The sequence below is a fragment of the Acidovorax sp. Leaf73 genome (genome assembly GCF_916855635.1).
GTDB classification, from domain to species: domain Bacteria; phylum Pseudomonadota; class Gammaproteobacteria; order Burkholderiales; family Burkholderiaceae_C; genus Acidovorax; species Acidovorax facilis.
Map to the genome: position 1 here is coordinate 1 of NZ_CAKASI010000010.1, position 89,128 is coordinate 89,128.

At 65.4% G+C, this 89,128-nt stretch carries 77 protein-coding genes and 1 pseudogene; 42 read left to right on the forward strand and 36 right to left on the reverse strand.

Annotated elements, in window-relative coordinates:
• The 4 genes and pseudogenes from LPA35_RS25505 to LPA35_RS25520 all read right to left on the reverse strand — a co-directional run.
• Positions 1–310: pseudogene (locus LPA35_RS25505) on the reverse strand (electron transfer flavoprotein subunit beta/FixA family protein); the annotation flags it as partial.
• 217 nt (positions 311–527) lie between these two features.
• Positions 528–1,862 carry a mechanosensitive ion channel family protein gene (locus LPA35_RS25510; protein WP_228900088.1) on the reverse strand — a complete coding sequence of 445 codons (1,335 nt, stop codon included), beginning with the start codon at positions 1,860–1,862 and terminating at the stop codon, positions 528–530.
• A gap of 5 nt (positions 1,863–1,867) precedes the next feature.
• On the reverse strand, positions 1,868–2,659 hold the full coding sequence (locus LPA35_RS25515; protein ID WP_228900091.1) for an enoyl-CoA hydratase: 792 nt from the start codon (positions 2,657–2,659) through the stop codon (positions 1,868–1,870).
• A gap of 160 nt (positions 2,660–2,819) precedes the next feature.
• Complete coding sequence (locus LPA35_RS25520; protein WP_176888873.1) at positions 2,820–3,773, reverse strand: histone deacetylase family protein; 954 nt, start codon at positions 3,771–3,773, stop codon at positions 2,820–2,822.
• A 53-nt stretch (positions 3,774–3,826) separates the two neighbouring features.
• Here LPA35_RS25520 and LPA35_RS25525 point away from each other — a divergent pair, with 53 nt between their 5' ends.
• The 6 genes from LPA35_RS25525 to LPA35_RS25550 all read left to right on the forward strand — a co-directional run bounded on the left by LPA35_RS25525 (position 3,827) and on the right by LPA35_RS25550 (position 11,124).
• Entirely contained in the window at positions 3,827–4,747 is a 921-nt protein-coding gene (locus LPA35_RS25525; protein WP_010460095.1) for a MoxR family ATPase, read from the forward strand.
• 3 nt (positions 4,748–4,750) lie between these two features.
• A complete protein-coding gene (locus LPA35_RS25530; protein WP_228900093.1) occupies positions 4,751–5,806 on the forward strand; it encodes a DUF58 domain-containing protein in 1,056 nt (351 codons plus the stop codon).
• Between the two features lie 112 nt (positions 5,807–5,918).
• Positions 5,919–7,946 (forward strand): DUF3488 and transglutaminase-like domain-containing protein, encoded by a 2,028-nt coding sequence (locus LPA35_RS25535; RefSeq protein WP_228900095.1) that lies wholly within the window; start codon positions 5,919–5,921, stop codon positions 7,944–7,946.
• A 137-nt stretch (positions 7,947–8,083) separates the two neighbouring features.
• On the forward strand, positions 8,084–9,160 hold the full coding sequence (mltB, locus tag LPA35_RS25540) for a lytic murein transglycosylase B (RefSeq protein WP_228900097.1): 1,077 nt from the start codon (positions 8,084–8,086) through the stop codon (positions 9,158–9,160).
• Positions 9,161–9,376: 216 nt separating this feature from the next.
• Entirely contained in the window at positions 9,377–10,357 is a 981-nt protein-coding gene (locus LPA35_RS25545) for an ABC transporter ATP-binding protein (protein ID WP_228900101.1), read from the forward strand.
• Positions 10,354–11,124 (forward strand): ABC transporter permease, encoded by a 771-nt coding sequence (locus tag LPA35_RS25550; RefSeq protein ID WP_369801391.1) that lies wholly within the window; start codon positions 10,354–10,356, stop codon positions 11,122–11,124. Before LPA35_RS25545 ends, LPA35_RS25550 begins: the two co-directional genes overlap by 4 nt.
• Before the next feature lie 70 nt (positions 11,125–11,194).
• Here LPA35_RS25550 and LPA35_RS25555 read toward each other — a convergent pair whose 3' ends face one another.
• The gene (locus LPA35_RS25555; RefSeq protein WP_228900103.1) at positions 11,195–12,541 is read right to left on the reverse strand and encodes a branched-chain amino acid ABC transporter substrate-binding protein; all 1,347 of its coding nucleotides are present in this window, start codon (positions 12,539–12,541) and stop codon (positions 11,195–11,197) included.
• Between the two features lie 92 nt (positions 12,542–12,633).
• Here LPA35_RS25555 and LPA35_RS25560 point away from each other — a divergent pair, with 92 nt between their 5' ends.
• The gene (locus LPA35_RS25560) at positions 12,634–13,026 is read left to right on the forward strand and encodes an Hsp20/alpha crystallin family protein (RefSeq protein ID WP_228900106.1); all 393 of its coding nucleotides are present in this window, start codon (positions 12,634–12,636) and stop codon (positions 13,024–13,026) included.
• Positions 13,027–13,109: 83 nt separating this feature from the next.
• Here LPA35_RS25560 and LPA35_RS25565 read toward each other — a convergent pair whose 3' ends face one another.
• The 5 genes from LPA35_RS25565 to LPA35_RS25585 form a co-directional block, all read right to left on the reverse strand.
• Positions 13,110–14,315, reverse strand: coding sequence for an ABC transporter permease (locus LPA35_RS25565; RefSeq protein ID WP_015015131.1), 1,206 nt, complete (start codon positions 14,313–14,315; stop codon positions 13,110–13,112).
• Entirely contained in the window at positions 14,315–15,091 is a 777-nt protein-coding gene (locus LPA35_RS25570; RefSeq protein ID WP_228900108.1) for an ABC transporter ATP-binding protein, read from the reverse strand. The genes LPA35_RS25565 and LPA35_RS25570 overlap by 1 nt, the downstream gene beginning before the upstream one ends.
• Positions 15,088–16,452 carry an efflux RND transporter periplasmic adaptor subunit gene (locus tag LPA35_RS25575; RefSeq protein WP_228900110.1) on the reverse strand — a complete coding sequence of 455 codons (1,365 nt, stop codon included), beginning with the start codon at positions 16,450–16,452 and terminating at the stop codon, positions 15,088–15,090. The genes LPA35_RS25570 and LPA35_RS25575 overlap by 4 nt, the downstream gene beginning before the upstream one ends.
• Positions 16,453–16,606: 154 nt before the next feature.
• Complete coding sequence (locus tag LPA35_RS25580; protein WP_255670125.1) at positions 16,607–18,055, reverse strand: efflux transporter outer membrane subunit; 1,449 nt, start codon at positions 18,053–18,055, stop codon at positions 16,607–16,609.
• 352 nt (positions 18,056–18,407) lie between these two features.
• The gene (locus tag LPA35_RS25585; RefSeq protein WP_228900112.1) at positions 18,408–19,388 is read right to left on the reverse strand and encodes a helix-turn-helix domain-containing protein; all 981 of its coding nucleotides are present in this window, start codon (positions 19,386–19,388) and stop codon (positions 18,408–18,410) included.
• A 219-nt stretch (positions 19,389–19,607) separates the two neighbouring features.
• Here LPA35_RS25585 and LPA35_RS25590 point away from each other — a divergent pair, with 219 nt between their 5' ends.
• From LPA35_RS25590 to LPA35_RS25615, 6 genes are all read left to right on the forward strand, one after another.
• On the forward strand, positions 19,608–20,816 hold the full coding sequence (locus tag LPA35_RS25590; RefSeq protein ID WP_108498982.1) for an amino acid ABC transporter substrate-binding protein: 1,209 nt from the start codon (positions 19,608–19,610) through the stop codon (positions 20,814–20,816).
• Between the two features lie 4 nt (positions 20,817–20,820).
• Positions 20,821–21,699 carry a branched-chain amino acid ABC transporter permease gene (locus tag LPA35_RS25595; RefSeq protein ID WP_228900114.1) on the forward strand — a complete coding sequence of 293 codons (879 nt, stop codon included), beginning with the start codon at positions 20,821–20,823 and terminating at the stop codon, positions 21,697–21,699.
• On the forward strand, positions 21,696–22,628 hold the full coding sequence (locus LPA35_RS25600) for a branched-chain amino acid ABC transporter permease (protein ID WP_228900116.1): 933 nt from the start codon (positions 21,696–21,698) through the stop codon (positions 22,626–22,628). Before LPA35_RS25595 ends, LPA35_RS25600 begins: the two co-directional genes overlap by 4 nt.
• Positions 22,621–23,379: an ABC transporter ATP-binding protein gene (locus tag LPA35_RS25605; protein WP_228900119.1), complete on the forward strand. Its 759-nt coding sequence runs from the start codon at positions 22,621–22,623 to the stop codon at positions 23,377–23,379. The genes LPA35_RS25600 and LPA35_RS25605 overlap by 8 nt, the downstream gene beginning before the upstream one ends.
• Positions 23,376–24,086, forward strand: a complete 711-nt coding sequence (locus LPA35_RS25610; RefSeq protein WP_228900126.1) for an ABC transporter ATP-binding protein — start codon at positions 23,376–23,378, stop codon at positions 24,084–24,086. The genes LPA35_RS25605 and LPA35_RS25610 overlap by 4 nt, the downstream gene beginning before the upstream one ends.
• Before the next feature lie 217 nt (positions 24,087–24,303).
• Positions 24,304–25,755 carry an aldehyde dehydrogenase gene (locus LPA35_RS25615; protein WP_228900129.1) on the forward strand — a complete coding sequence of 484 codons (1,452 nt, stop codon included), beginning with the start codon at positions 24,304–24,306 and terminating at the stop codon, positions 25,753–25,755.
• A 63-nt stretch (positions 25,756–25,818) separates the two neighbouring features.
• Here the strand turns inward: LPA35_RS25615 and tsaD are convergent, their stop codons facing one another.
• On the reverse strand, positions 25,819–26,859 hold the full coding sequence (gene tsaD, locus LPA35_RS25620) for a tRNA (adenosine(37)-N6)-threonylcarbamoyltransferase complex transferase subunit TsaD (protein ID WP_228900132.1): 1,041 nt from the start codon (positions 26,857–26,859) through the stop codon (positions 25,819–25,821).
• Positions 26,860–26,969: 110 nt separating this feature from the next.
• Positions 26,970–28,136: a branched-chain amino acid ABC transporter substrate-binding protein gene (locus LPA35_RS25625; protein WP_121419415.1), complete on the reverse strand. Its 1,167-nt coding sequence runs from the start codon at positions 28,134–28,136 to the stop codon at positions 26,970–26,972.
• 205 nt (positions 28,137–28,341) lie between these two features.
• On the opposite strand from LPA35_RS25625, the gene LPA35_RS25630 reads away from it, so the two are divergent.
• The 4 genes from LPA35_RS25630 to LPA35_RS25645 all read left to right on the forward strand — a co-directional run bounded on the left by LPA35_RS25630 (position 28,342) and on the right by LPA35_RS25645 (position 32,556).
• A complete protein-coding gene (locus LPA35_RS25630; protein ID WP_121419414.1) occupies positions 28,342–28,968 on the forward strand; it encodes an ANTAR domain-containing response regulator in 627 nt (208 codons plus the stop codon).
• A 520-nt stretch (positions 28,969–29,488) separates the two neighbouring features.
• Complete coding sequence (locus tag LPA35_RS25635) at positions 29,489–30,733, forward strand: CmpA/NrtA family ABC transporter substrate-binding protein (protein ID WP_121507101.1); 1,245 nt, start codon at positions 29,489–29,491, stop codon at positions 30,731–30,733.
• Positions 30,734–30,769: 36 nt separating this feature from the next.
• Positions 30,770–31,720 carry a nitrate ABC transporter permease gene (gene ntrB, locus LPA35_RS25640; protein WP_228900135.1) on the forward strand — a complete coding sequence of 317 codons (951 nt, stop codon included), beginning with the start codon at positions 30,770–30,772 and terminating at the stop codon, positions 31,718–31,720.
• The gene (locus tag LPA35_RS25645; protein ID WP_121507103.1) at positions 31,717–32,556 is read left to right on the forward strand and encodes an ABC transporter ATP-binding protein; all 840 of its coding nucleotides are present in this window, start codon (positions 31,717–31,719) and stop codon (positions 32,554–32,556) included. Before ntrB ends, LPA35_RS25645 begins: the two co-directional genes overlap by 4 nt.
• A 229-nt stretch (positions 32,557–32,785) precedes the next feature.
• Here the strand turns inward: LPA35_RS25645 and LPA35_RS25650 are convergent, their stop codons facing one another.
• Positions 32,786–33,226, reverse strand: coding sequence for a CBS domain-containing protein (locus LPA35_RS25650; RefSeq protein ID WP_121419410.1), 441 nt, complete (start codon positions 33,224–33,226; stop codon positions 32,786–32,788).
• Positions 33,227–33,761: 535 nt separating this feature from the next.
• On the opposite strand from LPA35_RS25650, the gene LPA35_RS25655 reads away from it, so the two are divergent.
• Complete coding sequence (locus LPA35_RS25655; RefSeq protein ID WP_055400238.1) at positions 33,762–34,052, forward strand: DUF4148 domain-containing protein; 291 nt, start codon at positions 33,762–33,764, stop codon at positions 34,050–34,052.
• 84 nt (positions 34,053–34,136) lie between these two features.
• The gene (locus tag LPA35_RS25660; protein WP_055400235.1) at positions 34,137–34,430 is read left to right on the forward strand and encodes a hypothetical protein; all 294 of its coding nucleotides are present in this window, start codon (positions 34,137–34,139) and stop codon (positions 34,428–34,430) included.
• A 118-nt stretch (positions 34,431–34,548) separates the two neighbouring features.
• On the opposite strand, the gene LPA35_RS25665 is transcribed toward LPA35_RS25660, so the two are convergent.
• The 4 genes from LPA35_RS25665 to LPA35_RS25680 form a co-directional block, all read right to left on the reverse strand.
• Positions 34,549–35,568, reverse strand: a complete 1,020-nt coding sequence (locus LPA35_RS25665; protein ID WP_228900138.1) for a TRAP transporter substrate-binding protein — start codon at positions 35,566–35,568, stop codon at positions 34,549–34,551.
• A 195-nt stretch (positions 35,569–35,763) separates the two neighbouring features.
• Positions 35,764–37,056, reverse strand: coding sequence for a TRAP transporter large permease (locus LPA35_RS25670; RefSeq protein WP_228900221.1), 1,293 nt, complete (start codon positions 37,054–37,056; stop codon positions 35,764–35,766).
• Between the two features lie 12 nt (positions 37,057–37,068).
• Positions 37,069–37,590 (reverse strand): TRAP transporter small permease, encoded by a 522-nt coding sequence (locus LPA35_RS25675; protein WP_055400231.1) that lies wholly within the window; start codon positions 37,588–37,590, stop codon positions 37,069–37,071.
• Entirely contained in the window at positions 37,587–38,072 is a 486-nt protein-coding gene (locus LPA35_RS25680) for a gluconokinase (protein ID WP_228900224.1), read from the reverse strand. Before LPA35_RS25680 ends, LPA35_RS25675 begins: the two co-directional genes overlap by 4 nt.
• Before the next feature lie 205 nt (positions 38,073–38,277).
• Between LPA35_RS25680 and LPA35_RS25685 the strand changes: the two genes are divergently transcribed.
• Positions 38,278–39,303, forward strand: a complete 1,026-nt coding sequence (locus LPA35_RS25685) for a LacI family DNA-binding transcriptional regulator (RefSeq protein WP_218299183.1) — start codon at positions 38,278–38,280, stop codon at positions 39,301–39,303.
• 125 nt (positions 39,304–39,428) lie between these two features.
• Here LPA35_RS25685 and LPA35_RS25690 read toward each other — a convergent pair whose 3' ends face one another.
• Complete coding sequence (locus LPA35_RS25690) at positions 39,429–41,090, reverse strand: methyl-accepting chemotaxis protein (protein WP_121507108.1); 1,662 nt, start codon at positions 41,088–41,090, stop codon at positions 39,429–39,431.
• 507 nt (positions 41,091–41,597) lie between these two features.
• Between LPA35_RS25690 and LPA35_RS25695 the strand changes: the two genes are divergently transcribed.
• Positions 41,598–42,812, forward strand: a complete 1,215-nt coding sequence (locus tag LPA35_RS25695; RefSeq protein WP_121419398.1) for a nitrate/nitrite transporter — start codon at positions 41,598–41,600, stop codon at positions 42,810–42,812.
• Between the two features lie 161 nt (positions 42,813–42,973).
• Here LPA35_RS25695 and LPA35_RS25700 read toward each other — a convergent pair whose 3' ends face one another.
• A complete protein-coding gene (locus tag LPA35_RS25700; RefSeq protein WP_228900142.1) occupies positions 42,974–44,737 on the reverse strand; it encodes a bifunctional protein-serine/threonine kinase/phosphatase in 1,764 nt (587 codons plus the stop codon).
• A 354-nt stretch (positions 44,738–45,091) separates the two neighbouring features.
• On the opposite strand from LPA35_RS25700, the gene nirB reads away from it, so the two are divergent.
• The 10 genes from nirB (at position 45,092) to LPA35_RS25750 (ending at position 58,457) form a co-directional block, all read left to right on the forward strand.
• Positions 45,092–47,536 carry a nitrite reductase large subunit NirB gene (nirB, locus tag LPA35_RS25705; RefSeq protein WP_228900145.1) on the forward strand — a complete coding sequence of 815 codons (2,445 nt, stop codon included), beginning with the start codon at positions 45,092–45,094 and terminating at the stop codon, positions 47,534–47,536.
• 26 nt (positions 47,537–47,562) lie between these two features.
• Complete coding sequence (locus LPA35_RS25710; protein ID WP_121419395.1) at positions 47,563–48,366, forward strand: type IV pili methyl-accepting chemotaxis transducer N-terminal domain-containing protein; 804 nt, start codon at positions 47,563–47,565, stop codon at positions 48,364–48,366.
• Positions 48,367–48,460: 94 nt separating this feature from the next.
• A complete protein-coding gene (gene nirD, locus LPA35_RS25715; protein WP_218299179.1) occupies positions 48,461–48,859 on the forward strand; it encodes a nitrite reductase small subunit NirD in 399 nt (132 codons plus the stop codon).
• A gap of 100 nt (positions 48,860–48,959) precedes the next feature.
• The gene (locus LPA35_RS25720) at positions 48,960–51,797 is read left to right on the forward strand and encodes a nitrate reductase (RefSeq protein ID WP_228900147.1); all 2,838 of its coding nucleotides are present in this window, start codon (positions 48,960–48,962) and stop codon (positions 51,795–51,797) included.
• A 168-nt stretch (positions 51,798–51,965) separates the two neighbouring features.
• Positions 51,966–52,889 (forward strand): DNA-binding protein YbiB, encoded by a 924-nt coding sequence (gene ybiB, locus LPA35_RS25725; protein WP_228900149.1) that lies wholly within the window; start codon positions 51,966–51,968, stop codon positions 52,887–52,889.
• Complete coding sequence (cobA, locus tag LPA35_RS25730) at positions 52,886–53,737, forward strand: uroporphyrinogen-III C-methyltransferase (RefSeq protein ID WP_121507114.1); 852 nt, start codon at positions 52,886–52,888, stop codon at positions 53,735–53,737. The genes ybiB and cobA overlap by 4 nt, the downstream gene beginning before the upstream one ends.
• A gap of 174 nt (positions 53,738–53,911) precedes the next feature.
• The gene (locus LPA35_RS25735) at positions 53,912–55,246 is read left to right on the forward strand and encodes a TrkH family potassium uptake protein (protein WP_228900150.1); all 1,335 of its coding nucleotides are present in this window, start codon (positions 53,912–53,914) and stop codon (positions 55,244–55,246) included.
• Positions 55,236–55,910, forward strand: coding sequence for a TrkA family potassium uptake protein (locus LPA35_RS25740; RefSeq protein WP_121507116.1), 675 nt, complete (start codon positions 55,236–55,238; stop codon positions 55,908–55,910). Before LPA35_RS25735 ends, LPA35_RS25740 begins: the two co-directional genes overlap by 11 nt.
• A gap of 194 nt (positions 55,911–56,104) precedes the next feature.
• On the forward strand, positions 56,105–56,860 hold the full coding sequence (locus LPA35_RS25745; protein WP_228900152.1) for a methyl-accepting chemotaxis protein: 756 nt from the start codon (positions 56,105–56,107) through the stop codon (positions 56,858–56,860).
• A gap of 157 nt (positions 56,861–57,017) precedes the next feature.
• Positions 57,018–58,457 (forward strand): cellulase family glycosylhydrolase, encoded by a 1,440-nt coding sequence (locus LPA35_RS25750; protein ID WP_228900154.1) that lies wholly within the window; start codon positions 57,018–57,020, stop codon positions 58,455–58,457.
• Between the two features lie 69 nt (positions 58,458–58,526).
• On the opposite strand, the gene LPA35_RS25755 is transcribed toward LPA35_RS25750, so the two are convergent.
• Positions 58,527–59,015, reverse strand: coding sequence for an acyl-CoA thioesterase (locus tag LPA35_RS25755; protein ID WP_010459986.1), 489 nt, complete (start codon positions 59,013–59,015; stop codon positions 58,527–58,529).
• A 124-nt stretch (positions 59,016–59,139) separates the two neighbouring features.
• Here LPA35_RS25755 and LPA35_RS25760 point away from each other — a divergent pair, with 124 nt between their 5' ends.
• Positions 59,140–60,273 (forward strand): sterol desaturase family protein, encoded by a 1,134-nt coding sequence (locus LPA35_RS25760; RefSeq protein WP_121507118.1) that lies wholly within the window; start codon positions 59,140–59,142, stop codon positions 60,271–60,273.
• Positions 60,274–60,304: 31 nt separating this feature from the next.
• On the opposite strand, the gene LPA35_RS25765 is transcribed toward LPA35_RS25760, so the two are convergent.
• Both LPA35_RS25765 and LPA35_RS25770 read right to left on the reverse strand, forming a co-directional pair.
• Positions 60,305–60,799: a DUF4124 domain-containing protein gene (locus tag LPA35_RS25765; RefSeq protein ID WP_228900156.1), complete on the reverse strand. Its 495-nt coding sequence runs from the start codon at positions 60,797–60,799 to the stop codon at positions 60,305–60,307.
• A gap of 63 nt (positions 60,800–60,862) precedes the next feature.
• The gene (locus tag LPA35_RS25770; protein WP_228900158.1) at positions 60,863–62,968 is read right to left on the reverse strand and encodes a hypothetical protein; all 2,106 of its coding nucleotides are present in this window, start codon (positions 62,966–62,968) and stop codon (positions 60,863–60,865) included.
• Positions 62,969–63,203: 235 nt separating this feature from the next.
• Between LPA35_RS25770 and LPA35_RS25775 the strand changes: the two genes are divergently transcribed.
• Together LPA35_RS25775 and LPA35_RS25780 are read left to right on the forward strand one after the other, a co-directional pair.
• On the forward strand, positions 63,204–64,445 hold the full coding sequence (locus LPA35_RS25775; protein ID WP_228900227.1) for an NAD(P)/FAD-dependent oxidoreductase: 1,242 nt from the start codon (positions 63,204–63,206) through the stop codon (positions 64,443–64,445).
• Positions 64,446–64,534: 89 nt separating this feature from the next.
• Complete coding sequence (locus LPA35_RS25780) at positions 64,535–64,849, forward strand: hypothetical protein (RefSeq protein WP_228900160.1); 315 nt, start codon at positions 64,535–64,537, stop codon at positions 64,847–64,849.
• Positions 64,850–64,877: 28 nt separating this feature from the next.
• Here the strand turns inward: LPA35_RS25780 and LPA35_RS25785 are convergent, their stop codons facing one another.
• Positions 64,878–68,150: an EAL domain-containing protein gene (locus tag LPA35_RS25785; RefSeq protein WP_082437538.1), complete on the reverse strand. Its 3,273-nt coding sequence runs from the start codon at positions 68,148–68,150 to the stop codon at positions 64,878–64,880.
• Between the two features lie 414 nt (positions 68,151–68,564).
• On the opposite strand from LPA35_RS25785, the gene rpsU reads away from it, so the two are divergent.
• Positions 68,565–68,777 carry a 30S ribosomal protein S21 gene (rpsU, locus tag LPA35_RS25790; RefSeq protein ID WP_005799779.1) on the forward strand — a complete coding sequence of 71 codons (213 nt, stop codon included), beginning with the start codon at positions 68,565–68,567 and terminating at the stop codon, positions 68,775–68,777.
• A 212-nt stretch (positions 68,778–68,989) separates the two neighbouring features.
• Positions 68,990–69,436, forward strand: coding sequence for a GatB/YqeY domain-containing protein (locus tag LPA35_RS25795; protein ID WP_228900162.1), 447 nt, complete (start codon positions 68,990–68,992; stop codon positions 69,434–69,436).
• Between the two features lie 82 nt (positions 69,437–69,518).
• Here LPA35_RS25795 and LPA35_RS25800 read toward each other — a convergent pair whose 3' ends face one another.
• Positions 69,519–70,457, reverse strand: coding sequence for a LysR substrate-binding domain-containing protein (locus LPA35_RS25800; RefSeq protein WP_228900163.1), 939 nt, complete (start codon positions 70,455–70,457; stop codon positions 69,519–69,521).
• A gap of 124 nt (positions 70,458–70,581) precedes the next feature.
• Here LPA35_RS25800 and LPA35_RS25805 point away from each other — a divergent pair, with 124 nt between their 5' ends.
• A complete protein-coding gene (locus tag LPA35_RS25805) occupies positions 70,582–71,682 on the forward strand; it encodes a tartrate dehydrogenase (RefSeq protein ID WP_228900164.1) in 1,101 nt (366 codons plus the stop codon).
• Positions 71,683–71,771: 89 nt separating this feature from the next.
• Here LPA35_RS25805 and LPA35_RS25810 read toward each other — a convergent pair whose 3' ends face one another.
• Positions 71,772–72,155 (reverse strand): VOC family protein, encoded by a 384-nt coding sequence (locus tag LPA35_RS25810; protein WP_228900165.1) that lies wholly within the window; start codon positions 72,153–72,155, stop codon positions 71,772–71,774.
• Between the two features lie 154 nt (positions 72,156–72,309).
• A complete protein-coding gene (locus LPA35_RS25815; protein WP_228900166.1) occupies positions 72,310–72,528 on the reverse strand; it encodes a hypothetical protein in 219 nt (72 codons plus the stop codon).
• A gap of 71 nt (positions 72,529–72,599) precedes the next feature.
• Between LPA35_RS25815 and LPA35_RS25820 the strand changes: the two genes are divergently transcribed.
• Positions 72,600–73,496: a LysR family transcriptional regulator gene (locus LPA35_RS25820; protein ID WP_228900167.1), complete on the forward strand. Its 897-nt coding sequence runs from the start codon at positions 72,600–72,602 to the stop codon at positions 73,494–73,496.
• Between the two features lie 22 nt (positions 73,497–73,518).
• Here LPA35_RS25820 and LPA35_RS25825 read toward each other — a convergent pair whose 3' ends face one another.
• From LPA35_RS25825 to LPA35_RS25840, 4 genes are all read right to left on the reverse strand, one after another.
• Positions 73,519–73,764: a hypothetical protein gene (locus tag LPA35_RS25825; protein WP_228900191.1), complete on the reverse strand. Its 246-nt coding sequence runs from the start codon at positions 73,762–73,764 to the stop codon at positions 73,519–73,521.
• Complete coding sequence (locus LPA35_RS25830) at positions 73,761–74,186, reverse strand: VOC family protein (protein WP_228900193.1); 426 nt, start codon at positions 74,184–74,186, stop codon at positions 73,761–73,763. The genes LPA35_RS25825 and LPA35_RS25830 overlap by 4 nt, the downstream gene beginning before the upstream one ends.
• A gap of 287 nt (positions 74,187–74,473) precedes the next feature.
• Positions 74,474–75,010 carry a helix-turn-helix domain-containing protein gene (locus tag LPA35_RS25835; protein ID WP_228900195.1) on the reverse strand — a complete coding sequence of 179 codons (537 nt, stop codon included), beginning with the start codon at positions 75,008–75,010 and terminating at the stop codon, positions 74,474–74,476.
• A gap of 88 nt (positions 75,011–75,098) precedes the next feature.
• Positions 75,099–76,121, reverse strand: coding sequence for a saccharopine dehydrogenase NADP-binding domain-containing protein (locus LPA35_RS25840; RefSeq protein WP_228900197.1), 1,023 nt, complete (start codon positions 76,119–76,121; stop codon positions 75,099–75,101).
• 94 nt (positions 76,122–76,215) lie between these two features.
• Between LPA35_RS25840 and LPA35_RS25845 the strand changes: the two genes are divergently transcribed.
• Positions 76,216–76,884, forward strand: a complete 669-nt coding sequence (locus LPA35_RS25845; protein WP_228900201.1) for a TetR/AcrR family transcriptional regulator — start codon at positions 76,216–76,218, stop codon at positions 76,882–76,884.
• Positions 76,885–76,983: 99 nt separating this feature from the next.
• Here LPA35_RS25845 and pmbA read toward each other — a convergent pair whose 3' ends face one another.
• A complete protein-coding gene (gene pmbA / locus LPA35_RS25850; protein ID WP_121507131.1) occupies positions 76,984–78,426 on the reverse strand; it encodes a metalloprotease PmbA in 1,443 nt (480 codons plus the stop codon).
• 64 nt (positions 78,427–78,490) lie between these two features.
• On the opposite strand from pmbA, the gene yjgA reads away from it, so the two are divergent.
• Positions 78,491–79,162: a ribosome biogenesis factor YjgA gene (gene yjgA, locus LPA35_RS25855; RefSeq protein ID WP_228900208.1), complete on the forward strand. Its 672-nt coding sequence runs from the start codon at positions 78,491–78,493 to the stop codon at positions 79,160–79,162.
• Positions 79,155–79,763, forward strand: a complete 609-nt coding sequence (mog, locus tag LPA35_RS25860) for a molybdopterin adenylyltransferase (RefSeq protein WP_228900210.1) — start codon at positions 79,155–79,157, stop codon at positions 79,761–79,763. The genes yjgA and mog overlap by 8 nt, the downstream gene beginning before the upstream one ends.
• 106 nt (positions 79,764–79,869) lie before the next feature.
• On the opposite strand, the gene cysE is transcribed toward mog, so the two are convergent.
• The gene (cysE, locus tag LPA35_RS25865) at positions 79,870–80,649 is read right to left on the reverse strand and encodes a serine O-acetyltransferase (protein ID WP_228900212.1); all 780 of its coding nucleotides are present in this window, start codon (positions 80,647–80,649) and stop codon (positions 79,870–79,872) included.
• 43 nt (positions 80,650–80,692) lie between these two features.
• Positions 80,693–81,496, reverse strand: a complete 804-nt coding sequence (locus LPA35_RS25870; protein ID WP_228900214.1) for an RNA methyltransferase — start codon at positions 81,494–81,496, stop codon at positions 80,693–80,695.
• A 175-nt stretch (positions 81,497–81,671) separates the two neighbouring features.
• On the opposite strand from LPA35_RS25870, the gene LPA35_RS25875 reads away from it, so the two are divergent.
• Positions 81,672–82,628, forward strand: coding sequence for an inositol monophosphatase family protein (locus LPA35_RS25875; protein ID WP_055400174.1), 957 nt, complete (start codon positions 81,672–81,674; stop codon positions 82,626–82,628).
• Between the two features lie 225 nt (positions 82,629–82,853).
• On the opposite strand, the gene LPA35_RS25880 is transcribed toward LPA35_RS25875, so the two are convergent.
• From LPA35_RS25880 to LPA35_RS25890, 3 genes are all read right to left on the reverse strand, one after another.
• Positions 82,854–83,984 carry a two-component system response regulator gene (locus tag LPA35_RS25880; protein WP_055400172.1) on the reverse strand — a complete coding sequence of 377 codons (1,131 nt, stop codon included), beginning with the start codon at positions 83,982–83,984 and terminating at the stop codon, positions 82,854–82,856.
• A gap of 24 nt (positions 83,985–84,008) precedes the next feature.
• On the reverse strand, positions 84,009–88,910 hold the full coding sequence (locus tag LPA35_RS25885) for a PAS domain S-box protein (protein WP_228900215.1): 4,902 nt from the start codon (positions 88,908–88,910) through the stop codon (positions 84,009–84,011).
• A 42-nt stretch (positions 88,911–88,952) separates the two neighbouring features.
• Positions 88,953–89,128: EAL domain-containing protein (locus tag LPA35_RS25890; protein WP_228900229.1), on the reverse strand; the 176-nt coding region annotated here is incomplete at its 5' end.

Here is an 89,128-nt window from a genome sequence, read left to right on the forward strand (position 1 = left end):
GGGCCTTGAGGATCTTGGCAACGGCCAGGGGCTGCAGCTCGACGTCGGTTTCCACCAGGATGGCGCGGTCTGCACCGATGGCCATGGCAGTGCGCAGGGTTTCCTGGCACTGGGCCACGCCGCAGGAGACTGCGATGACTTCGGTCACCAGGCCTTTTTCTTTCAGGCGCACGGCCTCTTCAACGGCGATTTCGTCAAAGGGGTTCATGCTCATCTTCACGTTGGCGATGTCCACACCCGTGTTGTCCGACTTCACGCGGACCTTCACGTTGTAGTCCACCACGCGCTTGACAGGGACCAAGACCTTCATTGCTGCGGCTCCTAGAGTTGGTTGAATTGACGTTTACGTAAACTGGAACATTCTATGCGGCACTGCAACGAAAGCGCTACGGGCCCAGCACACAGATCACACGATTAGAAAAAAGAACGATCGTGCTTTTTGTGGATTATAGGCGAGTGGGCGCAGTACCTGTCTAGAGTTTGCTGTCGCCTTGGGCAACCTGCAGCTGCCGGACAAGCGGGCAAGGCTACTCAGAACCCGCCAGTGCGCGGCCCACCGCCGCATTCGACACAGCAGGGGGCAGTGCTCCCTCGACCTGCACATGCATGACCCGCTGCGGATAAGGGATTTCGATCTTGTGGGCGCGCAGTGCACTCAGGATGGCGCGGTTGATCTCCGAGCGCAGGCCCAGCGAACCGTTCTCGGGGTCGGCAATCCAGAAGCCCACGGTGAACTCCAGCCCATCGGCACCAAACGCCGACAAGGACACACTGGGCGCCGGATCGCGCAGCACACGGCTGCTGGCAAAGGCGGCCTCGCCCAGCAGCCGCGTCACCAGGTCCACATCGCTGTCATAGCCAACGCTCACCACGGTGGACAACCACACCCGGGGGTCGGCCAGCGACAGGTTTTCCACCCGCTGGATGATCAGCATCTCATTGGGCACGATGGACTCGCGGCCCGTGGACGAGCGCACCACCGTGTAGCGCGCATTGATATCGGTGATGCGCCCCTCAAAGTTGTCCACCCGCACGTTGTCGCCAATGCGCATGCTGCGCTCGGCCAGGATCACAAAACCGCTCACATAGTTGGACGCCAGCTTCTGCAAGCCAAAGCCAATCCCCACCCCCACAGCGCCGCCCAGCACAGACAACGCGGTCAGGTCAATGCCCACTGCCGACAGGGCCATGATGAGCCCGACGAAGATCAGCAGCGCCCGCACGGCATTGCTCACCGCCTTGCGCAGCGACAGCTCGGCCCCGGTGGCCGAGCGCAGCAGGCGCGACTCGATGGCGGCAGATATCCACAGCGCGATCAGCAGCACGGCAGCAGCCGTCAGTGCCCCTTCAATCATGGTGCGCACCGACAGCGTGGCGCCTCCCACCTTCCAGTGGATCTGGTCCAGCTCTTCGAGCACCAGGGGCAACAGCCCTGTGACCCACAGCACCATGCCCAGCCAGGCCAGCCACGAGATGGAACGTTCAATCGGCCGCACCCAGGCGGCATCCGGGTAGGCCACCTGCAGCACCTTCACCCCGATGCGGATGACCACCAGCGACACCAGCACCGGCACGGCGACCTTGAACACGGCCAGCGGAACCCACTGCAGCAGCACGGTGCGCGCCACATAAGCCAGGCTCAGCAACGCCAGCGGAAACAGTGCGCCATCGACAATCCGCGTGCCGAACAGGATGGAGCGCGGGTCGCCCCGGTGCAGCCCACGCTGCAGCAGCGCAACCAGCAACCAGGCCAGGCCCAGGCAGGCGGCCAGGGCGGCAAACTCCACCAGCACCGTGGGTCGAAGAAACGCCTCAGCCCAGCGGCCCACATCTTCCAGCATGGGGGTTTCTATCGTGGCCATGGCTCTCAGCGCTTCCAGGTGGGCTGGCGCTTTTCGGCGAAGGCTCGCGCGCCTTCCTGCGCGGCGTCGTCCATCATGTTGGTGGCCATGGTCTGGCCCGCCAGCTGGTAGGCCGCATCGATGCCCAGCTCCCGCTGCTGGTACACCAGCGCCTTACCCATGGCTACGGCCACGCGGGGCTTTTGCAGGATGGACTCCACCAAGTTTTCGACCTCGGCATCCAGCGCATCGGCGGGCACCACACGGTTCACCAGACCCTGCGCCAGCGCGGTGGGCGCATCGATGAAATCGCCGGTGAGCAACATTTCCATAGCCCGCTTGGCGGGCACATTGCGCACGAGCGGCACGCTGGGCGTCGCGCAGAACAGGCCGTAGTGGATGCCGCTGGTGGCAAAGCTGGCGCTGTCGGCCGCCACCGCCAGGTCGCACTGCGCCACCAGCTGGCAGCCCGCCGCCGTCGCCATGCCCTGCACCCTGGCGATCACGGGTACTGGCAGCTTGTGGATGGTCAGCATCATGCGGCTGCATTGCGCAAACAGCTTCTGGTAGTACGCCAGCTCCGGGTTCGCCGCCATGTCCTTGAGGTTGTGCCCGGCACAGAAGGCCTTGCCTGCTGCGGCCAGCACCACCACCCGCACGGACTCGTCGCGGCCCGCATCGTCCAGCGCCTGTTGCAGCGCAGAGAGCATCTCTGCGCCGAGCGCGTTGAAGCGGGCCGGGTCGTTCAGGGTCAAGGTGACCACGCCGCGGGCGTCGCGGGTGGTTGTCAGCACATCATCGAAGTTCTTTGTCGTCATAGTTTGCTCCTCTCAGCCATCTGCACGCCGACTGAAACTGGCACTGCCCAGGCGGGGGCCGCCGCGCAAGGGCCGCCCCGCCGCGCTGGCGGCGTCCCCCTTCCGCATCGCGCAGCGATGCAAGAGAAGGGGGAAGCGGCGAAGCCGCTCAGGGGGTTGGTCACAAATCCGCGAGGACCCGCAAATGTGCCTCCACACTGCGCGCCAGCGGCCCCATCACATAGCCGCCCTCCAGGCACGACACGATGCGGCCCTTGGCATAGCGGCGCGCCACGTCCTTCACACGCTGGGTGATCCAGGCGTAGTCCTGCTCGGTCAGGCCCAGCTGGCCCATGTCGTCCTCGCGGTGGCCGTCAAAACCCGCACTCACAAAAATCATCTCGGGCTTGAAGGCTTCCAGCCGGGGCATCCACATCATCTCGATGATCTCGCGGATGTCCATGCCCCGCGTGTAGGCGGGCACGGGCACGTTGACCATGTTCGGGGCGGGATCGTGGTCGCCGCTGTAGGGGTAGAACGGGTGCTGGAAGATGCTGACCATCAGCGCCCGGGGGTCATTGGCCAGGATGTCCTCGGTGCCATTGCCGTGGTGCACGTCAAAGTCCACCACCGCCACGCGCTGCAGGTTGTAGCGCTGCAGCGCATATTTGGCCGCCACAGCCACGTTGTTGAAGAAGCAGAAACCCATGGCCTTGTCGCGGCAGGCATGGTGGCCGGGGGGACGCACCGAGCAGAACGCGTTTTCCACCTCGCCCGCCATCACGGCATCGGTGGCGGCCAGGGCCGCCCCCGCAGCGCGCAGCGACGCCTTCCAGGTGTGGGCGTTGATAGAGGTGTCGGTGTCGATCTGCGCGTAGTTGGGGCCGCCCGCCATCAGCTCTTCGTTGAGCCGGTCGGACAGGCCGCGCAACGCCGCAATGTGCATGCGGCCGTGGGCCAGCTCGATGTCGGCCAGCGAGGCCTCGGGGGCGTCGTAGCGCTCCAGCGCGTCGGCCACGCCGGTAATCAGCAAGCGATCCTCAATGGCGTCCAGCCGTTCGGGGCATTCGGGGTGGCCCGGGCCCATCTCGTGCTTCCAACAATCCCGATGGGTGAAATAGCCCGTCTTGCTCACAGTCTTGTCCCCGCGTGTCGCATTTTTCTCAATTTTTCGGATAACGTCATGCCATGAACGCACAGCACAAAATCAAATCACTTCTGGATCAGCTTAACACGGTGATCGTGGGCAAACAGGCCCAGGTCCAGGACTGCGTGGCCTGCCTGCTGGCGGGGGGGCACCTGCTGATCGAAGACGTGCCCGGGGTGGGCAAGACCACCCTGGCCCACGCCTTGTCACGCACCTTCGGCCTGCAGTTCTCGCGCGTGCAGTTCACGGCCGACCTGATGCCCAGCGACCTGACCGGCGTGTCGGTGTACGAACGCGGCAAGGAAGCCTTCGTGTTCCACCCCGGCCCGGTGTTTGCCCAGGTGCTGCTGGCCGACGAAATCAACCGCGCCAGCCCCAAGACGCAAAGCGCGCTGCTCGAAGCCATGGAAGAAAAGCAGGTGTCGGTGGAAGGCGAAACCCGCGCCCTGCCCCACCCGTTCTTCGTGATCGCCACGCAGAACCCGCACGACCAGCTGGGCACCTTCGCGCTGCCCGAGTCGCAGCTCGACCGCTTTTTGATGCGCATCTCCATCGGCTACCCCGACCGCGCCGCGGAACGTGTGCTGCTGGCGGGCGCGGACCGGCGCGACATGGTGGACACCATGCTGCCCCTGCTGTCCGACGAGGAACTGGCCGAGCTGCAGCGCCAGGTGCAGGCCATCCACACGGCCGATCCGCTGCTCAACTATGTGCAGGACCTGATTGCGGCCACCCGCTCGGGCCGGTGGTTTCTGCAAGGGCTCTCGCCCCGCGCGGGCATTGCCCTGGTGCGCGCGGCCAAGGCGCAGGCCCTCATCAGCGGGCGCGACTATGTGGCGCCCGATGATGTGCAGGCGGTGCTGCCCCAGACCATTGCCCACCGCCTTGTGCCCGTGGGCGACGCCGGACGCGGCGCGGTGGAGCAGGTGCGCGCGATGGTCGAAGCGGTTCCGTTGCCCTGACCCATGGAATCCGCCACCCCACCGCCCCTCACACCCCTTGCGCGCTGGCGCAGCCTGGCCGCCACGCTCAACCCATTTGCGCCGCTGCGCCGCCGCTTCCAGCGCTGGTGGCAGGCGCGCCTGCCTCTGAGCGACACGCTGGCGCTCACGCAGCGCAATGTCTACATCCTGCCCACCGGTTCGGGCTGGATGCTGGCGTTGACGCTGATCGTGCTGCTCATCGCGTCCATCAACTACCAGCTCAACCTGGGCTACCTGCTCACCTTTTTGCTGGCGGGCAGTGCGGTGATCGGCATGCACATCTGCCACGCCAACCTGCGCGGCCTGACCCTGCACCTGAAAGCACCCGAGCCGCACTTCATGGGCAGCAGCACCGCGTTTGACATCCAGCTGTCCAGCGAGCGCAAGACCCCGCGCTACGGCATCGCCCTGTCGGTGCACGGCACGGGCAAGGAGGCGCAAAAGGAACCCCATCATTGGGCCTGGACCGACGTGCCAGCGCAAGGGCAGTCCAGCGTGCAAGTCGCTTTCAAGCCCGAGCGCCGGGGCCTGCACCGCGTTCCCACATTGACCGCCGAGACGCGCTTTCCGCTGGGCACCTTCCGCGTCTGGACCTACTGGCGCCCCGCTGCCCAGGTGCTGGTCTACCCCGCACCCGAAACCCCGACACCGCCCCTGCCGTCTGGTGAACCACGCGCGGGCGGAGCGGGCAACACGCCCACACAGGGCATTGGCGAATTCGACGGTGTGCGCGCTTACCGCCGGGGCGATCCGCTCAAGCTCGTGGTCTGGAAGAAGGCCGCCAAGTCGCTGGCCACTGGCACAGACGACCTGGTGAGCCGCGACGCCCAGCAGGCCCAGCGGCACGAGCTGTGGCTGGACCTGGCCCGTGCCTCACTGCCCGACCACGAAGCCCGCATCTCGCGCCTGACCGCCTGGGTGCTGCAAGCCGACCGGCTGGGGCTGGACTATGGCCTGCGCCTGCCGGGTGTGGAGATCGCCCCGTACACGGGGGCGGCCCATCGCAGAAATTGCCTGGAGGCACTGGCATTGTGCTGATTCGTCCCTCAAAATTTAGATCAAACTGGCACCTTGCGCTTGCTAGAAAAGCGCAGAAAGCTACATTTTTGATAGCAAATCAATCACCACCTGTCCGGCGTGCCCCCTTGCCATGAACCTGCGACAGACCCTTGTTTCCCTGCCTCGCGACGCCCGCGACACGCTTTTTCTGCTGTTCGTGATCGTCTGGGTGATCGCGCCGCAGGTGTCCAACCTGCCAGTGTGGACCAGCCTGCTGGCTGGCGGCCTGCTGCTGTGGCGCGGCTGGCTGGCCTGGACGGGCCGCCCCCTGCCCGGCCGCTGGACAGTGGCCGCCCTGCTCCTGGTAGCGGTGGCAGGCACACTGTTCACGCACCGCACCATCCTCGGGCGGGATGCGGGTGTCACCTTGATCGTCATGCTGCTCGCCCTCAAGATGCTGGAGCTGCGCGCACGCCGCGATGCCATGGTGGTGTTCTTCCTGGGCTTCTTCACGATGCTCAGCAATTTCTTCTTCTCGCAATCTCTGCTGACTGCCGCCGCCATGCTGGTGGCGCTGCTGGGGCTGCTCATGGCACTGGTCAATGCCCACATGCCGGTAGGGCGCCCGCCGCTGGCGCAGACCTTTCGCATGGCGGGCACCATGGCCCTGCTGGGCGCGCCCATCATGGTGGCGCTGTTCATGCTGTTCCCACGCATGTCACCGCTGTGGGGCATGCCCGGCGAAAACCTCTCCGGGCGTAGCGGCCTGTCGGGCACGATGAAGATCGGGGACATGGCCGAGATCGCACTGGATGAGCGGGTGGCCATCCGCCTGCGCTTTGAGGGGGCGCCCACCGATGTGCCTGCGCAATCCACGCTGTACTTTCGTGGGCCCGTCATGACCGCGTTCGATGGCCGGGAATGGCAGGCCGAGCCCTTCCGCGAAGACAGCGCCTGGGCCGCACGTGCAGCCCTGCCCGCCAATCTGCAGGTCAGCGGCCCGGCGGTGCGCTATGAAGTAACGCTCGAACCCCAGCGCCAGCCCTGGCTGATGGTTCTGGAGGCTACCCCCGAGGCGCCCCAGCTGCCCAACAACATGCAGGCCTACATGACGCAGGATCTGCAGTGGATGACCGCACGTCCCATCACCGAGGTGATGCGCTACCAGGCCGTGAGCTACCCCGAGTTCCGCCACGGCCCCCAGCAGTCGGTGCGGCAGTTGCGCGTGTACACCGAGCTGCCGCCCGGCTTCAATCCGCGCACCCTGGAGCTGGCGGCACAGATGCGGGCAGACCCTGCACTGGCCAACGCCCGCACGGAAGTTCTGGTCAATGCCGTCCTGCAACGCCTGCGCACAGGGGGCTACAACTACTCCCTCGATCCAGGCGTCTATGGCCAGCACACCGCCGACGAGTTCTGGTTTGACCGCAAGGAAGGCTTTTGCGAACACATTGCCTCGGCCTTCGTGGTGCTGATGCGCGCCATGGATGTGCCCGCGCGCATCGTCACGGGCTACCAGGGCGGCGAGCGCAACCCCGTCGATGGCTACTGGACGGTGCGCAATGCCGATGCCCATGCCTGGTCCGAAGTCTGGATGGAGGGGCGTGGCTGGGTGCGTGTAGATCCCACAGGCGCCGTCTCGCCGAACCGCGTGGGCCAGTTCCAGCGTTTGCGCGCGCCCCAGGGTGCGTTCGCCAACGCCTTGGGCACCCTCAGCCCGGGCATGGTGCAGAACCTGCGGGCCGTGTGGGAAGCCGTCAACAACGGCTGGAACCAGTGGGTGCTCAACTACACCCAGAGCCGCCAGATGGACCTGCTCAAGGCGCTGGGGTTTGAATCTCCCAGCTGGCAGGACCTCACCACCGTGCTGGGCAGCCTGGTCATCGCGGCTGCACTGGGCGGCATGGGCTGGAGCCTTTGGGAACGTGCCCAGCACGACCCCTGGCTGCGGCTGCTGGCCCGCACGCGCCAGCGCCTGGCGCGCGCCGGCCTGACGCTGCCCGAAACCCTGCCCCCTCGCGCCATGGCCGAACGGGTGCGCGCGCACTTCGGCCCGCAGGCTGCCGGGGTCGCAGACTGGCTGCTGCGGCTGGAACGCCTGCGCTACGCGCCCCACCCCGACACCGAACTGGGAGCCCTGCGGCGCGAGTTTCGCGCACTGCCCTGGCCAAACCGATGAATCCCCCCTGAGCGGCTTTGCCGCTTCCCCCCAAGGGGACGATGCCCTTGCTGCGGGGCGGCCCTTGCTTGGCATCCCTGGCCTGGGTCGCGTCGGTTTCGGGGCGCAGGGACAAAACAAAGTAACGAACAACCCAAATGAAGAAGACAGCTCCATGGATCACAACAGCTATATTTTTGATAGCTTCTTGCGAAATACCAGTAAGCGCTAGCCCGCAAAAATCCTCCAAAACCAGCATCACAAAGCAAAAGCCAGCCGTGCTCTACGCATCGCGCCCCGAGGCGCTGCAGTTTGCCGATGACCTGGCTGCGCGCCGCGACCTGGACCGCGAATGGGTGCGCCTGGCCATCGGGCAGGCGCATTTTTTGCCGCAGGTGCCCCGGCTCATGCTGCCGCCACCCAAGGGCACGGCCAAGAACTGGCGCGTGTACCGCAGCCGCTTCATCGACCCCATCCGCATCCGCGCCGGCCAGCGGTTCTGGCAGGAGAACCAGGCCATGCTGGAGCGGGCCGAGCGCGAGTACGGCGTGCCCGCCGAGATCATCGTGGGGATCATCGGCGTGGAGACCATCTACGGCCAGCAGATGGGCACGTTCCGCGTGATGGACGCGCTGGCCACGCTGGCGTTTGATTTCCCATCAGCCCATCCTCGCGCCAAGGAGCGCACCGAATTTTTCCGCCGCGAGCTGGAGCAGTTCCTGAGCCTCACCAACCGCAGCAACACCGACCCGTTCGAGCCGCGCGGCAGCTACGCTGGTGCCATGGGCCTGGGACAGTTCATGCCGTCGAGCTGGGTGCGTTACGCCGTGGACTATGACGGCGATGGCCGCGTGGACCTGTTCAACAGCCCGGCCGACGCCATCGGCTCGGTAGCCAACTACTTCCGGGGCCACGGCTGGACGCCGGGCATGCCCACGCACTTTGGCGTGCAGTTCGACACGGCACGGCTGCAGATGGATGACCTGCTGGCGCCCGACATCCTGCCCACCTTCAGCGTGGCCAGCATGCAAGCCAAGGGCGCTGTGCTCGACGCGGCTGGCGTACAACACAACGGCCCGCTCGCGCTGGTGGAGCTGCAAAACGGCGCAGAGGCGCCGAGCTATGTGGCGGGCACCGAAAATTTCTACGCCATCACCCGCTACAACTGGTCGAGCTACTACGCGATGGCGGTGATCGAGCTGGGCCGCGAAGTGGCGGCGGCGCGCGCGCGCTGACCCGCGCAGGCGCACCGGGGCGTCTTTTTGGGGGGAGGCGCGGCAGCGCACCGCAGGCCCGGCATGAGGACGGCCGGACGGCCGATGCGGGGTTTGGCGGCGCCTGCAAGCGCGCTTGCGCAAGTCAGTCCACAATGCCCGGCTTGGACCGCTGGCCCGGCAGCCCTGCAGCAGCGGCACACCTCTTTGCCCACCCCCACCCCACCCCTTTTCTTCATGCCTGTATCACCTTCTCCAACGCCCGCTGTGGACGCCATCGTCCGGGTGCGCGGCGTGAGTAAAACCTACGCGGGCGGCTTTCAGGCGCTCAAGAACATCGACCTGGACATCCGGCGCGGCGAAATATTTGCCCTGCTCGGGCCCAACGGCGCGGGCAAGACCACGCTCATCAGCGTGATCTGCGGCATGAGCAATGCCACGGCTGGCTCCATCACCGCAGACGGCCACGACACCGTGCGCGACTACCGCGCCGCCCGCGCGGCCATTGGCCTGGTGCCGCAAGAGCTGCACACCGATTCGTTTGAAACCGTGTGGGCCACAGTCAACTTCAGCCGGGGCCTGTTTGGCAAGGCGCCCAACCCGGCGTTCATCGAGAAGATCCTCAAGGACCTGTCGCTGTGGGACAAGAAGGACAGCAAGATCCTCGCGCTGTCGGGTGGCATGAAGCGCCGCGTGCTGATCGCCAAGGCGCTGTCGCACGAGCCCAAAATCCTGTTCCTGGACGAACCCAGTGCTGGCGTCGACGTGGAGCTGCGCCATGACATGTGGCGCCTGGTGCGCGAGTTGCGCGACGCGGGAACCACCATCATCCTCACCACCCACTACATCGAAGAAGCCGAAGACATGGCCGACCGCATCGGTGTGATCCGCAAGGGTGAGCTGATTGTGGTGGAAGACAAGGACGTGCTGATGCGCAAGCTGGGCAAGAAGCAGCTCACGCTCACCCTGCAGCAGCCGATGGACCAAGTGCCCGACGCGCTGGCACGCTGGCCGCTCGTGCTGAGCCAGGGCGGCACCGCGCTGACCTACACCTTCGACACGCAGCAGGAGGACACGGGCATTGCCGCACTGTTGCGCGCACTGGCCGAGCACGGCATTGACTTCAAGGATCTGCACTCCAGCGAAAGCTCGCTCGAAGACATCTTTGTGAGCCTGGTGCACCAGGACACCCCTCAGCAGAAAGCACCCCAAGCATGAACGGCCTGAACTGGCATGGCGTCAGCGCCATCTACCGCTTTGAGATGAACCGTGCGTTTCGCACCTGGATGCAGAGCCTGATCGCGCCGGTGCTCACCACCGCTCTCTACTTCATCGTGTTCGGCTCTGCCATCGGCTCGCGCATGGGCGACATCGGCGGCGTAAGTTACGGCGCCTACATCATCCCCGGGCTGCTCATGCTGTCGCTATTGAGCGAGAGCATTTCCAACTCGGCCTTCGGCATCTACATGCCCAAGTGGTCCGGCACCATCTACGAGTTGCTCAGCGCACCTGTGAACTGGGTGGAGGTGCTGCTGGGCTACGTGGGCGCAGCGGCCAGCAAGTCGCTGCTGGTGTCGGTGCTCATCCTCACCACGGCCCGGGTGTTTGTGCCCTACGAAGTGGCGCACCCGGTGTGGATGGTGGGCTTCCTCGTACTCACCGCCGTCACGTTCTGCCTGTTCGGTTTCATCATCGGCCTGTGGGCCGACAGCTTTCAAAAGCTGCAGGTCATCCCGCTGCTGGTCATCACGCCGCTGACCTTTCTGGGCGGGGCGTTCTACAGCATCAACATGCTGCCACCGTTCTGGCAGACCGTTTCGCTGTTCAACCCGGTGGTCTATCTCATCAGCGGACTGCGCTGGGCGTTTTATGGCCAGGCCGATGTCCACATTGGCGTGAGCACGGGCATGACGCTGGTGTTCATGGCCGCGTGCCTCGTCGTGGTGTGGTGGGTGTTCAAGACGGGGCGCCGCATCCGGCGTTGAGCCCGCCGCCCCAAAAACATTCACGCTGAGCCCTTCGGCGGGCTCAGCGTGAACGGTTCAGGACGTGGGCTCAATACCGCTGCATGCTGCAGCTGTGCGGCTGCTGCGCCTTGGCAGCAGGAATCTGCCGCACCACGCGAAAGCCGTAGCCAGAGCCTTCCACATCAAACTTCACGCCCGGCGCGCCTTTTTTGTCCATCACGCCCACCACCAGCGCCTGCTGGAACTGGTGGTCCGCCGCGCGCATGCTGCCGCCCTGGCCCGAGAGCCGCACATCGGCCTTCTCCATCTGGCGCGCCACGGCCACGGCGTCGGTGCTGCCCGCACGCTCGAGGGATTGGGCCAGCGCCTCCACCATGAGCTGCATGCGCATGTGCACGTAGTCGTCCTGCGGCTTGGGAAAACGCTCGCGGAAAGACTGGTAGAACGCCTCGCTCTGGGCACCTGGCACATTGGGCAGCCAGTCGGCCACCGCCACCACCTTGCCAATGCCTGCATCGCCCATGGCAGCGGGCGCACCCAGCGCGTTGCCATAGAAGGTGTAGAAGCTGCCCTCGTAGCCCACTTCCCGCGCGGCCTTCACGAGCAGCGTCAGGTCATTGCCCCAGTTGCCTGTGACCACCGCCTGCGCGCCGCTGGTTTTGATCTTCACGGCGTAGGGTGCAAAGTCCTTCACGCGGCCCACCGGGTGCAGCTCGTCGCCCACCACCGCCACATCGGGGCGTTGTGCGGCCAGCTGCTTCTTGGCCTCGCGCAGCACGGCCTGGCCAAAGCTGTAGTCCTGGCCGATGAGGTACACACTTTTGAGGGACTTGTCTTCGCGCATCACATCCATCAGCGCGGCCATGCGCATGTCGGCGTGGGCGTCAAAGCGAAAGTGCCAGAAGCTGCACTTCTCGTTGGTGAGGATGGGGTCCACCGCCGAGTAATTCAGAAAAATCACGCGCTTGTTCGGCTCGCGCTCGTTGTGCTTGTTGATCGCCTCGATCAGCACCGCCGCCGTAGCCGATGAATTGCCCTGCAGGATGACCTGCGCGCCATCGTCGATGGCCGCACGCAGGGCCGACAGCGCCTCTTCGTTCTGGCCCTTGCTGTCGTAGCGCTCCAGCGCCAGCGGGCGGGGGCCACCCGCAGCGGCTGGCAACTGCACGCCACCCCGCGCGTTCACACGTTCCATGGCCCAGTAGATGTTGCGGTAAACCGCTTCGCCCGTGTTGGCAAATGCGCCCGACAGGCTTTCGATGAGCGCCACCTTCACTGGCTTGGCCTGCGCCACGGCAGTGGCTGGCGCTGCAGCCTGGGCATGGCTGGCGGACACCGGCAGCAGCACGCAGCACAGCGTGGCTGCTGCGGCCAAAACGGATTGACGTAATGCCGCTGCGCCTGTTTTCAAGCCCACGGAGTGCAATTTATTCATGCCATTTTTCCCTTGAAATGCGGTGTGGCCGCACACACCTCTTTGGCATGCGGCGACCACGTCGAGAGCCGCGCAGTGTATAGGAGTACCCCATGATCTTCGCCCCCGTGATCCGCCGCGCCGCCTACGCCCAAGCACCCCGTTCCGCCGACCAGGCACTGCAGCGTTTTCTGATGGGCACGCTGGCCGACCCCGCTGCCGCACGTTCTGCAGCAGGCTGCACTGTCACGCAGGACGACAAAGCCACCACCTTGCAGCTGGATGTGCCCGGCCTGGCCCGCGAGCAGTTGCAGATCAGCATTGAAGGCAACGTGGTGCGCCTGCAAAGTGTGGAAGGAGCCCCCCGCAAGGTGCAGCGCGCCTGGGAGCTGGCCGCCGACATCGACGCCGCCAACAGTAGCGCCAAACTGGAAAACGGCGTACTGACGCTGACTCTGGCCAAGGTGGAGCCTGCCAGCAAGGCCACCACGCTGAGGATCCACTAACTATTGAATTAATAGCTAAAAACGCCCGTACCATAAGCGGTACGGGCGTTTTTCATTCAAATTCTCTTTCCAGACCGGATGCATTACTCATGCCGTAGCGCATCGATGGGGTCCATGCGGGCAGCGCGCCGTGCCGGGAAGTAGCCAAACACCACGCCAATGCCCGCAGAGAAAAGGAACGACAGCAGATTCACGCCGGGGTTGAACAGGTAGGGCACCCCCATCAGCCCCGACAGCGCGAGCGACGCGCCCGTGGCCAGCACAATGCCGATGAGCCCGCCCAGCGCAGCCAGCACCACGGCCTCGATCAGGAACTGCAGCAGCACCTCGCGCTCCAGCGCACCGATGGCCAGGCGCAGGCCGATCTCGCGCGTGCGCTCGGTCACGCTCACCAGCATGATGTTCATGATGCCGATGCCGCCCACCAGCAGACTCACTGCGGCCACGGCGCCCAGCAGCGTGGTCAGCACCTTGGTGGTGCCCGAGAGCGTGTCGGCCAGCTGCTTGGTGTCGAGCACATTGAAGTTGTCTTCGTCCGAGTCCGACAGCTTGCGCAGCTCGCGCAACAGTTGCGTCAGGCTGGCCTTGACCCGCTCGGGGTCGCTGCCATCCTTCATCGAGACCAACAGCGTATTCACCCGCGTATTGCCCGTCACGCGGCGCTGCAGCGTGCGCAGCGGCACCAGCACAGTGTCGTCCTGGTCGTTGCCAAACGCGCCCTGCCCTTTGGACGCGAGCACACCCACCACCTCGCACGAAAACGCCTTCACGCGCAACTGGCCGCCCACGGCATCGGCCGTGCCAAACAGCTCGCGCCGCACGGTTTCGCCGATCAGGCACACGGCGGCGCCCGCGCGCAATTCGGCGTCGGTAAAGACGCGGCCAGTGCGCACCGTCCAATTGCCGGTCTCCAGCCAGGCGTTGGTGCTGCCGATCACGCTGGTCGTCCAGTTGCGCCCGCCCACCACCGCCGTGGCGGCGGCACGCGCCTCGGGCGCCACGGCCAGGATGCCGCCGATCTGCTGCGCGATCATGTCGGCATCGGTGTCCTTGAAGGCCGGGGCGCCGGTGCCACCGCCGGGCCCCATGCGCTGGCCGGGGCGTACCTGCAGCAGGTTGGTGCCCAGGCCCGAGATCTGGTTCTGGATGGCCAGCGTGGCGCCATTGCCCAGCGTGACCATGGTGATCACCGCGCTCACGCCGATCACGATGCCCAGGATGGTGAGGAAAGAGCGCATCAGGTTGCGCCGGATGGAACGCAACGCCAGCAGCAGGGTGTTGAGCAGCATCAGTGGCCTCCTGAATCCGCAGTGACCACGTTCGATACGTTCGATACAGCATCAGAGTCCAGGCCCTTGGGGTGCGGGTTGGGTGCGTCGCTGTCCACCACGCCATCCACAAACCGCACGATGCGCCGCGCGTACTGCGCCATGTCGGGCTCGTGTGTGACCATCAGCACGGTGATGCCGTGGTCCACGTTCAGGCGCCAGAGCAGTTCCATGATCTCGAAGCTGCGCTGGGTATCGAGGTTGCCGGTGGGCTCGTCGGCAAGCAGCACATCGGGCTCGGTGACGATGGCGCGCGCAATGGCCACGCGCTGCTGCTGCCCGCCCGACAGCTCGGCGGGCGTGTGGTGTTCCCAGCCCTTGAGGCCCACCGCCTCCAACGCGCGCGCGGCCGCCGCATGGCGCGCCGCGGCGGACTCGCCCCGGTACAGCAGGGGCAGCTCCACGTTCTCTTGCGCCGAGGTGCGCGCCAGCAGGTTGAAGCCCTGGAACACAAAGCCAAAGTAGCGCCGCCGCAGCCGTGCCCGCTCGTCGCGCGAGAGCGACTCCACATGCACGCCCTTGAACAGGTATTCGCCCGTGGTGGGCCGGTCCAGGCAGCCCAGCGTGTTCATGGCCGTGGACTTGCCCGAGCCGCTGGGGCCCATGATGGCCACAAAGTCGCCCTGCGCAATGTCGAGATGAACGCCCTTGAGCGCCTGAAAGGCCAGCGCCCCTTCGCCATAGACCTTGGTCACGCCACGCAGGCGGATGATGGGGGTGTCGCCCGCCACGCTCATGGCTTGGCCCCGGCCGCGCGCTGGTCGGTGATCACGGCCATGCCGGGCGTGAGGCCCTCGCCCGTGACCTCGGTATGGCGGCCATCGCTGATGCCCACCTGCACATCGATGGGCTTGGCGGCACCGTCCTGCAGCACCCACACCTGCCGCGTCTTGCCCGCGCCATCGCCCGCCTCGCCCCCCGCACCCGGCTTGCGTGGGCCCGAGCCAGACCGTGGCATGCGCGGCATGAGCTGCGACATGATGCCGCCACCACTGCCGCTGCCCGACGCGCCGGGCTTGGCACCACCCGCTCCGGGCTTCGCATCGGCCCCTGCGGCCTGCGCAGGCGTGAAGCGCAGCGCCGTGTTGGGCACCAGCAGCACGTCCTTGCGTTCAGTGGAAGTGATGGTGGCCGCCGCCGTCATGCCAGGGCGCAGGCTCATGTCGCTGTTGTTCACCTCCAGCCAGGTGATGTAGGTGACCACGTTGTCCGTCTTGGTGGAGCCAAACGAAACGCGCGTGACCTGGGCCGGGTAGCGGCGCGAGGGATAGGCACTGACCGTGAAGCTCGCGTCCTGACCCACCTTGACCGATCCCACGTCGGCCTCGTCCACGCTCACATCCAGCCGCAGCCGCGTGAGGTCCTCGGCCACGGTGAACAGCGTCACCGCTTGCAGCGAAGCGGCCACCGCGTTACCAGGCTCCACCGTGCGGGTCAGCACCACGCCGTCGATGGGCGAGCGGATGGAGGCCTTGGACAGATTGGTCTCGTCGGTGGACAGCGCAGCGCGCGCGTCTTCCACCGTGGCGCGGGCGCTGGTTTCATCGGCGCGGGCGCGGTCCAGCGTGGCGCGGCCTGCGTCCAGCTCGGAGGCCGAGGGCACCTTGCCGCCGGACAGGCGGGCCACTTCTTCGAGCCGGCCAAAGTTGGCAATGGCCTCCTTGGTGGTGGCAACGGCCTGGGCCAGGCGGGCCTGCGCCGACGCCAGCGAGGCGCGCGAGCGCAGCACCTGCGACTCGAGCTTGGCGGTGTCCAGCTCCACCAGCAGCTGCCCTTTCTTGACCTTGTCGTTCACATCCACCAGCACCTTGCGCACGGTGCCTGACAACTCGCTGCCAATGGTGACCGAGCGCGTGGGCTGCAGCGTGCCATTGGCCGACACGGTGAGTGTGAGATTGCCCCGGCGCAGCTCTTCGGTGACATAGGTGGGCGCGGTGCTGGCGGCCTGGCGCGATTGCCAGGCGTAGACACCGCCCGCCACGATGGCCAGCGCTGCCACGCCCAGCCACAGCGACGTGCGCTGCCACCAACGGTGCGGGCGGTCCGCGCCCAGAAGTGCTTCGAGGCTGGACGGGGGAGAGGAAGGTTTATCAGTCATAAGATCAAATCAGTTACTCATAGCGCATGAAACTGGCGCGGCCAAAGCGCAGGCAGCCGAGCAAGGGCCGCCCCGCAGCGAGGGCTGCGTCCCCCAGCCCGCATTGCGCAGCAATGCGAGAGCGGGGGGAAGGCGCGCAGCGACTCAGGGGGCTTCATGTCTTCCAGCCGCCGCCCAACGCCTTGTAGAGACGCACATGGTCTGCCGCGACCGCAGCCGTGGTGGTGGCCACGCTCTCTTGGGTGGACAGCAGCGTGCGCTGCGTCTCCAGTACCGCCTGAAAGTCAATCAATCCGCTGCTATAGCGCTGCTGCGCCAGCAGCGCTGCGTTGCGGGCGGCGTCTGCGGCGGCCGCCAGTCGCTCCAGCTTTTCCCTATCGCCACGCAAGGCCACCAGCGCGTTCTCCACATCCTGCAGGGCCGTGAGCACGGTGGCTTCGTAGGCCACACGGGCCTGCTCCAGCGCGGCAGACTGCACACGCACCTGCGCGCGGGCCGCGCCACCATCCAGCAGCGGGATGGACACGCTGCCCAGCAAGGCGCTGGTTACCGCACTGCCCCCCGACAACGCGCCCAGCGTGAGGGCACGCAGGCCCAGCGAGCCACCGAGGGAGAAGCTGGGGTAGCGCGCCGCATCGGCCTGCGACACGCGCGCCAGGGCGGCAGCAATACGCTGCTCGGCCGCACGCACATCGGGGCGTTGGCGCAAGGTCTCGGCCGGGATTGCCAGGGCGAGCTCCGCGGTCGGTTGCGGCACGGGGGCACTGGCGGCCAGGGTAGCGTCGAGCGCGCCGGGCACCTGGCCTGTCAGCACGGCCAGGCTGTAGCGCGACTGCGCCAGGCTGGCTTCCAGGCTGGGAATCTGCGCGGCGGTCTGCTCGGCCGCTGCACGGGCCTGCTCGGTGACGAGCGAGGTGGTGAGCCCGGCCTGCAGGCGCCACTGGGTGATCTGCAAGGTCTCCTGCTGGCTGGCCAGGTTGCTGCGCGCAATGGCCAGGCGCTGCTGCAGCCCGCGCAGCTCGATGTAGTTGACGGCCACCTCGGCAGCCAGCGATACCTGAACGTCCGCCAGGCTGGCCTCTGCCGCGCGGGCGTCAGCCTCGCTGGCGCTCACGCCGCTGCGCAGGCGGCCAAACACATCGGGCTCCCAGCTCGCATCAAAACCGGCCTGGAAGGTGTTGCCCGTGCTGTTGCTGGCCCGGCTTCGCTGCGCCGAGCCCGAGGCCCCCACGCTCGGCGCCAGGCCGGCCGATTGCACATCCACCTGGGCGCGCGCCTGCTGCAATGACGCCTGGGCGGTGCGCACGCTGGTGTTGGCCCGCAGGGCTTGTTCTACCAGCGTGGTGAGCGAAGGGTCGTCAAAACGCTGCCACCATTGGGCCAAAGAAGTGGCACCCTGATCGGGAGTTGTATTGCCACCCGCGCCCGCAGCCCACGCCGCTGGCACGGCGACGGCGGGCAACTGGCTATCCTTGGGCTCCAGGCTTGCGCAGCCCGAGATCACCAATACGAGCAGCGTGGCGAGCGCTATCTGTACAAGCGGTGCGCTGCACCTGGGGTGGGCGCGCAGGACGTCGGCAGTGACGCGATGGGAAGGACTCATGGAAAGGCATCGCTCGAGGGAAAACCCGATTGTGAGGAGCCATTCAGGTCAAAACGTACCGAAAGGGTCAACCCCAGGTAAAGAATTGATGCAACGCAAAGGCGTCACCATCCACCGGCGTGGCCCTATCAAAAAACTTGGCTATCGGTTCGCCAGCGGACAGACGGCCGACGCCCGCCTCGCGAGTGTCCCGAGTTGGAAGTTCGTTGATGAAATAAAGATGCCGAAATCGTCGTCAGGCAAGGCGCAAACCGCAGCGATAGCCGTAGCTATCGCGAGGATTTGCAACGCTGCATGGCGGCGATTCTCGGCGTCTTTATAAAACGAATCTCCAGCTCGGGACACCTGGCCCTCAGTGCGCGTGCGCCAAGCCCAGAGACAGCCCCGCTCGCACCCTGTATTCGCTGGGGCTGCACCCCACATGTGAGCGGAACGCGCGGCTGAAATGCGCGCTGTTGCTGAAGCCCCAGGACAGCGCAATGTCAGTGACCGAGCGCTGTGCATGCGCCGGGTGGCGCAGGTCGCGCAGGCAGGCCTCCAGGCGGCGGCGCTGGATCATGGCGGCCAGGGTTTCCTCGTCATCAGCCACCGCGTTGTACAGGTGCCGTTTGCTGCAGTTGAGCGCCTGGGCCATGCGGTCGATGGTGAGGTCGGGGTCGCCCAGGTGGCGGTCGATGTACTGGCTGATGCGGTCACGCAGGGCCTCGCGCTGCGACAGCAGGCTTTGCTGCCCGTTGCGCTCCAGCAGCGACAGCTGCACCAGGTGCGTGATCACATCGGCCACGCCATCGGCGGCGGCGTCGGACATGGTGGGCAGCTCGGCAAACGCGGCGCGCATGGTGTCCCATGCCAGCCGCGACACGCCGCTGGTGCCCGAGAACCGCTGCACCATCAGGTCATCGAGCTTGAGCTTGCGCTCGGGCAGCTGTTCCTTGGGGATCATCAGCACCATCTGGCGCACGGCCTCGGGGTTGCTCACGGCGTAGGCGCGTGTGGTGTCGTAAACGCTCCACTCCCCCGGCGACAACCATACCTGGCGACCGTTCTGCTCAAAGCACGCGCGCCCTTCGAGCTGGGCGACCACCTTGATGTAGGCCCGGTCGCTGCCCCGGATGAGGCTGGGGGTGCGCACCACGCGGTGGCGGCTCACGTCCAGTTGGCACAGGTTCACATAGCCCGCCTGGCCCGAGGTGATGTGGCCTGCAAAGGCATCGTCACCAAACGCGTCGGACTCCAGCCCGCCAATCAGGCGCCACACCGCATCGCCCCACAGGTGCAGGCGGTCGCGCGCAGGCACGGCGTCGGTGGATACCTCGGTCAGGGGGTGGGCCATGGTGTCTCCAGTGCGGGTTGCGCAAGCCTGATGGTTATGCGGCTGAATTATCGGACGCCCCGTTACCCCGTGCCACCGAGGGAAATCCGGGTAAACCCGCTGCCGCCTGCACGCTGAGGCAAGCGTTTTGTGCACGCTGAGCGCAGCGCGCAGGGGCGGGTCTCCCTACGATTCTCGGCACGGCGTGCACCACGCAGGCCCCATCCGAGGAGACACACAATGACAGCACACCAACCCTCCAAGCGCCAGTGGATCAAAGGGGCCGCCGCCACGGTCGGCACCCTGGCCGTGGCTCCGCAACTGTGGGCCCAGGGCAGCAGCGCGGCACCCGTGCGCATCGGTTATGCCATCGCCCGCACCGGCCCCTGGGCAGCCGGTGCCCAGGTGAGCCAGGAGCCCAACTACCTGCTGTGGGCCGAGCAGGTGAACGCAGCGGGTGGCCTGAGCGTGAAGGGCACCAAGCGCCCCATCGAACTCATCGGCTACGACGACCGCAGCGAGACCGAAACCTGCGTGCGCACCTACGAAAAGCTGATGGGCAGCGACAAGGTGGACCTGATCCTGCCGCCCTGGGGCTCGGGTGCCAACTTCGCCATCGCGCCACTGGCCAACCGCTTTGGCTACCCGCTGCTGGCACCCACGGCGCTGTCGCGCAAGCTGATCGACATGAACCTGCCTTACTTCTTCTCGCTGCTGCAGCAGCCCGACAAGATGATGGGCGCGCTGGTGGACATGCTGGTGGCCAACAACGTCAAGACCATTGCCATCGTCTACATGGACGACCTGTTTGGCCTGGAGAACTTTGCCGCGCTGAACAACGCCCTCAAGAAGACCAGCATCCAGGTGCTGGAGCGCAAGAGCTACCCGCTGGGCGTGAAGGACCTGGCCCCCGTGCTGCGCGGCATCAAGGACCAGAACCCCGACGCCTTCATCGGTATCACCTACCCGCCCGACACCATCCTGGCCAGCCGCCAGGCGCGCGAGGTGGGCCTGAACCCCAAGTTCTTCTACGCTTCGGTGGGCACGGCCTTCCAGCTCTACAAGAACGTGATGCAGGCCAACACCGAGGGCGTGATCGGCATGGGCTCGTGGAGCGTGAAGACCAGCCCCGAGGCCAAGGCCTACTTCGACGCCCACGTGAAGAAGTTCAACAAGGAGCCCGACCGCTGGGCCAGCGGCCACGCGTGGGCCGGCCTGCAGATCCTGCAGCAGGCCGTGGAAAAAGCGGGTCTGGACCGCAAGGCCCTGCGCGAACACATTGCCAAGAACGAGTTCCAGACCATCCTGGGCGGCATCCGCTTCCAGGGCAGCGAGAACGCGTCCATCCCCGGCACGGTGAGCCAGTGGCAGGGCAGCGACTTCGAAGTCGTGTGGCCCAAGGACCGTGCCACGGCGCAGTTGAACACCGCGAAACCAGCCTGGAAATAACAAAGTGTCTCTGACTTCCTGGGCCGAACTGGTCGCCAGTGGCCTCATTACCGGTGGCATCTATGCGCTGGTGGCCATGGGCCTGAACCTGCAGTACGGGCTGATGCGCATCATGAACATCTCGCATGGCGAGTTCCTGATGCTGGGCGCCTTCCTCACCTGGTCCGCGCACACCCTGTGGGGCATCTCGCCGCTGCTGCTGATGCCGCTGGCTTTCATCGCGCTGTTTGCGCTGGGCGTGGTGGTGCATGCGCTGTGCTTCAAGCGCCTGGCCGCCCGCGCACCCAATGTGGACGTGTTCGAGGCGCGCGGCCTGATGGTGGGCTTTGGCCTCATGTTCCTGGTGCAGAACACCGCGCTCCTGATCTGGGGTGGTGACCTGCGTGGGTACGAATACCTGGCCGACCCGGTGCAGATTGCGGGCATGCGCTTCACGGAAAACAAGCTGGTGTTGTTTGGCGTGGCACTGGCGCTGTCGGCCGCGCTGATCGCGCTGCTCAAGCTCACGCTGTTGGGCAAGGCGGTGAGGGCGCTGATGCAGTCGCCCACGGGAGCGCAGCTGGTGGGCATCAACACGCGGCGCCTGCATCCCATGATGTTTGGCATTGGCCTGGGCCTGTCGGGCGTGGCGGGTGCGCTGCTGTCGATGACGTATGAGATTTCTCCGTCGATGGGTGAGCCCTATACCGTGACGGCGCTGATCGTGATCACGCTGGGCGGCTTCGGCAGCCTGGCGGGCAGTCTGGCCGGCGGCCTGCTGCTGGGCGTGGTCGAGGCGCTGGGCATGCACTTCAGCAGCCCGTCTCTCAAGATGCTGCTGAGCTATGCAGTGTTCATCGGCGTGCTGATCTGGCGCCCCAACGGACTGTTCTCCAAAAAATGACTTCCCTTCATTCCAACAAGCCTTGGCTGGCCTTGGCAGCGGGGGTGGCGGTGGTCGCCACCCTGCCCTGGCTGGTGTCCGAGTTCGCCACCTCGGTGCTGCTCAGCTGCCTGGTGTACATCGCGCTGGCCACCAGCTGGTCACTGTTCTGCGGCGCCACCCGCTACCTGTCGCTGGCCACGTCGGCCTTCTTTGGCATTGGTGCGTACACCAGCGCCACGCTGCTGGGCGTACTGCCCTGGCCGCTGGTGATTCTGAGCGGCGCACTGATCGCCACCTTCGTGGCCGTGGTGATGGGGGCTGCCGTCCTGCACCTGCGCGGCACCTACTTTGCTGTGCTGACCTTCGGCATGACCGAGCTGATCCGCCACGCCGTCACCTTTGTCGAAAAGCAGGTCTCCGGCACCGTGGGCCGCGTGCTCACGGTGGTGCCCAGCAACGAGACGGTGTACCTCACGGTGCTGCTGATTGCCGCAGCGGCCATTGCCACGGCCATTGCCATCCAGCGCAGCCGGTTTGGCCTCGCACTGGCAGGCATCGGCGCCGACGAGCAGCGCGCCCAGACGCTGGGCGTGGACACGCGCCTGGCCAAGATCGCGGGCTTTGGCATCACCGCCGCCTTTGCGGGCGCCGTGGGCGCGGCCATGGCCGTGCGCTGGACCTACATCGAGCCCGCAGCCGTGTTCAGCCCCTTCATCGGCTTCCAGACCGTGCTGATCGCACTGATTGGCGGCGCGACCAGCATTGGCGGCCCCATCCTGGCGGCCATCGTTTTCAGCCTGCTGGCCGAAACCCTGCGCCTGCAGCTGCCTTACGGCTACATGATGGTGCTGGGCCTGCTGCTGATTCTGTGCGTGATGTACCTGCCCAATGGCCTGGCCACACTGTGGCAACGGCGCAAGCCTGCCGAGGGAGCACACCATGGCTGAAGCACTTTTGACCATTGACAGCGTGACCGTGCGCTTTGGCGGCCTGACTGCCGTGGATGGCGTGAGCGCCACGCTGCACACGGGCGAGCTGATCGGCATCATCGGCCCCAACGGTGCGGGCAAGACCACATTCTTCAACGCCATCTCGGGCGTGCAGCCGCCTACCTCGGGCACGCTGCACTGTGGTGCCGACAACCTGACCGGCAAGGGCCCGCACCACTATGCAGCCCACGGTATTGCCCGCACCTTCCAGACGCCGCGCGTGTTCCCCGACATGACGGTGCGCGACAACGTGCGCTTTGGCATGCAGTTCGCAGGCCGCCACCGCCAGGGGCCCGAGGGCCTGCGCAGCGAGGGCGAGATCCTGGCCATGCTGGGCCTGGCGCACCTGGCCGACCGCCCTGCCGCCGACGTGACGCCTTCGCAGCAGCGCCTGCTGGAGATCGGCATGGCCCTGGGCACACGCCCGCGCCTGTTGTTGCTCGACGAGGTGGCTGCGGGCCTGACAGAAGCGGAGGTCGATGCCATGGCCCAGCGCATCCGCCGCCTGCGCGATGACTGGGGCCTGACCGTGGTGTGGATCGAGCATGCGGTGACCACGCTGCTCAAGTACGTGGAGCGTGTGCTGGTTCTGCACCAGGGCCGCAAGATTGCAGACGGCACGCCCGCGGAAGTGGTGCGCGACCCCCATGTGATCGAGGCCTATCTGGGTGACGAAATGACAGCCACCAGCGAAGGAGCCACGGCATGAGCGTCGCACACCTCACCGTGCAGAACCTGACCACGGGCTACCACGGCTTTCAGGTGCTGCAGGACCTGACACTGGAAGCCGCGCCCGGCATCACCGTCATCGTCGGCCCCAACGGCGCGGGCAAGACCACGCTGCTCAAGGCGTTGGCGGGCCTGCTGCCGCGCCAAGGCTCGGTGACGCTCGACGGCCAGGCCGTGCCTGCAATGAACGCCACGGCCTGCGTTCAACGCGGCCTGGCGCTGGTCGCCGAAGGTCGCCAGTTGTTCCCGCAGATGACGGTGACCGAGAACCTGGAGCTGGGCGGCTGGCTGGTGCCGTCGCGGGTGCGCGCCGAGCGGTTGCACCAGGCGTTTGAAGACTTTCCCCGCCTCAAAGAACGCGCCACACAGCTAGCCGGCACCATGAGCGGCGGCGAGCAGCAGATGGTCGCCGTGGCCCGCGCCATGATGAGCGGCCCGCGCCTGTTGATGCTGGACGAGCCCTCGCTGGGCCTGGCGCCGCGCATGGTCGATGAGCTGCTGGCCATCGTGCAGCGCATTGCCGCACAAGGCGTCACCGTGCTCATGGTGGAGCAGAACGTGCGCAAGGCGCTGCAGATCGCGCAGCGCGGCTATGTGCTGGAGCGCGGGCGCATCGTGGCCTCGGGCGAGGCATCGACCCTGCTGCAGTCCGACGTGGTGCGCCAGGCCTACCTCGGCATGGCCTGAAATCTATGAAGCAGCCCCTGAGTCGCTTCGCGCCTTCCCCCTCTCCTTCGGGAGGGGAACGCCCCCAGCGCGGCGGGGCTGCCCTTGCGCGGGGGCACTGGCCTCGGCACCGCCGGTTTCGGGAGCCGTAGGTCATCGCGAAAACCGTGCGGCGCTATCGCCTCCCATCATTTCGATTGCTTCTATTTTCTTTTTTGCCATCCAGGAGATTTATTCCATGACTGCCATTGCCATGTTGATCAACGGCGAGCGCGTGCAAGCCACCGGCGGCGCCACGTTTGAGCGTCGCAACCCGCTCGATGGTTCGGTCGCCACCACGGCACCCGCTGCCAGCGTGGCCGACGCCAAGGCCGCTGCCGACGCAGCCGCCAAGGCCTTCCCGGCCTGGTCGGCCCTGGGCCCCAACGCGCGCCGCGCGCTGCTGCTCAAGGCAGCACATGCGCTGGAGGCCCGCACGGCCGACTTCGCAGTGGCCATGGCGGCCGAGACCGGCGCCTCGGGCATGTGGGCGGGCTTTAACGTGCACCTGGCTGCCGGCCTGCTGCAAGAAGCCGCCGCCCTGACCACGCAGATCGCCGGCGAAGTGATCCCGTCCGACGTGCCCGGCAGCCTGGCCATGGGCGTGCGCCAGGCCGCAGGTGTTGTGCTGGGCATTGCACCGTGGAATGCGCCGGTCATCCTGGGTGTGCGCGCCATCGCCACGCCGCTGGCCTGTGGCAACACGGTGATCCTCAAGGGCTCCGAACTGTGCCCCGCCACACACGGCCTCATCATCGAGGCGCTGCAGGAGGCCGGTTTGCCCCCCGGTGTGGTGAACTTCGTGACCAATGCACCCGCCGATGCGGGCGCCGTGGTCGAGGCCATCGTGGCCCACCCGGCAGTGCGCCGCATCAACTTCACCGGCTCCACCAAGGTGGGCCGCATCATTGCGCAGACCTGCGCCAAGTACCTCAAGCCCGTGGTGCTGGAACTGGGTGGCAAGGCCCCGCTGCTGGTGCTGGACGATGCAGACATCGATGCTGCCGTAGCAGGCACCGTGTTTGGCGCATTCGCCAACTCGGGCCAGATCTGCATGTCCACCGAACGCATCATCGTGGACAACGCCGTGGCCGACGAGTTCGTGGCCAAGCTGGGCGCGCGTGCCAAGGCCCTGCCCCTGGGCGACCCGCGCAAGGGCCCGGTGGTGCTGGGCTCGGTGGTGGACATGACCACGGTGCAGCGCTGCAACGCCCTCATCGACGACGCGCTGGCCAAGGGCGCCAAGCTGGTCTGCGGCGGCAAGAGCGACAGCACGCTGATGCAGGCCACGGTGCTCGACCATGTGACGGCCGCGATGGACATCTACCGCGAAGAATCCTTCGGCCCCGTCAAACCCGTGGTGCGCGTGAATGGTGTGGAGGAAGCCATTGCCTGCGCCAACGACAACGAGTTCGGCCTGTCATCCGCCGTGTTCAGCCGCGATGTAGCCAAGGCCTGGAACGTGGCGGCACGCATCGAGTCGGGCATCTGCCACGTCAACGGCCCCACGGTGCATGACGAAGGCCAGATGCCTTTTGGCGGCGTGAAAAGTTCGGGTTACGGCCGCTTTGGCGGCATGGCCGGGGTGCGTGAATTCACCGAACTGCGCTGGATCACCGTGCAGACCACGCCGCGCCACTATCCGTTCTGAACATCAAAAAAGATAGCACCTAGCGCATGATTTACCTGCGCCAGGTGCCACTTTTCTTCAAAATCACACGGTGATGGCATCCAGCGGCCAGCGCGGCTTCACGTCAAAGGCGTAGTCGGTGTTGGCCTGCTGCTGCCCCGCCTGCAGCCGCATGGCCGCTGCCATGGCAATCATGGCGCCGTTGTCGGTGCACAGGTGCAGCTCAGGGTAGTGCACGCGCACCTTGGCCGCAGCGCAGGCCGCATTGAGTTGCGCACGCAGGTGCCGGTTGGCCCCTACGCCACCAGCGACCACCACACGTTTCAGGCCGGTCTGCTTGAGCGCGGCCAGCGTCTTCTTCACCAGCACTTCGACAATCGCAGCCTCGGTGCTCGCCGCCAGGTCGGCCTTGCGTGCCTCCAGCTCATCGCCCAGCTTCTTGGCCTGCGTGAGCACGGCCGTCTTGAGCCCGGCGAAAGAGAAATCGAGGTTGCCACTGTGCAACAGCGGACGCGGCAGCTTGAAGGCTGCAGCATCGCCCTGCTCAGCCAGGCGCGAGAGCGCTGGCCCACCGGGGTAGCCCAGGCCCATGAGCTTGGCGGACTTGTCGAACGCCTCGCCAGCAGCATCGTCAATGGTCTCGCCCAGGATCTCGTATCGGCCCACGCCGTCCACACGCATCAGCTGGGTGTGACCGCCTGATACCAACAGGGCCACAAAAGGGAATTCAGGCGGGTCGGCGCTGAGGAAGGGCGACAGCAGGTGCCCCTCCAGGTGGTGCACGCCCAGCACCGGCTTGTCCAGTGCAGCGCCCAACGCGCACGCCACGCCCGCCCCCACCAGTAGCGCACCCGCCAGGCCCGGCCCGCGGGTGTAGGCCACCACGTCCACATCGGCCAGCGACTGGCCGGACTCGGTCAGCACCTGCGTGGCCAGCGGCAGCACACGTCGGATGTGGTCACGGCTGGCCAGCTCGGGCACCACGCCACCGTAGGCCTGGTGCATCTCAATCTGGCTGTGCAGCGCGTGCGATAGCAACGTGGGCACGGCATTGCCCGTGGAACGGACCAATGCCACGCCCGTTTCGTCGCACGAAGATTCAATACCGAGGATCAGCAAACTCATGCCCCGAGTGTAAAACCCGGCCCCGTTCAGGGTCGGATGCAAAAACCCCTGCTGGCAGTCGCCAGCAGGGGTTGTGCGGATGGATGGCGCTTGCCGACGCGGCGGCTTGCTTACCAGCGGTCCGAACGCATGCGCAGTTCCCAGCTTCCGCTGCGCAGTTCATACACGCCCACGGCGCCGTAGCGCTGTTCGCCCTTGTCGTCCCAGGTCATGGTGCCGATCACGGGCGCATAGCCGTTGATGCTGTGCATGGCCTTGGTGATCGCTTTCGGATCGGCCGACTTGGCCTTCTGGATGGCGGCTGACAGCACATAGGTGCTGTCGTAGCTGTAGTGGCCGCCATAGGCCGGGGGCTTCTTGTAGGCCTCGATGTACTTTTCAAGGAAGGGCTTGCCGGTGGTGAACTCCTTGGCTTCCAGTACGGGCGATGTGGCGTAGACGCCTTCGACCATGCCCATGGCCTTGGTCATGTCGGTGGTCTTGATGGTGTCCCCGCCCAGCAGGCTAACCTTGGTGTGGTCAACCTTGCGCAGGGCTTCGAGCAGAGCCAGGGCCTGAAAGTCGTTGAGGGTGGACACGATGACCTCGACCTTGGCGGCCTTCAGCTCGCCAGCCAGTTCATCGAAAGCCACCGTCTTGTCGTCAAACGACTTGCGCACCACCACTTCCTTCTTTTCAGCCTTGAGCTGCTCGGCAGCACCGTCGGCCAGGCCCTTGCCGTAAGGCGTGCCATCGTCCAGCGCAGCGTAGCGGGCGGCACCCAGCTGTGTGGCGGCAAACGAGCCGATAGCGCGCGCCTGCAAGGTGTCATTGGCCACCATGCGGAAGGTGGTTGGGAAGCCGAGTTGCGTGAACTTGGGGTTGGTGGAGATGGCGATCTGGGCGATGTCCTTGGCGGCGTAAATCGGGGCCGTCTCAATGCTCACCCCCGAATTCAGGTGCCCGATCACCGCCACCACGCCCGAGTCCACCAGCTGCTGCGCCACGGTCTTGCCGGTGGCGGCGTCGGCCTTGTCGTCCACCGACACCACCTCCAGCGTCACACGCTTGCCGTCCACGGTGTAGCCACCCTTGTTCAGTTCTGCCACGGCCAGGTTGACGCCGTTGAGCAAATCCTGCCCCAGCGCGCCCAAGGGGCCGGAGAGGGGCTGGGCCACGCCGATCTTGATGGTGTCGGGCACCTTGCTGCAGCCTGTCAGCACCAGCAGCGCGGATACCGCCACGGTGGTCAGGGCCAAGCCGGCAGAGATACGCCGCCGGTCAATGTGCTTGTTCATGCAAATCCTCTTGAATGGGTCAATGTGACCAGATGTATATGCGATGCGACCGGGTAGCTGCTATCGGGTATGCCCTGCCCATCGACAAACTATTAGCAAGTTTCAGGCCTTGGAAGCGGCCACAACCTGCTGCCAGCCTGCAGCCCCGGAACGCACCGCTTCGATGCACCATTTTGTGGCGTAAAAATTGCTTATGCTCCTGGGTATGAACGAGTCTCTGCGCATCGTGGTGGTTGCCCCGGATCTGGCAGTCGCCGACCCCGCCGACGAACACGCCGTACTTCAGGCGGAACGGTCGCGGGCGCTGCGCATTGGGCTGCTGGAGAACAACTTCAACCTGGTGGCCACCCTGCCTGCCGATGTCTTCCTGAGCGAGCGGATCGCCCAGCTGCAGCCCGACCTCATCATCGTGGACGCCGAAAGCGAGGCGCGCGACGCGCTCGAACATGTGGTGATGGCCACGCGCGACGAGCGGCGCCCGATCGTGATGTTCACCAACGACGAGGACACCTCACACGTGAAGGACGCGGTGGCGGCGGGCGTGTCGGCCTACATCGTGGCGGGCCTGGCGCCCCAGCGCATCCGCCCCATTCTGGACGTGGCCATGGCGCGCTTCCAGCACGAACAGGCGCTGCGCGCCGAGCTGGCCGACGCCAAGACCGAACTCAAGGACCGCAAGACCATCGACCGCGCCAAGGGCCTGCTCATGCAGCGCCAGGGCCTGAGCGAACAGGCAGCCTACGAAAAGCTGCGCAAGACGGCCATGGACAAGGGCCTCAAGCTCGTGGACGTGGCGCAGCGCATGCTCGATGTGATGGATCTGCTGGGTTGAATAGGTGACTTCCCCCTGAGGCGCTGTGCGCCTTCCCCCTTCTCTCGAATCGCTGCGCCATTCGGGAAGGAGGGACGATGCCCTCGCTGCGGGGCGGCCCTTGCTTGACATCCCTCGCCTGGGTCACGCCCGGGTCCACCGGCTTATCCCCAAATGGTGCGCCGCACAAATGCAGTGCAGCACTCTGCGCGCGCACCATCATCGCAAATTTTCAAGCCAAACTTGACGCTACCGCTTGATAAATAAGCACAAGCAGCTACTAATTTGGTAGCAGATCATGCGCTGTATTGGAGCAAGGCCGGTATGAAAAAGGCTGGCACGCTGCTTGCATTAACCTTGGCAAGACCAAAGACGGTCCCACCACTGACAGCACTGACCCAATGGCGGGCCGGTGCTGACACAAGGCCCCCCAATGGGCTTTGCCATGGACAAAGGCGTCCCTCTCCGAGCCCGTTTGCGCATGCAACCCGGCCAGGGGAGGACGCCTTTTTTGTTTTCTAACGCACCGAGGAACCGCCCCATGACCGATCTGTTGAAAACCAGCCTCAACCGCCGCACCGTGCTGCAGGCAGCTACCGTTGGCGCCGTGGGCGTGAGCCCCGCCCTGCGCGCCCTGGTGCATGCCCAGGGCTCGGACGCCCCCGAGAAGAAGGAAGTGAAGATCGGCTTCATCCCGCTGACCGACTGCGCCAGCGTGGTGATGGCCTCGGTGCTGGGCATCGACAAGAAGTACGGCGTGACCATCATCCCCACCAAGGAAGCATCGTGGGCCGGTGTGCGCGACAAGCTGGTGAATGGCGAACTCGACTTTGCCCACGTGCTGTATGGCCTGGTCTACGGCGTGCACTTGGGCCTGGCTGGCCCCAAGAAGGACATGGCCGTGCTGATGAACCTCAACCACAACGGCCAGGCCATCACGCTGTCCAAAAAGCTCGCCGACAAGGGCGCCGTCAACGGAGCGGGCCTGGCCAAGCTGATGGCCAGCGAGAAGCGAGAGTACACCTTCGCGCAGACCTTCCCCACCGGCACCCACGCCATGTGGCTGTACTACTGGCTGGCGGCCAACGGCATCAACCCGATGAAGGATGCCAAGGTCATCACCGTGCCCCCGCCACAAATGGTGGCCAACATGCGTGTGGGCAACATGGACGGCTTCTGCGTGGGCGAACCCTGGAACCACCGCGCCATAATGGACGGCATCGGAGTGACCGCGACCACCACGCAGGACATCTGGAAAGACCACCCCGAAAAGGTGCTGGGCACAACGTCCGAATTCGTGCAGAAATACCCCAATACGGCCCGTGCCGTGACGGCCGCCATCCTGGAGGCCAGCAAATGGATCGACGATGGCCTGGCCAACAAGAACAAGATGGCCGAAACCATTGCCGGCAAGGCCTACGTGAACACAGGCGTCGATGCCATCAACCAGCGCATCCTGGGCCGCTACCAGGACGGCATGGGCAAGACCTGGGACGACCCCAACCACATGAAGTTCTTCAATGAAGGCACGGTGAACTTCCCCTACCTCACGGACGGTATGTGGTTCCTCACGCAGCACAAGCGCTGGGGCCTGATCAAGGACCACCCCGACTACCTGAACGTGGCCAAGGCGGTGAACCGTATCGACGTCTACAAACAGGCCGCCACCGCCTCCAAAACACCGCTGCCCAAGAGCGAAATGCGCACCAGCAAGTTCATGGATGGCGTGGTGTGGGACGGCAAAGACCCCGCCAAGTACGCCGACAGCTTCAAGATCAAGGCGTAAACGCCCTGCCCCGCCCACCCTGCCAAGGAGAACACCATGGTCAGTGCCGTCTTTCACTCCCCGTTGGATGCAGCCCCCGTGGTTGCACAGAACGCTATGAATAATGTAGCTATCAGCGCTTCACCAGCAAGCGGCAGAAGCCAAAAACAGTCCAAATCCGAAACAACTGCGAGCCCCGCCCCTGCCAGTCGCGACTGGGCGGCCCTGTCGCGCAGTTTCTGGATGGCGGTGCTGCCGCCGCTCTGTGGCCTGGGCCTGCTCATCGGTCTGTGGGCAGTGGTATCCACCACCACGGGCGGCAGCATCCCCAGCCCGGTGGAGACCTGGAAGCAGGCGCTGGAAATCTTCAGCAACCCGTTCTACCGCAATGGCCCCAATGACCAGGGCGTGGGCTGGAATGTGCTGATGTCGCTGGAGCGCGTGGCCGTGGGCTTTGGCATGGCGGCGCTGGTGGGCATTCCGGCAGGCTTCGTGATCGGACGGTTCAACTTCCTGTCGCGCATGTTCAACCCGCTCATCAGCCTGCTGCGGCCGGTGTCGCCGCTGGCCTGGCTGCCGATCGGCCTCTTGGTGTTCAAGGGCGCCAACCCCGCCGCCATCTGGACCATCTTCATCTGCTCCATCTGGCCCATGATCATCAACACCGCCGTGGGCGTGCAGCGTGTGCCGCAGGACTACATGAACGTGGCCCGCGTGCTGAACCTGAGCGAATGGAAGATCGCCACCAAGATCCTCTTCCCCGCCGTGCTGCCCTACATGCTGACCGGCGTGCGCCTGGCCGTGGGCACCGCATGGCTGGTGATCGTAGCTGCCGAGATGCTGACCGGCGGCGTGGGCATTGGCTTCTGGGTGTGGGACGAGTGGAACAACCTCAACGTCAAGAACATCATCATCGCCATCTTCGTGATCGGCATCGTCGGGCTGGTGCTGGAGTTTGCGCTCATCAAGCTGGCCACCGCATTTACGTTTGAAGAGGTGAAAGCATGAACACGACCACCACGGCAGCATCCACACACCCCTCCATGAGCACCAAGTTCATCGAAGTCCACGGCGTCGAACAGACCTTCAAGACGGCCAAGGGCCTGTTCCCCGCGCTGCGCGACATCAACCTGACGATTGCCAAGGGCGAGTTCGTGGCGCTGATCGGCCACTCGGGCTGCGGCAAGTCCACGCTCCTGAATCTGATCGCCGGGCTGACCACGCCCACCAACGGTGCGCTGCTGTGCGCCAACAAGGAGATCAAGGGCCCCGGCCCCGAGCGCGCCGTGGTGTTCCAGAACCACTCGCTGCTGCCCTGGCTCACCTGCTTCGACAACATCTACCTGGCCGTGGAGCGCGTGTTTGGCGGCAAGGAAACCAAGGCCCAGCTCAAGGCCCGCACCGACGCCGCACTGGCCCTGGTGGGCCTCACGCCCGCTGGGCAAAAGCGCCCCGGTGAAATCTCTGGCGGCATGAAGCAGCGCGTGGGCATTGCCCGGGCACTCTCCATGGAGCCCCAGGTGCTGCTGATGGACGAGCCCTTTGGCGCGCTGGACGCCTTGACCCGCGCCAAGCTGCAGGACGAATTGCTGGAAATCGTCGCACGCACCCACAGCACCGTGGTCATGGTGACGCACGACGTGGACGAAGCCGTGCTGCTGTCCGACAAGATCGTGATGATGACCAACGGCCCGGCCGCGACGATTGGCGAAGTGCTGACCGTCGACCTGCCCCGCCCCCGCAAACGCGTGGAGCTGGCCGAAGACCCGCAGTACGTGCACTACCGCAAGGCGGTGATCGATTTCCTCTACACCCGTCAGGGGCACGTAGAAAAAGCAGCTTGAACCGCTGGGCTCCAGGCCCGACAACACGGCAAATCAAAAGGGCTCTGACCAGATCGGTCAGAGCCCTTTTTCGTTTTGTCCCCATGGTAGGGCCGTCGCACGCGCGCAACCCCAGGCCAGCGCCCCCCGCGCAAGGGCCGCCCCGCCGCGCTGGGTGCGTCCCCCTTCCCGAATTGCGAAGCAATTCGAGAGAAGGGGGAAGGCGCGCAGCGCCTCAGGAGGTTGTCCTCTAATGGCTACCAGTGATGTACTGCTCCAGCTGTTCAATGATGAATTTCTGCTCGGAGATGATGTCCTTGACCAAGTCCCCGATCGAGATCATGCCCACGAGTTTGCCGTTGTTGTCCACCACGGGTAGGTGGCGCAGGCGGCCGGTACTCATGATCTGCATGCACTGCTCGCTGGTCTGCTCGGGCCGCACAAAGCGTACCGAGGTGGTCATCACATCGCGCGCCAGCGTGGCGGCTGACGTGCGGCCCAGCAGGGCGATCTTTCGCGCGTAATCGCGCTCTGTGAAGATGCCCACGATGGCATCCCCCTCGGTAACCACCAGGGCGCCGATGCCCTTGTCGGCCATGAGCTTGAGCGCATCGAACACCGACGCCGTGGGCGCAATGGTGTGGACAGTGGCGTCCGGTTTGGACTGAAGAATTTTGGCGACTACGGTCATGGAACCTCCCTCGTAACACCTGGAACAGGTACAGAGAGATTTCAGCCCATAAGCCCAACGGGCGCAAGCCGCGCAAGCCCGATTTATCCCGCTTTTGGGCCCGGTGTGGCAACAGCGATGCATATGTTTCGACCCTGTTGCATTCGGTCGAACCCGAAACAAACTGAAAAGAACCGAAACGGCGACGAGACGACGCCGCAGCGCCGGCCGGGCACGATACAGCCCATGTCCAACGCACTTCCAAAGGAATCAACGCTCACCCTTCTTGCCTCGGATCGATCGCTTGCGACCGGCTGCGGGCCTGAGATTCTTCTCATCGGCCACAGGCAGGAAACAAGCGTCCAGATTGTTTCCAAAACTGGAACAGTTAGTTTGCGACCAGCTGGTTTTTCTTCATCCACCTGCGGCGTACAGTTCATCCCATCGATGAGCCGAACCCGCAAGGCGACTCACCGAACCCGGTGCTAAGCACGTTGTTTTTGATCTTCGCTCCGGCTTTTTTGAGACGCTTTTTTTAACTTCAAGGACTTTCATCATGAACAAGACCGCACGTTTTCTCTCTATCGCCGCTGTGGCTGCTTTCGCTTCTTTGGGTGCCCAGGCTGACGAAGCTGATGGTTCGCAATTTGCCCTGAAATTCGACACGAACCGCACCCGTGCCGAAGTGGTTGCCGAAGCCGCCGCCGCAGTCCAAATGCGCAGCCAGGAGCCCGCAGGCTCCCGCGTGGTGACCTACAAGTCCACGGTAGACCGCGCTGCAGTGCGTGCCGAAGCTGCCGCACAAGCCATGCGCACTGGCCGCGTGGGCCCCGCTGAAGGCGGTTGATTCACCTTTTTGAATCCACGGCTTCGCGCTTCACGTATTCCAGACACCTCGTCCCCATTTTTTGAATTTCACAGGAGTTTCACCATGAACAAGACCGCACGTTTCCTCTCCATCGCTGCTGTTGCCGCTTTCGCTTCCTTCGGTGCCCAGGCTGACGAAGCCGATGCATCGCAATTCGCCACGAAGTTCGAAACCAGCCGCACCCGCGCTGAAGTGATGGCTGAAGCCTCCACCGTGCCCCAGACCAGCGGCGCCATCCCCGTCGGTTCGCGTGCTCTGGTCTACACCTCCACGGCTGACCGCAATGCAGTGAATGCTCAGGCTGTGGACGCGCTGCGCACCGGCAAGATCTCTTCCGGCGAAATCGGTTCGCTGTAATTTGCCGGGTCTGCGCCGTGGCGCAGACCCTGAATTGCAAATGCAAAAAGGCCGAGGCCCCGCATGGGGCCTCGGCCTTTTCTATTGCCGGGGCTGAGCCCCGTCAACAAGCGTTGGTTTACTTGCCAGCCCGCGCCTGCGCCACGGCGCCCTGCACATCCTTCCACAGGCTTTCACCCACATTGGCAGCGATGCTCGCGTTCACGGCGCTGAGCTTTTCGCGCATGCGGTTGGCTTCGGCGGCAGGCAGCTCGTTCACTTGCATGCCTTTGCCCTTCAGGTCGGCCAGGGCCTTGTCGGCTTCGGCACGCGTGTCCTGGCGCTCGAAGTCGCGGCTCTTCTTGGCGGCGTCGAGCAGCACCTTCTGCTCAGCCTTCGACAGGCCATCCCAGTACTTCTTGCTCACCAGCACGATCCAGGGGCTGTAGACGTGGTTGGTCACCGTGAGGTACTTCTGCACCTCATAGAACTTGCTCGACAGGATGGTGTTGTAGGGGTTCTCCTGGCCGTCAACCGTCTTGGTTTCGAGCGCGGTGAAGAGCTCGGAGAACGGCAGCGGCACCGCGTTGGCACCCAGGGTCTTGAAGCTGTCGAGGAACACGTTGTTCTGCATCACGCGCAGCTTGATGCCGTCCATGTCTTCCAGCTTGTTGACGGGGCGCTTGCTGTTGGTGAGATTGCGAAAGCCGTTCTCCCAGTACACCAGGCCCACCAGGCCCTTTTCCTGCAGCTTGTCCATCACCTTCTGGCCCACGGGGCCATCCAGCACCACGTCGGCTTCCTTGGCGTTGTTGAACAGGAAGGGCGTGTCCCAGATCGCCATTTCTTTGGTGATACCCACCAGTGTGGCGGTGGAGCCGACCATCATTTCCTGCGCGCCGCCGATCAGCGCCTGCTGCATCTGCACGTCCGAACCCAGCGCGGCGGCGCCGATGGCGCGCACCTTCATCTTGCCACCCGAGGCTTTTTCGACCTCTTCGGCAAACAGCTTGGTGGCGCGGCCCTGGTTGGACACCTCGTTGAGGCCATAGCCAAACCGAATGATGCGCGGCTTGAAGTCCTGGGCAACTGCCTGGAACGAACAGGTGATGGCAGCCACCGACAGGGCGGCGAGCAGGGTACGTCGGAAAGTTTTCATGGTTGTCTCCATTGGCAAGGGAAAGAAAGGCACGGGAAAAAGAATCAAAGAGGCAAGGTGGGCGAACTGGCACACACCGCACCAGCGGCCGCGGCGCAAGGGCCGCCCCACCGCGCTGGCGGCGTCCCCCTCCCGCATCGCGCAGCGAGGCGAGAGAGGGGTGAAGGCGCGAAGCGACTCAGGGGGTGCTTCATCTCACCTCATCCACACCACAGGGGCTGTCACGATCTGCGGGAACGCCACCAGCAGCGCGAGGATCAGCACATAGGTGAAGAGGAACGGGTTCACGCCCTTGATCACGCTGTGCATCGAGATGCGCCCCACCCCGGCCACCACATTGAGCACCGTGCCCACGGGCGGCGTGATGAGGCCGATGGCGCCGTTGAGCACAAACATCAGGCCGAAGTACACCGGGTCGATCCCCGCCTTGACGGCGATGGGCAGCATCACGGGCGCAAAGATCAGGATGGTGGGCGTGAGGTCCAGCGCCGTGCCGATGAGCACCAGCACGATCATCATCACGGCCATCAACAGGCGCGGGTTCTCCACCAGCGGGCCCAGCCAGCTGGTCAGCACATTGGGCAGGTCGGCCAGCGTGATCATGTAGCTGGCCACCTGGGCACCGGCGCACAAGAACATCACGATGGAAGTCGTCTTGGCCGCACGCACCAGCACGCCATAGATGTCCGCCAGCTTCATCTCGCGGTGGATGAAAAGTGCCACCGCCAGCGCATAGAACGCGGCCACCACGGCGGCCTCGGTGGGGGTGAAAACCCCCGTCTTCATGCCGCCGATGATGATGAGCGGCATCAGCATGGCCCAGAAGGCGCGTGCCGTGGCGCGCAAGCGGTCCTTGGCGGGCAAGGGTTCGCCCTTGGGCAGATCCAAGCCGCGCAGCACCCAGCGCCAGGCAAAGATAAGGCCCGCGCCCATCATCAAGCCAGGCACGATGCCCGACACAAACAGCGCCGAGATCGAGGTGTTGGTCGTCACGCCATAGATCACGAACGGCATGGACGGCGGAATGATGGGCGCAATGATCCCGCCCGAGGCGATCAGCCCTGCCGAGGTGTTCATCGGGTAGCCCTGCTGGCGCATCATGGGCAGCAGGATGGTGGCCAGCGCGGCCGTGTCGGCCAGGGCCGACCCGCTCATGCTAGCCATCAGCACCGCAGCGCCGATGGCTACATAACCCAGCCCACCCCGGATATGCCCCACCCATGCCTGCGCCATGTCGATGATGCGACGGCTGATGCCGCCTGAGTTCATCAGCTCACCCGCCAGGATGAAGAACGGCACGGCCAGCAGCGGAAAGCTGTCCACCCCGGCCACGAGGTTCTGCGCGAGCAATTGCGTGTCGAAAAAATCCAGCACCCAGGCCATGCCAGCGCCAGTGAGCACCAGGGCGAGGCCCATGTTCATGCCGGTGCCCATCAGCACCAGCATGCCCAGCGAAAAAACGATAAAAGCCTGCGCTTCGGGTCCCATGGCCATCATCACTTACTCCACCTCGGCGCCGTGACCGAGGTCCAGCGGCTTGCGTTGAATCAACTCGATGACCGCCATCACTCCGATGGCCACCGCGCACAAAAAGGCCGGCAGTGGTAGCAACGCCGCCGGGTAGGCCATGACGACGGAGCGGCTGCCCATGCCCACCACTACCTGCTGCCAGGCGCCCCAGGCCAACATGGCGCTGGCGCTGATCACCAGCAGCCGGATCACGGCCGTCAACAGGCCAAAGGCCACCGGGCGCTTTGCCAACAGGCCCGCCAGACTGGTAAAAGCCATGTGCTCACCGGCGGGGTAGGCCGCTGCGGCACCGATAAAAACCATCCATACAAACAGCAGGCGCGACAGCTCTTCGCTGGCCGCCACGCCGCTGCCAAAGCCGTAGCGCAGCACCACGTTGATGAAGACCGCCACGGCCATCACGCCGAGGCAACTGGCCATCAGCAGCTGGGAGATCCTGGCGAACCGGCTGAGCGACGGCTGCAGTTGCGCTTGTTGTGCAGGGGAATTCATGCAGACTCCTGGGCGGCGATCCAGGCCGAAGCCTGTTGCTGCAGCGTGGCCAGATCCAACAGCGCATCGAGCCGCAACACGCCCGCCTCGCCCACCGGTGACTCCAGCGTGGCGAACTGGCTGTCCACCAGCGCGCTGGAAAAGAAATGGGTGCCCGCGCGCGCCGCCACACGTTGGCCTGCGTTGGCGCGGTCGATCTCCAGGAACACGAACCGCAACCCCGGACAGGCGCCGCGCAGCCGGTCTCGGTAGGCCTTCTTGAGCGAAGAGCAGGTCAGCACCGCGCCGTGCGGGTGCGCCTGCAGCAATTGCCCCAGCGTGGCCAGCCAGCCCTCGCGGTCTTCGTCGGTCAGGGCAATACCCTGGCGCATCTTTTCGCGACTGGCCGGGCTGTGGTGGTCGTCCCCTTCGATCAGGGGCAGCCCTTCGGCCTGCGCCAGCGCAGCGCCGAGGCTGGACTTGCCACATCCGGCCACACCCATGACCACCAGATAAACCGTTGACGGCAAAACACTCATATTGGTAGCGCTATCCAAGCAATCTGTAAAAAAGGCATCCGGTCCCGGATGCCGCCCAAACTGTGGCAAGTTCTTCAACTTCATCCAAAATGGCGGGCATCGCCTTGCCCCATCGCTTGGACAGCGCTATCCTAACCAGATCAATCTCAACCCCCATGAGGGTTAACCCTTGAACAAACCCGAGACAAGACGCCGCTCCAGCGGCCGCATCACGCTGAACGACGTGGCCAAGGCCGCCGAGGTGAGCCCCATCACCGCGTCCCGTGCCCTGCGCGGCGAGCGCGGCGTGGCGCAAGAACTGGTGCAGCGTGTGAAAGACGCCGCCGCACAACTGGGCTACGTGCCCGACCCCGCCGCCCGCGCACTGGCCTCGCAGCGCAGTGTGCAGGTGCCGGTGCTGGTGCCGCTGCTGTCCAACGCGCTGTTTGTAGACGTGCTGGAGGCCGTGCACCGCACCCTCTTCCCGCACGGCTACCAAGCCCTGATTGGCGTGACGCACTACGACCCGCAGGAAGAAGAGCAGCTGCTGCGCACCTACCTGGCCCACCGCCCGGCGGGCCTGCTCGTCACGGGCTTTGACCGCACCGAGGCCGCCCGTCACATGATTGCCACCAGCGGCGTGCCCTGCGTGCACTTGATGGAAATGACGCCCGCACCCGGCGTGTTCTGCGTGGGCTTTTCACAGCAGGACGCGGGCCATGCGATGACAACCCACCTGCTGTCGCGCGGCCACAAGAACATCGCATTCGTTGCCGCCCAGCTGGACCCACGCACCATGCAGCGCGCCGAAGGCTACCGCCGTTGCCTGCGCGAGGCGGGGATGTACGACCCACGGCTGGAGCTGCTCAGCCCTCAGCCTTCATCCATCCGCCTGGGCGCAGAGCTGCTGGAAGAGGTGCTACGCACCCGCCCTGGCGTGGACGCCGTGTTCTTCTGCAACGACGACCTCGCGCAGGGTGGTCTGCTGGCCGCCCAGCGTCTGGGTCTGGCCGTGCCTGGCCGCGTGGCCATTGCCGGCTTTAACGATCTTGCGGGCAGCGACCAGATGCTGCCGCCGCTGACCACCGTACGCACCCCGCGCTCGGCCATCGGCGAGGCCAGTGCGCAGATGCTGCTGACGCTGATGCGGGGTGAGATGCCGGAGAAAAATTCAGTGAATCTGGGGTTTGAGCTGACAGTGCGGGCAAGTACATAAGCCCCCTGAGCCGCTTCGCGTCTTCCCCCAAGGGGAGGCCACCTGTGGCCTGGCGAAGCCGTTCCACGGTGGCACTGGTGATGGCACCGTGCCAGTTTCCAGGACTGCGTGAAATCCCTTGGCGCTCAGAGCGCCGCCAAGGCGCGGCTGGACGACGATGCGCCCTTGCCAGCCTTCATCTCCTTGCGCAACGCCACCGCGTCCCGCGCCTGGCTGGGCGCCGACGCATCGATGCGGAACACCTGCACCGTCTCGGTCATCGTCTGCGCCTGCCCGTTGAGCTGCATCGCCGAGGCGGCGTTTTCCTCCACCAGCGCGGCGTTCTGCTGCGTGATGGTGTCCAGTTGCGCCACGGCGGCGTTGACCTGAGAGATGCCGCTGAGCTGCTCGTTGGACGCGCTGTGAATTTCACCGATCAGCGTGTTCACGCGGCGCACCAGCTCCAGCGATTCGGTCATGGTCTTCTGCGCTGCGTCGGTCTTTGCGTGGCCTTCGCTCACCTTGGTGGCCGAGTCGTCGATGAGCTGGCGGATTTCCTTGGCGGCCGAGAGCGTGCGGTGCGACAGGCTGCGCACCTCGGAGGCCACCACCGCAAACCCGCGCCCCTGCTCACCCGCACGCGCGGCCTCCACGGCGGCGTTGAGCGCGAGGATATTGGTCTGAAACGCAATGGAGTCGATGAGCTGGGTGATCTCGCTGATGCGGCCGGAGGCAGTCTGGATCTGCTTCATGGTGCTGGCCACGCCGTCCACGGCCTCGCTGCTGCGCTCAGCCACCTGGGTGGCCTGGGTGGCCAGCACGGTGGCCTGGCGGGCCGATTCGGCCGTCTGCTTGACGGTGCCGGTGATTTCCTCCATCGACGCCGCCGTCTGCTCCAGGTTGCTGGCCTGGGCTTCGGTGCGTTCTGACAGGTCCTGGTTGCCCTGCGCGATCTCGCGGGTGGAAAGCTGCATGTGTTCGCTCTCCTGGCGCGCATCGCGCACGATGGACAACAGGTTCACATTGAGCTGGGCCAGCGCCTTTTGCAGTTGACCCACGGTGTCGCTGCGCGACGCCGCAATCTTCTGGGTAAGGTCGCCTGCGGCCATGCGGTTGGCCCAGCGCAGCATCTGCGACAACGGCGCCACGGTGGCCCGGTGCAGGTACACCGCCATGCCCAGGGCCAGCAGCACCACGCCCAGCCAGGCTGCGCCCGCCGCGACGGTCATGGTGTGCCCGCCCAGCAGCGCAGCCCCCCACGACGCGAACACCAACAGCAGCGTGCACAGCATGATCTTGCCGAGCGGCCCGAGCTGCACTGCGCGGGCCATGCGCCCCCAGAGCGTGTTCTTGACGATCTGCCCCTCGCGCAGCACGTGCACCAGGGTTCCAGCCTGTTTTTCGGCCTGCATCTGGCGGTAGAGCTGGTCGGCGGCCTGTATCTGGTCGCGGGTGGCCTCGGTGCGCACAGACATGTAGCCCGTGGGCTGGTCGCCCTGCATGAGCGGGGTGACGTTGGCCATCACCCAGTAGAAGGTGCCGTCCTTGCGCCGGTTCTTGACCGGGGCCGACCACGGGTTGCCGCTGGCAATGGTCTCCCACATGTCTCGGTAGGCCTCCTCGGGCATGTCGGGATGTCTGACGATGTTGTGGGGCTGGCCCAGCAGCTCTTCCTTCTCGTACCCGCTGACCTCGATGAACATCGGGTTGCAGTACAGGATGCGGCCCTTGAGATCGGTGGTGGACACCAGGGTCTGGCCTTTGGGGAACGCATATTCCTGCGTGCTGATCGGGAGATTGACGCGCATGGGGACCCTCCTCAGGGAATGCCTCGTCACCTCAGAACCGGGCAACACGGCAACGGATGAACCGAATACATCCTATGTTGAATTTTTATGATTTGAAACACCTAAGTGGCTCTGCTGGTTTGCAGCCACCAAATTGGTGCATCGCGCCAAAAAAGTGCATCACACCGGAGCACGCTGCACTAACTTGGACTGGCAGGCAATTTTAACTTCAAATTTGATAGCAAAAAACTCTCGATACGCAAGCGCCAGCTGCCGTTTTTACTCAAACCAAGTGCCACCAGAACTTGGCACGTCCTTTGCATGTTCAGCACCACGGTCAACGCTGGCCGTGTGTCAGCCCGGTGCAACGGCGGATTGGGCGAACAAGACGTTGGCGTCTTCATGGGATGTGTGGGGCTTGCAAACAAACCAGCAAGCCCGCGCGGCCCGTGTTGGCGCCTTTTTGTTTTTCTGCCCGGTTGTGGGTGTGCTTGCAGCAGCACAGCAGCCTCTTTGCGCTAGATCGCCATGCTTCAATTTCGAGAGTTTCTCAAGTCCGGCCACGCCCCCACGCTGTGGTCGTCCTTTCTGTATTTCGGTTTCTCGTGCGCAGTCTGGGTGATCAACGGTGCCATGGCACCGTTCATCCGCGATGCCTTCCAGCTCACGCCGACGCAGATGGGCATGATGCTGTCCATTCCCATCTTTGCGGGCGCCCTCATGCGGTTTCCGCTGGGCATCCTGGCGCAGTACATCGGTCGCAAGAACGCCACGCTGGTCGAGATGGCGGGGATCTTTGTGGCCATGGGCTATGGCTACCTGTTCGTGCATTCGTACAACGACCTGCTCGCCATGGGCATCCTGCTGGGCGTGGCGGGTGCCAGCTTTGGGGTGGCCCTGTCACTGGGCTCGGGCTCGTTCCCGCCGCGCTACAAAGGCCTGGCCATGGGTATCGTGGGCGCCGGCAACGTGGGCACTGCAGTGGCAGCCCTGCTCGCGCCCATGCTGGCGCAGAAGTTTGGCTGGCAGGCCGTGTATGGCTTTGCTGCCGTGAGTGTGGCGATACCCGCGCTGGTGATGGCGGTGTATGCCAAGGAGCCGCCCGACCTGGCACCCCACGCCAGCTTCCGTGAGCACATCGCCTGCCTGTTTGAAAAAGACGGCTGGGCCTTCAGCCTGATCTACGCCGTGACTTTTGGCGGCTTCATTGGCCTGACCACCTTCTTGCCCAGCTACTTTTATGACCAGTTCGGCGTGAGCAAGGTGGCGGCCGGCCAGCTCACGATGATGGCGGCATTCCTGGGCGCGGCCCTGCGCGTGTTTGGTGGCTGGCTGTCGGACCACTGGGGCGGTGTGAACACCCTGACCGGCGTGCTGGCCATCACCGCCGCCAGCATGGTGCTGTGTGGCCTAGCCGAAAAATCACTGCCCGTGACCATGCTGCTGTTCCTCGTGTGTTTTGCGGCCCTGGGGGCAGGCAACGGCGCCCTGTTCCAGCTGGTGCCGCTGCGCTGGCCATTGGCCACGGCGGTGGCAGGCTCGATGATCGGCGAGATCGGCGCGCTGGGCGGCGGCCTCATCCCCAATGGCATGGGCATCTCGCGCCAGTACACCGGCACCTACCTCTGGGGCTTTGTGGGCATTGCGGTGTGTGCGCTGGCCATGCTGGTGCTACTGCGGGTGATGCAGATCCGCTGGACGCGCACGTGGGCGGAGAAGGGTGGACGTGCGCGCAGTGCGTGACCGGCGTAGCCGGTGAGCGCACAAGCGCTCGCCACACTTCCAGCAAAAGGGCACTCGCTCAATGGGCGTCGTGCATGCACGGTCTTTGACCAAAACAAGCCCCAGCGCTTATCTCATAAGCGCTAAAAGCTATGTTTTTAATAGCAAATCGCCGCGAAAGCTCACCGCGGCAAAAACAGCAGCCAATAAATCAACAGCACATTCACCAGCACGCTCACGGCCAGAGCGATCTTCCACAGGGCCGTGGCATCGCGCTGCATCAGCGGCTGGGGCCCGGTCGCCGACAGGGGGCGTGAGGCGCCGCGCTCCAGGGCCAGCAGCAGTTCCTCGGCAGTTTCAAAACGCTGGGCGCGGTTGCGGGCCACGGCCTTCAGGGCAATCTGGTCGAGCCAGATCGGCACGCCCGGGTTGTGGCGGCTGGGGGGCACCGGGTCGCGGTGGTAGCGGCCCAGCTGGTACTGCACCACCTCGCCATAGGGCAGGCGCCCGTGGCTGAGCAGCTGGTACAGCGTGACCCCCAGCGCAAACAGGTCGCTGCCCATGTCGGGCAACTGACCGGAGGGGTCGCCGCCCTTTTCATAGCCCGGCCACTGCTCCGGGTTCATGTAGCTGGGGGTTCCGGCGTGCAGGCGGCGGGTGGCCTCGGGCTCCCGGCCTGAGAGGGCCACGCCCAGGTCCAGCACACGCAGCACCCCGTCGTCGCCCAGGTGCAGGTTGTCGGGCTTGATGTCGCGGTGCACCACGCCCTGGCGGTGCAGCCAGCCCAGCACGCGCGCGGCCTGCACGGTCACCGTCACAGCCTGCCCCACGGCCAGGTGCTGGCGATGGCGCAGGCGCTGCCCCAGCGTGTCGCCGGAATGCCAGTCGTACAGCAGGTAAAACGCGCTGGCTGCGGCGCCATCGCCAAAGCCGCCGTCCCCCACCGGCCAATCGTTGAGCCGCGCCAGATGGGCGGCGGCCTGGCCCGACTGCATGCGCCGCGCCACCCAGGCCTCGTGCGCCAGCGTGGCGCGTTCTTCGGCGTCGTGGGCGCGCGCGGGCAGCAGGGTCTTGAGGGCATACAGCCGCTGCGTGGCTCCATCGCGCACCTGGTACAGCCGGTGGATGCCGTTGTCGGCCACGATGGCTGTCACCGTGAGGCCGTCCACGGTGTCGCCCACCTTGAGCAGGGGCAGCACGGGCAGGTCCTGGGCGCGGCGCGATTCGTCTTGCAGCGTGGCCTCCAGCGCGCCCTGCACCCGCACCACCAGCGCGGTCACGTTGTCGCTGCTGCCACGGCGCAGGGCTACCTGCACCAGCTCGTCGGTGAGCGCCTGGGCCGGTATCTCCTGGCGCAGCAGCTGGCGCAGTTCGCGCTCGGGCATGCTGCCGTGCACGCCGTCCGACAGCAGCACAAACAGGTCGCCGCTGCGCAGCTCGCCCTGGCTGTAGTCCACCACCACGTGGTCGTCCAGGCCCATGGCGCGGGTGAGCTGGTGCCTGAGATCGTGCTGCGCCATGACATGGTCGGTGGTCAGCTGCTGCAGGCGGCCCTCGCGCACCAGGTAGGCGCGCGTGTCTCCCACATGGGCCAGCGTGTAGGACTGGCCACACAGCACCAGCGCGGTCAGCGTGGTCAACCCCACCGCAGGCTGGCGGCGCCGGTTCATGGAGGCGAGCCAGCCGTTGTGGGCGGACAGGATGCGGTCCAGCGCCACCGTGGTGTCCCAGGTGTCGGGCGTGGCGAAGTAGTCGTTCACCAGCGTGTTCACTGAAGTCTGGGCGGCCTCGCGGCCATTGCCGCCGGTGCTCACGCCGTCGGCGATGGCCGCGATGGCTCCGCGCTCACGGTCGCGCCCCTGGCCCAGCACGAGCGCGGCGAAGTCTTCATTCACCTCCTTGCGCCCGGCCTGCGAGGTGTGGCCGAAATCCAGTTCAAAAGTCATGCACCAGCTCCTTGCAGGTTCCGTGCCCAAGGTGGTGCGCCCCGCGCCAGACAAGGGCATACCCCCGTGGCACCTGCTCAGAGCCGGGGCAGCACTGCACCAGCCCCCACACGCGGGTCTCAAAACACCCCCAAGAAGCCGCCCCACCTCAGTGCAAATCGTCTGGCACAAGCATTGCTTAACTCCAGCAACGACCCCACAGGGTCACGCAATCCACCCGTGCAATGGCGCAGGGGTGGATTGCCCGGACGAAGGCGTCCGCACATGCGGTTTCGACAGGAATTCGAAACGGCATCGTGTGGACGCCTTTTTTGTTTTTCGAATCGCCCAGGCGATAGAACCGACGGAGTCACGATGAAAAAGCTCAAGCTGGTGATGGTAGGAAACGGCATGGCCGGTGTGCGCACGCTGGAAGAGCTGCTCAAGATTGCCCCGGATCTTTACGACATCACGGTGTTTGGGGCCGAGCCCCACCCCAACTACAACCGCATCCTGCTCTCGCCCGTGCTGGCCGGCGAGCAGACCATCGACGAGATCATTCTGAACGATTGGTCCTGGTATGCCGACAATCACATCACGCTGCACACCGGCTTCACCGTGACCGACGTGGACCGCGTGCGCCGCGTGGTCAGCGCCACCAGCAAGGATGGCACGGTGGTCACCGCCGAATACGACCGACTGATCCTCGCCACAGGCTCCAACCCCTTCATCCTGCCCATCCCCGGCAAAGACTTGCAGGGCGTGTTGGCCTACCGCGACATTGCAGACACACAGGCCATGATCGACGCGGCCGCCACGTACAAGCATGCCGTGGTCATCGGCGGCGGCCTGCTGGGCCTGGAGGCCGCCAACGGCCTGATGAAGCGCGGCATGCAAGTGAGCGTGGTGCATGTGGGCGACTGGCTGATGGAACGGCAGCTGGACGACGTGGCCGGGAAGATGCTGCAAAAGTCGCTGCAGGAGCGCGGCATGCAGTTCTTGATGAAAGCACAAACACAAGAGCTGGTGGGCAACGCCGAAGGCCGCGTGGCCAGCGTGAAGTTCAAGGACGGCACCGAGGTGCCCGCCGACCTGGTGGTGATGGCCGTGGGCATCCGCCCCAACACCGCCCTGGCCGAAAAGATGCGCCTGCACGTGAACCGCGGCATTGTGGTCAGCGACACGCTGCAGACCACCACCGACGCCCGCATCTACGCCGTGGGCGAATGCGCCGCGCACCGGGGCATTGCCTATGGCCTGGTGGCCCCGCTGTTCGAGCAGGGCAAGGTGCTGGCCAACCATTTGGCCGAATTCGGCATCGGCCGCTACCAGGGCTCGCTCACGTCCACCAAGCTCAAGGTGACGGGCATCGACCTGTTCTCGGCCGGAGACTTTCAAGGAGGAGACGACACCGAGGAGATCGTGATGAGCGACCCCTTCGGTGGCGTGTACAAAAAGCTCGTCATCAAAGACGACAAGCTTGTGGGCGCCTGCCTGTATGGCGACACGGTGGACGGCAGCTGGTACTTCAAGCTGCTGCGCGACGGCCGCAGCGTGACCGACATCCGCGACAAGCTGATGTTTGGCGAATCGCACCTGGGCGACACCGGCCACCAGGGCCAGAGCAAGGCTGCCGCCATGCAGGACAGCGACGAGGTGTGCGGCTGCAACGGCGTGACCAAGGGCGCCATCTGCAAGGCCATCAAGGACAAAGGCCTGTTCACACTGGATGAAGTGCGCAAGCACACGAAGGCCAGCGCCAGCTGTGGCTCGTGCACGGGGCTGGTGGAACAGATCATCATGTTCACCGCCGGTGGCGACTACAGCGCCACGCCCAAGACCAAGGCCATGTGCGGCTGCACCGACCACGGCCACCAGGCCGTGCGCGACGCGATCCGCAGCAGCAAGCTGGTCAGCATTGCCGAGGTGTTCAAGTTCATGGAATGGAAGACGCCCAACGGCTGCGCCACCTGCCGCCCGGCGGTCAACTACTACCTCATCAGCACCTGGCCGAAAGAAGCCAAGGACGACCCGCAAAGCCGCTTCATCAACGAACGCAGCCACGCCAACATCCAGAAAGACGGCACCTACAGCGTAATCCCCCGCATGTGGGGCGGCGAGACCACGGCCGATGAGTTGCGCCGCATTGCCGACGCGGTGGACAAGTACCAGATCCCCACCGTCAAGGTCACGGGCGGCCAGCGTATTGATCTGCTGGGCGTGAAGAAGGAAGACCTGGTCAACGTGTGGAAGGACATCGGCATGCCCAGCGGCCACGCCTACGCCAAGGCGCTGCGCACCGTGAAGACCTGCGTCGGCAGCGAGTGGTGCCGCATGGGCACACAAGACAGCACCCAGATGGGCAAGGATCTGGAGCGCGCCATGTGGCGCATGTATGCACCGCACAAGGTGAAATTTGCCGTGAGCGGCTGCCCGCGCAATTGCGCCGAGGCGGGCATCAAGGACGTGGGCATCATCGGTGTGGACAGCGGCTGGGAAATGTACGTGGCCGGCAACGGCGGCATCAAGACCGAAGTGGCGCACTTCTTCACCAAGCTCAAAACCGCCGAGGAAGTGCTGGAGTACACCGGCGCCTTCTGCGAGCTGTACCGCCAGGAAGGCTGGTACCTGGAGCGCACCGTGCACTACGTGAACCGTGTGGGCCTGGACTATGTGAAAAAGCGCATTTTGGAAGACCACGAAGGCCGCAAGGCGCTGTGGGAGCAGCTGCAGTTTGCGCTGGACGGCGAGCCCGATCCCTGGTTCGACTTTGACAAGGCGGCCGTGGACACACGCCAGTTCGCGCCCTTGAGCGCCTGATCGCCCAAGTCCGGAGAGACCCCACCATGCACCGCAGAACCCTTTTGACCGCCGCCAGCTGCGCCGCTGCGTGCAGCGCCCTCGCCCCGCTGGGCAGCGCCCACGCCCAAGTCACCGACCTCAACGATGCCATCAACAAGGCCGGGCGCCAGCGCATGCTGAGCCAGCGTGTGGGCAAGGCCTGGCTGGCCCTGGCCCACAAGGCCGACACGCCCACGGCACGCCAGGTGATGGAGCAGTCCATCGCGCTGTTCGAGCGCCAGCTGGTGGAACTCAAAGCCTATGCGCCCTCGCCCACCATCCGCGAAACGTACACCAAGCTGGAAACCGCGTGGGCCGCTCACAAGACCACGCTGGCCGCTGCGACATCGTCCACCGACAACGCCAGCGCCATGCTGCAGGCCGATGCCAAGGTGCTGGCCCTGGCCCATCTGGGCACCACGCAGTACGAGGCAGCCTCGGGCAAGCCCGTGGGCCACCTGGTGAACATTGCAGGCCGCCAGCGCATGCTGAGCCAGCGCATGGCCAAGTTCTACCTGGCCGCCATGCTGCCAGTGGACGCGTCCACCGCCACCACCGAAATCGCCAAGGCCCGCAGTGAATTCATCGCAGCCACCGAGCTGCTGCGCAATGCCCCCCAGGCCACCAACCGCATCCGCCAGGAACTGCAGCTGGCCGACGGCCAGTGGGTGTTTTTTGACGCTGCGCTGCAGCGCATGCAGGGCGGCGGCAACGTGAACCGCCAAGTGGCCGAGGTGTACGTGGCCAGCGAAAACCTGCTCTCCAGCATGGACCGCGTGACCGGCATGTATGCGGCGCTGGCGGCCTGAGCCCACCCAAGACTTCCTCAAAAAAATTGCGAGCCGCCCCACGATGACCCTGGCAGGCTCCCCGACAACACCCAAAGACACCCAAGGAACCATGATGACCACAACCAACAGCCCGCAATGGAAGCTGATCTGCCGCGTGGACGACATCCCCGTGCTGGGCTCGCGCCGTGTGGCGCGCCCGCAGGGCCTGGATGTGGCCGTGTTCCGCAACGATGCCGGGGGCGTGTTCGCACTGCTCGACCGCTGCCCGCACAAGGGCGGCCCGCTATCGCAAGGCATCGTGTTTGGCACGCAGGTGGCGTGCCCGCTGCACAACTGGACGATTGGGTTGTGCGATGGGCAGGCATCGGCTCCCGACGAAGGCTGCACGCCCAAGTTCGCCGTGAAGGTGGAAGATGGCGCGGTGTACCTGGATGCCCTGGAGCTGGACGAGCATGCGGTCGATTTGACGCGCCCCGTAGCAGGGCCGGCGCGGCGCGGCCTGGCGGCCTGATCACCCCGCAACGTCCATCGAACACCAAAGCTATTAAATACATAGCTATCAGCGCTTTTCCATTAAGCGCTAGAGCCCAAAAACATCTGGAATCCACGCCATGCAAGAAACGAAATCCACCTGCCCCTACTGTGGCGTAGGCTGCGGCGTGATCATCCAATCCGATGGCGCGCAGATCACCGGCGTGCGCGGCGACCCAACCCACCCCGCCAACTTCGGCCGCCTGTGCACCAAGGGCTCGACCCTGCACCTCACGGCCAGCAGCCCCATCACGCTGCAGACCCGGCTACTGCGGCCCCAGCATCGCGCGCAGCGCAGCGATGCTCCCCAGCCCCTGCCATGGGACGCCGCGCTGAACCTGGCCACCGAAAAATTCGCAAACACCATCCAGAACCACGGCCCCGATGCCGTGGGCTTTTACGTGAGCGGCCAATTGCTCACCGAGGACTACTACGTCTTCAACAAGCTGGCCAAGGGCCTGATCGGCACGAACAACATCGACACCAACTCGCGCCTGTGCATGAGCAGCGCCGTGGCGGGCTACAAGCAGACCCTGGGCGCCGACGCGCCGCCCGCCTGCTACGACGATGTGAAACACGCGCAGTGCCTGTTCATCGTGGGCAGCAACGCGGCCTGGGCGCACCCCATCCTGTTCCGCCGCATCGAAGACGCGCGCGCCGCCAACCCGGGCATGAAGGTCATCGTGGTCGACCCGCGCCGCACCGACACGGCCGGCATGGCCGACCTGTTCCTGCCCATCCAGCCCGGCAGCGACGTGATGCTGTTCAACGGCATGCTGCACCTGATGCTGTGGGAGGGTTGGACGGACGCCGAATACATCGCTGCGCACACCACGGGCTTTGACGAGCTCAAGGCCCTGGTGCGCGACTACACACCCGAACGCGTGGCGCAGACCTGCGGTATCAGCGTGGCCGACCTGACCACCGCCGCCAAGTGGTTTGCGCAGTCCAACGCCACGCTCAGCCTGTACTGCCAGGGCCTGAACCAGAGCAGCAGCGGCACGGCCAAGAACGCAGCGCTCATCAACCTGCACTTGGCCACCGCACAGATCGGCAAGCCCGGCGCGGGCCCGTTCAGCCTGACCGGCCAGCCCAACGCCATGGGCGGGCGCGAAGTGGGTGGCCTGGCCAATCTGCTCAGCGCCCACCGCGACCTGGCCAACCCGCAGCACCGCGCCGAAGTGGCCGCGCTCTGGGGCGTGGCCGATGTGCCCAGCAAGCCGGGCAAGACGGCCGTGGAGATGTTCCAGGCCGCCGCCGACGGCGAGATCAAGGCCCTGTGGATTGCCTGCACCAACCCCGCGCAAAGCATGCCCGACCAGGCCACCGTGCGCCGCGCACTGCAGCGCGCCGAGTTTGTGGTGGTGCAAGAAGCCTTTGCCACCGCCGCCACCTGTGCCTATGCCGACCTGCTGCTTCCCGCCACCACCTGGGGCGAGAAGACTGGCACGGTGACCAACAGCGAACGCCGCATCTCGCGCGTGCGCACTGCCGTGTCCGCACCGGGCGAGGCCCGCCACGACTGGGCCATTGCGGTGCAGTTTGCGCACCAGCTGGAGGCCCGCCTGCGCCCCGGCCAGCCCACGCTGTTCCCCTACTCCACTGACGACGCCGACCAAGGCGCCGAAACTGTGTGGAATGAGCACCGCGAGAGCACCCGCGGACGCGACCTGGACATCACCGGTCTGTCGTGGGAGACGCTCGAATCTGCAGGCCCCCAACAGTGGCCATTGCCTGAGGGATCCACCACGGGCAAGGCCCGCCTGTACGAAGACGGCGTGTTCCCCACCCCCGATGGCCGCGCCCGTTTTGCCGCGAACGCCTGGCAACACACGGCCGAGCAGCGCGAGTCGCGTTACCCCTTCAGCCTGACCACCGGCCGCCTGCGCGACCAGTGGCACGGCATGACGCGCACCGGCACACTGGGCCGCCTGTTCGGCCATGTGGCCGAGCCCAGCGTGCAACTGCACCCACAGGACATGGAGCGGCGCGGCCTGAAGAACGGCGACCTGGTCTACGTGACGAGCAAGCGCGGCACCATCGTGGTGCCCGCGCAGGCCGACACCACCGTGGGCCTGTCGCAGGCGTTCATGGCCATGCACTGGGGCAGCGAATTTTTGAGCGGCTGCTCGTCCACCGGCGAGCGCTTGGCAGGCGTGAACGCGCTCACCACCTCGGCCTATTGCCCCACGTCCAAGCAGCCCGAGCTCAAGCACGCGGCCGTGAAGGTGCTCAAGGCCGAGCTGCCCTGGACGCTGCTGGCCATGGCCTGGCTGCCCGCCGACAGCGCCCAGGCCACGCGCGAGGCGCTGTCCGCGCTGATGGCGCAGTTTCCGTTTGCGAGCTGCGTTCCCTTCAGCAACAACACACCGCTGGGCGAACCCGGCCGTGAGCGCGTGGGTGTGCTGCTGCGCGCCGCCGCGCACGAGGCACCGCCCGACGCCACTGTGGAACGCATCGAATCTCTGATGGGCCTGACTGGCGCCGACACGCTGCGCTATGCCGACAAGAAACGCGGCCAGCGCCGCGCCGCGCGGCTGGCTCGCCATGGGGACACCACCACGCTCGAAGGCATCGTGCTCGCGGGCGACACCAGCGCCGAGGGCTGGCTCAAGACCCTGCTGCAGGAAGAATTGCCCGCGCAGACCTATGGCCGCCTGCTGCTCGTGCCCGGCGCCAAAGCACCCGTGGCCGTGCAGTCGCGTGGAAAATCGGTGTGCACCTGCTTCAACGTGACGGACACCGCCATCACCGCCGAGCTGGCGCACTGCCACGGAACCGACGACGACCGGCTGGCGCAACTACAGGGCAAGCTGCGCTGCGGCACCAACTGCGGCTCGTGCCTGCCCGAACTCAAGCGCATGGTGCGCGCCACGGGGCCACTGGCGTCCAAGCCCCTGGCGCAGGCCACCATATAACCAAAAGTTCTCTGGGTTGCGAGAAAATAGCCTTCAAACCAACAAACCCCACCAGGACTTGTGCAACAGGGCTGCAGCCAGGCGCTTTCGGCACAGACAGTACGCCTGTACGGCAAGCCGAAACAACGACGCTGAAGCCCTGTTTCACAAGTCCCGCCACCAAAGACCATGGCCATCGCCCAGTACATCAAGGAAATCGGCCGCGGCGCGCGCGGCGCCAAGCCACTGTCGCGCGAGCAGGCCACCGACCTGTTCGGCCAGGTGCTGGACGGGCAGGTGAGCGACCTGGAGATCGGCGCGTTCTGCCTGGCCATGCGCATCAAGGGGGAGACGTCCGAAGAGATGTGCGGCTTTCTGGATGCCACGCACCAGCGCCTGGCCCTGCTGCCCGCCACCGACCGCCCGCTCATCGTGCTGCCCAGCTACAACGGCGCGCGCAAGCTGCCGGTGCTGACGCCGCTGCTGGCGCTGCTGCTGGCGCGCGAGGGGCTGCCCGTGCTGCTGCACGGCATGCGCACCGAGGCGCGGCGCATTTTGGCATCCGATGTGCTTCTAGCGCTTGATGTACCTGCGCTAACAGCTCCTGAAAAAATAGCAAACGGCACCGTGCGCCATATCCACACCCAGCATCTGCACGCAGGCCTGGCGCGCCTGCTCTCTGTGCGCGAGGTGGTGGGCTTGCGCAACCCGGGGCACAGCGTGGTCAAGCTGATGAGCCCGTGCGCGGGGCCGTCGGTGGTGGTCACTGCGTACACACACCCTGAATATTTCGAGATGCTGCAGACCACCTTTCGCACGCTGGGCGTGAGCGCGCTGCTCTCGCGCGGGCTGGAGGGCGAGGTCGCTACTGATCCGCGCCGCACACCGCGATACGACGGTTTTGTGCACGGCATGCACGCGGTGCTGGAATCACAGCAGCCCGGGACCGCCAGCGAGGTGCCCGGCTTACCCACGGAGATCGACGTGGCCACAACGGCCAGTTACACCCGCTGCGTGCTGGCGGGCGAGTTGCCGATTCCGCCTGCGATTGAGCGCCAGGTGGAACATATCTTGCGACTTGCGGAACAAACCAATTCGGAGACATCCCCATGAGCCGCCCCACGCACACCAACACCCTGCCCCCTTCCAAGCCCCACCTCGGAACGGGAGGCAGCTGCACGCTGGTGGGCGCTGGCCCCGGCGATCCGGAACTGCTCACCATCAAGGCACTCAAGGCCATCCAGGCCGCCACCGTGCTGCTGGTGGATGACCTCGTGAGCGACGCCATCGTGGCGCACGCGTCGCCCACGGCCCGCATCGTCTACGTGGGCAAACGTGGTGGCTGCAAGAGCACGCCCCAGGCCTTCATCGAGAAGCTGATGCTGATGGCGGTGAACGAGGGTGAGAACGTGGTGCGCCTTAAAGGCGGCGACCCGTTCATCTTCGGCCGGGGTGGAGAAGAAGTGGAGCACCTGCGCGCGGCAGGCGTGCCGGTCACCGTCATCAACGGCATCACGGCGGGCCTGGCAGGCCTGACCTCGCTGGGCGCGCCGCTCACCCACCGCGAGCATGCCCACGGCGTGGTGTTCGTCACCGGCCATGCCAAGCCCGGCGATGCGGGCACCGACTGGCGCCAACTGGCCGCCACGGCCCGCGACGCCAAGCTCACGCTGGTGATCTACATGGGTGTGAGCGGCGCCGCCACCATCGAGCAGGAGCTGCTCACCGGCCTGCCCGCCAGCACGCCCGTGGCCATCATCCAGCATGCCAGCTTGCCCCATCAGCGCCACGCGGTCACCACATTGGGAGCCCTGCACGCCACCATCACGCGCGACGGGCTCGCCAGCCCCTCGGTGATCGTTGTGGGGGATGTGGTGCGGGGTGTGGCGCTGGCGTCGCAGGACGCGATGCATTCCACGTCTGAAAAATCCGAAGCACCCCGGGCGCGGCGCGCTGTCTGACGACGTGGGGGTGCCTGCGGCTGTGCGCAGCACCGGCCGCCTCCACAGCGTCGCAGCAGGCGAGAGATCTATCCAAAGCTGATAGCATCGCCGCGCGCAGACTCTGGAGAGAGTCTTCGCCAAGCCCCGACCCTTCACGGGCCGCGCATTGTTGCCACCCGCCCAGGAATTCGTTTGAACCAACGTGTCGTGCACCCCGCAGCGGTTCTGGTGCTGTCTTTTCTGGCCGTCATCGCTGCCGGCACGGTCTTGCTCATGCTGCCGCTCTCGCACGCCCAGGGGCAGAGCGCGCCATTTCTCACGGCATTGTTCACCGCCACCTCCGCCGTGTGCGTGACAGGACTGGTGGTGGTGGACACCGGCACCTATTGGAGCGGCACGGGCCAGGCCCTCATCATGGGCCTGTTTCAGCTGGGCGGCTTCGGCATGATGACGTCGGCCACGCTGATGGGGCTGCTCATCAGCGGGCAAATGCGCATACGCACCCGGCTGCTGCTGCAGGCAGAGACCCATTCGCTGGCGCTGGGGGACGTAAAGAGCGTTGCCAAGATCGTGCTCCAAGTGACGGTTGCCGTCGAGCTGCTGATGGCGCTGGCCCTGGGCCTGCGGTTCGCACTGGGCTATGGCATGCCCTGGGGAGAGGCTGCCTGGCAAGGCATGTTCCACTCCATATCGGCCTTCAACAATGCGGGATTTTCGACCTGGGCAGACAGCGTGGTGCGGTTCTCGTCCGATGTGCTGGTGCTGGCTCCGCTGATGCTGGCGATCATCATCGGAGGCCTGGGGTTTCCGGTGCTGCACGAGCTGCTGGCCGAACGCGGACGCAAACGCCCACTGTGGTCCATGCACACCGCCCTCACGGTGTGGGGCTCGCTGGCGTTGATCGCACTGGGCACGGTGGTGATCTTTCTGGCCGAGTTCGACAATCCGGGAACGCTGGGGCCCATGGGCTGGGCGCACAAGGGGCTGGTGGCACTGTTCACCTCGGTATCGGCACGCACGGCAGGGTTCAATGCAGTCGATATCGGAGCGCTGAGCACCGAATCACTGGCGCTGCACTACATCCTCATGTTCATCGGCGGGGGCAGCGCGGGCACCGCCGGGGGCGTCAAGGTGACCACGTTTTTTGTGTTGGTACTGGTGGTGTGGAACGAAATCCGTGGGCACCGCGACGTCGAGTTTCGCGGCCGTCGCATCGCCGATTCGGTGCAACGCCAGGCCATCACCATCTTGGTGCTCAGCGCGGCCGTGGTGGGACTGGCCATTTTGCTCATCTTGCCGCTCACGCCGCTACCGCTGGAAAAAGTGCTGTTCGAAGTGATTTCAGCGTTCGGCACCGTGGGGCTGTCTACGGGCATCACCGCCGACCTGGTGCCGGGGGCGCAGGCCATCATCATTGCGCTCATGTTCATTGGGCGCGTGGGCGTGGTCACCCTGGCCGTGGCCCTGGCCACCAACCAGATGCGCCGCAACTACCGTTACCCCGAGGAGAAACCCATTGTTGGATAAAGCCGTAAAGAACCTGTCGGGCAGCGTGGTGGTGATTGGCCTGGGCCGCTTTGGCACCGGGGTTGCAAAATCGCTGGTGGAGCTGGGCCACGACGTGCTAGCCATCGAGAGCGATGCCGAGACGGTGCAGTCGCTGGCGAGCGTGCTACCCCATGTGGTGCAGGCCGACGCCACCGACCTGGAAACCCTGCGCCAGCTGGCCGTGCCCGACTTTGCGCATGCGGTGGTGAGCATCGGCGGCAACCTGGAAGCGAGCGTGCTCACCATCCTGAACCTGAGCCAGCTGGGGCTCAAGGACATCTGGGCCAAGGCCATTGACCCCCAGCACGGCCGCATTGCCGAGCGGGTGGGTGCGCACCATGTCGTCTACCCTGAGGCGGACATGGGCGAACGCGTGGCGCACTTGGTCACCGGCAAAATGATCGACTTCATCGAGTTTGACGACGGCTTTGCCATTGCCAAAACCCGGGCGCCGATGGAGACACACAACAAGCCATTGTCGCAATCCGACGTGCGCAAACGCCATGGCATTACGGTGGTGGGCATCAAACGCCGCCACCTCGACTTCATCTACGCCAAGGCAGAAACCGAAATCAAACCGGGCGACCACCTCATCGTGGCAGGCCCCACGCGCATGGTGGAGCGCTTCGCAGCGTTGTACTGAGCGCCCAGCGCCGCGCCGCACGCGCCCTTCCCTGCCGCCAACGTGCCAGAGCACCTTGCGCGGCTGGTAGCGGGCGCGGGCCAAACCTCGTCAGTGCGTCTGCATCCATCGCATCGAAAGCGGCTGCGACTGTGACACTGGCCCGGGTATTGCTTGACCAGATGTATCTGAATGCAATCAGCACAAGGAACACCATGGCAGCCTTCCCCATCTCCACCCGCAACGGCATGGCCACTTCCTCAATGCCAGCTTCGACGTCCTTTTCGCCCCCCTCTTCGACGCTGTCTTTGGCGCCCAAGGCCGGGTCTTCAACCGGCCGTGACGGCGAGATGTCGCTGGTCAACCTGGCGGCACGCCAGCGCATGCTGTCGCAGCGCATGGTGTTGCAGACGGTGCTGGCCGCACGCGGCAGCGATCTGCACATGAAGGCGGCGCGCAGCTCATTGACGCTGTTCACCGACAGCCAAGCCAGGCTGGTAGACACTGCCGGTCACTTGGATGCCGCCAACGGCGACATCATCCGCAAGACCTACCACGGCCCCAACGGCGTTGGCGCCACGATTGATGCGTTTGCTCAGCAGGTGGGCACCACGCTGGACCTGGCAGAGCGCCACAGCCCGCGTGTGGAAGACGCGCTGGCGCGGCTGGTGGAGTCCACCGACAGCGCACTGGAGGCCTTGAATACCGCCACCACCGCGTTCGATCAAGTGGGCAAGGCCAAGTCCGAAACCCTCATGAAAGAACTGGCGGGCATCGTGGCGTCCATCCAGACCGTGGCCCGCGAGGCCAAGGTGGTCAGCTTCAATGCCCAGGTCATGGCCGCCCGCGCAGGCCAGCACGGACGGGAATTTGCGGTGGTGGCCAACGTACTGTCGGGTATCACCAACGAAATAGACGGCCTTTCGCTACAGGCAGTATCGCTGGCTGGACGCAGCCGTGGCGCAGCCTGAAAAGGGCGCAACAGGCACTTACAATTGACAGCCATTGGAAACGGTGGCCGATGGGCAGAGCGCCCACACTCAGCCCACCACCGGGCCGTAGCCCGGCTGTAGCGGGCCTGTACTCTTTCACGCCAGACACACAACACTTTCGGGAGATGCGTAAGCCATGAAGATCACCACCCTGTGCAAGAGCCTGGCGTTGGCCGGTTGCCTGCTGGCAAGTACCAGCATGGCCTGGAGCTACGAAATCAACGCAGGCAAGGTGCTGGACGGTGCGGGCAAGGCCATCCAGCTGCGCGGCGTCAACTGGTTTGGCTTTGAGACCAACAACCATGTGGTGCATGGCCTGTGGGCGCGCAACTGGACTGAAATGATCACGCAAATGCAGGCCCAGGGCTTCAACGCCGTGCGCCTGCCGTTCTGCCCCGCCACCCTGCACGGCTCGGCGCCGCCCAGCAGCATCGATTACGGCCGCAATGCCGACCTGCAGGGCCTCTCGGCCATCCAGGTGATGGACAAGGTGGTCACGGAACTGAGCAACCGTGGCATGTATGTGCTGCTGGACCATCACACCCCCGATTGCCAGACCATCAGTGAACTCTGGTACACCCAGAGCTACAGCGAACAGCAATGGATCAGTGATCTGACCTTTGTCGCCCAGCGCTACGCAGGCGTACCCGGCGTCATCGGCATCGATATCAAGAACGAACCCCACGGCGCCGCCACCTGGGGCACGGGCAACAACGCCACCGACTGGAACCGCGCCGCCGAGCGCGCAGCCGCTGCCATATTGCCGCTGGCTCCCCATTGGCTGATTGCCGTGGAAGGCATCGGCGAGAACCCCAGCTGCTCGGGCAGCAACGCGCACTTCTGGGGTGGAAACCTCGAACCTCTGGCCTGCACGCCCCTGAACATCCCCGCCAACCGCCTGCTGCTGGCGCCGCACACCTACGGGCCGGATGTCTACGTGCAGCCTTACTTCAATGCTTCGAACTTCCCAAGCAACATGCCGGCCATCTGGGACCAGCATTTTGGCCAGTTCGTGCAGGCCGGTTATGCCGTCATGCTGGGCGAGTTCGGCGGCAAATTTGGCCGGGGCGATGCGCGGGATGTGCAGTGGCAGAACGCGCTGGTGGACTACATGGTCGGCAAGGGCATGCGCAGCGGCTTCTACTGGTCGTGGAACCCCAACAGCGGCGACACCGGCGGCATTCTGGACGATGACTGGACCACCGTGCGCACCGACAAGGTCCAGTTGCTGCAGCGCCTCTGGGGCGATGGTTCGACGCCAACAACACCTACGACGCCAACCACCCCCACAACGCCGACAACGCCAACCCCACCGACGCCTACCGGTGGCTTCTCGGTGCAGGAGATGATGGACAGCGTCTGGAACGCAGGCTATTGCCAGCGGGTCCGCGTCACCAACCAGGGCACCGCCGCTGGCAACTGGGCGATCACCATCCCCGTGAGCGGCACCATCAACAATCTTTGGAATGCCACATGGACGCAGGCTGGCAGCAACCTGAACGCGTCCGGCGTGGAATGGAACAAGACCCTCGCCCCCGGGGCAGCGGCCGAATTCGGTTTCTGCGCCGCGCGCTAAGCAACTTTTTCCCCAATTGAACAAGGGCTCCTGCCATGCAGGGGCCCTTTTTTGTTCCGGGTTCCCGGCCTACCCGCCAGCAGTCTCGCGCACCTGCCTGAAACGCTCCGCCAGCTCCTTGCGCAAGGATTTGCGCAGCAGTGCCGCATCCCAGCGGCGGCGTTCGTCGGGCGTGGAAGGCGACAGCGGCGGCACCTGCACCGGCTTGCGCGCCTCGTCCACTGCCACCATCGTGAAGAAGCAGCTGTTCACATGCCGCACCACCTGCGAGCGGATGTCTTCGGCCACCACCTTGATACCAACCTCCATCGACGAGGAACCGGTGTAGTTCACGCTGGCCAGGAAGGTCACCAGCTCTCCCACATGGATGGGCTGCAGAAACATCACCTGGTCCACACTCAAGGTCACCACATAGCAGGCCGAATAGCGGCTTGCGCACGAATAGGCCACCTGGTCCAGCAGCTTGAGAATGGCCCCGCCGTGCACATTGCCCGAAAAATTGGCCATGTCGGGGGACATCAGCACCGTCATGCTGAGTTGGTGTGAAGGGATGTTCATGCCGCGATTTTAGGGCTCCCCCGTGTCGCAGGCGCAACGCTGCAGGCCGCTACACTCGCGCCACACAAGCCAGATCACGGCCCATCAAAAAAGCCAAGCAGGCAGGGAGGCCAGAGGGGAAACCATGCTCGAAATCGACAAGCTCAATGAATTCACCGAAAGCCATGGCGCGCTGCGCACCGGGCGCGGGCTGGTGTCGGGCGTGATTGCACTCACGCTGGCCATCCTGTGTTTTCTGGGCGTGCTGGCCTTCCACTTCCCCGAGTACCTGACGACACCACAGCTGCGCAAGAGCTACGACGTGACGGTGATTCGCACCATCATGCTGACCGCCATGGCCATCGCGGGGGGCATCTCCCTCGTCAACATCCTCTTCAACCGTTCGCGCTGGCTGGCCACGTTTGCCTTTGCCATGGTGGCGCTGGCGGCGTTACTGGGCGGCCACAAGGTGGAGGTGGACCCGAACTTCCCTGACAACACACCGTACATCGGCCTGGACTGGTTCATCCTCGACCTGCTGGGCAGCTCACTGATCTTCATATTCATCGAGAAACTCTTTGCACTGCGCAAGGACCAGCCCATCTTCCGCGCCGAGTGGCAAACCGACTTCCACCACTTCATCGTGAACCACATGGTGGTGGGCTTTGTGCTCCTGGCCACCAACCTCATCGTGCACAAGTTTTTTGGCTGGGCGGCCAACGACGGTATTCGCGGCTGGGTACAGGGCCTGAACTTCTGGGTGGCGCTGTTCCTCATCGTGCTGGTGGCCGACCTGGTGCAGTACTGGACGCACCGTGCCTACCACGAGGTGCCGCTGCTGTGGCGCCTGCATGCGGTGCACCACAGCGTGAAAAGCATGGACTGGATGGCCGGCTCGCGCCAGCACATCCTGGAGCTGCTCATCACCCGCACACTGGTGCTGGCGCCCATCTACGTTCTGGGTTTCAGCAAGGAAGTGATCGACGCCTACATCGTCATCGTGGGCTTCCAGGCCGTTTTCAACCACGCCAACGTGAGCGTGCGCCTGGGCCCGCTGCGCTACGTGCTCGTCACGCCCAACTTCCACCACTGGCACCACAGCCAGGACCAGGAGGCGCTGGACAAGAACTACGCTGCGCACTTTGCGTTTCTGGACTACCTGTTTGGCACCGCCGTCAAAAGCACCAAGCTCTGGCCAGAACACTACGGCGTGCTGGGCGACTACGTGCCCAACGGGTTTGTGAAGCAGTTCAAGTTTCCGTTCACATGGAAGGGCTGAGAGGCTGATTCACCTCCCACACCGAGGAGGGCTACAGCTTGCCGAGTTCGGCTTCGAGCGCTTTGAGCTGGTTGCGCAGCTCCTCGGTTCGGGCCTCACACGCGGCTTTGTCCTTGCCCGCTGCAGCCGCGCGTTCCTGCGCGAACTGGGAGCCTTGTGCCAGGGTGCTGCGCCGCAGCGGGCCTGCATGCGCCACTGCGGCATCCGGTGCCGTTGCCGCGCATTCCTGCTGGTTGCGTTCGAGGGCCGCGCGCGCCTGCGGCACGCCCTGGTTCTGCAGATAGTGTTTGCGCTGCCAGGTGGGGCCGAAGGCGCCCTCCTTCGCGGTGGAGGGGCCGGGTGGAACAGGGGTGGCGCCCTGCATGGCTGGCTTCACCTCGATCTTCTCGCCCTGGCCCAGGCAAGGGCCATCCTGGAACGACACCTTGCCATCGGCATCCGTGCATTTGTTGACGGCCCAGGCCGGGGCGGAGCACACGAGCGGCATTGCGACACACAACAGATAGCACAACACGGTCTTGTTCATGATGGGCCTTTCAGGCAGACACGTTGGTGGCCCACTTGGGGGCCACGCAGCGCGCCGGGGAAGTCAGTTAGCCAGTACGAGCTTGAGCACGCTGTTCTCGCTGCCGACATACAGGCTGCGCCGATCCGGTCCGGGGACAAGAAACTTTACAACATTCAAATCTCCGGGCAACAGCCCGGGCAGGACACCGCCCGGGGTCACACCGCCCTGCCCAGCCAGCACTTCCATGCCCTTGGCCTGCGTCCATCGGTACACGTTGCAGTGGCTGGAGATAAAAACCTCTCCCGGCCGATCCGCCAGCACGCACAGGTGGGTGTAGGGTTCCCCGGTCGAGGTCAGGACTGGAAGCGCGTTAGCTACCGCTGGCAGCGCATAGGCTTGCCGGCCCAGCGGGTCGATACGCACCAACTCGGGGTGGAACCGCACGAATTTCCCGGCGTCGTCGAGCACGACGCGGTTGCACAGGATCCACGACACCGGCGTGGGGCCGCCTTCAAACGCCATGTCCGTGATGTCAAAGTACCAGGGGCGCTGGGCCAGCGGGGGATAGGTCAGCGGGGTGTACAGGGCCTGCGGGTCGCCTGCGACGACCCTCACCTGGCCCGCCTCATCGACAGTGCCCACCAGCGAGCTCCCGGACCCGGGAGGAAAGCCGATCGTCTGCAGCGGCCGGTAGCGCTTGGTAAACCACAACAATCCCGTCGGGTCCGTTCGCAACACCTCCACACCCAGGGAGCCGAAGCCGTTGCTGGCGAACAGGTCGGACGACGCCCAGGTCTTCCACGCGGACAGGCCGTCCTTGGGGGTACGCACCAACGACTTGTTGGCCGCATCGAACGACACCACATGCCCGTAGGCCAGCGCCAGCAATCGGCCACCGGGCGCAGTGGGCCAGGTAGCAACCTGGCCAGCAGAGCTGACGGTGCGGATCGCCGCGCCCGGCACGGTGCGCTCGTACTCCAGCAGGATCAACCCGCCCGCGCCGTCTGCCACGGCATCGGTGCGCTGCAAAAAGCTGAACCGCGCCTGCTCGGGCTGTCCGTCCACCGCGCCGCGGTGCGCCGCAAGCCCCAGCCACGGGTAGACCACGGTGCTGGGCATTTCCAGCCTGCACTGGACAATCTCCACACCGTCCTCACCCAAGCCCCCGTCTTGCGGGAAATAGGCCACGTACAGCAGGGTGCCGCTGGCGCTGCCGATGGTGCGGTCGACTGCAGCGGATGCCAGCGGCCCGGGCAGATTCCAGCCGGTGGCAAGCCAACGCCCGGCCAGGTCAATCTGCGCCAGAGCCTTGCCCGAGTTCGCCACGGCCCAGTACACCTCGGCCGTGCCGGGGACTTTCACGAGTGGCGTGGCGCGGTCGAAGGGCCATTGGTTGGCAACCGGTTGCCATGTGTAAGCCCCTCCGCTGTTGACCAGATCCGCCCACTCGGTGAGCACTGCTGGGTACAGCGCGCTGCTGAAGCGCCGGACCCCTCCAGTAGGGGACTCTAGAAGAACGGTGCCGTAGGGAACCTCCAGCAGCGTGGTCACCACACCATCTGTGCTGAGGCTCCTCAGAAAAGCCTTGGAGGTGTCGTTGACCAGGTCGACGAAATACACCAGCCCATCCCCAGCCAGCAGTGGATGCATGAAGTGGTTGATGGAGGCCGCGGCGCCACGGCCATCCTTCAGCGATGCGCTCGACGCACCGCCCGCAAGCACGACCGGCGCGCCAGCCTGCATGTAGGCAACCTGTCGCCCCAGGTCGCTTGGCACCGTCAAGGTGACGAGGTAACGGTCCAGCGCATCAAAAACGTGGCCAGAAACAGACTCGGATGCCAGCGGAGTGAACGAGGAAGCGCCGGTCTTGGGTTTGCGCCCGAGGCGGAAATCACTGTAGTACGAGCCCACGAATTGAAGGTCGCCCTGGCGATTGAATGCCAGACCCGTCACACCCATCGGAAGGCGCTTCATTTCGCCTTGCCATACCGCAAAGCCCGAGCCCCCCTGCACACCAGCCACCTGGTACAGACCTGCGGCCAAGGGTGGTTCTGCACCGCCTCCGCTGTCATCGCCCCCGCCGCCACCGCCACAACCGGCGATCCCGGTCGTGGCTGCGGCCAGGCCCCATACCCCAAAAGCTCGGCGCGTCAGTGCAGGCTCGCTGCCTACCAGATCCATAGTCATTTCGTACCCCCAGCATTGAGAAGAATCGACCATTATTAGGGCACCGAGATGGCCAAACGGTTTTCTGCGCCTGCCAGACGCCCAGCAAAGTTCAACCGAATGCAACAAGGCAGCGGCTCCTGAGCGTGCTGCGCGCGGATGTGCAGGTCGGCTATCCGCGCAGGGCCGCCAGCGGCGGCGCGGGCACAATCGAGCCCTTTCCCTGTTTCCGCCCCACCCGACCTCCGTGCCGACAATGCCCTACTTTGACGCCATCATCATCGGCGCCGGCGCCGCCGGCCTGTTCTGCGCCGCCCAGGCGGGCCAGCGGGGCCTCAAGGTGCTGCTGATCGACCATGCCGAAAAGGTGGCCGAAAAGATCCGCATCTCGGGCGGCGGACGCTGCAACTTCACCAACCGCGACCTGGACCCCGCCGCGCCCCACAAACACTTTGTGGGGCAAAACCCGCAGTTCTGCCGCTCGGCGCTGTCACGCTATACGCCCGCCGACTTCATTGCGCTGGTGCAAAAGCACGGCATTGCCTTCCACGAAAAACACAAGGGACAGCTGTTTGCCGACCGCTCGGCCGAGGACATCATTGCCATGCTGCTGGCCGAGTGCGCAGCGGGCCAGGTGACGCACTGGCAACCTTGTGCGGTCAAAAATATAAAGTTTTTGGCCCCTGGCGCTTATCCATCAAGCGCTACCAGCTATCAAATTGATACTGACCGTGGCCCGGTGCAGGCGCGCTCGCTGGTCATTGCCACGGGCGGGTTGTCCATTCCCAAGATCGGCGCCACCGACTTTGGCTACCGGCTGGCGCAGCAGTTCGACATCCCGCTTGTCGAGCGCCGCCCAGGCCTGGTGCCGCTGACTTTTGATGGCACGGGCTGGGCGCCGTATGCACAGCTGGCCGGCTTGGCGCTTCCGGTGCAAATCAGCACCGGGGCCAAGAAAACCCGTATGGCCTTCGACGAAGACCTGCTGTTCACCCACCGGGGCCTTTCGGGCCCGGCCGTGCTGCAGATCTCCAGCTACTGGCAGGAAGGCACGCCGCTGGCCATCAACCTCGCGCCCACGGTGGACCTGCCCGCCGCGCTGGCGCAGGGCAAGGCCCGCTCCCGCAAGCTGATCGCCAACGAACTGGCCACCCTGGTCCCCAGCCGCCTGGCCGACGCCTGGGCGCAGCGCGAGGCCGACTGGCAGCGCCCCATCAACGAGGCCAGCGACAAGGCCCTGGCACGGCTGGCCGAGCAGCTGGCGCGCTGGGAGCTGACGCCCACGGGCACCGAGGGCTACAAGAAGGCCGAGGTCACGCTGGGCGGCGTGGACACCAAGGCGCTGTCGCAGCAGACCATGGAGTGCAAGACGCAGCCCGGCTTGTACTTCATTGGCGAAGTGGTGGACGTGACGGGCTGGCTGGGGGGCTACAACTTCCAGTGGGCCTGGGCCAGCGCTGCGGCGTGCGCGCAGGCGCTGCCGCCAGCGGGCCACTGAAGCACTCCGTTCGCAATCGGGAGGGGCAGCGCACCTAAACTCCAGGCAACAACACATCGCTTTACCGGTGATACGGCGGGAGCCACGGCATGGATGGATTCGAACGCGCAGAAAAGTACCAAGCGGCCGCAACGGCCGTGGGCGCACTAATTGCCCTCGTCCCTGCAGCAAGCATTGGCGGAAACATCTTCATCGCGATCCTCGCAGCGCTGGGCGTGGGCTCACTGGCCGGGGGCGCGGTGATGGTGTGGTGGCTGCGCACTGATGAGGGCGATGCCTACCTGCGAGCCGACTCGCGCATCTCGGGCCGCTCGACCTCACGCACCTCGCTGTGGCTGAGCAATATGGCCCCGGGCGCCATCCTGGTCGGACTGGCCGTAGCGCTGCACATCCGAATTGCCTGATGGGTGAGGACGGGCGCTGAGGGCCGGGTCACCCCCACAGCGGTGCAGGCTGCGTACTGCCAAAACCCAGCCCCCGTACCGACGCGCCCTGGAGCACGCCGTGCTCCAGGGCCCAGGCGTGTAACGCCTCGGGCGGCAGCGGGCGGCTGAAGTGGTAGCCCTGCAGCTCTTCGCAGTCCAGCGCGCTCAGCACCTGGGCCGTGGCCAGGTCTTCCACCCCCTCGGCCACAATCTTGAGGCCCAGCGTGTGGCCCAGCGCGATGATGGCGCGCGTGATTGCCATGTCGGCGGGGTTGCTCAGCATGTCGTGCACGAAGGACTTGTCCACCTTGAGCCGGTCGATGTCAAAGCGCTTGAGGTAGGCCAGGCTGGAATACCCGGTGCCAAAGTCGTCGATGGACAGCTGCACGCCCAGCGATTTGAGCGCGGCCAGTTGCTGCTCGGCCGCGTGGGCATTGTCCATGAGCTGTGACTCGGTGATCTCCAGCTCCAGCCGGTGGGCCGGCATGCCGGTGCGCGCCAGCAGTGCCTCGATGTCGCTGACCAGCAGCGGGTCAGCCAGCTGCGCGGCCGAGAGGTTGACCGAGATGGAGACATGCGCCAGCGGATGGACCAGCCCGCGTGCGGAGGGGCCCGACAGCGGCACCTGCCATCGCACCCATTGCTCGCAAGCCTGCTGCAGCACCCAGCCGCCGATCGCGCGGATCATGCCGGTCTCCTCGGCAATGGGGATGAATTCGCTGGGCGGGATGTGGCCCAGGGTGGCGTTGTTCCACCGCAGCAGTGCCTCCACGCCCAGCAGGCCGCCGCCCTTGGCGGACAGGCGCGGCTGGTAGTGCAGACTCAGCTCCTGGCGCTCCAGCGCGCGGCGCAGTTGCTGCTCCATCGTCTGGCGGGCCAGCGCGCGCTGGTCGGTCTCGGCCGAATAGAACAGCGCCATGTCGCGGCCCGTGGTCTTGGCCTCGTACATGGCGGCGTCGGCACGGCGCATGAGCTCGTCGATGTCGCTGCCGTCCTCGGGGTAGACGGCGATGCCCACACTGCACGACACGTTCAACTCGTGCCCTTCCACCGGGTGGCTCTGGCGGATGAGCGGAATCAGGCGCCGCTCCACCAGCTGCTGGACATCCTCGCGCCCGGCCACGTCGCGCATCACCACGACGAACTCGTCGCCGCCCAGGCGGCTGACCGTGTCGCGGCTGCGCACGGCCTGCGTGAGGCGCCCGGCCACCGAGCGCAGCAGGCCATCGCCGATGTGATGACCCAGCGTGTCGTTGATGGCCTTGAAGCGGTCCAGGTCGATGAACAGCACAGCCACCTTCTCGCCCGTGATCGGCGCCTGCGCCAGCGCCATCTGCAGACGCTGCACGCACAGCGAACGGTTGGGCAACTCGGTGAGCACGTCGTGGTGCGCCAGGAATTGAATGCGCTCTTCGCTGCGCTTGCGGTCGGTGATGTCGATGGCGATGCCGATGTGGTTGGCCAACGTACCACCCTTGGTCTCGCGCACGGCCGACACCATGAGCCAGGCCGGATAGGTCTCGCCCGAGCGGCGGCGAAACCGCACCTCGCCCTGCCACGACTCCTTGTCGAGCATGGTGCGGTGGATCTGCGCCGACAGCGGCTCGGCACCCGACTCTTCCAGCAGAAAGCCCAGGTCCTCGCCGATGACCTCGTAAAAGTCGTAGTGCGTGCTGCGGCAGAACGCCTTGTTGACGCTGATGATCTGCTGATCGGCGTTCATGATGATGATGCCCTCGGACGAGGCCTCGAACACCTTGGCCCACAGCTCCAGCCGCTGCTCCATCACTTTGAGCACATTGATGGGCGTGAACGCGGTGAGCACCGAATCGCGCCCCTGGAACTGCAGGCGCCGCGCCGACAGCACGGCCCAGGAAGGCTCGGCGGTGCCCTTCCAGCGCACCTCGAACTCATCGACCGAGCCCTGGTCCGCCAGGCGCTGGAAGAAGCGCGCCCGCACGCCGGGCTCCAGACCCACGGCCCACGGGTCGGTCTTGCGGTCACCCAGCCAATGGGCAGCCGGGGCGTTGGAGTGCAGCACTTCGTGCTCGGGCACCGAGGTGACCACCATGGGGATGGGGAAGGCCTCGACCAGCTCGCGCTGGGCCTCGGCCGCGCGCGCGCTGGCGGCCAGCTCCTGCTGTAGCACGCGGTCGCGGTCAAGCTGGGACAGCATTTCATTGAAAGCCGTGACGAGACGCCCGATCTCGTCACGGCTGACCCAGTGCGCGCGCAGTGTGTGGTCGCCGCTCTTGCGCACCTCGTCGGCCACCCGCGCCAGTTGCTGCAGCGGCTTGGCGATCTGCCGCGCCACCAGCGTCACGAGGGAGAGGATGCAGCCCAGCAGCACCAGCGCGGTGCCCAAATGCAGCCACATGCGAGCGAAGAGCCCATCCACACGGCGGTTGAGCAGCCGCTCCAGGTCCACGATACCCACCGTCCAGGCATCGCGCAGCGCGCCCAGCACCTGCATCTGCTGTGTGCCCACCTGCGCCATGGTCAGGCGCGACTCCCCCGCCGCCACACCCTGCAACAACGCCTGGAAGCCCTCCAGGGATTGGTGGAGCGCCTCGCGCGGACCCTGCAAGGCGGCCCGCATTTCGGGCGAGCCTGCGATGAATGCCTGGTTGTAGTCCGCCTCAATGCCCTGCATCACAGCATCCAGCCGCCCCACCAGCGTGAGCAGCTCAAAGGACCACTGCGGACCGCGCCCGGTCTGCGCCGCGTTCAAGAACACCACCGTGTCGTGCACCGCCTGCAGCAGCTCTGGAAACCGCAGCACCACCAGCGACATGCCGTAGTAGCTGTCGAGATCAGGGTCCAGAATCAGGTTGGACTGGTTGCCTACCGTGGTCAGCAGCTCGCGGCCCTCGCGCAGCAGCTGGCTGCGCATCCCGGTCAGCACCTGCGCATCCGTTGCAGACGGCGGCCTGGCGGCCAGTTGCCCGAGCACCATGCTGAAGCGTTCGCCCACTTCCTGTGTGCGCAACTGCTCGTCATACGCCTTGCGCACGCCCGTCAGCCGTGCAATCACATCGCCCGCCAGCGGCGGCTGCTGAGATGCATCCAGAAACTGCCCCATGAGCCCGTCGCGCAGCACCGCCGCATACGTGGTGCCCACGATCTCCTTGCGTGTGAAATCGATGGCCACGTACTTTTCGTGGATCAGGATGCTGGACACATAGATCACCGCCGACAGGTCCAGCAGGTAGATGAGCATGAGCTTGCGCCCCACACTGAGGCGGCCCAGCCAGCCCGAAACGCGGTGCATGAATGCCATGGTGTCTGTGGCGGCAGGCCCACCCGGGCGGATGACCTGGGCAACCCACCGATGGTGGTAAGTGATTGTTACAACGTGAAGCAATTTCCACGCCATTGCGCGGCCCGAGGATGGACGAAGGCAATGCCTCCGGTGAGAACGACCTCAGTCCTTGTTCGGGCGCGGCCCACAGCAGTGCCACATGGCCCATGCCCAGGCAGGCCACCAGTGGCGGCGTCCCGCAGCGAGGGACGGGACGCAGGGAGCTGCACAGGGGTACTTCCCATCCGCGCCACAAAGGCTATAATCTCCGGCTTTGCTGGCAATGCCCCGTCGGCCAAATACTAGTTACAGACGGGGAAACCGCTTTGTACGGACTTGAGGCCCGATCTCCCCAAGCCCCTCTGCAGGCACCATTTGGAAAACCATTAGCTAATGACTACGATCCGCGTAAAAGAAAACGAACCCTTTGACGTTGCACTGCGCCGCTTCAAGCGCACCATTGAAAAGCTCGGCCTGCTGACCGACCTGCGCGCACGTGAGTTCTACGAAAAGCCCACCGCAGAGCGCAAGCGCAAGAAGGCAGCTGCCGTGAAGCGCCACTACAAGCGCGTTCGCAGCATGCAACTGCCCAAGAAGATGTACTGATCCATCTTCGGCCCCGAGCCTTTTGCTTGGGTCCCAGAACCCGCGCTAGGGACGCCAAGCGCGGGTTTTTGTTTTTCGGGTTTGCCAAAAGGCTTTCTGGCGTCGTTGCAACGCCTTGCCGTAGCAGCACTACTGTCTGCGGCGTTGACGCCTAGCCAGAAAGCCTTTTGGCAAACCCCTTTTCTTGTCTAAAACCAACCAAGGAAGCCGCCATGAGCCTCAAGGACCAGATCACCGAAGACATGAAAACCGCCATGCGCGCCAAGGACAGTGAGCGCCTGGGCACCATCCGCCTGCTGCAGGCTGCGATGAAGCAAAAGGAAGTGGATGAGCGCATCGAGCTGGACGACGTGGCCGTGGTCGCCATCGTGGACAAGCTCATCAAGCAGCGCAAGGATTCCATCACCGCTTTTGAAGGCGCTGGCCGCCAGGACCTGGCCGACAAGGAAAAGGCCGAGATGGCCGTGCTGCAGGCCTACCTGCCCGAGCGCATGTCGGCCGAAGAAACGCTGGCTGCCGTGAAGGCCATCGTGGCTGAGGTGGGCGCATCGGGCCCTGGCGACATGGGCAAGGTCATGGGCGTGGTCAAGACCCGCCTGGCGGGCAAGGCCGATATGGGCCAGGTGTCGGCTGCTGTGAAGGCTGCGCTGGCAGGCTGATCGCCCCCTCACCACCACCCAGTCAGTATTTTTTTGATAGCTGCTACCGCTTGTCAGACAGGCGGTAGCAGCTATTTTTGCTTCAAACCGGGGTGCTTCCCCCCGCGTCGGCATCCCGCGCCATCCACCCGGAGCGGAAATGCTCCTGCAGAAACTCCACACACACGCGCACCTTGGCCGACCGCTCCAGCCGCGTCGGGAACACGGCCCACACATTGGCCTCCTGCTGCCACTGCGGCAGCACCTGCACCAGGCGCCCTGCCTGCAGGTGCGTACCCACATCCCACAGCGAGCGCAGCACGATGCCGCGGCCATGGACCGCCCACTGCACGGCCATCTCGCCGTTGTTGGCCGACAGCGGGCCGCGCACCTTGACCGACTCTTCCTGCGCGCCGCTGCGCAGGCGCCACACGCCAAACGGGTGGTCGCGCTCCTTGATCACCAGGCAGTCATGCGCAGCCAAGTCCGCCACCGTGCGCGGAGCGCCCTTGTGCTGCAGGTAGGCGGCCGCTGCGCAGAGCACGCGATGGTTGTCGGCAAGGCGGCGCGCGATGAGGTGTGGCGCAATCTCATCGCCCACGCGCACATCCAGGTCAAAACCCTCGCCCGCCACATCCACCAGCCGGTCAAATACCTCCAGCCGCACCTGCAGCCCCGGGTGCTGCTCCACCAGACGCGACAGCGCAGGCGCCACGATCTGCCGCCCAAAGCCGAAGCTGCTGCTCACGCGGAGCAGCCCGCGCGGCTCGCTGCGTGTGATGGCCACCTCCTGCATGAGTTGATCCATGTCGTCCAGGATGCGCTGCGCCCAGTGGAAAACGCGCTCGCCTTCCTCCGTCACCGCCACCCGGCGGGTGGTGCGATGCAGCAGCTTGACCTGCAGGTCCTGCTCCAGCAGGCGGATGCGCTTGCTCACGTAGGCGGGCGACGTGCCGAGCTCGGCAGCAGCCGCGCCAAAGTTGGACTTGCGCACCACCGCCGTGAAAACGCGCAAATCGTCGGCAGCTGGGTTTTTATGCACGATGTGTGAATGATGGAGCCACAGTTGGCGGATTGTAGTTTTTGATGGCGCTCGGAATAATGCAGTGCACACACCGACCGCACCCACCTACGGCTTCCCTCTACCCTGCCCCCCTGCCCGCACCATGAACGCACCCACCACCAAGACCTACCGCATCGCCGTCCTGCCCGGAGACGGCATCGGCAAAGAAGTCATGCCCGAGGGCCTGCGCGCCATCCAGGCCGCCGCCGCCCGCTTTGGCTTTGAACTGCAGTTGCACGAATTCGAATGGGCCAGCTGCGACTACTACGCCGCCCACGGAAAAATGATGCCCGACGACTGGAAGGCGCAACTGTCGGGCATGGACGCCATCTTCTTCGGTGCCGTGGGCTGGCCCGCCACCGTGCCCGACCATGTGTCGCTGTGGGGATCGCTGCTCAAATTCCGCCGCGAGTTCGACCAGTACATCAACCTGCGCCCCGTGCGCCTGTTTGAAGGCGTGCCTTGCCCCCTGGCCGGCCGCAAGCCCGGTGACATCGACTACTACGTGGTGCGCGAGAACACCGAGGGTGAATACACGTCGCTCGGCGGCATCATGTATGAAGGCACCGACCGTGAAATCGTCATCCAGGAATCGGTCTACTCCCGGCACGGTGCCAACCGCCTCTTGAAGTTCGCCTTCGAGCTGGCCCAAAGCCGCCCTAAGAAGCACGTCACCCTGGCCACCAAAAGCAACGGCATTGCCATCAGCATGCCCTGGTGGGATCAGCGTGCCGACGACGTGGCCAAGGGCTACCCCGAGGTCACACTGGACAAGCAGCACATCGACATCCTCACCGCCCGCTTTGTGCTGCAGCCCGGCCGCTTTGACGTGGTGGCGGCCACCAACCTGTTTGGCGACATATTGAGCGACCTGGGCCCTGCCACCACCGGCACCATTGGCCTGGCGCCTTCGGCCAACCTGAACCCCGAGCGTAACTTCCCCAGCCTGTTCGAGCCCGTGCACGGCTCGGCACCCGACATCTATGGCAAGAACATCGCCAACCCGATTGCGATGATATGGTCGGGCGCGCTAATGCTGGACTTCCTCACCCAGGGCCAGGGCGCGGGGCGGCAGGCGCACGATGCCATCGTGGCGGCCATCGAAGAAGTCATCAAGAGCGGCCCGCGCACACCGGACCTGGGCGGCACGGCCAGCACCACGCGGGTGGGTGAGGCCATTGCGGCGCGGGTGGCTGGGCACTGAGCCACAGCTCTCGCCAAAACGCTCCTATTTCAATAGCTTAAAAGGTATACCCACCGCTCGGAAACAGCCCTTTTTACTTGAAACAGCGGCTATGTGGCAATGTCCTCGTGCAGACAGAGGTAGTTGCCCTCGGTGTCCTTGAACCACGCGGCCTTCTCGGCGCCCAGCACACACACGTGGTTCACGGTCTTGAGGCCCGGGAAGTCGTAGTCCTCGAAGACCACCTTCGCGCGTTTCAGCGCGTCGATGGTGGCCGCTATATCAGCCACCTGGAAACTGACGGCCGTGTGGTCGGCCTTGGTGCCTTCCGGCTTGGGGAACAGCGCCAGTGTGCTGCCCCCCACGGCATAGACAAACTTGCCATCGGGCCGGAAGCCGCCGGGTTTCAGGCCCAGGCAGCCCTCATAGAAAGCACGGGCGCGGTCCATGTCCATCACAGGCAGCATGGTGGTTACAGAAGCATCGGACAACATACCAGGTCCTTTCGCTCAATCCGGCCCCGGGCCTTGCAGCCCCTGGTGTGCTCCAGGCCCCGGTCCGGGCCGCATGACCGGTTGGTGCAGTCTAGGCCGATCTCCGCCGCCTGAACAGTGCACGCATTGCAGGCAGTGAGGAGGCCCGCTCCCATCACCCCCCATGGGGCGGCACCCTGAAGTTCTCGCTGATGCGCTTTTCCGCCCGCGCCGGGGCGGCGCCCAGCGCCCGCAGCCACCGCCCACCCAGGCGCCGCACCCGCCGGGGCCAGCGGCCCCCACGGCCCAAGTGCTGTGGCACAACCCCCAGCGGCTGGCAGACGTGGGAGTGGCGGGTCGTGCTTTCGGGGTCCAGACGGGTGGGATGCAACATGGCCCGGATGCTCGGGGTTGACGTACCATCTGTAAAGTTGAATTCAATGAAGACTCAATTCATAAAAACTGATGCGTAACTTCAACCTGGACCACTTGCAGACGCTGATCGCCATTGCCGACCTGGGCAACTTTGCAGCGGCCGCACAGGCGCTGCACCTGGCGCCGCCCACCGTCAGCCTGCACATCAAGGAGCTGGAATCGCGCCTGCAGGCCGACCTGGTGGTGCGGGGTCGGCGGCAGGCCGAGCTGACGCCCGCCGGCGAGGTGCTGGTGCAAGAGGGGCGCCAGCTGCTGCTTGCCTGCGACGACCTGATGGAGCGCGTGCGCCGCCGCGCCTCGGGGCGCGAGGGCATCGTGCGCGTGGGCGTGTCGGCGGGCGTGAGCACGCGCCTGCTGCCGCGCATGCTGGAAGCGCTGGCGGCGCGCTGCCCCGGTGTGGAGATCCGGCTGGAGGCGATCGGCTCAGCCGACTCGATGCAGCGGCTCAAGGCCGGCACGCTGGACATCGGCATCATCGCCAGCCCCCAACCTCCTTTGGCCGAGGTGCGCCAGACCCCCTGGCGCAACGACCCCATGGTGGCGCTGCTGCCTGCGGCCTGGGAGGCGCCCGCGTTCGCAACCCCTGACTGGCTGGCCACCCGCCGCTGGGCATCGTTTGCACCCGCCACACAAATGCACGGGCTGATTGCGAACTGGTTCGGCCAGGCGGGCCACCACCCGCGCCCCTTTCTGGCGCTGAGCTACCCCGGCGCGCTCAAGAGCCTGGCGGTGGCCAGCCAGTGCGCTGCGCTGCTGCCGATGGAGGAGGTGGAGGACCTGCAGGGCACGCCCGATGTGCAGATCCGCCCACTCCAGCCCCCACTCATGCGCCCCATGGCCGTGGCGCACCGCCACCAGCCACCGCCCTCGCCCGCCGTGGAGGGCGTGCTGCAACTGCTGGCCGAATTTGCGGACTTTGGGGAGTAACAGCTGGGCTTGCCGCCTGCCATCACACGGGTGGCAAGACCGGAGCGCCTGGGGCACGCCGCGCCGCAGGCCGCCGCAAATAGGGCTGTACAAACAGGTACAGCCCCGTCAACAGCAGCAGCGCCAGCGGCGGCAGGGGTGCATACGTCACCCAATCCGGCGGGTTGCCTGCACCCTGCGCACGGACCACAAAATTGCCAATGACAGTCAGCGTGAACGCCATCGACACCCAGCGGTGAAACCGCCGAATGCCCACACCGGCGCTCATTGCGCACCTCCGGCCGCGAGCTGGATCATCTTCCAGCCATTGCCCGCCGGGTCCCGAAAACCCGCATCCACATTGCCGTACCGGTCCACGGGCTCTTGCGTGAACTCCACACCCTGGTCGCGCAGCCGGGCATACGCAGCGCGGCAGTCCGCCACATGCAATACCAGCGGCGGCATCGCCCCCTTGGCCACCATGGCGCGCAACGTCTGCGCCGTGGCGGCATCGTGGATGGGCGGGCCGGGTGTGAACAGCCCCAGCTGAAAGTCCGGCTGGTCGGGATGCTGCACTGTCAGCCAGCGGTAGGGGCCGTTGCGCACGTCGGTGTGCACACGAAACCCCAGCTTGCCCACATAGAACGCCAGCGCTTCGTCCTGGTCGTCCACATACACACCCACCACACCAATGCCTTGGTTCTTCGTCATCAGATCTCCTTGGTTGCTAAGAGCCTGTTCAAGGTCTTTTTGGAGATCGCATTGGAGTGCAATCGGGAGGAGTGGATGCTTCGGATGCGCCGCATGGGCTCGTGCCCATGCAAGCAGCCGGGGCGTCCAATCGCCCGATTTCACTCCAACCCTTCGGGCAAGTGCCTTGCCGGGCGGTCTGCGGCGTTGCGGCGCTTGCCAATAGCCGAGCTATTGGCTGCCCACCGCGCCTTGCATCCCATCCCGGCAAGGTACTTGTGCGACTCCAAAAAGACCTTGAACAGGCTCTAGGACGGGTTTGTACCTTCCGCCAGGCGGCGGCGCTTCTCCAAAACTGCTGTGGTGAGGTCGGGACGTTGCGCGGCCTTCAAGACACAGGCGGGCACCCGGTCCAGTGGCGTGGCATTGGCCTGGGCCTCCCTGCGCACCGCACTGGGGCTCATCCCCGTGATGTCGCGAAAGATGCGCCCGAAGGTGCCCAGGCTCTCCCAGCCGGTGGCAAAAGCAATCTCGGTGATGGGCAGGTTCGTGTCGCGCAGCAGCGTGGTGGCCTGCTCGATGCGGCGGGTCAGCAGGTAGCGGTGGGGTGGAATGCCGAACGCCTGCCGGAACGAGCGGGCGAAGTGCGCCTCCGACACGCCGCTGACCTCGGCCAGCCGCTGCACGGGCCAGGCCTCGTGCGATGCGGCGTCCATGCGGTCCTTGGCGCGCAGCAGGCGACGCAACAGGGCCGGGTCCTGCGGCGCAATAGCCGCACCCGGCGCCTGTTCCGACGGCGCGGCGGGCTCGCTGGAGGGCAATGGGTGCGGGCGCTCAGAGGGCATGCGCGAAGCATATCGCCTTGGGTTCTGGCGACCCGCCCGACTTTCCCGGGCATGGATCGCGGCTGGCACCCGCACTCGGGGTCGCCATTCAGGCTACCTGCACATCGCCAAAGACTTCGAGCGCCTGGCCGTTCAGCGCCCGCAGCGTATCGGCAGGGTCCACCGCCTCGCCCAAGGCCAGCGCGCCGCTGCGCTGGTACGCCGGGGCCATCAGGCGCTGCGCGGCCTCCAGCACCAGGGGCGCCGTCACGGCATAGATGTCCTGGCCGCGCACACCGGCCGTCCGCACCACGCCGTTTTGCACCTGCCGCACCACCAGTTCGAAGCGCTGGGCCGACCGGCCGCTGCCATCCACGGCCGTGGGCGGCGGGGTGCTGGCATCGCGGATGTCGGCCAGGGCCGAGCGGTTGATGAGCGAGCGGATGGTGTTGGCCTGCAGGTGGTGGGCCAGGGTGATGGTCTCGCTGAACGGCAGCTCGACCATGGCATAGGTCGCCAGGGGCGCGGAAAAGGTCCAGTCAGGCACATCAGCCGCGGGCACCAGCGGCACCAGGCGCCCGCCCTGCACCACCTGGCGCGGCGCCTTGTTGCGCTCGCCTGTCAGGCGCGTGCCTTCGGTGGGCCACCAACGGTCCAGCCCCATGGCGACGGTGACCTCGTCGATGGGGCCGGGCGCGGCGAGCGCGCTGGCCAGCAGGTCAGCCAGGCCGCCATAAAAACCGGCGGCGGGCACCACCACACGCCCGGCGGCCACGGCGGGTGCATGCAAATCGGCAAAAGTGGCCTGGGCGCTGGGCTGCTCAGCGGTCACATCGATGTAGTGGGCGCCCGCCTGCAGCGCGGCCTGCGCCACTGGGGTGGCCGTGTCCATGAAGGGCCCCGCGCAGTGGATGACCACGCCACAACCGGCAAAGGCCTGCACCAACGCCGCCGGGTCGTCCAGCGCCGCCACGCGGCACTCCACCCCCGAGGGAAACAGCGCAGCCAGCCGGGTGGCATTGCGCCCCACGGCCACCACGCGCAGGCCACGGCGCAAGGCCTCCTGCACCACAAACTGGCCGGTATGGCCGCTGGCACCGTACACCGCGATGGAAGAAACAGAGGATGTCATGGAGAACCTTTCGGGAAAGAAGTGGAGGGAAAAATTGACGATACAGACCTGTCTGTTGTTTGAAGATTACAGACAGGTCTGTATCATGTCAAGCATGGCTGCACATTCTTTTTCCCATCCCCTCCCGGCAACCGCGCCAGGCGCCCGCCCCAAGCCTGCGTCACGGCGCGCTGCGACGGCCTCCAGCGAGCCCGTGCAGGACGTGCGCGAGCGCATCCTCGACACAGCATCGAGCCTGTTCTACCAACGCGGTGTGCGCGCCGTGGGGGTGGACCTGGTGGTGGCCGAAGCGGCCGTGGCCAAGACCAGCCTGTACCGCTACTTCCCCACCAAGGACGACCTCATCGTGGCGTTTCTGGAGCGTGAAGATGTGGACTTCTGGGGCCTGTGGGATGCGGTGGCGGCGCAGCATGCCGACGACCCAGCCGCCGAGCTGCAGGCCCACATGCAGTGGATCGGCGAGCGGCTCGGCCGCTCCAACTACCGGGGCTGCCCGCAGATCAACGTGGCGGCCGAATTTGCCGAGCAGGACCACCCTGCCCGCTTGGTGGCCCAGCAGCACATGGTGACGCTGCGCAGCCGCCTGCACGGCATTGCCCAGCGGCTGGGCGTGCCCCAGCCTGAGGCCCTGGCGGCCCAGCTGGCCGTGCTCATCAATGGGGCTTTCGTGAGCTCAGGCCTGCTCAGCGGCGAGGAGGCGACACCCGTGCTGCAGGCCGCGGTGCAGGCCTTGCTGGCGGGTGCGCGGGCAGGCAACAAGTAGCGCAACAGCTGCTCAAAAAACAAAAAGGCCCTCGCTTGTCGCGAGGGCCTTTTTTGCATCAGCGCGGCCCTTTGCGGCGGCTGCGCTACGGACCAGGCGTTAGCTCCCCGCCACCTTCATGCGGTTGACCAGGATGGAGCCCACGGTCTTGGCGCCGTAGTTGTAGGCATCCGCACCCACGGCCTCAATGCCCTTGAGCATGTCTTTGAGGTTGCCCGCGATGGTGATCTCGTGCACCGGGTAGGCGATCTTGCCGTTCTCCACCCAGAAGCCGCTCGCGCCGCGCGAATAGTCGCCGGTCACGTAGTTCACGCCCTGGCCCATCAGCTCCACCACAAAGAGGCCCGTGCCCAGCTTTTGCAGCATGGCGTCGAGGTTGTCGCTGGCTTGCGTGAGGCGCGAGGTCATCACCAGGTTGTGCGAGCCGCCCGCATTGCCCGTGGTCTTCATGCCCAGTTTGCGGGCCGAGTAGCTGGACAGGAAGTAGCCCTCGACGCGCCCTCCTTTGACCACCTTGCGCGGCGCCACGCGCACGCCTTCTTCGTCGAACGGCGAGCTGCCCTTGCCGCGCAGGATGAAGGGGTCTTCCAGGATGTCGATGTGCTTGGGGAAGACCATCTTGCCCAGCGAGTCGAGCAAGAAGCTGCTCTTGCGGTACAGCGAGCCGCCGCTGACGGCCTGCACAAAGCCGCCCAGCAGGCCGGCGGCCAGGGTGGATTCGAACAACACCGGGCATTGCGTGGTGGGGATCTTGCGGCTGCCCAGGCGGCTCAACGCGCGCTGCGCGGCGTAGCGGCCCACGGCCTCGGGCGATGCCAGTTCGGTGGCGTCGCGCATGGAGCTGTACCAGGCATCGCGCTGCATCTCGGCGTTGCGGCCGGGCAGCGAGGCGATGGGTGCGACGGAGAAGCTGTGGCGCGAACTGGCATAGCCGCCGCGAAAGCCGCGTGTGTGGGCGCTGAAGAAGTGGCTTTGCTGGGCCGACACGCCCGCGCCTTCGCTGTTGGTGATGCGGCGGTGCGTCTTGAGCGCGGCGGCCTCGCAGGCCTTGGCGATTTCAGCGGCCTCTTCGCTGGTGATGGCCCAGGGGTGGAACAGGTCCAGATCGCGGTGCGTGTCGGCCGGGGCGATGTCATCTGCGTCCGGCAGGCCTGCCATGGGATCTTCGGCCGTGAAACGGGCGATATCGTAGGCTGCCTGCACGGTCTGCTCGATGGCCTTGTTCGAGAAATCGGAAGTGCTGGCGTTGCCACGGCGTTTGCCAAGGTACACCGTCACGCCCAGGGATTTATCGCGGTTGCGCTCCACGTTCTCCAGCTCGCCCTTGCGCACGCTGACCGACAGGCCGCAGCCCTCGGACGCCTCGGCGCCTGCGTCGGTGGCGCCGAGCTTTTTGGCATGGGCCAGGGCGCGGTCCACCAGGTCTTCAAAGAACGCGCGGCTGTAGCTGAAGCCGTTGTCAGGGGTGCGGGAGGTGGCAGGCGCGGGCGCAGCGGCAGCCGCGCTTTGGGCGCGCGCGGCGCGGGTGGAGGGTTTATTCATAGCGGCAGCTATGATACTTGCCGCTGTGGCGCGCTCTGCGCCGCTTCTCTTTTTGCCCCCACCCATGTCACGCAAACCCAAAAAAGGCTACTTTGTGCGAGGCCAGTTCGTTGCCGAAGGCAGCGAAATGGACATTCAGCTCAAGGCCGAACTCAAAGGCACGCCCGATGCCAGCCGCACCGATCTCAAGCGCGAAAGCGACGAACTGCAGGAGCTGGGCAAAGAGCTTTTGAGCTTGCGCGCCGACCTGTTCGAGGCGGTGGGACTGCCCGACAAGCTGGTGGACGCGCTGGCCGAGGCCAAGCGCATCACCAACTTTGAAGGCAAGCGCCGCCAGATGCAGTACGTGGGCAAGATCATGCGCAAGCTCGAACCCGAGCTGGTGCAGGCCGCCCGCCAGGCGCTGGAAGAGCAGCACAAGGGCTCGGCCACCGAAAAGATGCAGTTGCACCTGGCCGAACACTGGCGCGACCGCCTGATTGCCGACGATGACGCGCTGGCCCCCTGGATGGCCGAGCACCCCACCACCGACACGCAGCAGTTGCGCGCCCTGATCCGCCAGGCCCGCAAGGACGCGCAGCCTGCGGGCAAGGAGGCCAATGTCCAGGTCTCGCAAGGCCTGGCCCCGCGCAAGGGCCGCGCCTACCGCGAGCTGTTCCAGCTGGTGCGCGAGCACCTGGGCGGCACGGATGCAGACGACGCCAGCGATATCGGTGAGGACCACGGCGATGAGTGAGCCTTCCGCCCTGCACGACCCGGTGAAGATCGGCATCGTCTCCATCAGCGACCGCGCCAGCAGCGGTGTCTATGAAGACAAGGGCCTGCCCGCGCTGCAGGACTGGCTCACGCGCGCACTGCACAACCCCATCACCTTCGAATCGCGCCTGATCCCCGACGAGCAGGAAGGCATCAGCGCGGCGCTGATCGAATTGGTCAACGCAGGCTGTTGCCTGGTGCTGACCACCGGCGGCACGGGCCCTGCCTTGCGTGACGTGACGCCCGAGGCCACGCTGGCCGTGGCGCACAAGGAGATGCCGGGCTTTGGCGAGCAGATGCGCCAGATCAGCCTGAAGTTCGTGCCCACCGCCATCCTCTCGCGCCAGGTGGCCGTGGTGCGGGACCAGAGCCTCATCATCAACCTGCCCGGCCAGCCCAAGGCGATTGCCGAGACGCTGGAAGGCTTGAAGGATGCGGATGGCAAGCAAATCGTGCCCGGCATCTTTGCGGCCGTACCCTACTGCGTGGACCTGATTGGCGGGCCGTATCTGGAAACGCGGGACGAGGTCTGCAAAGCGTTCCGCCCCAAGAGCGCTGTGCGGGCAACTCGCCCAGCTTGATACTTCAGAATCTGAAGCAAATAGAGCCGCTAGCGCTTACTCGATAAGCGCAAGCAGCTATATTTTTCATAGCAACAAAATAAAACAGGGCAGCGCAGGCACGCCGCTACTTGCCCACCAGTTCGTTCAGCTTGCCCGCCTCGAACTGCTCCTTGAGCGCAGCATCACACGGCACGCAGTCCTTGTTCTGTGGGTTGGTGGACAGCTTCTCGATGGCCTGCCACAGCAGCGCGATCTGGTGCTCCTGCGACGAGGCGTTGTCGATCAACCCGCGCATGGCCTGCGAGAGCGGATCGTCCTCCTGCGTGATGCCATAGGCCGTGAACTTGCGCGCCTGCTGCGGCTCGGTCACGTCCGCACTTTGGCCCTCTTTGGACGGAATGATCCGCGCCGGAATGCCCACCGCCGTGGCGCCCGCAGGCACCGGCTTGATGACCACGGCATTGCTGCCGATCTTCGCGCCGTCGCCCACTTCAAAGCCGCCGAGCACCTTGGCGCCCGCACTCACCACCACGTCCTTGCCCAACGTCGGATGGCGCTTGGCACCTTTGTACAGCGAGGTACCGCCCAGCGTGACGCCCTGGTAGATGGTGCAGCCGTCGCCGATCTCGGCCGTCTCGCCCACGACCACGCCCATCGCATGGTCGAAGAACACGCGCTCTCCAATCTTCGCGCCGGGGTGAATCTCGATGCCCGTGAACCAGCGCGCAAAATGCGAAATAAAGCGACCGAGCCATTTCAGGCCGTGGTGCCAGCACCAGTGCGCGGGGCGATGCAGCCAGATCGCGTGCAGGCCCGGATAACAGGTGATCACCTCCCACGTGCTGCGCGCGGCAGGATCGCGGTCGAGGATGCACTGGATATCGGAGCGCAGGCGGGCGAACATCGTGGCTCGTTTCTTTTGGTTATGTGTTTATGGGCTGCACAGTCTAGCGTTTCGCCTCTGTGGCCTCGATCATGGCTTTGGCGACACCTCTCAAGATGTGGATTTCTTCAGGGCTGAGCTGCGCGCGATTGAAAAGCTGGTTAAGGCGGGGCATGAGCTTCTTGGGTGCGGCGGGGTCCAGAAAGCCGATGCCGGTGAGCGCCTGCTCCCAGTGCTTCAGCATGCCCGCTACCTGCGCGGCGTCGGCCAGGGCGCGCTGTGGTGTGGCATCCAGCACCGGGAACCCGCCCAGCGCCATGCGCCATTCGTAGGCAATCACCTGGGTGGCGGCGCCCAGATTGAGGGACCCAAAGCCGGGATTGGTGGGAATCGACAGTGCCACATGGCAGCGGTACACATCCTCGTTGGTCATGCCAAAACGCTCGGAGCCAAACAGGAAGGCGACACCGGCCTGGCCGGCTGCCGCAGCCGATGGATCTTCTGGATTTGAGGTGTTTTTGGCCTCTAGCGCCTTTCCATCATGCGCTAGCAGCTCTTGTTTTAATAGCAATTCGAAATGGGCACGCGGCGCAGCCGTGGGCGGCCCGAAGTCGCGCGGAGTCATCGCCGTGGCGCACAGGTGGCTCATGCCGTCCAGCGCCTCATCGAGCGTTGCCACGATGCGGGCGTTCTCCAGCACATCGAGCGCGCCACTGGCACGCTGGATGGTTTCCTCGCGCCGCAGCACGTTGGCCCAGCGCGGGGCCACCAGCACCAGGTCATCAAAACCCATGGTTTTCATGGCGCGGGCGGCAGCGCCCACATTGCCGGCGTGGCTGGTGTTGATCAGGACAAAACGGGTCTTCATGGGCAGGTGCAGGACAAGGGAAAAGGCAAGCGGTTAGGCGAAAAAGAGGCTCTGCGGGTAAAATCCTGCCCTCATTGTCGCCGCCCGCATCGCCGGGTCGGATCGCACCGCTCCTGATTCGCAGGCTGCCTCGCTTCATTGTTGACGCACGGCGCCCTGCTCACCACCACAATTTATGTCGTCCAACCTGCACCCCATGCTTAACGTGGCCATCAAGGCCGCACGCGCCGCCGGCGCCATCATCAACCGCGCGGCCCTTGACGTGGAATCGGTGCGAATCTCGCAAAAGCAGATCAACGACTTTGTGACCGAAGTGGACCACGCGTCCGAAAAAATCATCATCGAGACGCTGCTGACGGCCTACCCCGGCCACGGCATCCTGGCCGAAGAGTCGGGCAGCGAATACGGCGCCAAGGATTCGGAATTTGTCTGGATCATCGACCCGCTGGACGGCACCACCAACTTCATCCACGGCTTTCCCGTGTACTGCATCAGCATCGCGCTGGCTGTGCGCGGCAAGGTCGAGCAGGCCGTCATCTATGACCCCTCGCGCAACGACCTGTTCACCGCCACCAAGGGCCGTGGCGCCTACCTGAACGAGCGGCGCATTCGTGTAAGCAAGCGCACCCAGCTCAAGGACTGCCTGATCTCCACCGGCTTCCCCTTCCGCCCGGGCGACAACTTCAAGAGCTACCTGAACATGATGGCCGACGTGATGCAGCGCACCGCCGGCCTGCGCCGCCCCGGCGCCGCCGCGCTGGACCTGGCCTATGTGGCTGCGGGCTTCACCGATGGTTTCTTTGAAACCGGCCTGTCGATCTGGGACGTGGCTGCGGGCTCGCTGCTGGTGACCGAGGCTGGTGGTCTGGTGGGCAATTTCACGGGCGAAGCGGACTTTCTGGAGCAGCGCGAGTGCCTGGCCGGCAGCCCCCGCATCTACGGCCAGCTGGTGCCTATTCTGGGCAAATACAGCAAGTTTGCGAGCGCTGGCGACAAGGCGGCTGTGCGCCAGGCGGCTGCGACAGATGCACCCGTCAGCGCTGAAGCCGAGGCTGCAGCCGAAGTGGAGTCCGACACCACGGGTGCCGCCCCACAGGCCGACGCCCCCAAGAGCGAAGACGCGCCGTTCTAAACCCATCCACCGCGCACGGCAGTTAGGCCAGCACACGATGACCAATGGTGAGATCTCCTAGCTGAACCGTGCAGCGGGCGAGACGCACACCAGTGCAGCCGTGCAAGGGCCGCCAAGCCGAATGTGCGGCGTTTCACTTGCGTGCACTGGCTGCGTCCCCCTTCCCGAATTGCGCAGCAATTCGAGAGAAGGGGGAAGCGACGAAGTCGCTCAGGGGGTTGTCCTTTATCCAGGGTCGGGGTATTTCTGGGCAATGCTGCGGAAGTCTTCCGCAATGTCCACAAACGCATCCACCATATCGGGGTCAAAGTGCGTGCCCTTGCCGCGAATGATGGTGTTGCAGGCTTGGTCGTGTGAAAACGCGGGCTTGTAGACGCGCTTGCTGATGAGTGCGTCGTACACATCGGCCACGGCCATGAGGCGCGCCGACACCGGGATGGCATCGCCCGCCAGGCCCTGCGGGTAGCCTGAGCCATCCCACTTCTCCTGGTGGCTGTAGGCGATCTCCTTGGACACGCTCAAGAACGCCACGCGCATGCCCAGGCGCCGCTCGGCTTCGTCGATGGCGTTGCGGCCCAGGGTGGTGTGGGTTTTCATGATCTCGAACTCTTCCACCGTGAGCTTGCCGGGTTTCAGCAAGATGCTGTCGGGGATGCCGATCTTGCCGATGTCGTGCAACGGGGCGGACTTGTAGAGCAGCTCGATCATGCGGTCGTTGAGAACCGGCTCGAAACGCGGGTGGTGGCGCAGCCGCTCGGCCAGCGTCTTCACGTACAGCTGGGTGCGGCGAATGTGGTTACCGGTTTCGTTGTCGCGGGTCTCGGCCAGCGATGTCATGGCCATGATGGTCACGTCCTGGATGGCCTGCACCTCAAGCGTGCGCATGGCCACTTCGCGCTCCAGGTAGGAGCTTTTGTCACGCAGGAAATCCGCCGTGGCCTTGAGCGCCAGGTGGGTGTTGACCCGCGCCAGCAGGATGGGCGGGCTAATAGGCTTGGTGATGTAGTCCACAGCCCCCAGGGCCAGGCCCGCGCGCTCGTCGTCGGTGTCGGAACGCGCCGTGAGAAAGATCACCGGGATGTCGCGCGTGGCCGCCGCAGCCTTCAGGCGCCGGCAGACCTCATAACCATCCATCTCGGGCATCATGATGTCGAGCAGGATCAGGTCGGGAGGGGTGTCGGACTGCGCGATCTTCAGGGCCTTCTCGCCGTGGTTGGCCACCTTCACCAGGAAATGCTCGCGCAGCAGGCTGCCCATAAGGGTGAGATTGTCCGGCGTGTCGTCCACCACCAGCACCGTGGCGATCGGCTTGTCAACAAGAGCGGCCTGTGGGGAGGCAAAGGGCGCGTTGTCCATGGAAGTTCCTGGGTATTGTGCCGCTCAAGGGGTGTGAACGGCAGGGTGTTCGGGGCCTGACACGGCGGCCATTGCCGACAGTGCTTGCTCAAAATCAAAATTCTGGGTGTGCATCTCGACCACCGTGAAGCTGCTCCCCAGCGCGGATCGGAGCACCTGGACATTGTGTTGGAAAAACTCGGGGGCTGCAGGGTCGTCCTGCTCCAGCAGCGTGCGCAGCTTTTGCAGGACCGCCGTGGCGCCCATGCCCTGCAGCGCGGCCCCAGCAGGGGTTTCCAGGACTTCCGGCCGCCCCGTTTGCTGCCCCTGCATCCACGCCTGCAATCCCGCCAGCAGGGGCTGCAACGCAGCGCCCAGGGTGGCCGTCAGTCCCGCGGACATTTCGGCATGCGCCCCACTGCGCAAGGCCTGCTCCAGCGCTTGAGCATGGGCCGACACCTCCTGCGCGCCAATGTTGGCCGCGACCGAGCGCAGGGTGTGGGCCAGCCGCTCGGCCAGCACCACATCTGCGCTGGCAATGGCCTGCTCCAGGTGCGCAATCACCGACGACTGGCCTTGCACAAATCGCCGCAGCATCTCGGCGTACAAGCCCGGCTTGCCCAAGGCGCGCTGCAGACCCAGGCGGGTGTCCAGCCCGGCAACTGCGGGAAAAGCCGCTGCCACCGCAGCGTCAGCCCCCTCCGGCGCCATCCCATCAGCCCCCCAACCCGAACTGGCACCAGCGCCTGCTGCGCGGGGCACCCCCTCCACAGGCGGTTTGCCCAGCCCCGGCCGGGGTCGAATCCAGCGGCTCAGGGCGGCCCACAAGGCCGCAGGCTCGATGGGTTTGGCCACATGGTCGTTCATGCCGGCCGCAAAACAGCGCTGGCGATCGGACTCCATCGCGTTGGCCGTCATGGCCACGATGGGCAGGTGGGCATGGCGCGGATTGCTGCGCAATTGCCGCGTGGCCGTTTCGCCGTCCATGCCAGGCATCTGCATGTCCATCAGCACCACGTCATAAGCATTGCGCTCGATGCGGTCGAGGGCGATCTGGCCGTTCTCGGCAACATCCACGGCAAAACCGGCTTCGAGCAAGAGTTCGACCGCCACCATCTGGTTGAGCTCGTTGTCCTCCACCAGCAGCACCGACGCTCCCCGGATCTCCAGCGGCAGCTCGTCAGCAGCGGGCGCGGGGGTGACCGCGCGGCGCGGGCTGTAGGTGGAGTGTTCCAGCGGCTGCATCAGCGTGTCAAACAGCAGCGAGGCGTTGACGGGTTTGATCAGCACCGTGTCGATGCCCTGAACGCGGGCGGCACGCATCACGTCCTCGCGGCCGTAGGCCGTGACCATGAGCATCTTGGGCACCTGCGCCATGCCCAGGCCCCGGATGTGGCCCGCCAGCTCCACGCCGTCCATGCCCGGCATGTGCCAGTCCAGCAGTAGCAGGCCAAACGGCTGGTGCCGTGCCATGGACTCGCGCAGCCGGTCGAGCGCCTCCAGGCCGGAGTGGGCCTGCTCCACCTCAAAACCCATGGCCAGCAGCATGTCGGACAGCACGGTGGCCGCTGTCTGGTTGTCGTCCACCACCAGCACACGGCGGCCCCGGAGGTCCGGGGGCGGCAGCAGCACGCGCGCGGGTGCACCGCGTTCGAGCGGCACGGTGACCCAGAACGTGGAGCCCTGGCCATAGGTGCTCTGCACCCCCACCTCGCCGCCCATCAGCTCCGCCAGGCTCTTGCAGATAGCCAGGCCCAGGCCCGTGCCGCCATAGCGGCGCGTGGTGGAAGTGTCCGCCTGCTGGAAGCTCTGAAACAGCCGTCCCATCTGTTCCGGCGTAAGTCCGATCCCGGTGTCACGCACTTCAAACCGCAGCATCACCCGGTTGCCCTCTGCCTCCAGCAGCCGCACGGCAATGCTGATCTCGCCCGTTTCAGTGAACTTGATGGCGTTGTTGGCAAAGTTGATGAGGATCTGGCCCAGGCGCAGCGAGTCACCCACCAGGTTGGGGGGCACGTCGGCCGCCACATCGCAAACCAGCTCCAGCCCCTTGGCACCGGCCTTGTAGCCCACCACGTCGGACACACTCTCCAGCATGCGGTCGAGCACAAAGGGCTGCTTCTCCACCATGAGCTTGCCTGCCTCGATCTTGGAAAAATCCAGGATGTCGTTGATCACGCCCAGCAGGTGCTGGCCGGCCTGCTGGATCTTGCTCACGTAGTCGTGCTGGCGTGCTGTCAGGCCCGACTTGAGCGCCAGGTGCGACATGCCGATGATCGCGTTCATCGGCGTGCGGATCTCGTGGCTCATGTTGGCCAGGAAGTTGGACTTGAGTGCGGTGGACTCCTCGGCCAGCTCCTTGGCGCGGCGCAGGTCCTGCTCGGCGCGCTGACGGTCGGTGATGTCGACAAAGGTCCCGATGGCCCCGCCCGGCGAGCCGTCGGGCCGCGAAAAGCCGTGCAGCCAGAACAGCGTGTGGTGCACCTTTCCGTCGGCATACGGCAGGTCCACCTCCTTGTGCACCGACTGGACCCCGTGCAAGGCCTCCTGCGCGTCCGCATCGAAGCGTTCGCGCTCGGTCTCGGGCAGGAACGCAAGGTCCCGCACGGTCTTGCCGATCAGTGCCTCGCGCTGTACCCCAAAGGCCTGCTCGTAGGCGCGGTTAAAGCCGATGTACCGGCCGTCCGCGCCCTTGTAGAACAGCGGCACGGGGATGGCGTCAATCAGTGCCTGCTGAAAATCCAGCTGCTCGGCCACCTGCTGTTCCAGCAGCTTTTGTTCGTGGATATCCACGTTGACGCCCACCACCCGCACCGCCCGCCCGTCGCCATCGCGAAATATGCGGGCCGCGGACAGGAACCATCGCACCTCACCGTCCGGCCGCACGATGCGCCAGGAATCGCGAAGGTGGGTCTCGCCGCCCGCCAGGGCACTCGAAAAGGCGGCCACCGCGCGGGCGCGATCATCGGGGTGCAGAACCGCCTGCCAGTCACGCTGGGAGCGCACCTCCGTGCCCGGCGCCAGGCCGAGCAACGCCAGCAGCTTCTCGCTCCACAGCACCTGGGAGGTGAGCAGGTCAATGTCGAACACACCGATCTTGCCGGCCTCCTGCGCCAGCTCCAGCCGGTCTTTGGCCTGCTGCATGGCGATCTCGGCCCGGCGCTGCTCGCTGACGTCCTCGATCACCCAGAGGGATGCGTTCTTGAACCCCTCCATTTGCACGCTGCGTCCTGCCATGCGTGCCTCAAAGCTGTGGCCATCCAGGCGAAACAGCGTCGACACCTGCCGCACGGCGCCCCCGGCGTTCAGCACGGGGCCTACCTGGCCGTAGAACTGCCTTGCGCGGTCTTCCCCACCCAGCAACACCCCGACGTCCAGCCCCAGCAGCTCGGACGCCGTGCTGCCCATCAGCTCCACAAACGCCGGGTTGAACTGCCGGAACTTCCCGTCCCCCACCAGCGCAATGGGGGGCGCGTTGTCAAAGATGGCGGTCTGCTGCTCCAGCAGCTCGTTGAGCAGACGCTCACGCCGCTCCAGCTCCTTCTGTGCCTGGATACGCCCCGAGGCGTCTTCATGCAGGCCAACGATGGCAATGCGCTTGCCACGCTCGTCAAACACGGGCGAGAGCGTAGCCTCGTCGTGGTAGAGGCTTCCGTCCTTGCGGCGGTTGACAAACTGCCCTTGCCACGAGCGGCCCGAAAGCAGCGTGGACCACATCTCTTGGTAGGTCTGCGCCGGGGTCTGGCCACTGGACACCACCGACGGCTTCTTGCCACGCACCTCTTGCAATGTGTAGCCGGAGTTGCGCTCGTACTGCGGATTGACCCAGTCGATGCGCCCGTCTCCATCGGTGATGACCACCGAGACCGGGCTGCTCCCCAGCGCAGCGCCCAATACCCTGAAGCGCTCCAGCGCAGCGCTCACCCGCGCCCGGCTGCGCAGCAGCTCCAGCAGCAGCAGCCCCAGCAGGCTCAGCAGCACGAAGGCAGCCCCTCCCACCTTCAGGCGCTCAGCCCCCGTCATCAGGGTGCTCACGTCATCCAGCATCGCCAGCTGCCACTGGCCGCCGGGGTCGCTCCAATCGACCTGGCGGCGCTCCACTGCGTAGTTCACCCCGTCGATGACAACCTCGCCCGCATCCGGCGCGAAGGGCAGTGAAGAAGCCAGGCCCTTGTCGAAGTGGTTGCCAAACTGGCGCGAAGCGCGGATCGAATCAATGCGCGCCTGCGTGAGCGGCGGCGCCACCGCAAACAGCCACTCGGGCCGCGTCGATGCGAACACCACGCCTTGCGGAGACAACAGCACCGTGGGCAACTGGGTGCTCTTGAGCACCTCGTCAAACAACTCGAACCCTACCTTGAACATCACCACACCGATGATGGAGCTGGAAGGCGTGTCGTTTTCATACAGCGGCGCGGCGTAATAGAGGCCCCGCTCCTGCGAGTTGCTGCCAATGGCGGCATACACGCTGATGGCGCCCTTGATGGCCTGCTGAAAATACGGACGAAACGCCAGGTTGATGCCGGTGGATCGGCCCCCCGGCGTCTCGTGGGCCACCACCGTGCCATCGGCCGCCATGACATACACGCCGTTGACCAGAAACCGCCCCCGGGCCACCCCCAGCCGCGCCAGGGCTTCAGGGTCGTCCGGTGCCAGCTGCCCCAGGGCCATCGCCTTGAGCAGCGGCTCGCTCAGGCCCAGCAACGACACCGCGCCCAGCATGCCGCCACCCGTGATCCGGGCCTGCAGCGTGTCCACGGTCTGCTGCAGCAGCTTGGCGCGCTCGTCAGCACGTTGGGCACCTTGCCAGTGCATGGCCCCCAGCACCACCAGCCAGGCCCCCACCAGTGCCGCAGCCACCACCAGCACCAGACCGCGCACGCCAGGGGCATTGCGGTCCAGCACCTTGTCCAGAAATCCGCCCACGCCCTCACCCACCCGCGTCACGCGGAACCTCCGTCCAAGCCCTGGCCAACCAGCGAGCGGCTCTTACCGAGCGGGATACAGCAAGGCATCAATATCCCCCACCGGCCCGGGCCGCCCAAACAGATACCCCTGAAACCCCTCACACCCATGCAGCCTCAGGAAACTCAGCTGCCCCGTCGTCTCCACCCCCTCGGCCACCACCTCCAGGTCCAGGCTCTTGGCCAGCGCCAGGATGGTCC

Excerpts from the sequence above, each read along its gene's own strand:
- LPA35_RS25510 (WP_228900088.1), bottom strand. The coding sequence starts at position 1,862 with ATGGCCACGATAGAAACCCCCATGCTGGAAGATGTGGGCCGCTGGGCT.
- LPA35_RS25515 (WP_228900091.1), bottom strand. The coding sequence starts at position 2,659 with ATGACGACAAAGAACTTCGATGATGTGCTGACAACCACCCGCGACGCC.
- LPA35_RS25525 (WP_010460095.1), top strand. The coding sequence starts at position 3,827 with ATGAACGCACAGCACAAAATCAAATCACTTCTGGATCAGCTTAACACG.
- LPA35_RS25530 (WP_228900093.1), top strand. The coding sequence starts at position 4,751 with ATGGAATCCGCCACCCCACCGCCCCTCACACCCCTTGCGCGCTGGCGC.
- LPA35_RS25535 (WP_228900095.1), top strand. The coding sequence starts at position 5,919 with ATGAACCTGCGACAGACCCTTGTTTCCCTGCCTCGCGACGCCCGCGAC.
- mltB (WP_228900097.1), top strand. The coding sequence starts at position 8,084 with ATGAAGAAGACAGCTCCATGGATCACAACAGCTATATTTTTGATAGCT.
- LPA35_RS25545 (WP_228900101.1), top strand. The coding sequence starts at position 9,377 with ATGCCTGTATCACCTTCTCCAACGCCCGCTGTGGACGCCATCGTCCGG.
- LPA35_RS25550 (WP_369801391.1), top strand. The coding sequence starts at position 10,354 with ATGAACGGCCTGAACTGGCATGGCGTCAGCGCCATCTACCGCTTTGAG.
- LPA35_RS25555 (WP_228900103.1), bottom strand. The coding sequence starts at position 12,541 with ATGAATAAATTGCACTCCGTGGGCTTGAAAACAGGCGCAGCGGCATTA.
- LPA35_RS25560 (WP_228900106.1), top strand. The coding sequence starts at position 12,634 with ATGATCTTCGCCCCCGTGATCCGCCGCGCCGCCTACGCCCAAGCACCC.
- LPA35_RS25565 (WP_015015131.1), bottom strand. The coding sequence starts at position 14,315 with ATGCTGCTCAACACCCTGCTGCTGGCGTTGCGTTCCATCCGGCGCAAC.
- LPA35_RS25570 (WP_228900108.1), bottom strand. The coding sequence starts at position 15,091 with ATGAGCGTGGCGGGCGACACCCCCATCATCCGCCTGCGTGGCGTGACC.
- LPA35_RS25575 (WP_228900110.1), bottom strand. The coding sequence starts at position 16,452 with ATGACTGATAAACCTTCCTCTCCCCCGTCCAGCCTCGAAGCACTTCTG.
- LPA35_RS25580 (WP_255670125.1), bottom strand. The coding sequence starts at position 18,055 with ATGAGTCCTTCCCATCGCGTCACTGCCGACGTCCTGCGCGCCCACCCC.
- LPA35_RS25585 (WP_228900112.1), bottom strand. The coding sequence starts at position 19,388 with ATGGCCCACCCCCTGACCGAGGTATCCACCGACGCCGTGCCTGCGCGC.
- LPA35_RS25590 (WP_108498982.1), top strand. The coding sequence starts at position 19,608 with ATGACAGCACACCAACCCTCCAAGCGCCAGTGGATCAAAGGGGCCGCC.
- LPA35_RS25600 (WP_228900116.1), top strand. The coding sequence starts at position 21,696 with ATGACTTCCCTTCATTCCAACAAGCCTTGGCTGGCCTTGGCAGCGGGG.
- LPA35_RS25605 (WP_228900119.1), top strand. The coding sequence starts at position 22,621 with ATGGCTGAAGCACTTTTGACCATTGACAGCGTGACCGTGCGCTTTGGC.
- LPA35_RS25610 (WP_228900126.1), top strand. The coding sequence starts at position 23,376 with ATGAGCGTCGCACACCTCACCGTGCAGAACCTGACCACGGGCTACCAC.
- LPA35_RS25615 (WP_228900129.1), top strand. The coding sequence starts at position 24,304 with ATGACTGCCATTGCCATGTTGATCAACGGCGAGCGCGTGCAAGCCACC.
- tsaD (WP_228900132.1), bottom strand. The coding sequence starts at position 26,859 with ATGAGTTTGCTGATCCTCGGTATTGAATCTTCGTGCGACGAAACGGGC.
- LPA35_RS25625 (WP_121419415.1), bottom strand. The coding sequence starts at position 28,136 with ATGAACAAGCACATTGACCGGCGGCGTATCTCTGCCGGCTTGGCCCTG.
- LPA35_RS25630 (WP_121419414.1), top strand. The coding sequence starts at position 28,342 with ATGAACGAGTCTCTGCGCATCGTGGTGGTTGCCCCGGATCTGGCAGTC.
- LPA35_RS25635 (WP_121507101.1), top strand. The coding sequence starts at position 29,489 with ATGACCGATCTGTTGAAAACCAGCCTCAACCGCCGCACCGTGCTGCAG.
- ntrB (WP_228900135.1), top strand. The coding sequence starts at position 30,770 with ATGGTCAGTGCCGTCTTTCACTCCCCGTTGGATGCAGCCCCCGTGGTT.
- LPA35_RS25645 (WP_121507103.1), top strand. The coding sequence starts at position 31,717 with ATGAACACGACCACCACGGCAGCATCCACACACCCCTCCATGAGCACC.
- LPA35_RS25650 (WP_121419410.1), bottom strand. The coding sequence starts at position 33,226 with ATGACCGTAGTCGCCAAAATTCTTCAGTCCAAACCGGACGCCACTGTC.
- LPA35_RS25655 (WP_055400238.1), top strand. The coding sequence starts at position 33,762 with ATGAACAAGACCGCACGTTTTCTCTCTATCGCCGCTGTGGCTGCTTTC.
- LPA35_RS25660 (WP_055400235.1), top strand. The coding sequence starts at position 34,137 with ATGAACAAGACCGCACGTTTCCTCTCCATCGCTGCTGTTGCCGCTTTC.
- LPA35_RS25665 (WP_228900138.1), bottom strand. The coding sequence starts at position 35,568 with ATGAAAACTTTCCGACGTACCCTGCTCGCCGCCCTGTCGGTGGCTGCC.
- LPA35_RS25670 (WP_228900221.1), bottom strand. The coding sequence starts at position 37,056 with ATGGGACCCGAAGCGCAGGCTTTTATCGTTTTTTCGCTGGGCATGCTG.
- LPA35_RS25675 (WP_055400231.1), bottom strand. The coding sequence starts at position 37,590 with ATGAATTCCCCTGCACAACAAGCGCAACTGCAGCCGTCGCTCAGCCGG.
- LPA35_RS25680 (WP_228900224.1), bottom strand. The coding sequence starts at position 38,072 with ATGGGTGTGGCCGGATGTGGCAAGTCCAGCCTCGGCGCTGCGCTGGCG.
- LPA35_RS25690 (WP_121507108.1), bottom strand. The coding sequence starts at position 41,090 with ATGCGCGTCAATCTCCCGATCAGCACGCAGGAATATGCGTTCCCCAAA.
- LPA35_RS25695 (WP_121419398.1), top strand. The coding sequence starts at position 41,598 with ATGCTTCAATTTCGAGAGTTTCTCAAGTCCGGCCACGCCCCCACGCTG.
- LPA35_RS25700 (WP_228900142.1), bottom strand. The coding sequence starts at position 44,737 with ATGACTTTTGAACTGGATTTCGGCCACACCTCGCAGGCCGGGCGCAAG.
- nirB (WP_228900145.1), top strand. The coding sequence starts at position 45,092 with ATGAAAAAGCTCAAGCTGGTGATGGTAGGAAACGGCATGGCCGGTGTG.
- LPA35_RS25710 (WP_121419395.1), top strand. The coding sequence starts at position 47,563 with ATGCACCGCAGAACCCTTTTGACCGCCGCCAGCTGCGCCGCTGCGTGC.
- nirD (WP_218299179.1), top strand. The coding sequence starts at position 48,461 with ATGACCACAACCAACAGCCCGCAATGGAAGCTGATCTGCCGCGTGGAC.
- LPA35_RS25720 (WP_228900147.1), top strand. The coding sequence starts at position 48,960 with ATGCAAGAAACGAAATCCACCTGCCCCTACTGTGGCGTAGGCTGCGGC.
- ybiB (WP_228900149.1), top strand. The coding sequence starts at position 51,966 with ATGGCCATCGCCCAGTACATCAAGGAAATCGGCCGCGGCGCGCGCGGC.
- cobA (WP_121507114.1), top strand. The coding sequence starts at position 52,886 with ATGAGCCGCCCCACGCACACCAACACCCTGCCCCCTTCCAAGCCCCAC.
- LPA35_RS25745 (WP_228900152.1), top strand. The coding sequence starts at position 56,105 with ATGGCAGCCTTCCCCATCTCCACCCGCAACGGCATGGCCACTTCCTCA.
- LPA35_RS25750 (WP_228900154.1), top strand. The coding sequence starts at position 57,018 with ATGAAGATCACCACCCTGTGCAAGAGCCTGGCGTTGGCCGGTTGCCTG.
- LPA35_RS25755 (WP_010459986.1), bottom strand. The coding sequence starts at position 59,015 with ATGAACATCCCTTCACACCAACTCAGCATGACGGTGCTGATGTCCCCC.
- LPA35_RS25760 (WP_121507118.1), top strand. The coding sequence starts at position 59,140 with ATGCTCGAAATCGACAAGCTCAATGAATTCACCGAAAGCCATGGCGCG.
- LPA35_RS25765 (WP_228900156.1), bottom strand. The coding sequence starts at position 60,799 with ATGAACAAGACCGTGTTGTGCTATCTGTTGTGTGTCGCAATGCCGCTC.
- LPA35_RS25770 (WP_228900158.1), bottom strand. The coding sequence starts at position 62,968 with ATGACTATGGATCTGGTAGGCAGCGAGCCTGCACTGACGCGCCGAGCT.
- LPA35_RS25775 (WP_228900227.1), top strand. The coding sequence starts at position 63,204 with ATGCCCTACTTTGACGCCATCATCATCGGCGCCGGCGCCGCCGGCCTG.
- LPA35_RS25780 (WP_228900160.1), top strand. The coding sequence starts at position 64,535 with ATGGATGGATTCGAACGCGCAGAAAAGTACCAAGCGGCCGCAACGGCC.
- LPA35_RS25785 (WP_082437538.1), bottom strand. The coding sequence starts at position 68,150 with ATGGCATTCATGCACCGCGTTTCGGGCTGGCTGGGCCGCCTCAGTGTG.
- rpsU (WP_005799779.1), top strand. The coding sequence starts at position 68,565 with ATGACTACGATCCGCGTAAAAGAAAACGAACCCTTTGACGTTGCACTG.
- LPA35_RS25795 (WP_228900162.1), top strand. The coding sequence starts at position 68,990 with ATGAGCCTCAAGGACCAGATCACCGAAGACATGAAAACCGCCATGCGC.
- LPA35_RS25805 (WP_228900164.1), top strand. The coding sequence starts at position 70,582 with ATGAACGCACCCACCACCAAGACCTACCGCATCGCCGTCCTGCCCGGA.
- LPA35_RS25810 (WP_228900165.1), bottom strand. The coding sequence starts at position 72,155 with ATGTTGTCCGATGCTTCTGTAACCACCATGCTGCCTGTGATGGACATG.
- LPA35_RS25815 (WP_228900166.1), bottom strand. The coding sequence starts at position 72,528 with ATGTTGCATCCCACCCGTCTGGACCCCGAAAGCACGACCCGCCACTCC.
- LPA35_RS25820 (WP_228900167.1), top strand. The coding sequence starts at position 72,600 with ATGCGTAACTTCAACCTGGACCACTTGCAGACGCTGATCGCCATTGCC.
- LPA35_RS25825 (WP_228900191.1), bottom strand. The coding sequence starts at position 73,764 with ATGAGCGCCGGTGTGGGCATTCGGCGGTTTCACCGCTGGGTGTCGATG.
- LPA35_RS25830 (WP_228900193.1), bottom strand. The coding sequence starts at position 74,186 with ATGACGAAGAACCAAGGCATTGGTGTGGTGGGTGTGTATGTGGACGAC.
- LPA35_RS25835 (WP_228900195.1), bottom strand. The coding sequence starts at position 75,010 with ATGCCCTCTGAGCGCCCGCACCCATTGCCCTCCAGCGAGCCCGCCGCG.
- LPA35_RS25840 (WP_228900197.1), bottom strand. The coding sequence starts at position 76,121 with ATGACATCCTCTGTTTCTTCCATCGCGGTGTACGGTGCCAGCGGCCAT.
- LPA35_RS25845 (WP_228900201.1), top strand. The coding sequence starts at position 76,216 with ATGGCTGCACATTCTTTTTCCCATCCCCTCCCGGCAACCGCGCCAGGC.
- pmbA (WP_121507131.1), bottom strand. The coding sequence starts at position 78,426 with ATGAATAAACCCTCCACCCGCGCCGCGCGCGCCCAAAGCGCGGCTGCC.
- yjgA (WP_228900208.1), top strand. The coding sequence starts at position 78,491 with ATGTCACGCAAACCCAAAAAAGGCTACTTTGTGCGAGGCCAGTTCGTT.
- mog (WP_228900210.1), top strand. The coding sequence starts at position 79,155 with ATGAGTGAGCCTTCCGCCCTGCACGACCCGGTGAAGATCGGCATCGTC.
- cysE (WP_228900212.1), bottom strand. The coding sequence starts at position 80,649 with ATGTTCGCCCGCCTGCGCTCCGATATCCAGTGCATCCTCGACCGCGAT.
- LPA35_RS25870 (WP_228900214.1), bottom strand. The coding sequence starts at position 81,496 with ATGAAGACCCGTTTTGTCCTGATCAACACCAGCCACGCCGGCAATGTG.
- LPA35_RS25875 (WP_055400174.1), top strand. The coding sequence starts at position 81,672 with ATGTCGTCCAACCTGCACCCCATGCTTAACGTGGCCATCAAGGCCGCA.
- LPA35_RS25880 (WP_055400172.1), bottom strand. The coding sequence starts at position 83,984 with ATGGACAACGCGCCCTTTGCCTCCCCACAGGCCGCTCTTGTTGACAAG.